Origin of the sequence: Nocardia camponoti (assembly GCF_014646135.1) — a bacterium.
GTDB classification, from domain to species: domain Bacteria; phylum Actinomycetota; class Actinomycetes; order Mycobacteriales; family Mycobacteriaceae; genus Nocardia; species Nocardia camponoti.
Genome location: NZ_BMMW01000001.1, coordinates 652570 through 767912 on the forward strand (window position 1 = coordinate 652570; position 115343 = coordinate 767912).

Sequence of the window (115343 nt, forward strand, 5' to 3'; positions counted from 1 at the left end):
CGGTCATCGTGGTGACCTCGGCGACTGACGGTGCGTGCGAGGCGCTGATCGACGGTCGCCTCGTCACCGCTGTGCGCACAGCGGCGGCCAGCGCGGTTGCCACCAAATACCTTGCGACAGAACGGAGTTCCACACTCGGCGTGATCGGTGCTGGCAATCTCGCGATCGAACACACGCGCGCCATCGCGACGGTACGCGAGCTTGACACGGTGCTCGTCTGGTCGCGCACCAAGGCCACGATCGACCGATTCCGCAGTGCGATAACCGATTTGGATCTCAAGGTGCACGCCGTCGACAGTCCAGAAGCGGTTACCCGCGCCGCCGACATCGTCTGCACGCTGACCCCGTCGCGCGAGCCGATCCTGCGCGGTGCGTGGCTCGGCGAAGGGGTGCACGTCAACGCCGTCGGCGCACCGCCGCGCGCGGACCACCGCGAGGTCGACGGGGAGGCCATGCGTCGGGCGAGGGTCGTCGTAGACTCGGTGGGCACCACGCTCACCAAGTCCGGGGACAGCCTGCTCGCCATCGCCGAGGGCGCGATCACCCAGGACGCGGTGAGCACCGAACTGGGCGACGTCCTTTCCGGCCGGGCACCCGGCCGTCGCACCGAACGCGACATCACGCTGTTCAACTCGGTGGGCATCGGGTTGCAAGACCTCGCCACCGCCCGCCTGCTGATCGACAAGGCCCGCGCCAACGGCATTGGAACGGAAGTGGATCTCAGCTTATGAGCGACCTGACCGAGGTTGACGCGACCCATCTGCGCCGCGCCATCGAACTCGCTGGCGAAGCACTGGCCCTGGGCGACCGACCGTTCGGGGCGGTAGCGGTGGCGCGCGATGGGTCCGTGATCGCCGAGGGGGTGAACGCGGTGAACACCACCGGCGACGTCACCACCCACGCCGAACTGGTCGCGATCACGGTCGCGACTGCGGCCGGTCGCGCCGAAGCCTTGCGCGGTGCCACCGTGTACGCGAGCGGCGAACCGTGCCCGATGTGCGCGGCGGCGATGGTGTGGGCGGGCGTTGGAAGGATCGTCTTCGCCGCTGCGGCAGCCGAATTCGGTGCGATCCTGCCTTCCGGCACCCGCTTCGACCTGACGTGCGCGGACCTGGTTGCGACGTCGAATGTTGTGGTGGAGGTGAGCGGGCCGCATTTGGGTGGTGAGGGGCTGGACGTGTTCCGCGAGGCGGCGGAAGCCTATGGCGAGCGCCGCTGAGCTCCCACAAACCTGCCGACAGCTGGGGAACACTGGCGGAACACAAGACCATGCAATAAGCTCGTTTGTGCAGGTTTTCCGCACAAAGCACGGTTTAACGCAGTTCTGCTCTGCGTCACGAGGAGGCTGGGCATGCTGTTGCGTTTTCGGGTGGCCAATCATCGGTCGATTCGGGATGAGTACGAACTGTCGCTGATCGGCACCGAGTTCAACGAGGGCACCGCACGTGAGACGGGGCTGACCAGCAAGGGGCGTCCCGTCACCGCATCGCCGGTCGCGGGCATCTTCGGTGCGAACGCATCAGGCAAATCGAATCTGCTCAGCGCTCTCCGATTCATGCGCACCGCCATCCGCGACTCGGTGGCCGAGTGGGCCAAAACTCCCACGCTTATACCGCGCGAACCATTCAAGCTCGATCCCGAATCCCGCGACCAAAGCTCGCTTTTTGAAGTCGATCTTCTGCTCGGCACCCCGCCGATCCGGTACACGTATGGATTCGAACTGTCAGATGAACGCGTCGAAGCCGAGTGGCTCCACGCCTACCCGCACGGCAAACGCAATATCTGGTTCGACCGGGATGCTGCACGCGGCGACGCGGGCAGCGACGAATTCGTCTTCCGCGGAACAGGATTCAAGGGCCGCAGGGAAGATTTGGTCGCGTTTACCAGGCCCAACGCCCTGTTTTTGTCGGTCGGCGCGACGTTCAACGACCCGCAGCTTCGCGCGATCCATGCCTGGTTCAACGACAATTTTTGGTTGGTCTCTCCCGCGACCGATATCGCCGCTCGCACCCGATGGACCCAACGCCTACTCACCGACGTCAAAGACTCACCACAGTTCGCCGAGGACGTCACCCGCCTGCTCGCTGTCGCCGACCTGGGTTTGACCGGAGTCGACATCGACCCAGAGTCCGACCAAGTCCAGCTTCGCCATCAAGCGAAAGACGGCGACGTAGCCTTAGATTTCCTCAGCGAGGAATCCTTAGGCACGCATGCCTGGTTCGCGTTCCTCGGCCCGTTGTTAAGCGTGTTGAAGTCCGGCGCGGTCTTGCTGGTGGACGAACTGGATTCAAGTTTGCATCCCACGCTGGCCGCAGAAGTGGTTCGCCTGTTCCAGGACGCAGACGCCAATCCTGAAGGCGCACAACTGATCTTCACCACGCACGACGCGACGCTCCTAGGCAACAACGTGCTTGAGCGGCCACTCGACCGCGATCAGGTGTGGTTGACCGCGAAGCAACGATCAGGCGAGACCGAGCTGTACCCCTTGATCGACGCGAAGCCACGAAAGGAAGACAACCTAGAGCGCGGTTACCTCCGTGGACGCTATGGCGGCATTCCTAGGATCTCGATCGGCAAAATCTCGCGCGAACGGTCGCGGCAGATAGCGGAAGGTTCCGAGTGAACTCGCGGAAAGGGAAGCACCCCGCGGGTTTTCGTCCCAGTCGACGTCGTGGACACGAAGACGATTCCCGGGACCTACACCGACAGGCCGGCCGAGATCGCGGCCAGCGAATCATTTACGTCGCGTGTGAAGGCGAACAAACCGAACCCGACTACCTCGACTACCTCAACGAGCGGTTCGGATGCGGCACCGACGACCGGAAACCTTTCCTCATCCACGCTGTATGGGAGAAGAACGGCCTGCTGCCACTCCAGACAGTGGCCAAGGTTAAGCAGCGTGCCGACGACTGTGAGGCATGGGTGTTGTTCGACCGAGATGGGACCGACCGAGATGCCGACATCGAACGGGCGGTTCGAGCCGCAGCGAAAGCTCAGGTTGAATTAGCTTTCTCGCACCCATCTTTCGATCTGTGGTTGTTACTGCACTTTCGGAGTGTCTCGGGTGCGCAGCACGGGAGCAGCAAGCTGATCGTCGAGAAATTGCGCAGAGCGACCACCTCCGGCGAGTTTCACGATTACGACAAACGAAACAACAAAAGTATCGGCGAAGACCGTAAGAAGGCGTTGTTCGGAAACGAAGCAACGGCCGTCCGAAACGCGCGCGCACTGGTAGGACAGTGCGAGCACGGAGCTTGTAAGGCGAGCAATGCGGAACATCGCTTCGTCCCGCGTAACCGGGAAACGGCGTGGACGCCGGCACAATGGTCGGGACGATCCGGTCACGCGGACCACTGCCCGATTCTGGGACGAGACCCGTCGACCGATGTGTGGAGGTTGCTCGTGAGCTTGGGGATCGTTCGGTAGCGGATCCAAAGCGGCCACTCCAACTTGGACCCGGCGAGGGTCGGGAACGGCCCTTCGTCATTCGTATGACGTTCCGGCTTGGAGAAATAGCGCCAACAATTGCCAGTCAGGCTGCGGATCCCGGAGGACGTACCTGCTCGATGACTAGAACGACCTCAGGGTTCCAGCGGACCCCGCAGTGTGGGCAGTTCAGGACTCGCCTATGCATAGGATATTCGGTCCAGTCGCCCTTAATTGAGACCATGGTCTCCATTACTAAACAGTCATAGACTGCCTGACAGTTCGGGCATTTAACAGGGATCTCATTTGCGGTCACCGGACTTCCCACTACAGAAAGATCGGGAGACTTAGATGAAAGGACTCGATCAACTTCGTCGAGATCGGTGCCATCGCTCCAATGCAAAAATGCCGGGACGAGTATAGAACCTGATGGGTTCATGACATCGATCTTTCGCACCACGTCAGCAAAGTTCTCGAAGGTGGATAACTCCTCCAGTTTGGAGGGCTTAAGGTGCCCTGTGCGTTGTGTGGCGCTTGATCTGGGGTAGTAAACGACCCTTACTCTGTTTATTGTTAACTCTCTACGGCCAAGCATTACTTTCCGTCCGTTACCTGCTTCCGGTCCCTCAGGACCGAGTCGATGCCACTAACATCATGATCTCAAGGCTATTCCCCGAAGCCAGGAATTATGAACTTGTCAAGTTGATAGTGCTCGATTAACTGCGGGTGGTACAACGCGTCCGCCGCGGTGACTAACCGTGCAAAGTAAGCGCGCGTTATTGGTAATTCATCCTCCTGAATCCATGCGCACAAGGTATCAAAAGCCAGGCCGTATTCACCCGCGTCGACGAATTCTTGAATGAAGGTTAAAATCTCCGGTCGAGTTACCGGGGAGTCGGCCGCTAGCTGCCTGAACAGTCGATCATCATGGGTCACAGTCACACTCTACCGCTCGATGAAGGATTTCCGTGTTTTCGGGATCCACAAGAACCAAGGTTGACAACACTACTCGGCGCTACCAGCCCGAAACTCCCCAGCCAGCTCATCGTAACGTTGCGACATCACACCGATATTATCCACGTTGAGGCGGTCGCCATTATCGTAGCCCACTGTCACCGACAATGCATCCCACATTTCGAACGGCGACGCCGTCAAAAGCAAGACGCGCAAAGCTTGCACCGTTTCCACCTCGAAGGGAAGTCGACTGCGGGCGTAAGCAACGTATTCGGTAAGACTGGCACCTGCCTTAATGATATTGATGGCAGACGGTCTTATTTTCGCTGCCTCAGTTATCCGATTTTTGTCGGAAGCCGATTCGTCACCGGCACTCAGTTTATTCATCATCTTCCTCGGGCTAAGCGGTTGAGCACGAGCAGAACGCCACGCGCGAAGGCCCGTCACGGAAACGCCACACTCCTCCGCCCTATCCCTGATAGGACTTTCCTCTACTGCGAAAATGCGTAGAGTCGCTGCCCCTGTCCCACACGGTATGTGTCGGAACCCCTTAGGTACAGTTCGGCGCGGTGCGCTTGATCAATAAACTCCCACTCGCGCCCGTACTTGACTATCGACTCAATGGCAAGCTCCCACAAGGGACTGACTGCGGCCGGGCTAAGGAAATCTCCGCGATGGATTCGTCCAGAAATGCAGCGCACGGTGACCACTGTCAGGTCTCCAACAGTCGAGTGGAAATGATCAACGTCAAGTTCCCCTTCATTTTTCATGCTTGGCAGTCCTTTCTACCGACACCTGCGGGCGTACACCCGGTCAGTACGCCCCGCTCATCGCCATGGCCGCCCCAACGCCCACAATCATCACCGGAACTCACGTTATTCATCATATTCCTTGGGTTAACTGGTTGAGCACGAGCACAACGCCCGGGCGCCGAGGCCCGTCACAGTTAGGGCAACGAGCAATCTGCGTATGCTCTGCGAATTCGTCCGATCTCTCATGATCGACGGGATAGGCTGGAGGAAAAGGCAATCGTATTCGGCCGAGGAACCCGGCATGCCCCAAGCGTGTGCTTTCGCCGGGTGAGGTGAAGTGGGACAGGGTGATGGACATCGGCCACGTTGAGCGGCTTGAATGGGCCCGAGAGTTGTTGAGAGGCAAGGGCTATGACGTGCGTTCACCATTGCTTGCCTGCTATAGCTGGGCGGGTTTCGGTCCCGCTATAGCAGGCTCGGGGTGATGTGCTCTTGGTTGACCTTGAGACGTTGTATGCCACCGGGTGAAATGACGGCAGCTGTTCACGCCGGAAGCTGTTCGGCACCCGCCCCTTGCGCGAGAAGTCACCCGAGTTCGTCGAACTCGATCAGATCATCGATCGCCTGACGAAACCAATCATAGAAGTGTGGAAATGTGCGCCGGACTTCGTATCCGAGGCTCGCAAAGTCGTGAACTATCACCACTTCTTGGTTTCCGGGCGCAATCCAACATTCAACGTCATCATTGTCTCCCCTCCTCGCGAATGGGATATAACCCTTCCCTGGGTACCTTTTCTCCGTGCCGTGGAGGCGAGCCTGAAGCAGGCTGCCGAACATTATCTCCCATGGCTCCAGATTCACGAGATTGAGTTCGACGATATGCTCAAACCCTTTCGGATAGCTGAAGCCAGCTGGTAGCTCGTTCGCATCAAGCAGCGAGGTCATCATTCTCCATCCCACGATGTCAGTCGTGAGCCGTTTGGGCAAGCATTCCGATATGAAGAGTTCTGGCGGCTTATTCGGTTCTCCAGCGCCTCAGCCCATGTGTCTGGTACCGAGCCATTCCTGGATAGAAACCGGGGAGGATTCAGGACGTTTGCGGGCCACGCGCACGACATCATCGCGGAACTCTTTAGGGTAGGGCTTTGGCACTGTTTACAGCCTTGCTGTGGTGCAACCTGGCACCACAGGTCAGGTTGCACCTAAGCGTGCAGCAGTCCCTAACCCGTATAGTGTCCTCCTTTATCTTCCGCAACTCACTGATGCGCGCGTCGTTGGTCGAAATTTCGCCGGGTGGGGCGCGCTGTTCTCAGCCCGCGTGTTCCGGCTTTCGGTGAAGCGCGTTATTAGTTCGCCTAGCGTCGTCACTCATATGACGATCCGGCTTGGGTAAAGAGTGCCAGAAATTTCCAGTTACTGGCCTCGGGTACGATTCCGAGCTCTTCGAGGTATGCGTCATCTATATCGGTGAGCCACGCTCCTGCTGCTTCGAGAAATGCTTCAAGGGTCGTATTCTCAACTGCGCCAGGATCCTCTTGTAGTGTCGCAACCAGCTTGGTGATCATGGCCACCAAACCGGCTTTGTCGGATACATGCCGATAACTCAGTTCGGCCATATTAGTCCACCCTCTCCTCGAATACGAATATTTTGACCATCGGTCTTACTCGTCATCTTAAACGCGTCTCTTGCGACCTCGGCTGCCGTGGCGGGAACAACTGGGACCTCCACCCCAGCCATCTGAAATGCGGCAAGGCGACGATTGTCGAGAGAGAAGACGTTCCCGTCGCGCTCGAAGACTCTGATCGCTGGCACCTCACCCGGGAGTACACGACCCGACCTAAGCGCGTCCGCCAGGCTGAATACCGAGTCGCCGTTTCGAAAGTTCTGACTGATCGAGTCCTGAGTGAACCTCACCGTGCTGGGATCAACAACTTCTGGAACACGCGACCCGGGTGAGCATGCATCAGGTGCTAGACCAAGTGGGTCGGCCCAATGTGTGGGGTTGCGAGGATAGCCGTACGGATTTGGCGATGGCGAAATCCCACATGGGTCGGACGTTGTATAACGTCCGACAGCAGGGTCGTAGACTCGAAACCCGTTGTGGTGCAAGCCAGTCTCATCATCGGCATACTGGCCTGCGAACCGCAGCGGCGTGGAAATGCCCCGCCACACAGCATCGCCCCACAGCTTGTAGCGCCCAGTTCCCTTAGCTTCCGCCGACGGGTGCACCAATTGGAGCGCCAACCCGGACTGGTCGACCACAATCGCTGCAAGCGTCGAACTGGCGGACTGGGTCAGAGCGATGCGCGTACCAGGCAAGTAACTCCAGCGAGCACAGCAGTGCGGCCCGATCTCCTCAACCAAAGTGTTGTCGTCGAATACGAAGCGAACAAGCTCGCTCGTGCGATTACCTGTGGGGTCAAGAAGGCATTTTGACGTCCGATCGCCAAGCGCGTCATAGGTATACTGCCACCACTCCCCCTCCGGCGTGTAAACGTCGGTCAGTTGGTCGAACGCGTTGTACCGGTAGTGCCATACCGCTGGCTTGCGGGAAATGCGCGTTGTTACCTTGCGGATCAGGCGGCCTGCTGGGTCATAGTAATAGTGGTTTCGGCCGTCGCGTACCAGCAGGTTGTTGTGGTATTCGCGACCCTCCAATTGCGGTGGCACCGACGGAGTTTCAGGGGCGGGGTCGAACGGCAGGCTGGCGGTGATGTTCGACAAGCCGTCGTACTCGTACGCCTCCGACAGTTGTGCGTCGCGGGTGATGGACGTGACCCGGCCGAGCGCGTCCAGGGCGTACTCCGCCAATGTCGGGGCCGCGCCTTGGGAGGTGGATCGGTGGTGAGTGAGGAAACCGTCTGGGCGGTAGGCGTATTCGTCTCGGCGGATCGTGAATGGGTCCGGTCGCGCGGGGGCGTCGCCGAAGCCCAAATTCAAACTCAACGTCGCCGCTGGGAAACCGGTTACCTGTTGGGTCGCGAGTTGTCCTGTGGGAGTGAAGGTTCGGTCGATTTCCACTTCACCGATGCGCCAACCCGCCAATCGGCCCGCACGATCATGGGTGAAGGTGATGGGTTGGTCGTCGGCGGTCATCGCGGTGACTTGGCCCAAGCTGTTGTACGACCACGTCGTGGTCGATCCAGTTGGGGTGGTGCGACTGGTGCGGCGCCCTCGATGATCGTAGTCGTTGACCATCGCGGGCTGGTCGTCGAGTTTTTGCGTGGCGACAGCACCGGTCGCGGTGTAGGTGAATTCGAGTGCGTGCGTTGGGGTTTCGTCGACGCCGTTGAGTGCGGTGAGAACTCGACCGGCCGCGTCATGGGTGTAGGACAGGTATTCGCCGGTGTCTGCGGTGATGGAGGTGAGGTTGCCCAGGATGTCGTAGCGGTGGCTGCGCGTCACGCCGGTGGCGGGGGTGACGGTGGCGATGCGGCCGCTGGCGGTGTGGGTGTAGGTCGTGGTCGCGCCGGTGTAGTCGGTTTCGGCGATCAAGCGGCCTGTCGGGTCGTATTCGTAGCTCCACCGATGCCCGAGCGGGTTGATCACCGCGGTCAGGCGTAGTTCGGTGTCGTAAAGGTAGCGGGTGGTTGAGCCATCAGGGTCGGTGCGAGCGGCTACCTTGTCGAATCCGCCGTAGGTGTAGGTCGTTGCCGCGCCGATCGCATTGACGTGGCGGAGCAGGTTGTTCTCACCGTCGTAGGTCCAGGTCTCACGGTGTCCTTGGGCGTCGACGCGGGCCGCGAGGCGGCCTTCGGCGTTCCACTCATAGCGCGTGGTCGAGCCGATCGGGTCGGTGACGTGGATCGGGCGACCACAATGGTCGCGCACGATGCGAGTGGTCGCACCATAGGCATCGGTAATCGCTATCGGCAACCCAGCAGCGTTGACCTCAACGTGGGTCCGGTTACCGTCGGGATCGGAAATCTGCTGTACCGCACCGTTATCGGCGTAGGCGAAAGTGGTGCGACCGCCGAGGGCGTCAACGGTCGCGGCCAAATCACCGGATTTCGACCATTCGCGTTCGAGGACGGTGCCGTCGGGGTTGGTGATGCGCGACGGGCGGTTCGCGTAGGCGTAATCGATCGAAATCTGCGAACCGTCCGGGCGGGTGATCACCGCGACGTCGCCATCTGCGGTGTAGGCGTAGCGGGTGACGGCACCGTCGGGTTCGGTAACGGCTAGAGGTTTACGCAACGCGTTGTAGTCGATGTGGCGGTGACCGCCATCGGGGGTGAGCAGATCGCGCAACCGCAGGTCGGAGTCAAACCCGTAGGACGTCACCGCACCTTGGGAATTGACTGAACGAGTCAAACGCCCTGTGCCAGCACCGAATTCGGTGTAGTCAAGTTCGCCGTTGAAGACACCGTCAGTGCCGCGCTGGACGACCACCCGACCATGTTCATCGTAGGTATTGACCACGGAACTGTTGTTGGAGTCCGTCCACGACACCATCCGATGGTGGGCGTCGTAGGCGAAGCGTGTTTGCCCGCCGACACCGTTGGTGACGGTGGTGAGCGCACCATCGGTATAGGCGAATTCCCTTATCCGCGTGACTGTTTCCTCGCCGGCTACCGAAATCGCGGTGACGCGACCCGCGTGAGTAGTCAGCTCTAGTCGGTAGCCGCCTGAATGGGTGATCGCCGTCGGGGCGCCGAGAGCGTCGTAGTGGAACCGGATGCGGTTGTGATGACGGTCGGTGATCGCCGAGATCGCGAAGTTGCCCAGCTGGGTATCAAGGCCGTCGAGTACGCGCTCAGGAGCGAAGTGCCACACCAGTTCCCGGTCGGGATCCCACAGGCGGTAGCCGCCGGTTTCGGTGCGGGTGAGTTTCCAGCGTTGACCACCGGTGACGGGTTCGACCCCGACACCAACTTCGCTGTGCGGATAGGGCAGCAACATGCCGTCTTCGAAAACCACCGTCGCGTTCTCGGGGCCGACAACGACGCGCATATCCAGCGTCGCTGACCAGGACGGGCCGAACCAACGCCCGAACCGGTAGTTCGAGTAGTGACCGCGACGCAGCACAAGCCGCAGAATGCCAGGCAAGTCGACATCGGTTTGCGGCAGCAGGAACTCGCCGGTGGCCATGTTGACCGGGTCGCGACCTTTGCAGGTTTGCTCATCGGTCGAATTATGTTCTGGCGCATCCTGTTTGCCGGTGTCGTGGACGTTGTTGCCGCCGCTGCCGTTGTTGTCGTGCTCGTTGGCGGTGTTGAGGTTGTTGTTGGCCTCGGGGTTGGGCTTGGGGTCAGGTGTGTCGTGGGTGCCGGTCAGGTTGTCGGTGGGGTGGGTTGCATCCGGGTGCGCGTTGCCGGGATCGGTCGCCGGCGCCCGGTCGGGATCGTGTGCGGTGTTGTCGGGCGTGTGCTCGCCACCGTCGGGGTGCGCGGCCGGGGCGTCACCGTCGTGGGGTCGTGCGGGTGCGTCCGAATCGGGATGTGCGACAGGCGAATCTGGATCGTTTGGGCGCGCATTGTCAGGCCCGTCGGTGTGAGCGGGCGTGTTGTCGGCGGGAGCGGCTGGTCGATCCGGTGTCGGCGACTCATGTGGCGTAGCACCGTCTGTCTGCGCGGGCGCGGGACTGTTCGGGGCCCCGTCGGCGGCCGTTGATGGCGAATCCGGGTGTGCGCCAGCGGGATTCGACCCAGGGGCATCCGGGCTCGCACCCTCGGGTTTAGCGTCCGGATGCGTTCCCGATGCGGCCGGGTCGTTGTCGGCAGGACTGGTGCCGGGCGAATCAGCAGGCTTCGCCGCCGCGTCAGGACGCGTTGATGACGGCGCTTCCGGATGAGTGCCGGTGGGATGGGCCGCTGGCGCGTCGACCTTGGGTGCCGCCGTCGTCAGATTCGGCGCATGAGCCACATTCTTGCCCGCGACACTCGCACCGTCTTGGACAACATTGCGCGCGGCGTTGGTGACCTTGGCCGCATCGGTCACCTTGTCCACGGCGGTCAGTCCAACCTTGGCAGCGCCGCCAGCGCCACCCGTGGCCAACGTGGTGACCAGGTCGCCAGTCAACGCACCCAATGCCTCCGAAGGATTGGTCCGGAACCCCGAAACAAGCGCCGACACAGTCGCTTTCGGGTCCGCGGCGGCGACGACCATGCCCGTCCCCAGATCCGACATCGACTTGATGTATTCGGCGGGATGAGTCATGTTGTAAATATCGGTCGGATTGACCGAACGAACGAACTGCACAATCCCCGTCAACGACGTCAACAAACCCGACGTGAAGTTCAATTTCGCTTGTTCCATTGCCGCGTCGAGGTCATCAAAATTCGAGCCCCACCGCGAAAGGAATGGCGGTTCCGTTGGCGCGGTCGATGTCGCAGCGTTAATCGCGGTCACGAAAGAATTCGCGGCATTATCACGTTGTGTCCGCGCGGCAGTCAGAATCGCCCGCGCAGCATTGCGCATATCCGTCCACGTGTCGGTGAGGTTGCGCCCCTTTTTCTCCTCATCCGACTTGGCGTTCCACTCATTTTTACGGTCGCGTTCCTCGCGATCGGCGGCTTCCCACTTCGCAATCGCCTCCGATGCTTTCGCTTGCGCGGCAACAACTTCGTGATACCAGGCGTCAAGTGCGGTTTTCGCTTTGCCCATCGCGTCTGCGCCGTCCCACCACAGCTTGGGCTGCTTGGAGTACTCCTGGTCGAAGGCCGTCGCGGTGTCGCCAGTCCAGTCGGCGACGTCGATTTTGCGCAGCGCGTCGCCGGTAGTGTTGATCGCGGTGCCGATCGTCTCAACGTGGCCCTTGACCTCGTTAATCTTGGCCGGATCGCCCTGAATTAACTCTTTAGGGTCCGACGTTTCGCCGAGCTCTTTCTCCGGGACCGCCGCGCCCAGCGCCGCCGCGATCCGGTCACCGAGGCTGTCGAGGGTGTCAGCGAGGCCGTCCGCACCCAGCGCTTTGGCGACAGCGGCTTCGGCATCGAGGACGGTGTTATAAACACCGCCGACTTTCTCTGCCGCGGTTTCGAGGCCATCTTCGATCTTGTCGCCAATGCTGTTGACCGCATTGCCGATTCCGTCTAACCAACTCACGAACTATTTCCCCGCCCCACCCTGCTGTGCTTGCTGAATTTCGGCAACCTTGGCCGCGACACCGGTATCCCACGCGACGCCAGGCCCGAACTTGCCTGGATTATCTATCGCGTACTGGCCGACTTGGTGAAGCGTCGACACATTATTGCCCACGTGGTTCGCCGCATCAACAAAGGATTCTTTGCTGTAATTGTGGTTCAGAACGAAATTGACGGAATTATTCGATAACACTTCGCCCCACGACATCTTGTCGATGTCAGCATCGCTCGCATGCGGGTTACCCGCAACGTGAGTGAACATTTCCTTGAACGTGGATTGGAACTGTTCGTCCATGATGTAGTAACGGCCAGCCGACAAATTCAGGATCTGCGCGATCGAGTTGCCTGACTGCACTAACGCCCGCACACCCCATGACCAACGCTCGGTGAAGGTCTCAAAACTGGCTTGCGCGTTGGGTTTCCCGATCTCAAGTGACGACATCGTCAACAGCGAAAACCCACGACCCACCGCGCCGGTCTCCCCAATCCCCATTGCAGAGAGTTCACCGATGATCGAGGTAATGCCGGTCGCAGCTTGAGTAAGCAGGGTCGGATCAACGTTGAGATTGTCAGCCATCGGCAGCCTCAGCGACGGCGGGCGGGAACGTCATCGGCGCCGAGCTGAGCATGTCGACCGCGACCCCGGTCGGCACTGATTGCTCATCGGCGAAGGCTTTGAGCCGCCGACCAAGGAAGGTGTGGAAGCGGTACTGGTCATCGGCGGCCACCCCGCGCGCAACCATGAATCGCGCGTACTCAGTCAGCCCGGTGAACGCGCACACCCACGCGACGCCACCCACGTCCAGGGTGAACAACCTGTCCTCTGGGCCCAGCAACGGCACGAGCAACGCTGCCTCGTCGAATGCAGCCACCAACTCGTTCGCGACCCCGAACCCGCCGTAGAACGCCGCGATCTCCGAACGCAGCCGGTCGGCATCAACAACAAAATCGAGCATGTCCGCTCCTATCTTCCCCTCGGACATCGCTCGCCACGGTAACGAATGGCGCCTACGGGTGTCCACCCGGTCAGTGCGCCCCGCTCATCGCCATGCCCGCACCAACGCCCACAATCATCACCCCACCCGTACCGCCAACCGCCTCCAATCGGCGCGGGGACGACGCGAACCACGTGCGGGCCCGTGCTGCCGTCAACGCCCAAATGCTGTCCGACAACACCTGAATCGACAGGGCAATCAAACCGAGCGTCAGCATCTGTAGCGGGAGCGCGCCGTTTTCCGGGGTCGTGAACTGCGGCAACGCCGCGCCGAAGAACACGATCGTTTTCGGGTTCGTCGCGCCGACGATCACACCCTGACGGAAGACGCGGGAGGCGTGACCAGCGGGTGCCTCGTTGACAACCTCAGCGAGTTTCTTGCGCGACCGGATTGTCGTGATACCCAAATACACCATGTAGCACGCGCCAACGACTTTCACGACGGTGAACGCCACCGCCGACGCCATCACCAACGCGCCGAGCCCAACAACCACGGCGAGCAGCGGGACCATCGACCCGCACGTCCCGCCCGCTACCGACAACAACGCCGAGCGGCGGCCCAGCGCCAACGCGCGACCAATCGCGAACAACACGTTCGGGCCGGGGATGACGATGATGATGGTCGCGGCGAGAGCGAAAGCGGCCGCGTGTGACAGCGAAACCATCGCCCCTAGTTTAGTCGCTACGCGCCACCCACGCGATCGCGCCGCGAATGCTGTTCGAGCACACAGCATTTCACGCCGCCACCACCCTTGCGCAGTTCGGACATGTCGACGGGCACCGGTTGGAAACCCCGCTCCCGCAACGCGGCGATGAGGTGCGTGGCCCCGGGATCAAGAAACACGTGCTGCCCGTCGCTGACCCCGTTGAGCCCAAACGACAGCGCGTCATTCTCGTCAGCCACGATCGCGTCGGGATACAGCGCGGCAAGCACATCCTGGGCCGCAGGACTAAACGCGGCCGGGTAGTACGCGATGGTGTCGTCATCGAGGACCATCAGCGCGGTGTCGAGGTGATAGAAACGCGGATCGACCAGCTCAAGCGAAACGACCGGCAACCCGAAATACTGCTCGACTTCCGCATGCGCCGACAGCGAACAGCGGAACCCCACGCCCGCGAGAATTCGCGACCCCGCGTACGCGAAATCGCCCTCACCCTCATTGGTTTCCGACGCTGGCGCTAAATCAGCGAGGTCGCGGCCGGAAAACCAATGGTGATACGCCGGACCTTCGGCCGCTCGTTCCTCGTGCGCGAACCGTGCCGACAGCGCGCGACCACCGATGACGACGCCCGAATTCGCCGCGAACACCATGTCGGGCAAGCCCGGTTCGCCCGGCACGACGTCGACGGTGTGGCCGTAACTTTCCAACTTCGCCCGCAGAATGTCCCATTGCGCGAGCGCGCGCGGCCGGTCTACCGGCGTTTTCGGGTCCATCCACGGATTGATCGTGTAACTGACGGTGAAGTGTTCGGGTCGACACATCACGTAGCGGCGCGGTGTCGCTACGCGTGCGGCGGCCGGGTCAGGTGAGGGCGCAATGGCGGTCATCGAATACTCCTGGCGGCAAGCGGGGCGACGGACGGTACAGACCGGGTGCTACGACGATAATCTCCACTCCGTTGCACGAGGAAGGCCACTTTATTGCGTGTCGAGGCAATTGAGCGCATATTTGTTGCGTGGACGACCTCGACCGACGCATCCTCGGCCAATTACTCGCCAACGCGCGCGCCACCTTCGGCGACATTGGCTCAGTGGTCGGGCTATCGGCGCCCGCGGTGAAACGGCGCGTGGACAAGATGGTCGCGAACGGGCATATCACCGGCTTCACCGCCCAGGTCAACCCGACCGCGCTCGGTTGGACAACCGAGGCCTACGTCGAGGTGTATTACCGCGACAACATCTCCCCCGCCGAGCTGCGCCGCACGCTGGAACCGATTCCACAGGTCGTCGGCGTGTGGACGATCGCGGGCGAAGCCGACGCGCTCGTGCATGTGATGGCGACCGATATGGCCGAGATTGAGGTGACCGTGGAGCGGATCAGGGAGAACGCGCGGGTAGGACGCACGCGCAGTTCGCTGGTGATGTCGCGGTTGCTTGAACGCTCCCGCACCTGAACCACCTGCACGCCGCCGTTACGGCAGGTTCTAGGGTTGTGCCCATGTCCGACGTGCGTGCCAGCTACCTCACCGACGGGGCCGAGATCTATCGGCGCTCGTTCGCGACGATCCGCGCCGAAGCCGACCTGTCGGGCTTCCCCGCCGACGTCGAGCGGGTCGCGGTGCGGATGATCCACGGGTGCGGACAGGTCGACCTCGCGCCCGACATCGCCTACTCCCCCGGTGTTGTCGCCGCCGCCCGCGCGGCGTTGCGTGCTGGCAAACCGATTCTGTGCGACGCGAATATGGTCGCGTCCGGTGTCACGCGCAAGCGGTTGCCCGCCGACAACGAGGTGCTGTGCAACCTCACCGATCCCCGCGTGCCCGCGCTCGCCGCCGAACTGGGCAACACGCGCTCGGTCGCCGCGCTTGACCTGCTGCGCGACCGACTCGACGGTGCCGTCGTCGCGATCGGCAACGCGCCGACCGCGCTGTTCCACCTCCTCGACATGCTCGACGCCGGTGCGCCGAAACCCGCTGCGGTGATTGGCATTCCGGTGGGGTTCATCGGTGCTGCCGAATCCAAGCAGGCATTGATCGACTTCGGTGGGATCGAATATTTGACCGTGCGCGGCAGGCGGGGTGGCAGCGCCATCACCGCGTCCGCGCTGAACGCGATCGCTAGCGAGGCAGAGTGACCGGCAAACTGTGGGGCATCGGGCTTGGACCCGGCGACCCGGAACTCGTCACCGTCAAAGCCGCGCGCATTATCGGCGCGGCCGACGTGATCGCCTTCCACAGCGCGCGCCACGGCCGCAGCATTTCCCGCGCGATCGCCGAACCGTATTTCCGGCCAGGTCAGCTCGAAGAACACCTGGTCTACCCGGTGACGACCGAGACGACCGATCACCCCGGCGGCTACCAGGGCGCGATCGACGAGTTCTACACCGAAGCCGCCGAACGGCTCGCGGTGCATCTGGCCGCTGGGCGCGATGTCGCGTTGCTCGCCGCTGGTGACCCGCTGTTTTACAGCTCCTACATGCACATGCACCGCCGCCTCGCCGACCGGTTCGAAGCCGAGATCGTGCCGGGGGTGACGTCGGTGAGCGCCGCGTCGGCCGCGCTTGGGACACCGCTGGTTGAGGGCGAACAGGTGCTGACAGTCCTTCCAGGGACGATGCCGGTCGACGAACTCACCGAGCGGCTGCGCAACACCGAAGCGGCGGCGATCATGAAGCTCGGTCGCACGTTTCCCGGTGTGCGGCAAGCGCTTTCGGACTCGGGCCGCCTTGACGACGCGTATTACGTCGAACGGGCGTCGACGAAGCGGCAGCGGGTGTTGCCGGTCGCGGAGGTGGACGAGTCCCAGGTGCCGTACTTCGCGATCACGTTGGTGCCCGGGCCGACCCCGACTCTGCCGTTGGCGAGCTTGTCTGCGAACGAAAAGCGTTCGGACACAGGTGATCTGAGCGCTGTGCCGTTGGAGCACCGAGCCGCGACAGACACGCGCACGGGGCCTGTCGTCGAGCAAACAGATGCCGTCGTCACGCACGAAACCCCTTCGCGCGCGGGCGAAGTCGTCGTCGTTGGCCTCGGCCCCGGCGCGCAAGAGTGGACCACCCCCGAAGTCACCGTCGCCCTCGACGCCGCAACCGACCTCGTCGGCTACACCACCTACCTCAATCGCGTGACCCCGCGCCCCGGCCAGCAGCGCCACGCCAGCGACAACAAGGTCGAATCCGAGCGTGCCGCAATGGCTTTGGACCTCGCCAAACGCGGCAAGCGCGTCGTTGTCGTCTCGTCCGGCGACCCCGGCGTGTTCGCGATGGCCGCCGCCGTGCTTGAGGTGTCGGCCGAACCTCAGTTCGCCAACGTCACAGTACGGGTGCTGCCGGGCATGACGGCGGCGAACGCGGTGGCCAGTCGGGTCGGCGCACCGCTCGGGCACGACTACGCGATGATCTCGCTATCGGATCGACTCAAGCCGTGGGACGTTGTCGCCCAACGACTTTCGGCTGTCGCCGCCGCCGACATGGCGATCGCGATCTACAACCCCGCGTCAACGCAACGGCGCTGGCAGGTCGACGCGATGCGCAGCGTGCTCCTGGAACACCGAGACCCCGAAACCCCCGTTGTCGTCGGCCGCGACGTCGGCGGGCCGACCGAATCCGTGCGCGTCACCACCCTCGCCGACCTCAACCCCGACGAAGTCGACATGCGCACGCTGTTGATCATCGGCGCGTCAACGACCACCGCGTTCACCAGCCCCGACGGGACCCGTGTCTTCACCGCGCGCCGCTATGGAGTTCCCGCGACCCCCGCGTAACGTTCCACAAAGGAACATAGTTCGAAGGGAGTAGACCGTTGACCGACACCGCGACTCGACGCCGCCCGCTGAACTCCACCGCGGCCTCGCTACTGGGTTTCCTACACGAGGGCCCGATGTCGGGCTGGGACCTAGCGACCCAGGCCCAGCACCGCATCGGCGACTTTTGGACCATCACGCAAAGCCAGGTCTATCGCGAACTGGGCGCGATGGACACCGCAGGACTCGTCACCCGAGGCGAACCGGGTGCGCGCGAACGCACGCCCTACCGCATCACCGAGGCGGGCCGCGAAGCGTTTGCTGAGTGGGTGAGCCGCGACCCGGGCGCGGAAACGATTCGGGTGCCGCTGCTGCTGACCTTGTCGTTCGGCGACCATCTCGACCCGAAACACCGCGACCGCATCATCGCCGCCAACAAAGACGTCCACCAGGACCGACTCGACCGCTACCTCGACGAAGATGCCAGCGCGCTCGGCCCGAACCAGCAGGCAACGCTCGCGTTCGGCATCGCCTACGAACGCGCGGTCCTCGAGTGGTTTGACCAGCTGCCCACGATTTTCGCGAACGACCGGCGCTAGCTGGGGACCGCCGCGGCCTCGCACAGCGGGCAATCAACGAGTGGAACACCACGGTCGCACACGCCTCGCCAATATCAGCGCGCTCGTCTGCTCGCGGATGGATCACCACCAAGTGACAGCGGTACTGCTTCGCGCGCCGAATACTTAGCGGGGCAGTAACCCGGTAAGCCAGCTCATCGCGTCGGCAGCGTTCTCCACGCTGCGCGCCCCAGCGGGCAGCGGCGGCCGATCGATCAGGATCACCGGAACGCCAGCGGTGCGTGCGGCGGCGAGTTTCGCTTCGGTTTGGTCGCCGCCGCTATTTTTGGTGACGATCACGTCGATGCGATGGTCTGACATCAGCACAAGCTCGTCGTCGAAACTGAACGGCCCGCGCGCGAGCAGCACCTTATGCCGGGGCGGCAGCGGGGCGCTCGGCGCGTCGATCGCGCGAATCACGAAGTGGCGGTCGGCACGGTCGGCGAACGCGCCAACGCCCTGCCTGCCGATGGTGAGCAGCACACGTTCCCCATGCGGCGTCAATGCCTTTGCGGCAGCGGCCAAGTCGGGCACGATGGTCCACAGGTCGCCCGGCTGACGTCGCCACGCGGGCCTGCGCACATGCAGCAAGGGGACGCCCGCAAGGGCTGCGGCGTCGGCGGCGTTGGCCGTGACTTGCGCGGCGAACGGGTGTGTCGCGTCCACGACGGCGTCGATCGCGTTGTCGGTCAGCCAGTGTCGGAGACCCTCGACGCCTCCGAAACCGCCGATCCGAACCGCGCCGACAGGCAACCGCGGGTTGGCAACCCGACCGGCGAGCGAGGACACGATGTCGAGTCCCCGCTCGTCGGAACAGATCCGAGCCAGCTCGCGGGCTTCGCTCGTGCCGCCGAGGATCAGGACTTTCAGGGCTGCCCGCTGAAGTAGGCCGATCCCGAGTCGATCAGCGGCTGCCCGCCCGCGACGAGCAGACCGATCACGCCGCCGACGATCGCGCCGGGCACGATGCCGACGATCAGGCCGAACACACCAATGAACGCGCCGATCAGCGCGCCCGTGATACCGCCGGTCGACGCGCGCTGCAGTTCAGCCATGAACCATTCCTGCGAGCTGATGTCTTTGAGCTTCGACTCGCCGGCGGTGGGGGTGAGCGTGAGCTGGGTACCGTCGGCCGAAACTGCTGCGGCGATCGGAACCTGCTGGTTGCCGAGGCTCGCGGTAAGCGGCACCGACGCGACGACAGCGCCGTCGGCGTTGCGCAGAGTGGCGGTTGCCTTGTCCGTGTCGAGCGTGAACGCGCCGCCGGTGACGGTGGTGACCACGGATTTGCCCGCGTCGGCCAACGCGGTCGTGTAGTTGACGCCATGATCAACACCACGCACACCGGGCGCGGGCGCCGCGGGGGCGGAAACGCTGGGGGCGGGTGCTGGCTCAGCGAAGGCGGGGGCGGCCGCGATGCCCGTCGCGGCGATGGCCAGCAACGCGGGAGCGGTGAACTTCGAGTACTTCATACGACTCTCCATCGTGGAAATCGAACCGAGGGTAGTTACTCGGAACGCGCCCGACCATACCCCTGAGTCATGCGAACTACACCTCCGGTTCGTGACTTTCGACAATGCCCCGTGGCTGGGACAACGAGTCCGCCGTGATCTGCGTGTGACCTTTCCGTGACCGTCGCGACGCGCCGAAGCGGTGTCTCACCAGCACCTTTTACACCGTATCTGGAGTCACATTCAGGTAGGTTTCGCGCGCGGTTTCGACCATCGGGAAATCGCGTATGAACTTTATGAACTTTATTGGGACGGCTTCGTCACGACCCATTGCGCCACAGGCAGGTGCGGACGCCACGCGGTGAAGCCGCCGAGAGCTTCGCCGCGATAGATCTGAAACTTGCGTAGCGCGCCGCCGTGGACGCGGGCCCAGTCGAGCAGCCGCGCTTCCGACTCAGCGGTCACCGCGTTAGCAACAAAGCGGCCACCGGGGCGCAGACGCGCCCAGCAGGTGTCGAACACGTCAGGCTGGGTGAGGCCGCCACCGAGGAAGATCGCGTCCGGGTCGGCGCGGTATTCGGTTGCGGTAGCTGGGAATTCGCCCGCGACGGTGATGGCGGGGACGCCGAGCGCCGTCGCGTTGGTGCTGATCTGACCGCGACGACTCGCGACGCGCTCGAAAGTGACGGCGCGGCAGGACGGGTTCGTGCGACACCACTCGATCGCGATCGTTCCCGAGCCGCCGCCTACGTCCCAGAGCAGTTCACCGGGAGCCGGGGCGAGGGCGCTGAGCGTGAGCGCGCGGACTTCGGCTTTGGTGAGTTGGCCGTCGCCGGTGAAGGAGTCGTCGGGGAGACCCGGGGTGCGCGTGCGGCGCGGGAAGGCGGGGTCGGCGGTGGCTTCGATCGCGACGAGGTTGAGGGGGTCGCCTGGCGCGTGGGGCCAGGCGCTCGCGGTGCCGAGCAGGTGGCGTTCGCGCGGACCGCCGAGTTGTTCGAGAACGGTGAGGGTCGACGGTCCGAAACCGTTGTCGCACAACAGTTTCGCGATCTCGGCCGGACTCTGCTCGGACTCGCTGAGCACGAGGAGGCGAGCGCCGTCGGAGAGCGCTGCCACGATGGCGGCGAGCGGTCGCGCGACGACGCTGAGCACCGGGGTATCGGCGAGCGACCAGCCCAGGCGCGCGCAGGCGAGCGAAGCGGACGACGGGTGCGGGAACACGGTTAGCGCGGCGGGGCCGACCAGTCGCGCGAGGGTGGTGCCGATGCCGAAGAACATCGGGTCGCCGCTAGCGAGGACCGCGATCACGCGATTCCTGTTCTGGCGCAACAGGTCTGGAAGCGCGGGAAGGAGCGGAGTCGGCCAGCTGAAGCGCACGGGCCGAATGCCGGGTGATCCGTGCGAAGCTGCGGCCCGCTCGTCGCTGCCTGCAGAGTCTCGGGGCGTCGGCAGAGGGGGCGCATCGACGGATTCGCATTCGGCGGGCGCACCACCTGCGCTGCTGGGAATCGTCAGGGACTCGCTGCCCGATGCACGCGACGTCCGGGTCCGGAATTCCGCTAGCTCGGACGGCAGGAGGTCGAGTTGACGTCGACCGCCAAAGATGATGTCCGCGTTGGCAAGTGCCGCTTTCGCTGACTCACCCAATCCCGCCCAACCGTCCGCGCCGATCCCGACAACCGCGATCGGCTTGCCCGTCCAATCGACCTCGCTCACCGGGGCATCCGCCGCCAAATCGACTGTGGGACAACGCGAGTGATCGCGGCAAGCACACGCAACGGGCCGGGGATCCAGACGCGGGCCTTCCCCTTGCCCAGTGCCTTCACTACCGCGTCAGCGACCTGGTCGGGGGTGCTCGACAGCGGCGCCGGCGTCATGCCGGTTGTCATGCGGCCAATCACGAAACCTGGTCGCGCCAAGAGTAACTGGACGCCGGTGCCGTGCAACGCGTCACCGAGGCCCGACGCGAACCCGTCGAGTCCCGCCTTCGCCGACCCGTACACGTAGTTCGCGCGCCGCACCCGCACGCCCGCGATGGAACTGAACACGATGAGCTGGCCAGCGCCCTGCGCTCGCATGAGGTTCGCCAGCGTCGTGAGCACGCTGACCTGGGCTACGTAGTCGGTGTTGACCACCGCGACCGCGTGCGCGGGGTCGGCCTCAGCGCGCTCCTGGTCGCCGAGGACACCGAAGGCGAGGACCACCGTCGCGAGTGGGCCATGTTCGGCGACGAGCTTGTCGAACAGCGGCGCGTGGCTGGCGATGTCGTCGGCATCGAATTCGACCGGGTGCACGGCCGACGCGCCCGCCGCAACGACGCGCGCGGTTTCGGCGGCGAGGTCATCGGAGCGGCGCGCGGCGAGAATCACCGACCGACCTGGTGCGAGCCGAACCGCGATCTCAAGCCCAATCTCGCTGCGCCCACCGAGCACAAGCACCGGCCCACTACGTTGCGTACCCATGCGTGCCAGTCTTCCACCCGTACGACAACGGGCAGAAGCCACCGGTTGTCTGGGCGACTACCGTCAACCCCATGTCGACCCCGTCCGTGCACCTCTCCCCCGCCGCGCTTGAGTTCGTCAACGACCGCCACCTCGCCACCCTCACGACCCTGCGCGCCGACGGCACCCCGCACGTCGTCGCGGTCGGCTTCACCTTCGACCCCGAAACCGGCATCGCGCGCGTGATCACCGACGGTGCGTCAGTCAAAGCGCGCAACGCGCGGAAGAGCGGCTACGCGGCGGTCAGCCAGGTGGACGGCGCACGCTGGATCACCCTCGAAGGCCCCGCGACCGTCCTCACCGAACCCAACGACGTCGGCGAAGCCGTCGCGCGCTACACCCAGCGCTACCGCGTGCCACGCGAGAACCCGACGCGCGTCGTCGTCGCGATACAGGTCCGCAAGGTCCTCGCGTCCCCCAGCTTGCGGTAGTCCTGCGGCGGACTGCCACGCGTCCTGGCGACGGTCGGCCGCCTCTTGCCAGTCGCGCGCTGGTCAGTGTGTCTGCCCGCCGAGCGATGAGTCCGCTGCGGATACGCCGCCCTCTCGTCGCCCGGTCGCCGTGCGGCCTGCGCTGGCCGCCCGGCGTGACACCGACCGAGCGGTCAGTCCGCTGCGGGATACGCCGCCCTCCCGGTCGCTTGCCCGGTGGTCTGGGACGTTCCGCCTGCCTGAGTATTAGAGCTGCGTCAACCCGTGCGGGCGCTTGTTCATCGACTCAACCCCGTCATCGGTGACGACAACGATGTCCTCGATTCGCGCACCCCACTCACCTCGGAAATAGATCCCCGGCTCGATGCTGAACGCCATGCCCGGTTCCAGCACGAGGTCGTTGCCCGCGACGATGTAGGGCTCCTCGTGCACCGAAAGCCCGATTCCGTGGCCGGTGCGGTGGACGAACGCGTCGCCGAAACCCGCTTCGACCAGCACGTCGCGCGCGGCGGCGTCGATCGACTCGGCCGTCACACCCGGGCGCACAGCGGCGACCGCCGCCGCCTGCGCCGCCTCCAACACCGCGAGCCTCGACGCCACTTCAGCGCTCGGTTCACCAAGCACGTAGGTGCGGGTCGAATCGGAGTAGTAGCCAGGCTCGACCGGGCCGCCGATGTCGATGACGACAACGTCGCCCGCTTCGATCACCCGATCTGACACCAGATGGTGCGGATCAGCACCGTGCGGGCCGGACCCGACGATCACGAACGCGGCCTCGGTGTGGCCTTCTTCGATGATCGCGGCGGTGATGTCGGCACCGACCTCGGCCTCAGTGCGGCCAGGGCGCAAGAACTCGCCCATGCGCGCATGGACACGGTCGATCGCGGCACCGGCCCGCCGCAACGCGTCCAGTTCCGCGTCGTCTTTGGTCATCCGCAACGTGCGCAGCACCGGCGTCGCCGACACCGGCAGCGAGCCGAAACGGGCAGCGAGCGGCAACAAATGCAGGGCGGGCATGGTGTCGGTGACGGCGACGCGCGCGTCAGCGGGCAGCGCGTCACGCACGAGGTCATACGGGTCAACACCATCAACCCAATCGACAACGCGCAACCCAAGCTCGCCAACCGCCGACCCGTTCAGCGACGCCAATTCCAACGTCGGAAGCACAACCGTCGGCGTCGACCCGTCAGCCGGAATGATCAAGACCGTGAGTCGTTCGAAGGAATCGGCGGCCGAACCAACCAAATACCGCAGGTCAGGGCCCGGCGTGATGAGCAACGCGTCGACGTTTGCGGCGCGCGCGGCATCAGCGGCACGGGCAAGCCGGTCGGCGTAAACCTTCACATCGAACCTCGCATCGGAAGCGCTCATGGGCCCGACGCTACCAATGCACGGGCCAGCACGCTGTTTCCAGACACGCACGGGCACAATCGAACGGTGACCATCGACGAGTCAACGCCCGGCCCCCTCCTGCTGCTCGACGGCGCCAGCCTGTGGTTTCGCGCCTTCTACGGCATCCCCGACAAACTCAGCGCCGCCGACGGCAGGCCCGTCAACGCGGTGCGCGGGTTCACCGACATGGTCGCTTCGCTCATCACGAAGTTCGAACCCAGTCGCGTTGTTGTCGGCCTAGATCTGAACTGGCGCCCCGACTTTCGCGTTGACCTCGTCCCGTCGTACAAAGCGCATCGTCTCGCCGCCGACGCCGCTCCCGGTACCGAGGAAGTACCCGATCGCCTGACGCCCCAGGTCGAGATGATTCTCGACATCCTCGACGCGGCGGGCATCGCGACCGGCGGCGCCGACGGACTGGAGGCCGACGACGTGCTCGGCACCCTCGCCACACAGGAACGCACGTCGCCGGTTGTCGTCGTGAGCGGCGACCGCGACCTGCTCCAACTCGTCCGCGACGAACCAACGCCGCAGGTCAGGGTCCTCTACGCGGGGCGCGGGCTAGCGAAAGCCGAACTGTTCGGGCCAGCCGAAGTCGCCGCGAAATTCAATGTGCCTGAGGTGAACGCGGGCCCGGCTTACGCGCAAATGGCGACGCTGCGCGGCGACGCATCCGACGGCCTGCCCGGCGTCGCGGGCATCGGCGACAAATCGGCGGCCCAGCTGATCACGAAATTCGGTTCACTCGACGCGCTCATGGCCGCCGTCGACGATCCGTCGTCAGACCTCGCGAAGGGCGTGCGTGCGAAACTTGTTGCCGCGCAAGACTATTTAGCAGCCGCCGCGCCCGTCGTGCGTGTCGTGACCGACGCCGACGTCGATCTGTCGCGCCCAGACACCCTGCCGAGCGAACCCGTCGACAGGGAGCGCCTGCTGAAACTCGCCACCGAGTTCAACGCCGAAAGCCCAGTGAACCGACTCATCAAAGCCATGCGTCGCTAACCGCGTCGGGCCCGCCCACGCGAACGTGAACGGGCCCGAAAAGCGTTGTGCCACAGCCTAGCTGGGGCGACCGACCTCGTAGGTGCCGTCGTCCTTGGTGACCTTGACCTGAACCTTCTTCTGCTCGCCGCTGACCTTGAGGTCGCAGCTGAAGGTGTGGTCGACCTCGACCTGCTGACCCGACGGGCACTTCACATCAGCGACATCAGCGATGCCGTAAGAATCCTTGAGCACTCGCGCGACGCCCGACTGCACGGCAGCCGAATCGAGCTCGTCCGACGACATGACGACCAGAATCAGGCCGATAATCGCGGCAATAACCGCGACAGCACCAATGCCTAGGCCGATGATCAGGCCCTTGCTCTTCTTGCCACCCTGCGGGGTGAGCGGGGGCTGCTGCGGCGGCCACTGACCCTGCGGCTGCTGGGGCGCACCCCACTGCTGCTGGCCCGGCTGCGGCTGCGCCTGGGGCTGACCCCACTGCTGCGCCTGCGCGGCGGCAGCTTGGGCGGCCCAATCCTGTTGCTGCGGTTGCTGACCCCACTGCTGCTGCGGGTGCTGCGGCGCGCTCTGCTGGGGCGCACCCCACTGCTGAGCGGGCTGCTGCGGCTGTCCCTGCTGCGGCTGACCCCACGGGTTCGGTGCCTGCTGCTGGGGCTGGGCGTTCGGATCGCCCCAGTGCTGGGTGGGCTGCGCCTGCGGCTGCCCCGGTGCCCCACCCCACTGCGGTGCCGCGCCAGCGCCTGGCTGCCCGCCCCACACCTGGGTCGGATCGTTGTTCCCCTCCCCAGGGCCATTCGGTCCATACGGGCCGCTCATCCACTCGCCTCCACTCGCATAGTTATACAAACGATAGCCCCCCGCGCCATGCACGGTCGGTACGCGAAGAAATCAAATCACACCGTAGGTGACCTATGCGGCGTCGACGGCGACCACCCCACGCCGAATGGCCCGCACCGCTTTGCCCGCGGTGCTCGCGACCTCGGGATCGTCGGCGGTGTTGTGAATTTGATCCAGCATATCGATGACTTGCCGGTTCCAGCGAACGAAGTCGCCCGCCGACAGAGGCGTACCGCCATCGCCGCTGGCCAGCAACGAGTCGGCCAACTCGTCGCCGCGTGCCCACTTGTAGACGCCATTGACGAAACCAAGGTCGGGTTCTTTGGTCGGCGGCAACTTGTGCCGCGACTCATCGGCACGCAACTGCGTCCAAATATCGACGGTCTGGCCGATCGCGCGACGAATCGGTTCAGTCGGGCCGTGGACGCTGAGATAGCCGGTCTCCTGGCGTGATTCGTACACCAGCGTCGAGATGACCGCGGCCAATTCCGCCGGGCCAAGGCCCTTCCACACGCCCGCCCGCAATGCTTCGGCGACAACAAGATCGGCTTCGGCGTAAATGCGTGCGAGTCGCCGACCCGCTGGCGTGACCTCGCCATCAGCGACGAAACCGCGCTCCTCAAGCAGCCCGACGATCCGATCGAACGTGCGCGCGAGCGAATTCGTTGTCGCAGCAACCTTCTGGCGCATCGACTCGGTCTCGCGCTGCAACCGCAGATACCGTTCGCCGACGCGGGCGAGCTGTTCGCGGTCGGGACGCGCGTGGGCGGGATGCGACCGCACACTGCGCCGCAGTGTCGACAATTCACGATCCTCACCGCCGCGCGCACGGTCTTCCCGACGGCGACGCGGTCGCGAAATGCCCGTGCCCTTCAACGCCGACGCGAGATCACGCCGGACTCGCGCGGTGCGGTGGTCGACGCGACGCGGCAACGCCATGTGGCCGAGCGCTTCGGCGGGCGCGGGGAAATCAGCGGCCGACACGCGGCCCGCCCAGTGATCTTCGGTGAGCACGAGCGGACGCGGGTCGCCCGGCGTCTGATCAGGCTCAAGGACAACAGCGAGCCCAGCGCGCCGACCGACCGGAATCGCGACAACATCGCCGCGCCGCAGCCCAATCAGCGACTTCACCGCGGCGCCACGCCGATCAGCGCGACCCTGCTGCTGAATCTCGCGCTCGCGGGTTTTGAGCCGTTCCCGCAGGTTCATGTACTCCAAGAACGAACCCTCAACGCCGCCGAGCTGGCTTTCGAGCTTGCGCAACGCGCCCTCATTGCGCTCGATGCCACGCACCAACCCGACAACCGAACGGTCGGCCTGGAACTGGGCGAACGACCGCTCAAGCAGTTCGCGTGCTTCGGTGGTGCCGAGGCGGTCGATGAGGTTGATCGACATGTTGTAGCCGGGCCGGAACGAACTGCGCAGCGGGTAGGTGCGCGTTGACGCCAACCCTGCGACCGCGCTCGTATCCACTTCGGGCTGCCACAACACGACAGCGTGGCCTTCGACGTCGATGCCACGCCGCCCAGCACGGCCGGTGAGCTGCGTGTATTCGCCTGGGGTGAGTTCGGCGTGCGATTCACCGTTGAACTTGACCAGCCGTTCCATCACGACCGTGCGCGCGGGCATGTTGATGCCGAGCGCGAGCGTTTCGGTGGCGAAGACCGCGCGCACGAGCCCCTTGACGAACAGTTCTTCGACGGTGTGGCGGAACGCGGGCAACATGCCAGCGTGATGGGACGCGAACCCGCGATGCAGCGCTTCGCGCCACTCCCAGTACCCAAGGACCTCAAGGTCGGCCTTGGGCAGGTCGCCGGTGTGCTTTTCGATGATCGCGTCGATCTGTTCGGCTTCGCCTTCGCGGGACAGATCGAGCCGCGACCGCACGCATTGCGCCAACGCACCATCGCAGCCCGCGCGGCTGAAAATGAACGTGATCGCGGGAAGCAGACCTTCGTCGTCGAGACGGGCAAGCACCTCGGGTCGCGAAATCGGCCGAAACGACGTGCGACCGCCGCGCCCGCGCGGACCGCCGCCATAGCCGTGCATGCGGTCGCTTGCTTCGCGCTGCTTGATGTGGCGAACCAGGTCTTCGTCGACGAGGACTTTCTGGTCGCTGGATTTCGCGTCGAACAGGTCAAAAAGTCGCTTGCCGACAAGCACGTGCTGCGACAGCGGGATCGGGCGCGTCTCGTCGACGACAACGGCGGTGTCGCCGCGCACGGTCTCCATCCACGCGCCGAATTCCTCGGCGTTGCTGACCGTTGCCGACAGGCTGACCAGCTTGACCTCGGGCGGCAAATGCAGGATGACTTCTTCCCACACCGCGCCACGGAACCGGTCGGCGAGGTAGTGCACCTCGTCCATGACCACATACGACAGGCCGTCGAGTGCGTCCGAACCCGCGTAGAGCATGTTGCGCAGCACCTCGGTGGTCATCACGACCACCGGCGCGTCGGGGTTGATCGACTGATCACCCGTGAGCAAACCAACCTTGTCGCGCCCATATCGGGCGGTCAGATCGGCGAATTTCTGATTCGACAGCGCTTTGATGGGCGTTGTGTAAAAACACTTGCCGCCCTGAGCCAGCGCCATGTGTACCGCGAACTCGCCCACAATGGTCTTGCCCGCGCCGGTGGGGGCGCAGACAAGCACGCTGTGGCCCTCTTCAAGCGCCGCGCACGCGGTTTCTTGAAAGGGATCGAGATCGAACGACACCTCGTCGGCGAAAACCGCCAACTCTTGGGTCCCAACGGGAGTTTCGCTCACCCCTCAGAGCGTATCGGAGTAGTCCGACACAGACCGCCCCGTTTTTTGCGCGTCAGCGAGCGGCTCGGCCGCTCCGACACCTTCCGTCGCACCGATCGGGCCGGGCGTGTCCACGCTCGACGCTTCCTCGTCGGAGAGCGCACCCCAGTCGGCCGCTTCCCGCTTCGCCCGACGCGCGTCGTTGAAGCGCGAGAACTGCACCGCGAATTCGAACAGCACCGTCAACGCGACCGCGAGCGCGAGCATCGAGAACGGGTCCTGCGGGGTGACGATGGCCGCGAAAACGAACAGGCCGAACACGATGCCGCGACGCCACTTCTTGAGCTTCTCGTAGGGCAGCACCCCAACAAGGTTGAGCCCGATAACGACAAGCGGGGTCTCGAAACTGACGCCGAAAATGATCAGCAGCTGAATGATGAAACCGAAGTACTGGGTGCCCGAGAGCGCGGTGATCTGGACGTTGTCACCGATGGTCAACAGGAACGACAACGCGTGCGAAACAACCACGTAGGCAAGCACCGCGCCGGTGGCGAACAGCACCGAGCCCGCGCTCACGAACCCGACCGCGTAGCGGCGTTCCTTGGCGTAGAGACCGGGGGTAATGAACGCCCACAGCTGGTACAGCCAGAACGGCGCGGCCAGCACGACACCAGCGGTGAAACCGACCTTCAACCGCAGCATGAACTGTTCGAAGGGCGCGGTCGCCAACAAGCGACACGCGCCGTCGGCCGACAGTTGCGCTCGCGCCGACGCTGGCAACGCACAGTAGGGGCCGCGCAGAATCTCACCGAGGCTTTCGACCCCGAAAAACGAGTGCGAGTACCAGATGAAGCCGAAGATCGTGGTGACGAACACCGCAAGCAAGGCGAGCAGCAACCGGGTACGCAACTCCTGCAAATGCTCGACCAACGACATGGTGCCGTCAGGGTTGGTCACGCGCTTGCGTTGGCGCGGGTCGAACGGAATGCGCATGGGTTGTTGGTCGCCTCTCAAAGACAGCACAGCTCCCCGGAGCGAGTGATCACTCCGGGGTCGACATCGAACTTAGAGCGTCTTAGGGCTGGCCTGCGGCTCGACGATCGGGGTCGACGGCTGCACCGGCTGCGGCTGCTGAGCGGCCGAAAGCTGCTGCGGTTGTGCCGGCGCGGCCGGGGTGGCCGTGGTGTTCGACTCGGCCTGCATCTGGCCGACCTCGCTCTTGAAGATGCGCAGCGACCGACCGAGACCGCGCGCCGCGTCCGGCAGCCGCTTGGCGCCGAAGAGCAGGACGAACAGCAACGCGATGATCAGCAGGTGCGTCCAGCTGAACGTGCCCATTATCAGATACCTCCAAAGACTGTGGTGATGACCGATGTTACCTGCACACCGGGGTTATCGATTGCCCGGCCGCAGCGGTGTTCGCCATGAGTTCAACCCTGGACAGCGGCCGCAGCGGTGGTGAGCTCCGCCAATAACCGGCTGCCGGAGTAGCGCCGGGTGTCGCCAGCCTCGGCCGCGCGAACAAGTTCGGTGAGCCGCCGATTGACCGGCGTTGGCTGCCCAACCATCTCGCCCAATCGCACGATTTCCCCACATAACCACGCGATTTCGGTGCGCCGGCCGCGTGTCAGGTCGTCGGCCATCGACGAGTACGCGAGCGGGTCGACCGCGAGCACGCGACCGAAAACGCGACGGAAAATCGGGTCTGGCACGCGCAGGAGGCGGACCATCAACTCGGGCGGAATCGGCGTCAATTGTGCGGGCCGAATTCGCGCGCTGTTCATCACCGCGAGCGCTTCGGACTGAGCGAGCGCAAGGCAGCGACGAAAATCACGCACCCCCAACTGTTCGCGCAACGGTTGCCCCGACAACGCGTTGATGGGGTTGTTGAGATTGAGCAGCAGCTTCGCCCATTGCACCGCGCGCAGGTCGCGATGACGACGCAACGGCAGCCCAGCGGCCCGGAACGGCCCGGCGAACCGGTCGACAACCGGGTCGTCAGCAATGGCGACAACGCCGTCGCTCGCGCGGTGGAACACCCCGTTGTCGCGGTGCACGACGTTGAACATGACCATGCCCGCCAACACCACACACGACGGCAGAATCTCGCGAATCACCGACGCGTTGCCAATGCCGTTTTGCAGGCTCACGACCGGCGTGCCGGGACGCAGCTTGCCCGCGACCGACCGCACCGCGGCAGCCGTATCGGCCGATTTCACCGTGACAAGCACGAGGTCTGCGAGTTCGGGCTCATCCGGGGTGAGCGCGAGCCCGAAGCGATCGGGCGTGACCTCGATCGCGCCGCCGTCGAGGTCGGTCAGGTGCAGGCCGTGTTCGGCGATGTCGTCGAGGACGCGCTGACGGCCCACGAAGATCACATCGAGCCCAGCGGCGGCGAGCTGACCGCCGATGAAGACACCAACATTGCCCGCGCCGAGGACGAGTACCCGTTGACTCATGCCGACTCGGCCCCGGCTAGCCCTGCTGCGGCGTACGCCCGCAACGCGGCATCAGCGCGGTCGCGCACCGCATCGACCAGTTCAGGCGGCCCAACCACGCTGACCCCCGTCCCGAAGCCAAGCAAGAGCCGGGCCATCCAGTCGGCCGACGCGTAGCGCATGCCAGCCTCAATACTGCCGTCAGCGGCCGACTCGATGCGTTCCATCGGGTACTGATCGAGCACCCACGCATAGTCCGAGCGCAGGCGTAGTCGCGCGAGCGGCAGGTCGGTGTCGTCGGAAAACAGGTCGAACGCGGTGTCGTCGGCGGCAGCGTCGCTGGGTGCTTGCGCGGGTTCGTCCAGCTCCGTTGCCTCTTCGATGCGGTCGAAGCGGAACAGTCGCACCCCTTCGGCCTGGCGACACCACGCCTGCAGGTAGCTGTTGTTGTCGACGAGGACAACCCGAATCGGGTCGACGATGCGCTCGGAAACCTCGTCACGGCTTGCCGAGTAGTACACGAGCCGCAGCGCGTGCTCATCGGCCAAGGCCGCGCGGACCGTCGCGACAGCGGGCGCTTCGACGGGGACGCGCTGCGTGGGAGCGGGCCGGTCGGTGCCGGAAATGGCCGATTCGATCTTGGCGATCGCGCGGTGCGCGGCGGTCGGGTCAACCATGCCGGGCATTTCGACAATCGACCGCAGCGCGACCAACAACGCCGTCGCCTCGGTTGAGGTGAGCCGCAGCGGGCGTTCCATGCCCGCGGGGAAAACGACCTCGATGCTCTCTTCGGAGAATGACAGGTCGATCAAATCGCCCGGGCCATACCCCGGCAACCCACACATCCACAGTTGATTGAGGTCGCTCATCAACTGTTTGGTGGTGACACCAAGATCGTCGGCGGCCTCGGCCGCGCTGATGCCGGGGTGCGCGAGGAGGTACGGCACCATGTTCAACAGGCGCGAAAGGCGAAGGGACAGGCGCGAACTCACGATCCGACCTCCGTGTGGTCGAGCACCGACGCTAGGCGAGCGATCACGTCAGCGCGCAACTCGGGCGGATCCAATACCAACACATCGGGGCCGAACCCGGTGATCAAACGGGCAACCCAATCTCGTGACCGCACCGCCACGGTGATGACCGAACCCGGGCGACCACCGAGGTCGCGGTCTTCGACTTCGGTTCCGATGCGGCGTAATTCGCGTCCGCGGCCTTTGGCGACCCACAGCGTCGCGGTGCCGGTCACTGGGGTTGACCCGGTGACTCGGTCGACGATCGCGCGTAGGTCGGTGCCGTCGGGTTTGCGCACGGCGTTCTCTGGGCCGTAGGCGCGCACGTTGTCGCCGATGCGCGAGAGCCGGAAGGTGCGCACGGCGTCGCGTTCACGGTCGTGGCCAACGAGGTACCAGCGACCGAAGCGCGTGACGACACCCCACGGCTCGACATCGCGGGTGACCCACGGGTCGGTGACGGCGCTGTGGTGGTCGAACCGCACGGCCTGGCCAGCGTCGATGGCGGCGAGTAGCGCGCCGAGCACCGGCTCGGACCCACGCGTACGGGCGGGCACAGCAGGCACGGAAACACCAACGTTGTCGGTTTCGACACTCACCCCAGCGGCACGCAACTTCAGCAACGCGCCTTCAGCCGCCGTCGCGAGTTCGGGCGATTCCCACATCTGCACCGCGACAGCGACAGCGGCGGCTTCCTCACTCGACAGGTCGATGTCGGGCAGTTCGTAGGCGTCGCGGTTGATGCGGTAGCCCTCGAGCGTGGAAAACCGGCCAACCGGCCCAATCTCGAGCGGAATGCCCAGATCGCGCAGTTCATTCTTGTCGCGTTCGAACATGCGACTGAACGCTTCGTCGGTTACCGAATCCTCATAGCCCGCCACGCTGGCACGAATGCGTTCTGCCGAGAGAAACTGCCGGGTCGACAGCAGCGCGATGACCAAATTCATCAGCCGCTCGACCTTGGATATCGCCACCCGATAGAGGGTAATGGTCGACGGCGGTAAATGAGACGCCGGACCGATCAGCGCACGTAGCGCGTGATGGCGTCGGCCACGCAGGCCGGGCGCGTCGCCCCTTCGAGTTCGACTGTCACGCGACGGGTCGCTTGCGCGCCGCCCTCGACCTCGTGCACTTCCAGCAGCGTGACGGTGCCGCGAATGCGGCTGCCTGACGGCACCGGAGTCAGAAACCGCACGCGATCGAGCCCGTAATTGATCGCCGCGCTAATGCCGCCGACGGTCATCACCTGCGCCGTCATCGGGACAGTGAGCGCCAACGTCAAAAACCCGTGCGCGATGGTGGTGCCGTACGGACCGGCTGCCGCGCGCTCGGCGTCGACGTGAATCCACTGCCGATCGCCCGTCGCCTCGGCGAATTCGTCGATGCGCTCTTGGCTGACGGTGATCCAGTCGCTTGGTCCGAACTCCTGTCCGACCGCCGCCGCGAGGGCATCGAGGGTATCGAAATGGACCGTCATCGTTCTCCTGAAAAGTGTTGGCGCGCAACGTAATGCACCTACGAGAAGGACCGGTGGCGGTTACGCTTCGCTCCCATCCGCCACCGGCCCTCTCGCACTCCCCCCGCTCGGGGGACCGCCCTACATCGAGGCGATCAACCGGTCGACGCGTTCGTCGACCGAGCGGAACGGATCCTTGCACAGCACGGTGCGCTGAGCCTGATCGTTGAGCTTGAGGTGCACCCAGTCGACGGTGAAATCGCGACCGGCTTCTTGCGCGGCGGTGATGAAGTCGCCACGCAACTTCGCGCGGGTGGTCTGCGGTGGCGTTTCCACTGCCGCGTCGACCGCGTCGTCTTCGGTGATGCGCTTGGCGAGACCCTTGCGCTGCAAGATGTCGAACACGCCGCGACCACGCTTGATGTCGTGGTAGGCCAGATCAAGCTGAGCGATCTTCGGATCAGACAGCTCCATGTTGTAGCGGTCCTGGTAGCGCTGGAACAGCTTGTTCTTGATCACCCAGTCGATCTCGGTGTCGACCTTGGCGAAGTCTTGCGACTCCACCGCGTCGAGCTGGCGACCCCAGAGGTCAACAACGGCGTCGACCTGCGGGTCGCGGTCGCGGTTGCGCAGGTGCTCGACCGCGCGCGCGTAGTACTCGCGCTGAATCTCCAACGCGCTAGCCTGCCGACCGCCAGCCAGGCGAACCGGACGACGCCCGGTCATGTCGTGGCTGACCTCGCGAATGGCACGAATCGGGTTGTCGAGCGCGAAATCGCGGAACGAAACGCCCGCCTCGATCATCTCCAACACCAGCGACGCGGTGCCCACCTTGAGCATCGTCGTCGGCTCGGCCATGTTCGAGTCGCCAACGATCACATGCAGACGCCGGTACTTCTCAGCATCGGCGTGCGGCTCGTCGCGCGTGTTGATGATCGGGCGCGACCGCGTTGTTGCCGACGAGACGCCTTCCCAAATGTGTTCGGCGCGTTGGGAAAGGCAGAAAGTTGCCGCCTTCGGCGTCTGCAAAACCTTGCCCGCGCCGCAGATGAGCTGGCGGGTGACAAGGAACGGCAACAGCACATCCGAGATGCGAGAGAACTCGCCCGCGCGGACAACGAGGAAGTTCTCATGGCAGCCGTAGGAGTTGCCTGCCGAGTCGGTATTGTTCTTGAACAGGTAAATGTCGCCGCCAATGCCTTCTTCGGCCAGGCGTTGCTCGGCGTCGATGAGCAAGTCCTCAAGCACGCGCTCACCGGCGCGATCATGAGTGACCAACTGCACCAAGCTGTCACATTCGGCGGTGGCGTACTCAGGATGCGATCCGACGTCGAGGTACAACCTGGCACCGTTGCGAAGGAAGACATTAGAGCTACGGCCCCAGGACACGACCCGGCGGAACAGGTACCGGGCTACCTCGTCGGGGGACAGCCGACGGTGACCGTGAAAGGTGCATGTCACACCGAACTCGGTCTCGATCCCCATAATTCGTCGCTGCACCCTACCGACAGTACAGCCACAACCTGGCCTCGCGCGGGGCCATTGAACTCGGATCCGCATACGTGTTCACAACAATTCGGCACGGACCCAGCGCGCCGTCACAAGCGAAATCGAGCCCATGAACCAGCACGGTTCACGGGCTCGATTTCGGTATGGAATTACCTCGAGCGGAATTACTTGTCGGCGGTGTCTTCGCCAGCTTCGGCGGTGCCATCGCTGTCGGAATCGGGCAACTCGACCGTCTTCGTCGCGCCGACCTTCGCCGGCTCAAGCAACTGCTCCAAGTTCGCCCCCTGCACGCGCCGGAACGCGCGACGCGGACGAGCCTGTTCCAACGTTGCCACCTCAAGCGAAGCGCCACCGAGCGTGCGCTTGTCCTTGTCGGCCTCCGGCAACCCCGCCTGCAATGCCCCGATCGCGACCTTCATCGCCTCGTCCAGGGACAATCCGGGCTGGTAGGTGGCCTTGAGCTTCGACAAGATCGGTTCGGTCGTGCCGCCCATCACGACGTACTCGCGTTCGTCGACGATGGACCCATCGAAGGTGATCCGATACAGCACTGACTGCGGCGACTGCTCGGGATAGCCAACCTCAGCGACGCAAATCTCGACCTCATACGGCTTGAGTTGATCGGTGAAAATCGACCCCAGCGTCTGCGCGTAGAGATTGGCAAGGCCGCGACCGGTGACATCGCGCCGGTCGTACTGATAGCCCTTGAGGTCGGCTTGCAAGATGCCGCCGCGACGCAGGGCCTCGAACTCGTTGTACTTACCGACAGCGGCGAAACCGACGCGGTCATAGAGTTCGCTGACCTTGTGCAATGTTGCCGACGGGTTCTCGGCAACGAACAGCACGCCTTTGTCGTAGACAAGCACGATCACGCTGCGACCCCGAGCGATGCCCTTGCGGGCAAGCTCGGTTTTGTCGCGCATGATCTGCTCAGCTGACGCGTAATACGGCAGCGTCACAGCACAACACCCCCTTCGGTGGTGCGGTCGGCGATCACGCCGCGGGCGATCTCGGCGAGCCGTTCGTCAGCGACTTCCTCGGCACCTTCGGCGTTGATGAGCACCGCCGTGGGGAAAATCCCGCGCAACATGTCGGGACCGCCCGTCGCGGTGTCGTCGTCGGAGGCGTCGAAGAGCGATTCGACCGCGATCCGCAGGGCACGATCCTCGTCGATGCCGCGCTGATACAGCTTTTTCAGCGACGACTTCGCGAAGGTGGAACCCGAACCGACCGCGGTGTAGCCGAACCGTTCCTCGCTGCGACCACCGACGACGTCGTAGGACACGATGCGACCAGCCCGATCGGGATCGGTGACCTGGTCGTCGTAGCCGACGAGCAGCGGGATCGCAGCGAGGCCCTGCATTGCCGCGGGCAGGTTGTCGCGCACCATTTTGGACAGCTTGTTCGCTTTGCCGTCGAAGGTGAGCGGCACACCTTCGATTTTCTCGTAGTACTCCAGTTCCACCGCGAACAGGCGAACCATCTCGATCGCGATACCAGCGGTACCAGCGATGCCCGCCGCCGAGTAGGTGTCGGTGATGTAGACCTTCTCGGTGTCGCGACTGGCCAACAGGTTGCCCATGGTGGCCCGACGGTCGCCCGCGATGAGCACGCCACCCCGGAAACCGATCGCGACGATGGTGGTGCCGTGAGGCGCCATATCCTTCGCCGCGTTCAGCTCCGAGCTGGGAAACCTGTTGAGCGGCAACAGGTTTGGCGCGTGGGATCGCAGATGTTCGGTGAACGAGGAGAGCGCCTGACCGGCATCCAGGCGCAAGTGGTCACCTTGGGTCACTGGCCGCCCTTCTGCACATAGGCTCGCACGAAGTCCTCGGCGTTCTCTTCGAGCACGTCATCGATCTCGTCGAGCAGGTCGTCGGTTTCTTCCGCGAGCTTCTCGCGACGTTCCTGACCCGCCGCATCGACGCCCTCGGGACCCTCGTCCTCGTCGCCACCCCCGGCGCGCTTGGTCTGCTCTTGTGCCATGGCAGCCGACCTCCTCTTTCCTCATCATGACCGCGACCTCAGTGATGAGCACGGTCGAGATCATGAGCGATGTTCGTGCTCGTCCCACAACCCTACCGAGCCCGACCGACAAGGTGGTCGATTAGCGATCGGATTGTCGCCGGGCTCGGTCTCGAATCGACTCAGTGCGTAAGCGAATCGACGAGATCGCGGGCCGACTGCGCTGCCTCAAGAAGCCGTCCGACGTGCGCTTTCGTGCCACGACGCGGTTCCAAAGTGGGGATGCGAACGAGCGAGTCGCCGCCGAGGTCAAAGATCACCGAATCCCAACTGGCGGCGGCGATATCGGCACCGAAACGACGCAAGCACTCACCACGGAAGTACGCGCGGGTGTCGGTTGGCGGGTTGGTCATGGCGTCGAGCACCTGTTGCTCGCTGACGAGCCGCTGCATCGACCCGCGCGCGACGAGACGGTTGTAGAGGCCCTTGTCGAGGCGCACATCCGAGTACTGCAGGTCCATCAGGTGCAGCTTCGGGGCGGCCCAGCCCAGGCCCTCACGGCTGCGCATACCTTCGAGCAGGCGTAGCTTGGCGGGCCAGTCGAGCATGCCAGCGCATTCCATCGGGTCACGCTCAAGCAGGTCCAAGACCATCGCCCACTTGTCGACGATGTCAAGCACGCGCGGGTCGTCGTTGCCTTCGCGCTGGACGAATTTGGCGACGCGCTCGTGGTAAAGCCGTTGCAGTGCAAGGCCGGTCAGCTCGCGGCCGTCGGCGAGGGCCACGGTGGCGCGCAGCGTGGGGTCGTGGCTGATCTGGTGCACGGCCGTCACCGGACGGGCAAGCTGGAACTCCGAAAGGTCTTCGCCCGCTTCGATCAGGTCGAGCACGAGCGCGGTGGTACCGACCTTGAGGTAGGTCGACATTTCCGCGAGGTTCGCGTCGCCGATGATCACGTGCAGTCGACGGTATTTGTCGGCGTCGGCGTGGGGTTCGTCGCGGGTGTTGATGATGCCGCGCTTGAGGGTGGTTTCCAGGCCAACTTCGACCTCGATGTAGTCGGCGCGCTGCGAGAGCTGGAAGCCCGCTTTGTCGCCGGACTGGCCGATCCCGACGCGGCCCGAACCGCAAATCACTTGGCGCGAAACGAAAAACGGCGTCAGGCCCGCGATGATCTGGCTGAACGGCGTCTCACGCGCCATCAGGTAATTCTCGTGGGTGCCGTAGGAGGCACCCTTGCCGTCGACGTTGTTCTTGTAGAGCTGCAAACGCGGTGCGCCAGGCACGCTCGACGCGTGCCGCGCCGCCGCTTCCATCACGCGTTCGCCCGCTTTGTCCCAAATCACCGCGTCGAGCGGGTCGACGACCTCGGGCGCGGAGTACTCCGGGTGCGCGTGGTCGACGTAGAGCCGAGCACCGTTGGTGAGGATCATGTTCGCCGCGCCAACCTCGTCGGCATCGATCACCGGCGCTGGCCCACTCATCCGACTCAAGTCGAAACCGCGCGCGTCACGCAGCGGTGATTCCACCTCGTAGTCCCATCGCGTCCGTTTCGCTCGGGGCACCCCGGCCGCCGCGGCGTAGGCGAGCACCGCCTGCGTCGAGGTGAGGATGGGGTTGGCCGTCGGCTCGGTGGGGGTCGAGATGCCGTATTCGACCTCGATTCCGATGATGCGCTGCATAGGTCGAGCCTAGGCGACGCGCCCAACCCACATCGTCATCTCGGCGTGAGGGTGTTCCGACCGGTACGCGAAAGGCGTTCGGTCGCTGGCGACGTGGGCGGTGTCGATCCGGCGAATGTGGCCGCGCGGCGGTCAAGATGAACCGATGAGAACCGCGAAAGGCGATGACAACACGATGTTCGGCGTTATCACGGTGATGTCGCTGATGTTCGTGGTTTTCGGGGTGTTCGCCGATCCGCCAGGGCAGTTGCTGCGCGGGCTCGGTGACATTCTTTTCGCGCGCGATTTGATCATCACCGATTTCGTTGGCGTTGGCGGACTCGGTGCGGCGTTCACGCAGGCTGGGCTGCTGACCTTGGTCGCGCTGGCGATCTATCGACTCACGGGCGCGCCCGTCGACGGCGACGCCGTCGCGTGTCTGCTGCTGGTGTTGGGCACCGCGCTGTATGGGAAGACGCTGGTGAATGTGTGGCCGATCATCGCCGGGGTGGCGCTGTATGCGTGGGTGCGCCACGACCGGTTCGCCGACTACGTCTCGACCGCGTTCTTCGCCACCGCGTTGTCGCCGATCTTCTCGGCGCTCGCGTTCACCACGAGTCTGCCAACCTGGGCGGGGTTCGCCTTAGGCATCAGCACGTCGGTGCTCATCGGGTTCGTCGTCTCGCCGATCGCACGCAGGCTCTTTCAAGCGCACGCCGGATTCACCCTGTACAACATGGGCTTCGTCGCCGGTGTCGTCGGCGCGGTGTTCGTCGCGGTGTATCGGTCGTTCGGGTTGGAACCGCAGCCGGAGATGATCTGGACCTCCGGCGACGGCACCGCGCTGCTGATCATGCTCGGCGCGATGGGGGTGGGTCTCGTCGCGCTCGCGTTTTACCTGGACCGGGACCCGTGGCCCGCGCTGCGCCGACTGATGAACAACACCGGGCGCGCGCCGACGAACTTCCTCGCCGAATACGGCGCGGCCGCGGTGGTGCTGAACATGGCCGTCATCGGGACCATCGCCACCGCCTACATCCTGCTCATCGGGGCCGACATAAACGGCCCGGTCCTGGCGGGGATTCTGAGCGTGATGGGGTTCGGGGCGTGTGGCAAGCACGCGCTCAACATCACGCCGGTGATCCTGGGGGTGGCCCTAGCTGGACTGTTGAAGCCCTTCGACCTCGCCACGCCCGGCATGATCTGGGCGGCGCTCTATGGCACGTGTCTGGCCCCGATCGCGGGCCGGTTCGGGCCGCAGTGGGGCGTCGTTGCCGGGTTCTTCCACGCGTCGACCGCGCAGATAACCGGGGTGCTTGTCGCGGGACTGAACCTGTACGGCAACGGTTTCGCGGCCGGATTGGTCGCGGCGGTGATCGCGCCCGCAGCGGCGTTGCTGGCGCATCCGCGCAGGAAACCGGACGTGCCCGACCAGCCGGTCCCGTCGGCTTAGCGCACCGGCCACGTCACGGCTGCCAGGCCGTCCACCATTCGTGCATCGCGTCGTCGATGGTGTGGGCCTCGGCGCTGAGGGCGCGGGCGAGGGCACCGGGGCCCGCGAGGGCGGTCGCCGACGGGGTCGGGAGCGCGCCGGGGCGATAACCCAACGCGAGGACGGTGCCCAGAACCCGGTGCGCGCCAAGGATTCCGGGATAGTCACGCAGGGTCGGGTCGGTGAGGTCCAGGTCCTCGATCAGCAGCGGGGTGCCCGCGTAGGTGACATGTTGACGGGACCGCAACGCCCCACCCACCTCACCGCTGCGGCCAAGCACCACCGTCTCCGACAGCACCGCGCGAGCACCGTCGGCGAGGTCGACGCGCATGTCCCGGGTCAGATCAGCCCCGCTGGCGATCACAATAGACGCGGTGCGCCACCGCAAGACGCCGTCGGATTCGACCGTGACCCGCGCGGTCCAACTCGCCCGACCGCCCCGGGCGTTGTAGGCGACGGTGCCGGAGGGCTCGACCAGTTCGAGGTCGATGCCCGCGCCGACGACGACGTCGAGTTCCAGCGCGTCCCCGGCGACGAGCATCGCGCAGCACCCAACCAACGCGACCCGCACCTGGTGCCCGGTGACGTCGAGCAGGCGGGGAACGAGGAACTCCCCCCGATCAAGACACTCGATGTCCACGTGAGAGCCGTTGCGTCGCACCACAACCCGCGTGACGAGCCCCGACGCACTCCCCCGCACACCGACCTCCTTCCCGCCCGCGCCCACTCCCACGCCGGACACCACACCCCCGTCCACGCTCACCGCGGGCACGACGCTAGTGAGCGTGCTGACGCTCATGGAGCCCACTCGCCGTGTCATCCGCGCACCCGTGATCGCCCGCGTGCCCCGGCTCGCCACACCCATGCTCGCGCTGACCGCGCACGTCCCCTTGCTCGCCCTCCGCATGAGCGTGCTCGCCGTGGGGCTCACCCACCCGGCGCGCATGCTCACCATGTACATGCCCGTGCTCGTTCCCCGCATGGGCGTGATCGTGGGACTCACCCACCCCACGCGCAGGCTCACCATGCACATGCCCGTGCTCACCATGCCCGCCCTCACCGTGCTCATGCTCGCCGTCGGCGTCGGCGTCGGCGTCGGCGTGGAAGTGGAAGTGGGGTGCCATCGGGCCCGGGTCGGTGGGGGTGTGGCCGCCCCCGCGGTGCGCGTTCAGGACCGACAGCACCCAGCGGACCAGGGCGTCGATGCTGGCCGGGTCGCGTTGCGACAGCGCGACCACCGGCAACCCGCCGCGCACCGCCCGCGCGTCGGTCACCATCTGCGCCGGGTCGACGTCGACGTGCACGCCCAGGTCAGTCTTGTTGACTACCAACAGGTCCGCGCGTTCGATGCCGGGCCCACCTTTGCGGGCCACATCTCCCCCGCCCGCGACGTCGATGCAGAAGATCTGCGCGTCGACGAGCGCGGGGCTGAACGTGGCGGTGAGGTTGTCGCCGCCACTTTCCACGAGGACCACGTCGAGCGGCGCGAACTGTCGTTCCAGGTCTTCGACGGCCAGCAGGTTCGGGGTGACGTCGTCGCGGATGGCGGTGTGCGGGCACGCGCCGGTCTCGACGGCCACGATCCGCTCGACCGGCAACACTCCCGCCGCTCGCAGCAATCGGGCGTCCTCGTCGGTGTAGATGTCGTTGGTGACGACCGCCATCTGGAGTTCGTCGGCTAGTTGACGACACAGGGTCGCGATCAGCGTGCTCTTGCCGGTGCCGACGGGGCCCGCGACTCCGATGCGCAGTGCGCGCGTGCGGTTTTCGACGGTGTCATGCATGGAAGATCCTCCGATGTCGGTTCGCGTGTTGCTGGGACCACAGCTCAAGTTGCGGGGCGGTGCGGGCGGGGAGGTCGGCGCAGCCGGTGACGGTCACGGCGTTGGCGGCCACGCGGTCGATGGCGTCAGCGAGGTCGAGCACCCAGCGCACGGGTTCGACTGGGTCGATGGCGATGAGCTTCGGGGCGGCGCACGCGGCGGTTTGCAGGTCGTCGTAGAGGGTGGTGCGGGCGGTGTCGAGGTCGGTGAGCCCGGCGACGGCGGCGACGACCCCGAACGCGACCGGTCGCGCGGGCGCCGGCATCGCGGCCAGCACCCGCACCGCGGGCGCGTCGGGCCACAGTCGCGACGCCAACCGGGCGATGCCGCGACCAAGCCGACTTGAGGCGTCGCGCGCGGCGGCACTGGAAGTGCGTGCGACATAAGCAAACCGCACCTCATCGAGATCGCCCGATGTCAGCGCAACCCGACGCGCCAGCACCGCCGTGGCCGCCTCCACCCGCCCAACGGTGTGCAGCCGCGCGACCAGGTAGCGCGGGATCTCGGCCGACGCCATCCCCGCGCACAGCGCCGGTTCGAGGCCCGCCGAATGCGCGTGGCCACCCACCGGTAACCGCCCATCGGCCAACAGCAAGGCCATCAGCGGCGTCAAAACAGCGAATACCGTTGCGCGAGGGGCAGTTCCACGGCGGGAACCGGCGGCACCGGATCCCCGTCGATCGACACGATGAAGGTCTCCGGGTCGATGAGGATGCTCGGCAACGCGGTGTTGCGCGGCATATCTTTCTTCCCGATCTCGCGCGTTGGCCGCATCGTCGCGACGCGGCGGGTGAGGTTGAGTCGTTCCGCGAGACCATGTTCGAGCGCGATCGGCGCGACCCAAGTGGTCGACAACCGCGCTGCCGACGGCCCGTTGGCCAACAGCCCCGGCCGGATTAACACCGGTTGCGGCGTGGTGATCGACGCCGCCGGATCGCCAAGCGGCCCCGCGACGACAGCCCCGGATTTGATCACCGCCTCGGGCCGAATCCCGAAGAACGCGGGCTTCCACAGCACCAGGTCGGCCAGCTTGCCCGGTTCGATCGAGCCAACCTCATGGTCGACCCCATGCGCGACGGCGGGACAGATCGTGTACTTGGCGACGTACCTGCGCGCCCGCTCGTTGTCGGCGGGCAGCGACGACTCCCCGCGCCCGAACCGCGTCTTCATCACATGCGCGGTTTGCCATGTGCGACAGATCATCTCACCGATGCGGCCCATCGCCTGCCCGTCGGTCGACATGATCGAGATGGCACCCATGTCGTGGAGCAGGTCCTCAGCCGCCATCGTGGTGGCCCGAATCCGCGATTCGGCGAAGGCGAGGTCCTCGGGCACCTTGGGGTTGAGGGCGTGGCACACGATGAGCATGTCGAGGTGTTCGACGACGGTGTTGAAACTGAAGGGCATCGTCGGATTCGTTGATGCGGGAAGCACATTCGGCAACCCCGCGATGACCATGATGTCGGGTGCGTGCCCACCGCCCGCGCCTTCGGAGTGGAACGCGTGGATGCCGCGCCCGCCGATCGCGTCGATGGTCTCACGCACGTAGCCGGTCTCGTTGAGGCTGTCGCTATGCAGCGCGACCTGCACCCCGAATTCCTCGGCGGCCCGCAGCGCGACGTCGATCACCGGCGGCGCCGACCCCCAGTCCTCATGAATCTTGAACGAACCAGCGCCCGCGATGGCGTCTTCGCGCAACGCTTCCATGCTGGTGGTGCTGCCTTTGCTGAACAGCAGGATGTTGACGGGCAATTCGTCGAGGGCGTGGTGGACCTTCTCCAACGCCCATGCCCCGGCGGTGACGGAGGTGGCTTTGGTGCCCTTCGTCGGGCCGGCGCCGCCGCCGATCATGGTGGTGGTCCCGGCCGCGATCCCCTCGCGAATCTCGATGTCGGAGAGGAAATGCACGTGGGTGTCGACCGCGCCCGCGGTGAGGATACGTCCCTCCCCCGCGATCACATCGGTGCTCGGCCCGATTTCCATGCCCTCATCGATGCCGTCCATGATCTCGCTGTTGCCGGCGCGCCCGACCGCGACGATGCGGCCGTCGCGAATCCCGACGTCGGCTTTGACGATGCCCCAATGATCAAGCACCACAACGTTAGTCACGACGACGTCGAGCGCGCCCTGATCGCGACTGACTCGACTTTGGCCCATCCCATCGCGAATGGTTTTGCCGCCGCCGAAGACCACGGCGTCGTAGGGGTTGGTGCGGTCGGCCTCGACCTCGATCCACACGTCGGTGTCGCCCAGGCGGATTTGGTCGCCGATGGTGGGGCCGAACAGTTCGGCGGCCCGGTGCCGCGAGATCGCGCTCATCGCGTCGACTCCTGACCGACGCGCCCACCGAAGCGGGTGCACGCCACGTTCTTGCTGACGCCGGGCTCGAACCGGATGGAGGTGCCTGCCTGAATGTCGAGGTGGTAGCCAACGGTGGCCTCGCGATCGAAGTGCAACGCCGAGTTCGCCTCGGGCAGATGCAGGTGCGACCCGATCTGGATGGGACGGTCGCCGGTGTTGACCATGACGAGGGTGAGTTGGGCGCGCCAATCCTCGTCGGGCAACGGGGTCTGCCCGAACCGGTACTCACCGGGGATCATCGGATCGGCTCGGTGATCGTGACGAGCTTGCGCCCGTCGAGGAAGGTGGCCTCGACCTGGACATCGCCCAACATCTCGGGCACTCCGTCCATCACATCGCCACGGGTGAGCACCTGACGGCCCGCGCTCATCACCTCAGCTACCGTGCGGCCGTCGCGGGCTCGCTCGATCGCCCAGCACGAGAGCAACGCGACCGCCTCGGGATAGTTGAGCCGCACGCCGCGTTGATGACGGTCGCGCGCGACCATACCAGCGACGCTGAGCAGGAGTTTGTCGGTATCGGATGGGTTGAGCCGCATAGCACGCTGTTCCGATCTCTTTGAGAGTCTGACAACGGGATTCACCACAACACGAACGGTCGCACACGCTTGACTTCCACTGTAGCGAATCCGCGGCTACCTGGCACTCATCTTCCCGGAATGGCGTTGGGGCAGGCGCGAATTCGCCCGACGTCGCTCCTGCGCCGAAACTCGCTCGGCGTCATCCCCACCGACGCGCGGAACACTCGGAAGAACTGCCGCTCCGAGGAGAACCCGGCTTGGTGGCTGACCGTCCAGGTGGGCCGGTCCGGGAATTGGCGCAGCAACGCGCACGCCCGCTCCACCCGAAGCTGACGCACCAACTGCCCTATGCCACCGTCGGATTCGAAGAGCCGGTAGAGGGTGCGCCGCGAGATCGCGCACGCTTTGGCGATGGTGTCGGCGGTGAGGTCGGGGTCGCGGTAGTGGCCGCGCACGAACGCGACGACCTGCTCGATGATGAGCGCCGTATGCGATTCCGGCGACAACGCCCGCACCTCCCCGCCCAATCCGAGCCGCGCGGCCGTGGCCAGCAACGGGATCGCGGGCGACGCGAACGCGGCGGCCTGCTCGGGCGCGGCGGCCTGCATCGCGGCGAGGTCGACGAGAAACCGTGAAACGAGCGAGGTTTCGTTCGCGGCGGCGATCTTCACGCCGCTGAGCGCCGAGATGTTCTCGATCCCGTTGGCCCGCATCTGCTCGACCGGGACCTGCACGATGATCTGGCTCGCGTCGGTGACCAGGTCGAAGTGATAGGGCCGCGAGGACAGGTAGAACGCCATGTCGCCCACCGACAGCGTCGTCGACCGACCATCCTGGCTCATCACCGCGTTGCCCTCGGTCTGGATGCTGACCATCACGTACTCGTCGGTGTTGCGCGCGATATCGCTTGCTGTACGCCGCACCAACTGCGGTGAGGTTTCCACCGTCGACAAGCCCAGCACGCCATATTGGCCCTGCGTGACCCGGCCATGAAACGGCCGGGTCGGCGTCGCGGTGAAGCTGAGCGGGTAGTAGCTGGCGGCGATCAGCGTCGTCCACTCATCGAACGCGTCGGAAAAGGCGCGCTGATCGACGGCTTCGATCGCGAATGCTGACGTCATGTGAGCGCGGCTACCGCCAACACCACCGACACGATGACGAAGTTGATCGCGACCAGGGGCCAGATGAAGCGCAGGAATCGGTCATAGCCAACCTTAGCCATCGCGAGGCCGCCCACAACAACCACGTTGGTCGGCGCGACGAGCATCGCCAGGCCGTGGCCCATCTGGAACGACGTGATGACAAGGGAGCGAGGCACATCCGCGAAGTCGCCGAGGGGTGCCAGCAGCGGCATGGCCAGGGTGGCATGTCCCGATGACGACGGGATCAGCACAGCTAGTGGGATATTCACGATCATCACCAGTACCGCGAACACCGCGGCCGACGCCCCGTTGACGAGTGACTCCATCGCGTTGAGGACGGTGTCGAGGGTCTCGGTGTTGGTCATGATCACCGAGACACCACGCGCCAGCATGATCACGATCGCGGGCCCGACCATGTCGCCCGCGCCGCGCGTGATCAGCGAGACGATGTCCTTCTCGCCCATCCGGGCCACCACGCCAACCACGATCGCCGCGATCACGAACAGCATCGACAGTTGCGGGAACCACCAGTTCAGTTCGAACCAGTACGGCTCGGTGGCGGTGACGTGGAAGTCGTCGTATTCGGCGGGCCCGGTGGCGCCGCCGAAGATGGCCGACCACGGGATCACCGAGAAGATCATCAGCGCGAAGGTGAACCCGGTGATGGCGAGCACCCATTTCTGCGTGCCGGTGAGGTTCTCGTCGGCCTGCGGCGTGGCGAGCTCGTCGGATTCGCTTGTGTCACTGTCGAATCCGACGAGCGACTTCGAGTGGTCGCGTTGGACGCGGGCCGCGTAACGCAGCACGAACGCCACCGCGACGGCGGTGAGCACCACCCAGAGCAAAAAACGCAAAACGATGCCGTCGCCGATCGACACGCCCGCCTCACCGGAGGCGACACCGATCGAGAACGGGTTCACCGTCGAGGCCATGCAGCCGATCAGCGCGCCGACGATGATCGTCGCGGCCGCGACCATTCGGTCGTAGCCCAGTGCCAGCATCAGCGGGATGATCAGCGCATAGAACCCGAAGGTCTCCACCGAGAAGCCCATCGTGGTGCCCAGCACCGAGAACAGCACCATGATCACGGTGATGAGCAGCCAACCCTTGTCGTGCAGGCGCGCGCCGAGTCGACCGACGGCCACCTCAAGGCTGCGGGTGGCGAAGCTGACCGAGATGAACGCGCCGAGGGCCATGATGAACAGCACGACACCGACCGAACCGACAGGCGGCCGAGGTTGTCGGGGTCGACGAAGCCGGTGAACAGGTCTTGGGTGCCGTAGAGCCCGTTGACGGGCGCGAGGATCAACTGTTGGACGCGCTCGCCCCACGACAGCGGCGACGGCACCTCGGTGAAGGTGCCAGGGATGGGCGCGCCGTCGGCGTCGGTGGCGAAGGTGCCGCTGGGCAGGAACAGCGCCATGACCCAGACCAGGATCATGACGATCGTCAAAACCGTGACGGCACCGGGGAATTCGAATTTCTTCTTGGTCGGGGTCTCGGTGGTCATGATCGCATCGCCTCCGCGTAGTTGCGGAAGAACAGGGCCTTGGCTTCGGTGGCCTTGGCGAGTTCGTCGATGAGCACGCGCTCGTTGGGGCCGTGGATGTTGGCGTAGCCGTCGGTGGCGCCGAAGAGTAGTTTCTCCGCCTCGGGCACGGCGGTGTCGAGTGCCATGACCAGTGGGATCGAGCCGCCACCTGCCATTTCCCCTGCCTGGGCGCCCCACGCGGTGGTCAGCGCGGCTTCGGCGGCGTCGAAGGCGGGTCCACCGGTGGTCGCCGCGAAACCGTTGCCGGTCTCGCCCGCGGTCACCGTGAGTTCCACGCCGAACGGGCGCAGGGCTTTCAGGTGGTCGATCACCGCGCGCTGCGCTTCCTCGGCGTCTTGACCTGGGTGAACGCGCACGTTGAGCACCGCGCGCGCCGCCCCGGCGACCGCGTTGACGGCGGCGTCGGCATTGGGCGCGTCGAACCCGATCACCGTGATGGCCGGGCCCGACCAGATGCGCTCGCCGATGCTGCCGGTGCCCTGAAGCTCCACGTTGTCGAGGATCTCGGCGAGTTCGCGGAATTCCGCCTCGGTGTAGGAGCTGCCGGTCCACTCCTCGCGCCGCAACCCGGGGACCGCGACATCACCGTTGTCGTCGTGCAGACTCGCCAACGCCCGAATCAACGCCAGTCGCGCGTCGGGGGCGGCACCGCCGTAGAGCCCGCTGTGCTTGTCTGCCTCCAGAGTTCGCGCTTCAACGCTGACCTGGGCCGACCCGCGCAGCGCGACGGTCAACGTGGGCACGCCGGGACGCACGCTGCCCACGTCGGCGATCACCATCGCGTCGGCGGCGAACAACTCGGGGTTTTTCACCGGGTAGAAGTCGAAGGGACTGCCGAACTCCTCTTGACCTTCCAAGACGAGTTTCACCGTGACCGGCGGTTTGCCACCCCAAACCCTCAGCGCGCCAAGGATACTCACGATATTGGCTTTCGAATCTGCGCTGCCGCGACCGTAGATCGCGCCGTCGCGTTCGGCCGGTTCGAACGGCGGGGTGTCCCACAGTTCGACGTCGTCGGCGGGCACCACGTCGTAGTGGGTGTACATCAGCACTGTCGGCGCCGACTCCGACGGGCCGGGGACCGTCGCGAGGATCACCGGCGCGGTCTTACCCTCGATCACCAAGTCGTCGATCCGCTCGACGCCCGCGTCGCGCAACATGTCCACGATCAGGTCGTGGGCGGCGAACAGCGGTTCGGTCGGGTAGCCGTCGGTCGCGATCGAGGGGATGGCGACGAGAGCTTTCAGGTCGGCGACGAGGTCGGGAAGGAGCGCGGCGACCTCGCTGGCGATCTGCGCGTCGGAACGGGAGGTGGACGTCGACATGGGCAGTTCCTTTCCTAGATCAGCGCGAATTCAGTTGTCGCCGCTCAACACCGAGCGCAGGCGTTCGGTGTCGGCGGGGGTCCAGCCGGGTAGGTCGAGGATCGCGGCCCACGCGTTGGCGATGTCGGCGCGGAACACGTGACCGTGGCCGTCAGGGACGTCGATGGACACGGCCATGTCGGCCGAGACCTGCAAGAACGTGATGACCGGGATCCAGCGGGTGCTCGACAGCACGTCATCGCCGCGCGGTTCGGCGAGCCAGTCGGGCTTTTGGAACAGCAGTTGCGGCGTCCACCAGGTGATCGGGTCCGACGCGTGCTGCAGATACACCACGCGTGGGCGGTCCCACGCGGTGGCGGGACGGCCCAGGTCGGGGGCGTCGGCGGCGAAGCGCACGGTTCGGCCGTCGCGGTAGATCGGCAGGATCTCCGGCGAGCGCGGGTCGCGGCGGGCGGTGACGTCGCGCCACACCGGGTTGTTCGAGGTGGGTCCGACGAAGAGCACGCCATCGGTGCGGGCGGCCATGTCGGCGATGCTGGAAAAGGCGGCCTCCCCACCGAAGGAGCCGAGGCTCTCACCGAAGAGAACCAGCTTGGGTCGGTGGTTGGCGGGCAGGGCGTCCCATTCGGCGTGCACGGCCTCGAACAGCGCTTGACCGGCTTGGCGGGCACGTTCCTGGTCGACGAGGAACGACAGCCAACTGGGCAGGAACGAGTACTGCATCCCGACGATCGCGCTGTCGCCGTTGGCGATGTATTCGATTCCCGCGGCGGTGGACTCGTTGACCCAGCCGGTTCCCGTCGTGGATGCCACGGCGAGCACCGCCCGGTCGAAACCACCCGTCCTGCGCAACTCGGCGACCGCGCGCACGGCTTCGGCCTGCAGGTTCGTCTCCGGGTCGAGCCCGCTGTAGACGCGAATCGGCTCGCGCGCTGGCCGGTGGTTGAACGCGGTCAGCTCGGTTTCGGTCGGCCCGTTCGACACGAAGATCCGACCCTGCTTGCCGAGCGAGTCCCAGCTCATCAGCGAGCCGGGGCCACCCGAGCGCAGCGGCGACGTGGGTTGCGGGGTGTCGGCGGAGGTCTCGTCGTTGACCGACTTGAAGATGTTGTTGAGCCCGGCCATCGCCACTTCGGCGACCACACCGTTAAGCAGCGCGATCGTGAGCGCGATCACGAGGATGCCCGCGATCACGGCCGCGATCCGCCGCGGCAGGATACGGGAGAGCCCGCGACTGACCCACCGCGCGACGGTGCGCGCGGCCCGCGCGCCGACGATCAGCAGCGCGAAGATCAGCAGGGAGATCACCACGATGATCGGGTACGCCGTCCACGACAGTCCGGCCACACCCATCAGCGACCGCAGCTCGCGCTGCCACGAGGAGTACCAGACCAGGACGGCGATCGAAATGCCAACGGCGACAACGGAACTGATGATGAGCGTGAGATTCGACGGACGGCGCAGCGGTCGCTCGACCAGCCAGACCGCGACCGCGACGACGGCCACGCCGACGCCATAGCCGAGCGCGCCGGTGGCCCCGGTGACCACGCCTTGGAACAGCGGTCCGCGCGGCAACAGGGAGGGGGTGAGTGAGAGCCATACGAAGACCAACGCGCCGACGAGTCCGCCAGAACTCAAGGCGCCGGGCAGTTTTCGCGCGAACCGACTGGGCGTGGCCGACGCCACCGTCTCGGCACTCATGAGACTCGACCAGACTCGTCGACATCGGTCACGGATGGTGTGAACCTCACGCGCGTCCCGTCTGCTAGCCGGTATTTCCGCCTTCCCGAGTGCGCAAATTCGCCGCTATTCCTCGGGTTGGCACCAATATAGGCACCGCTAGCAATCCGACAGCGGCGCTCGTGCCCGAGTCGTTCCAAATCGTAATATTGGCAACCAATCCAGCCATATAGCTACCGCGCAGCTAATTTAGCGCAGGCGGTCGGCGGGCGCGGGGGCCGCGTCTGGGGCGACCAACAGGTCGGCGATCAGCGAATCTCGTTGCAGCGGAACACCAAGACTGCGCGCGTTGCCTTCGAAAAGCGACAGCACCGATTCGGTGAGAATGCCCTGTACCTGCTCGGTCGACAGGGTGGGTTCGGTTTCCGCGCGCCAACTCGCGACCACCCCGTCGACGAGGCCAACCATGCCGAACGCCATCGGGCGCGCACGCGCCTTGTCGATCCCGAATCGGGCGAGGGTGGCCGCGAACAGGTCGGCGAGTTGGCCGCCCACCGCGCGCCCGGCACCGGACAACGCGGCCCCACCCTCCGGGGCCGCGTCGGCCAGGAACCGGTGGAGGCTGGGGTGCGCGTCGATCCAGTGCAGGTAGGTGCCGATGGCACCGCGCACAGCTTCACGCAACGTGCCCTTGGGCTGGAGCGCGGGCAGCAGTTCGGCGAGCAGCATCGACAGAATGCGGCGGCGGGCGAGCGCGTCGAGTTCAGCGCGACCGCCCACGTGCCGGTATACGACCGGGCGCGGCAACGCGAGCCGTTCGGCGATCAACTGCACGGAAATCTCGTGGCCGTGCTCTTCGATCACCTCGATCGCGGCGTCGACCATTTCCTCTCGACGCCGCTCCTTGTGCCCACGCCAGCGCGTCGCCCGTCCATCACCGACGGACTCGTCTTCGGAGGCAGATGCTGCTGTCACGGCCCCAACGATACCCGTGCGCACCATTGACCGAGACGCCCCGTTCCACTATCTTGCCGCCTGGTCAACGAGCATCCAGCGCGGCGATGCGCCCGTCACCAGGACTCGACGTACCACGCTTGCATGCTGAAGGGCAGGTCACACGCGGTCTCGGAGTGGTAGCCACCAAAGGCGGGCTGACCCCAGCGCTCGTAGCTGCTAGTCCAATTCCACCACGCCCAACACCTGACGTGCACCTGATGCCACACCAGGGAACCACCGCATTCGGAGAACGCGCCGGTGCCGGCGATGGGGTTGACCGTGCAATGACCGGGTCCCGCTGCTTGAGCTGGCGCGGCGACGAGCAAAGTCGACGCCCCAAGCAGCGCGGCCGCACCCGCACCGATGGCGATCTTACGAAGCGGTCCAACGGCAGATCTCATGACATACCTCCAACGAGAGTTGGTTCGTCTGATGTGAGCTATGTCATATCCTAGGCGATCGACGTTACCGTTTTATCCCAATAGTTACCGATGGGCAACCTAACGCCAGGCCCGCATCACCCCAACTTTTCCAGCGATTCCTCATCCCGAGCAACCACCGCGCGACCGTCGGGGGTCAGGACGATCGGGCGCTGGATCAGTTGGGGGTGCTCGGCCAATGCGGTCAGCCAGCGGTCGCGGTCGGCGGGATCGCGTGACCACTTCGCCATGCCAAGGTCCTTCGCCACCGGCTCCGCGGTGCGGGTGATGTCCCACGGGTTGACGCCAAGGCGGTCGACGACGGCGCGCAATTCCTCGACGGTGGGTGCGTCGTCGAGGTAGCGGCGCACCGTGTAGTCGACGCCGTTCTCGTCCAGACGTGCCAGTGCGGCGCGGCTTTTCGAGCAGCGGGGGTTGTGCCAAATCTCGGTGGTGGGCCCGGATGTCATGGCGTCAAGCCTAGTCCGGGCCCACGCACCGATTCGCTGCTACTTGCCGCCCTCAGTGGGCGTGACGGTCGTGGGTACGAAGTTCGTGCCCCGCACGTCAACGCCCGAGGCGGTGAGTTGGTCGAGCGCCTTGGTCACGTACTCGCTCGTCGACGCGGCCGCGTCGGGGTCCTTCGTCAGCACCGTCGCGCCCTCAGCGTTGCGGGTGTTGCGGGCGATGCGCACGGTCTGGTCCCACGACGCCTTGTCGATGGTGCCGATGCCCGACGGCGACGGCCAGATCAGCTTGTTTACCTCATTGATCTGCCACTGCTGATGGCCAGCACCCAAGGTCGCGCCCGCCGCGACGGTGATGTCGCGGCACTTGTCGAGGTTGTCGCGGCAGAACGCCCATCCCTTGAGCGAAGCGACGAGGAACTTCACCGTCTGATCCTGGTACGCCTTGTCTTTGAGCTTGTCAGTGTTGGCCCACAGCGCGTCTTGCAGCATCGCGACACCCTCGGCGTTCCAGTCGATCGTGGTGAAATCGGCTGCGGTGTACAGCTTTCCGGTCGCGGGGTTCTTCGTTTCCAACAGTTGCGCGTACTCGTTGTAGGACATGGCCTGGGCGGCGGCGATGTCGTGGGCGAGGAACGCGTTCATATCGAATTGCTGCTGAACGAGTTTCACGTCTTTGGCCGGGTCGAGACCAGCCTTGGTCATGCCCGCGAAAAGCTCAAATTCGTTGCCGTAGCCCCAGTTTCCGACGGTCTTGCCGCGCAATGCGGCGGCGTTGGTGATGTTGTCGGAAGCGAAAGCGACCTGCTTGGTTCCCGAACGCTGGAAGATCTGCGCGATCTCGGTGATGCCAGCGCCCGCTTCACGAGAGGCGAGCGCCTTGGGCACCCACGCGACGGCGTAGTCGGCCTGGCCTTGAGCCAGCACCGTCTGCGGGACGATGTCAGTGCCGCCGTCGAGAATCTCGACCGACAGCCCCTGCTCCTTGTAAAACCCCTGGTCAACGGCCGCGAGGTCCCCGGCGAACTGGCCCTGCTTGAACCACTGCAGTTGCAGCTTCACCTTGGTGAGGCCGTCGGCCGTGGTGGTTGACTCGGTCGTTGAACAGCCGGTCAGGGTCGCAACGGCGACCGCGACAGCGGCGGCCATCGTTGCTAGGCGGGAAATGGTCATCGGTGGAACTCCCTCATCAGTTCTTCGAAAACACGGTGGATCGGGCAGTGCGTGGTCGGCGGGTGAGGTTCTCAACCACCGCGACGGCGGCAAGAAAAAGCAGGCCGAGCACCATCGCGGCAACCACGTACGCCCATGCGCGTGGATAGGCGGTGTTCGCCGCCGCCGAGGTGATGCGCGAGCCAAGCCCGTTCTGGAGCCCGCCGAAGTATTCGGCGATGATCGCCGCGATCACCGCACCAGGGGCGGCGACGCGCAGACCGGTGAACAGCTGCGGCAGCGCGGCGGGGAGCCGCACGGTGCGCGTGAACTGCCAGCCGGTCACCGCGTAGGCGGTCATCAAATCGGTGTGCACCTTGGGCACTTGACGCAGCCCACGTGCGGCGGAAACGAACACCGGGAAGAACACGACGATCGCGACAACGAGGCGACGCGGGGTTTCGGTCGTCGTTGAATACATCGAGTTCAACAGAGGTGCGAGCGCGACGATCGGCACGGCGGCAGCCGCGGCGGCGAGCGGGCTCAGCAGCCCGTCGACCAGACGGAACCGGACAGCGACCATCGCCGCGACAAGCCCAAGGAACGCGCCGATGACGAATCCAATGAGCGCGTTGGCCCCCGTCGCGAGCGCGGCGTCGACGATGCGCGGGGCGTTGTCGACCAGTTGCGTCGCGATGGCAGTCGGCGCGGGCAACAGAAACGACGGCACACCAGCGACCACAGTGAGTAGCTGCCAGAGCCCAATGATGGTCACGCCCACCACAATTGGCGGCAGGAACGTTCTCATCGCAGATCCCGTCCACCAACGGTGGCTACCTCGTCGCCCCGCAACGCGGCGCGCACGGCGGCGACGGAGGCGAAGAACTCCGTCGATGAGCGAACGTCGGTGTCGGTGGCCGAACGCCCCCACCCGCCGGTCGACACGATGTCGCTGATGCGCCCTGGCCGCGCCGACAACACGACAACGCGATCAGACAGGTACACCGCTTCGGGGATCGAGTGCGTCACGAACACCACCGCCGCGCCGGTTTCGCGGGCGATGCGCAGCAGTTCACCCTGCATGTGTTCGCGCGTCATCTCGTCGAGCGCACCGAACGGTTCGTCCATCAGCAACAGTCCCGGCGTGCGGGCGAGCGCACGGGCGATGGCGACGCGCTGCTGCATCCCGCCCGACAGTTCAGCCGGGTAGCGGTTCGCGAAGTCGGTGAGCCCGGCCATCTTCAGCAGTTCAGCGCTGCGGGCCCGTCGCGTTTTCTTGTCGACGCCGTGCAGTTCCAGCGGCAGTTCAACATTCGCGGCAACGGTCCGCCAATCGAGCAGACCAGCCTGCTGGAAGGCGATGCCGTAGTCCTGGTCAAGCCGGGCCTGTCGGGCGGTCTTGCCGCCGACGAGGACGCTGCCGGTCGATGGCTGCTCAAGGTCGGCGATGATGCGCAACAGTGTCGACTTGCCGCAGCCCGATGGGCCGATCAGCGAAACGAATTCGCCTGCGGCAACAGTCAATTCGATGTCAGTCAGCGCGGTGACCGCGCCAGCGGTGAACGTTTTGCCTACCGCGCTCAAGGCAACAGCGGGCGGGGTGGGAGAACTCATGGACGAACTTCCTGCGATGAGGTGCCCGGCGGATGGTTGTAGCGCCGCAACGCGCGTTCGACCAACCCGACGACACCGGTGAGGACGAGACCAAGGAGCGCGGCGGCAGCGACAGCGGCGTAAAGCCGCGCGGCGTCGCCGGTCGCCTGTTGCGAGAAGACAATGATCTGGCGACCGATCCCGCCCGCAGTCCCGGTGGAGATCTCCGCGACGACCGCGCCGATCACCGCAGCCGCGGCTGACAGTCGCAACGCCGGCAGCATCGACGGCACCGCTGCGGGAAAACGCAACTTGCGCAACGTCGCCCACCAACTAGCCGACGCGCTGTGCATCAACTCGACCGACGCCGTCGATGGACTCGACAACCCGCGCAGCGTGCCGAGGCAGACCGGGAAGAACGCGAGGTAGGCGGCGATCACGACGATGCTCATCCACGGCTGCCACGGTTGACCACCGATGGCGAGTTTGCCGCCCCACGCCGCAACAAGCGGCGCGAGCGCGATCAGCGGAACAGTCTGCGACGCAACAACATACGGAAGCAGACCGCGCTCTAACACCGAGAACCGTTGCATCGCAACAGCTACCGCGATGCCGATGACCGTGCCGACAACCAGTGCGCCCAGTGCGAGCGACAGGGTGAACCCACCCGTGCGCAGCAACGTGGCACCAACGGTCCCGGCACCATCGCGCTCACCGAGCACCGCGACAACCGACCACACGTGCGGCAGCGCGCCGTCGGTGGTTCGTGGCAGCACGCGAGTTTCCCCGATGCTGATGCCGTTCGCAGGAACAACCAGCTTGATGAACTCCCACAGCGCGGCCACCGCGACGAACGCGGCGATGGCGTAGCCGATGCGAGCGTGATTCGCGGATGGTCGCCACCCGCCGACAACCGTGCTGACCGGGGTGACCGCTACCTCTACCGCGTTCGCCGTCATCGACGCCTCCGCAGCCAACGATGCTTCATCGCGTCACCTCGCGCGTCGCGGTGACCGGCTGTTTAAGCCGGGGCAGCACCCGCTCGCCGTAGGCGTCGAGCGTCGCGGTCTTGGCGTCGTGCTGCAGATATACCGCGAACTGGTCGACCCCGAGCTTCTCCAGTTCGATCAGTCGCTCGACGTGCTCATCCGGGCTGCCAAGCAGGCAGAACCGGTCGATGATCTCGTCGGGAACGAAGTCAGCGTGGGTGTTGCCCGCTTGGCCGTGCTGGTTGTAGTCATAGCCCGCGCGCCCGGCGATGTAGTCGGTGAGCGCGGCCGGAACCTCCCCGTCCGCACCGTATTTCGCGACGATGTCAGCGACGTGGTTGCCGACCATCCCGCCAAACCAGCGACACTGTTCGCGCGCATGCGCCAACCCTTCGGCCGACCCATCGGTCACATACGCCGGTGCCGCGACACAGATTTTCACCGACAGCGGATCACGCCCGGCCGCAGCCGCCGCCGCGCGCACCTTCGCGATGGTCCACGCGGTGATGTCGGGGTCGGCCAGTTGCAGGATGAACCCGTCGGCCACCTCGCCGGTGAGCTCAAGCGCTTTGGGCCCGTATCCGGCGACCCACACGTCGAGTCGGGAATCGCCCGCCCACGGGAATCGCACCTCGGTTTCGCCGATCACCGCGCTGCGCCCGTTGCCGAGTTCGCGGATCACGTTGACCGATTCCCGAAGTGCCGCAAGGGTTGTCGGGCGATGCCCCAGGGTGCGCACCGCCGAGTCGCCGCGCCCGATCCCGCAAATCGTGCGATTGCCGAACATCTCGTTGAGCGTCGCGAAGGTCGACGCGGTGACGGTCTGGTCGCGCGTTGCCGGGTTGGTGACCATCGGCCCGACAATCACCTTGCGGGTTGCCGCCAAAATCTGGCTGTAGATCACATACGGTTCCTGCCACAGCAGATGCGAGTCGAAGGTCCAGACGTGCGAAAAGCCGTGTGTCTCTGCCACTCTGGCGAGTTCGATCACTCGCGATGAGGGCGGCGTGCACTGAAGGACCACACCAATGTCCATGGGGCACTGTCCCTTTCGTTCGCGTTAGATGAGGTTCTGCGAGAGGTCACGGCGAATGAAGCGACCGTGACCGGCACTGCCGAGGTAGGCGCCGTCGTCAACGACGATGCGCCCACGCGACAGCACGGTGTCGACGTGACCGTCGATTTCGAAGCCCTCCCACGCCGAGTGATCCATGTTCATGTGATGCGTTTTGCCCGGACCAACGCCAATGCTGGTGTGGCCGTTGGGGTCATACACCACGATGTCGGCATCAGCACCGGGCGAGATGACGCCCTTGCGCGGATACATCCCGAACATGCGCGCTGGCGTCGTGCAGCACACGTCGACCCAGCGTTCGAGCGAGATCAACCCGTTTTTCACCCCTTGGAACAGCAGGTCCATCCGATGTTCGACGCCGCCGATCCCGTTGGGAATCTTGCTGAAATCGCCTACGCCAAGCTCTTTTTGGTCTTTCATGCAGAACGGACAGTGGTCGGTACTGACCGCCGTGACGTCACCGGTGCGCAGGTAGCGCCACAGTTCGTCCTGATGACCCTCCGCGCGCGAGCGCAGCGGCGTGGAACACACCCACTTCGCGCCTTCGAAACCTGGTGCGCCCAACTGTTCTTCGAGCGACAGGTACAGATACTGCGGACATGTTTCGGCGAAGACGTTCTGCCCGTTGCCACGCGCGGTCGCGATCTGTTCCATCGCCTGCTTGGCCGAGACGTGCACGATATACAAAGGGGCGTCGGTCAATTGGGCCAGCATGATGGCTCGGTGCGTGGCTTCCTCTTCCATCTGCCACGGCCGTGACGTGCCGTGGAAATAGGGCGCGGTGTCGCCACGGGCGAGCGCCTGTTCGACCAAAACGTCGATGGCGATGCCATTTTCGGCGTGCATCATCATCAGCGCGCCCAACTCCCCCGCCGACTGCATCGCCCGCAGGATCTGCCCGTCAGTGGAGTAGAAAACACCGGGATAGGCCATGAACAGCTTGAAACTCGTGACGCCCTCGGAAACGAGTTCGCTCATGCCCTTGAGGGATTCGTCGTTGACCTCACCGATGATCTGGTGAAATCCGTAGTCGATCGCGCACTGCCCCGCGGCTTTGCCGTGCCATTCGGCCAGCGTGTCCTGCACGCGCTGACCCGGCTTCTGCACCGCGAAGTCGACGATGGTCGTCGTGCCACCCCATGCCGCGGCGCGCGTGCCGGTTTCGAAGGTGTCGCTTGCCTCGGTGCCACCGAACGGCAACTGCATGTGCGTGTGGCCGTCGACGCCGCCGGGGATCACGTATTTGCCAGTCGCGTCGATAACCACGTCAGCGTCGGCGGCGAGGTCGGCACCAAGCGCCGTCGACCCAGGTTGCAGGACCGCGACGATGGTTTCGCCGTCAATGAGCACGTCAAGGAGCTGGGAACCGGTGGAGCTCACCACGGTTCCGCCGCGAATGAAAGTACGCATTACGGTGCCACCAACGGGCCGTAGGCATCCGGGCGCCGATCGCGATAGAAGGCCCATCGTTCACGCACGGTCTTGATCAAATCGAGGTCGAGGTCGCGGACGACCAGTTCCGGGGCCGTGTCGGAGGCGACGTCACCAACGAATTTGCCTTCGGGATCAACGAAATAGCTGGTTCCGTAGAAATCGTCGTCGCCGTATTCGCTTTCAATACCAACGCGATTGATGGCACCGACGAAATACTCGTTCGCTACCGCTGACGCGGGCTGTTCGAGCTTCCACAGGTAGCTCGACAGTCCACGCGAGGTGGCCGACGGATTAAACACGATTTGCGCCCCAGCGAGACCAAGCGCGCGCCAGCCTTCGGGGAAGTGGCGGTCGTAGCAGATGTAGACGCCAACCTTGCCGACGGCGGTGTCGAACACCGGCCAGCCGAGGTTGCCCGGGCGGAAGTAGAACTTCTCCCAGAAGCCGTTGACCTGCGGGATGTGATGCTTGCGGTACTTGCCCAAATACGTTCCGTCAGCGTCGATGACCGCCGCGGTGTTGTAGAGCAGCCCGTCCATCTCGCGCTCGTAGACCGGCAACACCATCACCATATTCAGCTCACGCGCCAGCGCGGCGAAGCGCTCGGTGGTGGGGCCGGGCACCGATTCGGCGTACTCGTAATACTGCGGGTCCTGCACCTGACAGAAATAGGGCCCGTAGAACAGCTCCTGGAAGCAGATCACCTGCGCGCCCTGCGCCGCGGCCTGCCTCGCGTAGTCCTCGTGGGCTTTGATCATGGATTCTTTGTCGCCAGTCCATTCGGTCTGAACTAGCGCTGCTCTAACGATTCCCATGCTTTGTTATACTGCACGAATAACTGATTCCGTTGTGTTACAAGAAGGCGGAAACAGTTTCGCAATCGTAAATCTTGGCGTCGCGGGTAAAACCGCCGTGCGCGCGGCAGCAGAATGAGGTCATGACCGACGAATCGCCCAGTGCGCTACCGAGCGAATTCGTCTCCGATCTCGACGACCGCACCGCGGCGGGCATTGCCGCCGCGGTCAGCCGTCGCATTCGCTCCGGTGGCCTCAGCCCCGGCACCCGCCTGCCCACCGTCCGCGACGTCGCACGTGAGCTGCGCGTCTCCCCCGCCACGGTCAGCCAGGCGTGGCGCGCCCTGTCGGCTACCGGCGCGATCGTCGCGCGCGGGCGAGCGGGCACCTTTGTTGGCGAGGTGCCGAGCGAACCAGCCGTCGGCCGCTATCAGCGCCTGCATTCCCCGTCCGACAACGCTTTTCGCGTCGACCTTTCGCGCGGCACCCCCGACCCCGCACTGCTGCCCGACCTCGCCGAAGCCCTGCGCGCGTTGTCGCGCGACACCGCCCCCGGCGACCTGTCCGCGCACTACCTTGGCGAAGCGGTACTACCGGAACTCGTTGACGCGGTGACGCGCGATTGGCCTTGGGCCACCGAACGTTTCGCGGTGTTCGACGGCGCGCTCGACGCGGTCGACCGTCTCCTTGCCGCCCACGTGCGCTTCGGCGACCACGTCATCGTCGAAGACCCTTGCTTCCCACCGTTTCTCGACCTTCTCGCCCGCATCGGCGCGCGACCGGTCGCGGTCCCATTAGATGAATCCGGTTTCCGCCCAACCGAATTCGCCCGTGCCTTCGACGAGGTGAGCCCGCGCGCGGTGATCTTGCAGCCACGCGCCAACAACCCCACCGGCGCGTCACTCTCAGCAACCCGCGTGCGTGAACTCGCGACCATCCTCGCCGAAGACCCCGCCCTCATCATCGAAGACGACCACTCGGCGGGCATCGCCCACACTCCCCTGCGCTCACTCGCCGCACGCTTCCCCGATCGCGGCGTGTATTTGCGCTCGTACTCGAAATCGCATGGCGCTGACCTGCGCCTTGCCGTCGTCGGCGGGCCAGCCGCGCTGCTCGATCCGGTCCTTGAGCGGCGGATGCTCGGGCCTGGCTGGTCGAGTCGACTCCTACAACGCGTCTTGCTCACCATGCTCGGCGACGACGACGCGTGCGCGACCGTCGCCGCCGCCGCAACGCGCTACCGCGCCCGCGCGACCGCGTTGCGTCGCGCGCTCGCCCGCGAAGGCGTCGAGGTAGCGGCAGGCGACGGCATTAATGTGTGGTTGCCCGTCAACGACGAGAACGCGGCGATGATCAGCCTCGCGGCAGCGGGCGTCAAGGCCGCACCTGGCGGCCCCTTTGAAGTCAGCGCCAACCCCGATTTCGACCACCTGCGCCTTACCCTCGGCGCGCTCGACGACACCGTCGACTTAGCTTGGCTCGCAACCGAATTGGCGACGGCGGCGAAAGCGACGCCAACCTATCGCCGGGTCCGTCGCGCCTAATCGCGCATCAGCAATCTGGTGAACTCTCCCAACGCGGACGCGGACCTGGCAGGATGCGCGTGACATCACTGCCGCCGAAAGGGAGAACCCAGCAAGGTGAGCACCACATCGCTTGACCGCCAATCCCGCACTGTCCGACGCGCAGTCGGCGTGACGCTAGCCATGAGCGCGGTCGCGACCGCGGTCCTCGGGCTCGTTCCCGGCGGCACCGCGCCCGCCCAGGCCGTCGCGAACTGCGTCGCCGCTGCGCCCGGCACCCCGAACGGCAAGCAGTGGCCAACCGAGCCACCGCTGACCATCGACCCGAGCGCCACCTACACCGCCAACCTCGAAACCACGTGCGGGACAATCACTATCGCCCTCGACGCCGCCGCTGCCCCGCGCACGGTGAACTCGTTCAGCTTCCTCGCAGGCGAAGGCTACTTCGACCACACCCGCTGCCACCGCCTCGTCACCGACGGCATTTACGTGTTGCAGTGCGGCGACCCCACCGCCACCGGCATGGGCGGACCCGGCTACAAGTTCGGCGATGAGAACCTCGCGGGCGCGGTCTACCCGGCGGGCACCGTCGCGATGGCGAACGCGGGCCCGGCAACCAACGGCAGCCAGTTCTTCCTCGTCTACCGCGACACCACGCTGCCGCCGAACTACACCCCGTTCGGCCGCATCACCTCGGGACTTGAGGTACTCACGTCCGTCGCGGCGGCAGGGGTCAAGGGCCCAGTGCCCGACGGCACCCCGGTCGCTGACGTGACGCTGAACGCGGTCACCACCGCACGCGGCTAACCAACGGCAACGGCCGCACTCCCGTATGCTGGAGTGCGGCCGTTTGGCACTGGCGTTAGCGCGAAGGAATTAACCCGCGCTGATCGAGCTGAACAGGTTCTGAATGGTCAGCAAGATAACTTCGGCCAGAAAGTTCGCGGCGGAACCGGTCATGATCACATCTCCTCATCGGCGAGCCCGCAAGATCGGCTCGGTCGAGTGAAGCATGCCCTATTCACACCAGGTGCGGCGAGCGTTTCGCTGAAAAATACGGACTAAATTCACCAAATGTTGGTCGCGGCCACAGCCGCGACCACCATTCGACCCGACTTACAGGTACTGACCGGTGTTGGACTCAGTGTCGATCGCCCGGCTCGCCGACGCGTTCTTGCCCGTGACGAGCGTGCGAATGTAGACGATCCGCTCGCCCTTCTTGCCCGAGATCCGCGCCCAGTCGTCGGGGTTGGTCGTGTTGGGCAGGTCTTCGTTTTCGGCGAACTCGTCGACGATGGAGTCGAAGAGGTGCTGAATCCGCAGACCCGGGTTGCCCGTGTCGAGCACCGACTTGATCGCGTACTTCTTGGCACGGTCGACGATGTTCTGGATCATCGCGCCCGAGTTGAAGTCCTTGAAGTACAAGACCTCCTTGTCGCCGTTGGCGTAGGTGACTTCAAGGAAGCGGTTCTCGTCGCTCTCGGCGTACATCCGGTCGACGACCTTCTCGATCATCGCCTCAACCGTTGCCTGCTTGTCGCCGTCGAACTCACGCACGTCGACCTCGTGCAGCGGCAGCGTCTCGGTGAGGTACTTCGAGAAGATGTCCTGCGCCGACTCGGCGTCCGGCCGCTCGATCTTGATCTTGACGTCAAGACGGCCGGGCCGCAGGATCGCGGGGTCGATCATGTCTTCGCGGTTGGACGCGCCAATCACGATGACGTTCTCGAGGCCCTCAACGCCGTCGATCTCCGAAAGCAGCTGCGGCACAACGGTTGTCTCCACATCGGAGGAGACTCCGGAACCACGGGTACGGAAGATCGAGTCCATCTCGTCGAAGAACACGATCACCGGGGTGCCTTCGGACGCCTTCTCGCGCGCACGCTGGAAGATGATCCGAATGTGGCGCTCGGTCTCGCCGACGAACTTGTTGAGCAGCTCGGGACCCTTGATGTTGAGGAAGAAGGACTTAGCCTCCTTGGCATCCTCACCACGGGCTTCGGCGATCTTCTTCGCGAGCGAGTTGGCGACGGCCTTGGCGATGAGCGTCTTACCGCAGCCGGGCGGACCGTAGAGCAGCACACCCTTGGGCGGGCGAAGCGCGTACTCGCGGAACAGGTCCTTGTGCAAGAACGGCAGTTCGACCGCGTCGCGGATCTGCTCGATCTGGCGACCAAGGCCACCGATGTCGGTGTAGTCGACGTCTGGAACCTCTTCCAGCACAAGGTCTTCCACCTCGGCCTTGGGCACACGCTCGAACGCGAAGCCCGCCTTGGTGTCGACGAGCAGCGAATCGCCTGGGCGCAGTTTGCGAATGGGCGAATCGGGGTCTTCGAGATCGTCGGCGTCGGCCAGCTTCGCGAGCGGGCCGGCCAGCCAAACGACGCGTTCCTCGTCGGCGTGACCGACGACGAGCGCGCGGCGGCTGTCGTCGAGAATCTCACGCAGCGTGCCGATTTCACCGATCGCGTCGAACGCGCACGCCTCGACGATAGTGAGCGCCTCGTTGAGCCGCACGGTCTGGCCGTACTCAAGGCCGGTGGCTTCGATGTTGGGCGAGCAGGTGAGCCGCATCTTGCGCCCCGAGGTGAAGACGTCGACGGTCTGATCCTCGTAGGTGTCGATCACAATGCCGTAGCCGCTCGGGGGCTGCCCAAGGCGGTCGACTTCTTCCCGCAACGCGATGAGCTGCTGGCGAGCCTCTTTGAGGGTCTCCATCAACTTGCCGTTGCGGATGGTTAGTGAATCGATGCGCGCTTCCAATTCGCGTGCGTGATCCGGAGAGTCGGCGAGTTGTCTGCGAAGAGCAGCCGCCTCGGCGCGTACCGCCTCGAGTTCTCGCCAGGCCGCCGAATCCGAATTCTCGTTGGGGCTCATGATGCTGCTCCTCCCAGTCCCGGTCTTTCAACGCTACCGGGCGCGGTCCGTTCTCGCTTTCCGACATGGTTTCGTCGTGATCACATCTTGTACGGTCGGTACGACATCGACCGCCAAATTGGCCGTGTTAGGCTCGCCTAACATCCCAATCGGGGTCTCCAGCGAGCTCGCTCGCTATCGAGTTGAAAGGTTGTGAGAGTATGCTCCCCGCCTTCCGTCGCACCTTCGCCACCGCTTGCGCGGCACTTGCCGTGACCGCAGGAGTGGCCGCGTGCGGCAGCTCCGATGATGACAACAACCACACGAACCATTCCAGCATTTCCGCGACGGCACCAAGTAATTCGTCGACCTCGGCTGCCGCAGCGGCAACCGCACCGACGGCCGAGGCGTTGCAGGCCACTCTCACACAGTTCTCTGACCCCACTATTCCCACCGACGCCAAGACCAAACTCATCGTCAACGGCGACGCGCGCAAGGGCAACATCGACAAGATGAACGCGCTGCTCGCCAACTACGGCACGCTCAGTTACGCGATCGCCAACGTCAACACCAACGGCACGACAACCACCGCCGACGTCACGGTCACCTCACCGCACGGCACCCCGCCCGCGTTCCCGCTCACCTGGGAGTACGTCGACGGGTCGTGGAAGATCTCCGATGTCAGCGGCTGCTTGCTGATGGGCCTCGCCCAAGCACCGTGCGTTCCGCAGTGAACTAAGTAGTTTTCCGGCTGTGTGGGCGGCCGATACCTGCGATTGTCGAAGCCATGCGTAAATCCGTGCTCACGCGCACCGACGTTGCCGCCCACACGCCAGCCGATCGCGACCGCTTCCTCGACGTGATTCGGCTCGGTTCGTTGCTCGTTGTCATCGTCGGGCATTGCCTCATGCTCACCGTCAGCGTCAGCGGTTCGACCGTGCGTTTCGGCAACGCGTTGACCGACTTTCCGCTGCTCCAAGCCTTGACGTGGGTGCTGCAGGTTCTCCCGCTTTTCTTCTTCGCTGGCGTCGCCGCTGGCACGCTTGGCTGGCATGACGACACGCGGTGGGGCACGTGGGTTTTTCGCCGCACGCAGCGGTTGATGCGGCCGCTTGGGGTGTACCTCATCGCCGCGTTTGTGCTGGTTGAGGCGGCGGTCGCGGTCTTGGGCACCGCGTGGCGTCGGCCGCTTGCCGTGACGAGCGTGCAACTGCTGTGGTTTCTCGGAATGTATCTGCTCGTGCTCGTCGCCGTGCCGCCCCTGATCCGATGGGTGCGTTCCGGTCTACGCGTGTGGGCGACGATCGCCGTGCTGGTCGGGGTGGTCGCCGCTGTTGACGCGGCCCGCTTGACTGGCGCGCCCGCCGAGCTCGGGTACGTCAATGTCGTCGCGTGGCTCATTCCCGGCGTGCTCGGCATCGCCTATGTGCGCGGGCTGCTCACGCGGTCGGCGGCCGTTGCCGTCGCCGTGGTGGTCGCCGCGATCGACGTGGCGCTTGTCGCGTTCGGCCCATACGAGGTCGCGCTGGTGACCGTGCCAGGGCAGCGACTATCGAACATGGCACCGCCGTCGCTGCTGCTGGCTGGGCACGCGATCGTGCTGTGCTGCCTGGCTGTCGCGGTCGCACCCTGGGTTCGCGCCTTCGCGCGGCGGCCACGGGTGTGGTTCGCCGTTGTCGTCGGCAACACCGGCGCGATGACGCTCTACCTGTGGCACATGCCCGCGCTACTGACGGTGTTGGTTGTCGCGCACCTGCTCGACGGCGACCGATCGGGGCCCGCGCAGTCGGGGTTCTGGACGCTCACCGTCGCGCAACTCGTCGCGGTAGGCGTGCTGACACTAGTTTTGTTCACGCGACTTCGTGTGGTGGAGAACACACCCGTGCGCGGCTGGGACGCGCCCGCACAGGCCAGTTCGCGTGCTCGGTCGGGGGTGGCCGTTGTCGGCGTCGCGGTGGCTGCCGCAGCGCTTTTTGGCGCGACGCGCAACGGCCTCGTTGACGGATTCGCGTGGTTGGTTGTGTTCGTTGGCGCGCTCGGCGTTGCGCGATGGGCGACCTGGGTCGACTAGTCGCCCTTGCCGCAAGCGATGCCGTCGCGATTGCGGTCCAGGTTTAAGCGGTCTTCGCCGACCAGTTTCAGCGAGGCAAGACCACGCTTGCCAAGCCAGTCGCAGCGTTCCTTGTCCTTGATCCCGGCCGGGAACGTCCACGGAACACATTGCCCCGCGGTGCCATAGCGGTGATCGCACCCGTCGACGCTGACCGGGAACGTGACCTTCTTGTTTTTGTCGCCCGGTCCCTTTTTCTCCCCGTTCGGTTTCTCAGCGAACGGCAGAATGTGCGGATCAGGTTGTCCTGGAACGGGTTTGGTTGGCTGGGCGAACGCCGCTTGCTCAGCGTCGCCCAGCATCACCATCGACAACGCTCCAATGAGCGCCACCGTCGCGGCTCCCGTTCGCAGATTGCGTCGCATCCTCTTCCCTCTCATCCGAGGTGTACCCACTGCGCGACCGAAGGAACCCCCGCCGCGTTAACCACGGTGAGCATGTACCAGCCCGGCGGTGCCATATTCGGGTTCGACGTCACGTTCGCGGTGACCGTGCCACCGGCGACAGTCAACGGCAGATCAACGTACCGCTGATTCGGATCTGACGAATGTGTCACTGCCGCAGGACGAATCAGCGACGCCTTCACGACCGCACCGTCGACGGTGAGCTGTTGCGCGCTGCCGTAGGTCCACTGCTGGCTCGCCACCGAGAGCTGCGGACGCGGACCCTTGAACAGGTACGGCGGCGAATAAATCGACAGCCGTTGCTCGAAGCTGCCGTCGGCGGGATTGTCGCCGACAGCGAGCACGCGACCGTCGGGCAGCATCATCGCCGACGAGTGGTACCCACGCGCGACGGGATCGGTCGCCATGCCCGCGGTGAAGGTGTTGGTCGCGGGGTTGAACAGCGACGCTTCGAACACGGGATCGGCCCGATTATGCAGGGCCCCACCGGTTTCGAACACGGTCCCGTCCGGCAGGATCACCGCCGACAAATACATCTTGCCCTGCGCCGCCGTCTGCGGAACGCCGCCGGTGAGCGTGCCCGATGGCAGATCGGGCGCGGGCTGATACGCCGGGGCCGCTTGCTTCAAGTCGATGATGTCGTTGTGGCGGTGCGCGTCGGGGTTGGTGTTGATATTGCCGCCACCGAGGGTCATCACCCGTTGGTCTTGGGCTGGGGGCAGCAGCACACTCATCGCTTGGTCGCGCTGATCTTTGTTACGCAGTCCCGGCACATCGGTGATGGTGCCCGCCGCGTAGTCATAGATCGACGCGCCCGAGCCAGCGAGCCCGTCGCCGAAAACGTGTGCGCCAGAATAGAAAAGGCGACCGTCCTGCATGAGGATCATGGCTGGGTACAGCCCCCACCAGCTCCACGTCTGATTGGTTTCGCCGAAGCCGAGCCACCGGTTTTGCGCCGCTGAGAACAGCTCGGTGGCGACGGTTCCGTTCGCGTCTTCGCCGAGTCCACCGAGCGAGAGGATGTCGCCATTGCCGAGCGTGGTCGCCGACGGGTACCAGTGGCCAGCGAGCATGTCGTTGGTGCGGGTGTAGGCGTTTGTCGCTGGGTCGAAAATGTAGGAATCAGGCAGGCCCTGATACCCGTGCTCAGGCGTTGTGTAGGACTTCGTTCCGCCCATGACGAGCAGTTTCCCGTCGGGGAGCTGGGCGTGGCCAGCGCAGAACACGTCCCAGGGCGTCGCCACGGTGGTGAACTGGTTGGTCGCCGGATCAAACAGCGCGGTGCTGAACGTGCCAGCGGCGAACGCGGCGGGGTCGTTGCCTGAGCCGGCGATCAACAGCACCTTGCCCGTCGGCAGGACAGCGGCATGCACACCGCGCACCGGGGCGGGCATCGCGAGCACGTCCCAGCTGCCCTTTTCGCATTGCGTTGCGGTGCCGGTACACACCGGTGCCGGGGGCGTCGCGGTGGCATCCGACATCGCATAGTCGTCGGTGGTGAGCTCACCGTTGCCGTAAATCGTGACGCCCCACGTGATTTGGTCGGTGTTGGGCGGCACGGCGGGCGTGCGCACTTGCGCCGCGGTGTAGGTGCCCGCGACGGGCAAACTCGCGAGGTCAGTCCAGTACTGCCATCCGGCGACCGTGTCGTGGCGGAAGACGGTGAACACGGTATTCGGGGTGGTCGTGGTGTACCAGACCGACAGGTCGTATTGATGACCAACGGTGACCGTCGGTGCGCACGTGGTGCTTTCGAGGATCATCGCCTTGCGGTCGCCCGAGACGTAGTTGGCCATCGTGATGCGCATCGCGTTCGTTCCGCTGTGCGCCTGGGGTACCACGCTGAACGTCGCGTCGTGAACACCCCAGCCCGATTTCTCCCAACACTGCGGAAACCCGTCCGCACCAAGGGTTTCCACGCCAGGATTCACCAGGACATTCGGCTGCGCGGTCGCCGGCGGGACAACGACGACCGCCGCGAGGACGATGAGCAACAGTGCCCACCGCGAAACCCGATTGATCATTCAGCGCTCTCCCGATCGACGGCCCGAACCTCAACGCGCCCGTCCCCGTTGCCGAAGACCGCGACCGGACGGGAATGTTCCAAAACGGCGCGCAGCGTTGGCAATTCGCGCGCCGAATCGCGTACCAGCGGACTCGCGACGACGTAATCGATGTCGCGCCACCCGTTGTCGAGGTGGATCGCGGGGTCAACGTCGAGCTTGGAGAACCAGATCGCGCCCATGCCCGGTTGGAAGCCGACATCGACCATGTCGAGCCAAATCGCGTCCTCGACAACGATTTTCTTCGTGCCAGGGTCGCTGATATTGGCGTCGACCCAGCGCACCGATTCGACGAACGCGTCCGCGCGACGGTCCGTCATCGCACGGGCATCGCCTTCGACCCATCGAGGGGCGACAACGGCGAGGGCAAGGAGGGCGGCGACCGTGCCAACGGTGAGCACGGCGGTCCGACGAGGCACGTCAAACCTGGTCAACGCTCCCGTGACCGCGCCGACCGCGATCTCGGCGACGCCAGCCAGCGCGAGGGCAAGGAACGGCAGCAGCTGAATGATGTACATCGCGGGCAGATACCCGTTGGGGCGCAAGGCAACGGCGATCAGAATCAGCCCAGCTATCGCGATGCCGCGCAGCCGGGGCACCGCGACCGCGATGACCAGCGCGCATACACCGCCACCGAGCAGGACAGGATCGATGCTGAGCCACCACTCAACGAGGTGTCGTGCCGCCGAATCCGACGACCACACCGCGCCGCTGCCTGCCCGTGAGTGCAACTGCCACGCGACACCGCCAAGCAGCGAAACGTGCCCCTCACCGGGGACGAACTCGTTCTTCAGCAGCGCGTAGAGCGGGTAGAACGCGATGAGCAGCCCGAACGCGACGCCGCTGCCGACGACAGTGAACTTGCGCGTCGCCGGATGACTCGACCGCCACAGCGTGTAGATCAGCGCGGGCAAGATCACGACCATCGTCTCTTTCGACAACACCGAGACCGCCGCACACAGCCCGGCGGCCATGTGCACGCCGAGTCCGCGTCGAGGCGACGACGCGAGCACGAACGCACCGAGCATCCAGCACACCGCGATGCTGTCGAGGAAGATTTGGCGCTGAAACTCCACGGCCAACGGCGACAGCGCGAACAGCGCGACGGCGACGCCAGCTGCCCACGGCCGCATGCTCATTCGCCGCGCGAGGGTGTAGAGCAACGCGGCGGCGACGAGGGTCACGCCGAGCATCACGAAGCGCCCGTTGCTGACCGCCGCCGGGTACGGGCTGATCAGGTCGGGCAGCCACGACACCGCGCCCAGTTGCAGCCAGCCGAGCGGCGGATGGTCGTACCAGTAGGTGTAATGGGTGAGCCCGCGCCCGGTGCCGACCGCCCACGCCTGGGCGAGGTAGGTACCTTCGTCGTCGCTGAGGCCAGGGTAGTTGCCGATGTTGGTCCCCTGCACCAGCGCGATCAGCGGCAACAGGACCGCCAAGATCACTCCGTCGACGCGGGCGCGAAGTCCGGTGGGTGCGTTGATGATGGGGGGTGCTAGCGGTGTCGATTCGACGATGTCGGGTACGGGCCGCAACGCGGTTACGGTCATGACGCCACCTCCACTACCTCAGTCGGGCGCACGTGCGGGATGTGCGCGCCGACATGTTTGGTGAGTTCCCAGTTGTTGCGACCGGTGAATTCGCGCCACACCGCGCGTGCCGCTGCTGCCGTGAGCATCAGGTTGTAAAACACCGAGCCCACAACGAGTTTCAGGTAATGGCTGAATCGGACCCGCACGCCGAATTGGCGGCCGAAGTCGTGCAGCCCAACCAGTTCGAACGCCAAGGTTGCCAGCGTGGGGACGAGCGGAACGAAGGTGATGAGCGCGATCCCGTCTGGCACCTTCACGAACAGGCCGACGACGATGCCGAGCAGCATCGCGATGCCCGAAAACGCTTGCAGGAACGGGCTTGCGAGTGTGTAGCGCGCGAGAATGCGTTGCGTGAACGTGGGCAGGTGCCGCCATTCGCGTTTGCGATAGACCTGCATGAAGCCCTGGTTCCAGCGGCAGCGCTGTTTGAACAGCGCGTACAGCGAACCGGGAGTTTCCTCACGGGTTACCAGCGCCGGGTTGTACGCGACGACGGTGCGCGCGCCCCGGCTCGACAGGCGCGTACCGAGTTCGCAGTCTTCGGCGAGGCAGTTCTCGTCCCAGCCGCCAACCTCACGCAGCAGCGGCGTGCGCACGAAAACCGTGTTGCCGCCGAGCGGGATGAAGCCCTGGTTGGCGTGCAGGTGCAGTCGACTGCGGAACCAAAAGAAGTACTCGAGGCAGTTGCGCAGCGCGTACCAGCTGGAATGGAAGTTCACTAATTGCACGCCACCTTGGACGACGTCGGCGCCGGTGTATCGGAACGCGTAGTCGACGTGGTCGAGCAACTCGGGATGCACGTGGTCTTCGGCGTCGAAAACGCCAACGACGTCGCCGGTACACACCGCGAGAGCGTTATTGAGCGCCTTCGGCTTGTTTTTGACGTCGTGATGGTCGACAACAACGCGTAGCCGGTCTGGTGCGCGTAGCGCGACCATCTCCGCGACCGCCGCGGTGTCGGGGTCGTCGTGACCGACGATCACCAGAATCTCGACATACGGGTGCTGTGTCGCTAGCAACCCAACGAGGGTGTGCTCAAGGACCGCCGCTTCGTGGCGGGCGGGCACGAGCAGCGAGAACCGTAGTTTGCCTGGCCCATCCGGGTCCGGAAAGCGTGTTGCCGCAAGGTTTTCCGGCGTTCGCCACGCGTGCAGCATCCAACTCAGGGTGGCAACGGAATTCGCGAACAACGCGAGTGAGAGCACAACAAGTACAGCCGACAGCATCCAATCCCCCTGGCGTGGTCCCGAAGTGGGATCTGAGGTCGCGCACATCGCCCCTGATGCCGCTTACCCACCGTAGTGCGAAATATGCGCCGCCAACGGGTCGCTTGCGTGAATTCGCGGTTACAAAAAACGCAGCGCGACGCAGGAAATCCTTTGTGTGCCAAAGGAATTCCGCGTCGCGCTGGAGTAACGCCAGGTTTTTGCTAGCTGAGGTGTCAGCCCTTCGACGGGCGACGCTGCGGCTTCGGGGTCACCGTACCTTCAGCGAGTCGACGCGCGCTCACCAAGAACGCGGTGTGGCCCTGCATCCGATGTTCAGGTCGCACCGCGAGCCCGACCACATGCCAGCCACGCACCATCGATTCCCACGAGCGCGGTTCGGTCCAGCATTCCTGCTCACGCAGCGCCTCGACGACCTTCGACAGCTGCGTCACCGTCGCGACGTAGACGATCAGCACGCCGCCGGGCACGAGCGCCTTCGACACGGCGGGCAGCGCGTCCCACGGGGCGAGCATGTCGAGGATCACGCGGTCGACCTGCGGGCCGTCGTAATCGGCGACGTCAGCGACGGTGAGATTCCAGTTCTCGGGTCGCGCGCCGAAGAACGTCTCAACATTGCGAATCGCGTGCTCGGCGTGGTCGTCGCGAATCTCATAGGAGATCACTTCGCCCTCGGAGCCGACCGCGCGCAGCAGCGAGCACGTCAGCGCGCCGGAACCGGCACCGGCCTCAAGCACACGCGCGCCGGGGAAGATGTCGCCCTCGTGGACGATCTGGGCGGCGTCTTTGGGGTAAATCACGGTCGCACCGCGCGGCATCGACAGCACGTAGTCGGTGAGCAGCGGGCGCAAGGCCAGGTAGGGCGTGCCGTTGACCGACTTCACGACGGTGCCTTCATCGGCCCCGATCAGGTCATCGTGCTTAATTCCGCCCCGGTGCGTGTGGAACTCTTTGCCCTCTTCCAGCACTACCGTGAACAGGCGACCCTTGCCGTCGGTCAGCTGCACGCGGTCCCCGATGGCGAATGGGCCCGTTCGTCTGGCCGTCATGGTTCTCCGTTCTGTGTTGGGGTATCTAACCCTGCCAGGTGGGGTGGTCGAACCTGGCAGGGGGTACTTGTCGGCAGTACTTGTCACAGGGTGCCGTTAACCTGCGACTCATGTCGTTGACCGTCCCCCTCGCACCCGATGCCGCCGAGCCAGCTCGATCGCGGCCCGCGCTTTCGCCTTCGCGTGCGGCCGACTTCAAGCAGTGCCCGTTGAAATATCGGCTACGAGCCGTCGACCGGGTGCCCGAGCCGCCGTCGCTCGCGGCGATTCGCGGGGTGGTCGTACACGCGGTGCTTGAGGATTTGTTCGGGCTGCCCGCGGGCGAACGTCAGCCGGAACGGGCGGCCGAGTTGGTCGCCGGGGCGTTCGACCGGGTGCGCGGTGAACGCGACGGTGTCGACGCGTTGGTTGCCGAAACCGGGCGGGACACCTTCTTCGCCCAGGTACGCAAGCTCGTCGCGAGCTATTACGAACTAGAAGACCCACGGCGGTTCGAGCCGCACGCGTTGGAAGAGCGCGTCGAATGCGACCTCGCCGGTGATGTGCCGCTGCGCGGGTTCGTCGACCGCATCGACGTCGCGCCAAACGGGCTGTTGCGCGTGGTCGACTACAAGACGGGCCGCTCCCCCGGTCCGCTGCACGAAGCGCGGGCACTGTTTCAGCTCAAGTTCTACGCGCTGATGATCTTGCGCACGCGCGGGATTCTGGCCGCGCAGTTGCGGCTGGTGTATTTGGCCGACAAGAACGTGCTCACCTACGTGCCCGAGGCCGATGAACTCGACCGATTCGAGCGCATCGTGGTCGCGCTGTGGCGGGCGATTATCGAAGCGGGCGAGACCGGCGAGTTCCCCGCGACCCGCAATTCGATGTGCAAGTTCTGCGATTTCAAGGCGATGTGCCCGGAGTTCGGTGGAACGCCGCCTGCGTATCCGGGCTGGCCGGGTGCGTCGGCTGGGAGTGCCGACTTGGGGATGCCCGACGTGGGCGTTAGTGAAGATATGTGAAAAGCTGCCCGGACCGCGTTGATCCGGGCAGCTCGTGGTCACGCTCAGACGGTGAAGTCGCTAAACAACAGCACCGAAAGACCAAGGCCAACAGCAAGATTCACCAGCACGGCCGAGCCGAACACGACGATCGGCCGCCAGCCAGCGTCCTTGAGCCCACGTAGCGAGAACTCAAGTCCGATCGACACGAACGCCAGGATCAGCGCCCACGTGCGCAGGTCGTTGATGATGGCGATGTGGGCGGCACCGGTCTTCTTATCGACCGACTGCAGATACAGGGTGCCGATCACCGACGCGGCGATGAAGCCGAGCACGAACTTCGGGAACCGAGTCCAGAACTCACCGATGCTCGGGCGGGTCGATTCGCCGCTGCGGTCAACGCGCAGCGCGAAGTAGGCGGTCAGCGCGATCGCAACCAGGCCGATCAGGGCGTTCTGGGTGGTCTTGACGATCGTGGCGATTTGCAACGCCTTCTCGCCCGCGATGGCACCCGATGCCGCGACGGCGGCGGTGGTGTCGATGTTGCCGCCGATCCACGCGCCAGCGACGGCGTCGGACAGGCCAAGCGCGTCGGCGGCCCACGGCAGCACGAAAATCGACGGCAGCGCGAAGATGATCACCAGCGACGCCGCGTACGCGATCTGCTCACGCTTGGCCTGCACCGCACCGGCCGCCGCGATCGCGGCACTGACGCCGCAGATCGACACCGCCGACGACAGCAGCGCGCGCAGCTTGTCGTCGAGGCCGAGCCGTCCGCCGATCCACCAGGTGAACCCGAAAACGATGGTGATGAGCGCGAGCGCCTGCACGATCGACGGACCGGCGGCGGTGACGAGGATCTTGAGGTTGATCGACGCGCCGAGCAGCACCACGCCGGTCTTAATGAAGACCTCGGTGCGGAACCCGGCCGAAAGTCGTTCCCGCAGACCGAGTTTGCTCAGGATGACGTTGCCGATGAGCCCGATCGCGATGGCGTAAACCGGGTATTCGATCGATTTCGCGATGCGCTTGAACGGGGTGTCGACCGACCACTTAGGCACGTGGACGTCGAAGTAGCGGGTAAGCGCGCCAAGCGCGAGCACAAGCAGAATACCGGCGACGATGTCGACGATGCCGGGACGCGGATTCGCTTGCAGCGCTTCGGTTTCGGTGGTTGTAGTGGTTGCGGTGATGGTCTTGTCGCTCATTACGGCACCAACCACGCGGGAATGGCACCGACGAGCACAAGCGCGATCAGCGCGAGCCCGACAATGGTGGCTAACCAGTCTTCGTTTAAGCGGAAGGTGCTCCCCGGGCGGGGCTCAACCTGCGTATCGGACACAACGAACTCCTTGCGTTTCCCTCATCAAGAAACGCAAGGTAGCAACGGCAACTAGCTGAGCACACCGATTGTGTTCAGCGTGAATAGATCTCGGGGGAAGCGCTACCGCAAGCGGCGCTCTTCTTCCTCTTCCAGTCGGCGGCGCTCTTCTTCGCGCTCGACCTGTTCCTTCTCGATCTTTTCCTCGTGCTCGTTCTTGTTGGACATGAACCGAGCCTACCCGCGAATTAGAAGGCTCGGCAGGAGCGGATGTCGGTGGCCAGGATCGCCTTGGCGCCCAGGTCAGCGAGGCGATCCATCAATTCGTTGCCCTGCTTGCGCGGCACGAGCGCGCGGACGGCAACCCAGTCGGGGTCGGTCAGCGGCGACACCGTCGGCGACTCAAGGCCAGGGGTGATAGCGACGGCTTCGTCAAGCAGTGCCTTGGGGCAGTCGTAGTCGAGCATCAGGTACTGCTGGGCGAAAACCACGCCCTGAATGCGGGCGATGAGCTGGTTGCGCGCACGGTCGGACTGGTCGGAACCAGTGCGTTCGATCAGCACGCCTTCGGAGTCGCACAGCGAATCGCCAAAGGCGACGAGGTTGTGCTGCCGCAGCGTGCGACCCGAACCGACAACGTCGGCGATCGCGTCGGCAACGCCGAGCTGGATGGAGATTTCCACCGCGCCGTCGAGGCGGATGACGTCGGCTTCGATGCCGAAGCGAGCCAGGTCAGCGCGCACGAGGTTCGGGTACGAGGTGGCGATGCGCTTGCCAGCGAGGTCTTGGACCTTCCATTCCTCGCCAGCGGGCGCGGCGTAGCGGAAGGTCGACCGACCAAAGCCGAGCGACAGCCGTTCGGTGACGTTGGCGCCGGAATCGAGCGCGAGGTCGCGCCCGGTGATGCCGAGGTCAAGCTCGCCCGAGCCGACGTAGATCGCGATGTCCTTGGGGCGAAGGAAGAAGAATTCGACCTGGTTGGCCGGGTCGAGGACGGTGAGGTCGCGGGAATCGGTGCGCTTGCGGTAGCCAGCCTCAGACAGGATGGAAACCGCGGATTCCGACAGCGAGCCCTTATTCGGGACAGCGACGCGCAACATGGCAATGGCCTTTCAGTGGGATGAGCGGGAGGGGAAGTTCACGGCATCTGCTCACAGATGTCGGTACACGTCCTCCAACGTGAGCCCACGGCCAATCATCATCACCTGCAGCCAATACAGCAGCTGCGACATTTCCTCGGCGAGCGCCTCGTCGCTCTCATGCTCGGCGGCGAGCCAAATTTCGCCCGCCTCCTCAAGCACCTTCTTTCCCTGGAAATGGACGCCGGCGTCCAATGCGGCCACGGTGCCAGAACCCTCGGGACGGGTCTTGGCGCGCTCGGTCAGCTCGGCGAACAGGGATTCGAAGTTCTTCACGGTTCGTCATTGTTTCACGCACCCGGCGCGACACCCGTTTGGGGTCGCGCCGGGACGCGCTTACGCCTCGACGGGTGCGAGCAGTGTGCGCAGTTCGGTGACCGCGTCACGCAAGTGGTCAGCGAACGAGCGCATTTCCCCTGCCACCGACTTCGGCGTTGCCAGGTAGATGTTCCAGCGATCCGGCAGCAACACGTACGCGATGCCGATGCACTTCGGGCTCGTTGAGCCGAAACCGAAGTACCGGATGTACTGCGATGGCGCGGAGCTGGTCGACAGGTAGTCGTCGCGCATGATCGTCCAGCCCGGGCTGTCGAAGAGCGCGATCTGCTCATCGGCAACGCCAAGCTCAGCACCGCGACGGCGCTGGATCCACTGCAACTCCCACAGATGCTGCTCGGGAGCCTGACCGGCCTGACACTCCTTCGCCCGCTGCACGTGCGCGGCGGCGGCGGTGCGGGCGGCGGTGGTCTTGTCGTCGTCGTTGACCGCCTCGTCGAGCATCGCGTCGACAAAGGCCACCATCTCCGGGGTGATCACGCGCATCGCCTCGGTGCGGCCACCCCGGTACTGACGCGTGGCGATCGACTCGTACGTCGCACCGGTGATGCCCTTGCTGCGCCGATGAGCGAGCTGATAAGCCAACTGCGCGAACGCATCTGGCGAAATGCCGAGCTTCTTCGCATCGCTGGTCCCGAAGTCGTTGAACGACACGATCTGCGTCGCGGTGTCGGCGGCGTAACGCGCGAAATCGGCACCGGCAGCGGCGATGTCGGCACGCGCGGCCGAGTCGAGCACAAACTCGACCGGCTCAACCGGCGGCAACCCTTGGGCCCGCGCACCGCTGGTTTCGGCGTGATCGGCGACGGACCGCTCAAGCAGCGCGTCGACAAACGACAGCACGGTCGTTCCATCGAGCCCGCAGTGTTCGATGTTGATACCGGCTTGACCGTCGGCGAAAACCAACAGCGACACCGACTTGTCGAAGTAGCGGTTAGCCGAATCCCCGTGCAGCAGTTGATCACACGCGTGCAGCTCGTCGCGCGGCGCGAAATCTTCCAGTACCACGGTGAACAGCGCGGTCTCGATGACATCGAACGCCGCGACATTGGCGGGTTCGGTCCGCAACGCTTCGCGACTGCTCGCCCACTCCGCACGCGCCTTGGTGGTGAGATGGCCAACGGCGGTGTCGGTGGCGGCGGGCCGGGTGCCGCCCTTAATCACCGCGCGCAACCCGTCGACCAGGTCGTCGAACGCGTACGGCGCACCGTCGGGCCCGATGACGTCCATCCGGAAGATGTTGCCCCGGTAGAACACAACGATATGACGGGCATCCGACGGCCCTGGCCACTCTTCGCTGTAGGGCTTGCGGACGGTGTCTTGCACGGCACCCGGAATACGCGTTTCGGAGAACAGGTATTCGTTCTGCCACATCGACAGCGGCGTCCCGCGCTGGGTGACCGGCGGAATCCGCTGCTCGTCGAGCGCGAGCTTGTAATCGACCGCGGCGCCAATCAACGCGGCCGCCTGTTCAGCCTGACCCGCCTGCGCCGACGACGCGAGCGGGGTGTCTTCGCGGAACAGGAAGATGAAGTTCGCGTTGAGCGCGATTCGGTCGCGTCGACCGAGGTAGCGCGACGGCCAAAACTCATCGAGCCAGCTCGCGACGCCCGGGGTGTCGTTGTAGGCGATGAGCGCGTCGTTGAGCACGACGCCCGCCCCGCCGGGCCGCAGCACGTCAGCGACCGCGGCCTCGGTGGTGGCCAGCTCGGCCTCGGTCAACAGCGGCGCGCACCAGCGCACGAACCGAGCGGCACTGTCGGCCAGCGTCGGCAGCGGCACCCGGGGCAAACTGTCTTCAGCGGCGAACGTGGGTTGGTTCAATCCGGTTTCCTCAGATCTCGGTGGGGTTAGGTGGACTGTGGTCGAGAAATGAACAGATTGGCGAGCAGCCAGCCTTCGGATTCGTGGCCGGTGGTGTCAATTCCCTTGGCGGCCAACGCGTCTAGCACTTGTTCGCGTTCTTCCGCTGAGGCGAACCGACGTTGTTCGAACAGCCCGGCACGCTTTTCGGTGACGTAGCCAAGCGCGGCCAGTTCGGCGGCGATGGGCTCGAAATCGAACATGCGCAACACGAAATGGGCCATCCACGGACGCTTATGCGGATCGGCTTGGGCTACTCGCGACAGGGTTTTTTCGGTGATGTAGCCGACGCACCCGGTGGAAATCACCAGGTCAGCGGTGGCGAGCACACGACGTTGCGCCTCGGTGGGCTCGGTGGCCTCGAGGTCGGCGTGCACGTAGTCGTGCAGGAATCCGGCGGCGTGGGCGTAGATCAGCGCCGGGCGTGCGGCGTCCATCCCGATGAAGCGTACGTCGGGCAAAACGTCGGCGCGCAACCGCTCCCGGTCGGCGGCGATCATGCCGACGTGGTCGGTGTCGTCGAGGTCGCGGTAGTGCTGCGCCCAGTCCGCGACACCGGTATTCGTGCGCATGAGCGCGGGATTCACGCCGTAGGAGCAACCAAGATCAACGACGGTGGGAATGCGATCGGGACGAAGGGCGCGCAGTTCGGCAAGTTCGGCTTCGAAATGCGGTTTGGCAAGTTCGGGAATCCGGTAATCGAGTTCGTGCATCCGCGCGAAATACGCACGAGGATCGGGACTTTCGTAAATATCGTCGAAGGATGCTTTGCCGGTGGTGTGCAACGGAACGGACATGAGGGGTCCTCTCAGTCGAGCAGTTGGTCTCCTCGGACGGCGCTGGCCGCGGCGGCCACGTGATCAGGCAACACACGACCGAAAAGTTGGCGTGTGCGTTCGACCGTGCCGATCACGCCCGGCCGATCGGTGTAGGCGAAAATCGCCGAATGTCGTTGTCCCGCACCGTCAACCTCGGTCACGCGGTGCAGGGAGAAGCGGCCCTTGAACAGTTGCAGGTCGCCGGGGCGCAGTTCGAGCGCGCGGATGAGCGCATCACCGCGACCCTCAAGCACGGCTGACACGTCGTCGAGGTGTTCGTTGTGCGGGTCGCGAATGTTGGGGCAGTACTCGAAGACGCCACCAGCGTCGGGGCGGCGGGTCAGCATCGACACCGTGAATTCGTTGGTGTCGAAATGCCACGGGTGCGACATGCCGGGCTCAACGACGTTGAGGCACAACCCGGCTAGCGGGTCGGCGAACTCGTGTAGCTCGTCAAGGTCGAAGCAGTCGGCGACAAACCGCTTGAACACCGGATCGACGTAGAGGCGCTGAATGAGCGTGTCGACGCCGATGTGGTCGCGGGCAACGAAGGCATTGCCGCGCTCAAGCACGATCTTGGCAGGGTGGCCGTCCGGCAGCTCGGTGTCGAGCGGGATGTTGTACGCGTTGACGCGCTCGACGCGGTAGTACGCGTGCGGCGCGACGGCTTCTCCTTCACGCCGCAGGTCTTCGAGCAGCTCGGGCCGCAGGAATTCCCGCAGCACGGTGCAGCCGGTTTCCGCCAGTTCCGCGCGCGCTGCCGCGATGGCCGATGCCCGGCCTGGCGAGTGCGCGTCGGTGAGCGGATACCGTGCGATATCGATGATTTCGTCGATCCCCCGGGTGCCCGTCATAGAGCCATTTTGCGGGAACCGCGCCCATCACACGCCGGGTTTGGCTAAATCGGGCAGATCACAAATCGCACACACTATTGCGAATTCAGTTGTGCGCCAACACTTTTAGCGCGCCTGAGCGGGGCTTACCAATCTCGGTGCCATCACACCCGCGCGGCCAATGCGTCCGAAAGCGCGTCAATATCGAGCCCAACCAACGACTCTCGGAATACCCGACCAGCCACGGCGTCAACCGCGATCTCGCAGGGCACGACGATCAGCCCGCACCCCGCCTCTTGCGCGGCGATGGCACCTGTTGGTGAGTCTTCTATGGCGACGCACTCGGCGGGTTTAACGCCGAGCAGTTCGGCGGCGCGCAGGTAGACCGCCGGGTCGGGTTTGCCGTGCGGCACCTCGTCACCGCACACCGACGCGTCGAAGAAGTGGCGACCCAGGGTGTCGAGGCCGTATTCGGCGAGCGAGCGCTTGGTGTTGGTCACCAGCGCGCACCGCAACCCCTCGGCGCGCACCATCTCCAGCGCGTCGGCGGCACCCGGTCGCCACGGGATCGGGCCATGCATCAGCTCAGTGATGCGGTTTTCCAGAAACTCGCCTGCATGGGCGAGCACCTCGGGCGTGAGTTCGACTCCGATGCCGTCGAAGAGGATGCGCAGCGCGTTGGGTCCGGACGCGCCGATGAGCGCGTGGCGCAGCCCGTCGGTGAGGACGACGCCGTGTTCGAGCGCTAGCTCACGGACGCCGACGTCCCACAGCTTCTCCGAGTCGAGCAGTGTGCCGTCCATGTCCCACAGCACTGCGGCGGGCCGTGCCCTCATCCCATTCACCTCTCTGGCCGGTAGTCGCCGACACCCTAGCGGGTTGGCATTACACGCCGGAGCCAGCGATTTGCAGGTGGGCGCTGTCGCCGGTGACTTGAATCCAGCGATTTTCCGAGGTCACCGTGCCATTGCTGAGCGCGTAGGTGAGCGTGACGGTCGCGCGGTCGGGGCCGGTTGGGGTGACCGATCCGACAGTCACCGAGCGCACCGTCGACCACCATGCCGAGTACTGGTTGAAACCGCCAGTCTGGGATTGGTAGGCGGGCGACAGTTGCGCCCACGCCCCGCCGATGTTGCCGGGCAGCATCGAGTAGTAGCCGCTGATGAACTGGCTAATGCGGTCGGGAGTGGGCGGGCCGAACGCGGTGGTGGTGATCGTGGTTGTCGCGCTAGTCGGCTTCGGGGTCGACGTTGGCTTACCCGAGGTGGTCGGGGCCGCGCTTGAGGTCGGTCGTGCCGTGCCGGTAGGCGCTGGCGAGCCCGACACGGTGACCGGGACGGTGACGGTCTGCTGTTCGGGCGCGAGCACGACAGTGCTCACCTCGCCGTCGATCATCGTCGTGACCGTAATCGGGGTCGACGGCACGAGCGCCTGTTCGTCGGTCGACTTATCCCGGTCTCGGGTCACGACGAGGACCGCGAGCACGACGGTGAACGCGGCGACAGCGGCCGCGAGCAACAGGGTGGCGCGATTGTTGCCCCGTCCCGCCGCTTTGGGATTCGGCGAATTCTGTTGCGGGAGCGCGGTAGTGACGCCGTCCGTGGCCGCTGCCGAATCATCGTGCACGGGAACGACATTCGCGCTGTTGTTCGCGTTCGCCGATGCGTCTGCCGCCCGCGCCGACGCGGCCGCCCCCACGGCTAACGCGCGTGCTGCCGCGCTCGGCGGGCCAGCACTCCCCCCGCCCGAAATCGCCGACGCGGCGGATCGAAGCCGACTAAGACTGTCACCCAACCGGCCAGCGGCTGTGCGCGCGTTCGACTTCGGTACCGCGATCAGTTCGGTCGCTGATTCGCTGACCGGCATGATCATCGTCGCGGGCGTCGGCAGCTTCGGAACACGTCCTGCCGCAACATCTTCCAATGCCAGGCGTGCCTCGGCCATCGTCGGGCGCGTTTCCGGGTCGGCGGTGAGCAACCACATCAGTACCGGGCCAAGCGGGCCAGCGTGCTTGGGCTCGGGCACCTTTCCCCGCGCGACCGCGTGCAAAACGGCAAGCGGATTGTCGCCTTCGCCGAACGGCGGCTGCCCTTCCACGGCCGCGTACAGCGTCGAACCGAGAGCGAAGACGTCGGCGGCGGCATTCGGGCTATCGCCGCGCGCGATCTCCGGCGCGAGGTAGGCGGGCGTGCCAGCGAGGAACCCGGTTGCCGTCACCGTGACGTCGCCGGTGGCGTGTGAGATGCCGAAGTCGGTGAGTTTCACCGTGCCGTCATCGGCGACAAGGAGGTTCGCCGGTTTCACGTCGCGGTGCATGATCCCCGCGTTGTGCGCCGCCGACAACGCCGCCGCCGCCTGCGCGCCGATACCCGCCACCTCAATGGGCGGAAGTCGGTGTCCACCCGCGATTTTCACCGCGAGACTGGGTGCGTTGAGGTATTCCATGACCAGCCACGGCTGGCCGTCTTCTTCGGCGACGTCGAAAACGGTGATGGCATTGGGGTGATGCAAACGCGCGGCAATGCGACCTTCACGCATCGCGCGCAGCTTGGCTTCCAGCGCTTGAGTACCAGTGAGGCCGGGCGCGAGCAGCACCTGCTTCACCGCGACCGTGCGGCGCAACCGCACGTCGGTGGCCCGCCAGACCACCCCCATCGCGCCAGTACCGATCGGTTCGGTGAGTCGATAGCGGCCCGCGATCAACCGATCCGATGTCATTGCGTGTTCCCCTCCTGCATTACCGCTGAGTCGTCTCGCCCTCCGCGCTAAAAGCGGGATGAAACTTTGGAAAATCCTACGTGCTGAACCTGTGCGCGCCCTACCGTCTCCCACGCGATACCGACACAACACCGCGTGATCGTGAGCAGTCTCACAATCACGCGGTGTGTATCGGGGTGAAAACGCTTACGCGTTGAAGTATTTCGCTTCCGGATGCAGCAAAACGAAGGCGTCGGTTGACTGTTCGGGGTGCAGTTGCAGCTCCTCGGACAGCGTGACGCCAATGCGGCCAGCGTCAAGCAAATCAACGAGCTTCGCGCGGTCTTCCAGGTCGGGGCACGCACCGTAGCCGAACGAGTAGCGAGCGCCTCGGTAGCCGAGCTTGAAGTAGTCGGCGATGTCGGCGGGATCGTCGGCGGCGACCGCGCGACCGTCGAGCGTGAGTTCCTCGCGCACCCGGCGATGCCAGTACTCGGCGAGCGCCTCGGTGAGCTGCACGCCGACGCCGTGGACCTCAAGGTAATCGCGGTAGTTGTCGCCCGCGAAAAGCTCGTTGGCGAAGTCGGCGATGGGCTGGCCCATCGTGACCAACTGGAACGGCAGCACGTCGACCTGACCGGTTTCGACTGCCTGCTCACGCGACCGAATGAAGTCGGCGATGCACAGGAATCGGTCGCGCTGCTGCCGCGGGAAGGTGAACCGATACCGTTCTGGCGCATCAGGTTTCGGCTCGGTCAGCACGATGACCTCGTCGCCTTCGGAGACCGCCGGGAAGTACCCGTACACCACGGCAGCGTGCTGCAACACCCCTTCGGTGGCGAGGCGATCGAGCCACGCGCGCAGCCGCGGCCGACCCTCGGTCTCGACCAAGTCCTCGTACGTCGGCCCGTCGCCCGCACGCTGACCACGCAAACCCCACTGCCCAAGGAACAGCGCGCGCTCATCGAGCAGACCCGAATATTCCGCTAGCGGAAGACCTTTCACTACACGCGTGCCCCAGAACGGCGGCGTCGGCACCGGCAGATCAGCGGCAACGTCTGAGCGCTCAGGCACCACGATCGGCACCTCGGCTGCCTTGCGTTCAGCCGCGATGCGCTTGGAGCGCTCGTGGCGTTCCTTGCGCTCGGCGGCCTTCTTCGCGGCGGCAATCGCTTCGGGGCTGGTCGGGTCGAGGCCACCACCGCGCTTGACGGTCATGATCTCGTCCATCAGCCGCAGGCCTTCGAAGGCGTCGCGGGCGTAGTGCACGTCGCCGTCATAGACCGCGGTGAGGTCGTTTTCGACGTACGAGCGGGTGAGCGCGGCACCACCGAGCAGCACGGGGAACTGTTCGGCGACACCCTTGCTGTTGAGTTCTTCGAGATTTTCCTTCATCACGACCGTCGACTTCACGAGTAGCCCGGACATGCCGATCACGTCGGCCTTCTTGTCCTGGGCGGCATCGAGAATGCTCGCGATGGGCTGCTTGATGCCGAGGTTCACGACCTCGTAGCCGTTATTGGACAGGATGATGTCGACGAGGTTCTTGCCGATGTCGTGCACGTCGCCCTTGACGGTGGCGAGCACGATGCGGCCCTTGCCCGAGTCGTCGGTGGCTTCCATGTGCGGTTCAAGGTGTGCGACAGCGGCTTTCATCACCTCAGCCGACTGCAAAACGAACGGCAGCTGCATCTGGCCCGAACCAAACAGCTCGCCAACGGTTTTCATGCCCGAGAGCAAGGTTTCGTTGATGATCTTGAGCGGCGGCACCGTCTGCATCGCCTCGTCGAGGTCGTCGCCGAGGCCGTTGCGTTCGCCGTCGACAATGCGACGTTCGAGGCGCTCGAACAGCGGCAACGCCGCCATTTCCTCCTGCCGCGACGCCTTCGACGACGCGGTCGACACGCCTTCGAACAGCGCCATCAGCTTCTGCAGCGGGTCGTAGTCCTCGCTGCGACGGTCGTAAATCAGATCGAGCGCGACCTGACGATGCTCGTCGGGAATCCGGCTCATCGGCAGGATCTTCGACGCGTGCACGATCGCCGAATCCAGGCCAGCCTCAACGCATTCGTGCATGAACACCGAGTTCAGCACCTGGCGCGCTGCCGGGTTCAAACCGAAGGAGATGTTCGAAAGACCAAGTGTCGTTTGCACATTCGGGTGCCGACGCTTCAGCTCGCGAATGGCCTTGATGGTTTCCTCGCCGTCCTTGCGCGACTCTTCCTGGCCGGTGCCAAGGGTGAAGGTGAGCGTGTCGACGATGATGTCGGACTCGTCGAGACCCCAGTTCGTCGTGATGTCCTCGATGAGACGCTCGGCGATCGCGACCTTGTGTTCGGCGGTGCGCGCCTGACCTTCCTCGTCGATCGTCAACGCGACGACGGCGGCACCGTGTTCGGAAACCAGGCGCATGATCTGCTGGAACCGCGAATCCGGGCCAGCGCCATCTTCGTAGTTCACCGAGTTCACCGCGCAGCGACCGCCCAGGTGCTGCAAACCCGCTTCCAGCACCGGCGGTTCGGTGGAGTCGAGCATGATCGGCAACGTCGACGCCGTCGCGAGACGCGAGGCGAGTTCGTTCATGTCGACCGCGCCGTCGCGGCCAACGTAGTCGACGCACAGGTCGAGCATGTGCGCGCCGTCGCGGGTCTGGTCCTTGGCGATTTCCAGGCAGCGCTGCCAATCTTCGGCGAGCATCGCGTCACGGAATGCCTTGGAGCCGTTGGCATTTGTGCGCTCGCCGATCATCATGATCGACGCGTCCTGCTCGAACGGCACCGCCGTGTACATGCTCGACACCGCGGGCTCATGTTCCGGGTTGCGCCGGTCAGCGATGGGCGGCAACGACTTTTCGGTCTCGCGCACCGCTTCAGCGACCTGACGGATGTGCTCGGGCGTCGTGCCACAGCAGCCGCCGACCATCGCAAGACCGAATTCATTGACGAACCCGCTCATCGCGACCGCGAGTTCCGCAGGCGTCAAGGGGTATTCCGCGCCGTTGGCACCAAGCACGGGCAGGCCCGCGTTCGGCATCACCGACACCGGGATGCGCGCGTGCCGCGACAAATGCCGCAGGTGCTCGCTCATCTCGTCGGGGCCGGTCGCGCAGTTGAGGCCGATCATGTCGATGCCAAGCGGCTCAAGCGCGGTAAGCGCCGCGCCGATCTCGCTGCCGACGAGCATCGTGCCGGTGGTCTCGACGGTGACGTGGGTGATGATCGGAATTCGACGGCCCGCGAGTTCCATCGCGCGCTTGCTGCCGGTGATCGCGGCCTTGACTTGCAGCAGGTCCTGGCAGGTTTCGATGAGGATCGCGTCGGCGCCACCGTCGAGCATGCCGAGCGCCGATTCGGTGTAGGCGTCGCGCAGTGAGGCGAACGGCGCGTGACCGAGGGTCGGCAGTTTGGTGCCTGGGCCCATCGAACCGAGCACGTAGCGCGGGGTGCCGTCGGCCGACGGGCCCATCTCGTCGGCGACGTCGCGCGCGATGCGGGTGCCACGCTCGGACAGGTCGCGGATGCGGTCGGCGATGTCGTAATCGGCGAGGTTAGGCAGGTTGCAGCCGAAGGTGTTGGTTTCGACGGCGTCGGCGCCAGCTTCGAAGTAAGCGCGGTGGATCGCGGTGAGCACGTCGGGGCGAGTGTCGTTGAGAATCTCGTTACAGCCTTCGAGGCCGCGGAAATCGTCGAGCGTGAGATCGGCTGCCTGCAACATCGTGCCCATCGCACCGTCGCCAATAACAACGCGCCGTCGCATTGTGTCGAGCAGCGTGGTGTCGAACCCGGTGGGACCCGTGGGTGATGACGCAGACATGGTTTCAAGACTAGTGGTCGAGTGCGACGTCTTGGACCACTGTGGGTGATTCGAGTGGCCTCGACCACAAGAGAGTCGCCACAAACAAAGTTGCGCCAGACACTAGGCTGACCGAGTGGACGCCAGTGAAAACCCCGAGATCCCGGAGACCGCGCTGCCAACGTTGCGTGATCCGGTGCTGGTCGCGGCCTTCGAAGGCTGGAATGACGCCGGTGACGCCGCCAGTGGCGCGGTGGAACATTTGGAGTTGATCTGGGACGCCGAACCGCTGGCCGAACTCGATTCCGAAGACTATTACGACTATCAGGTCAACCGGCCGACGGTTCGTCAGGTCGATGGTGTCACGCGCGAGATTCAGTGGCCGTCGACGATGTTGTCGGTGTGCTCGCCGCCCGGAAGCGACCGCGACGTCGTGCTGCTGCGTGGCATCGAGCCGAATATGCGCTGGCGGAGTTTCTGCTCGGACCTGCTTGAGTTCATCGAACAGCTTGGCGTGCAGACCGTCGTGATTCTCGGCGCGCTGCTTGCCGACACCCCGCACACGCGCCCGGTTCCGGTCACCGGCTCGGCGTACAGTCCCGAAGCCGCTGAGCGTTTCGCACTGGAACAGACCCGTTACGAAGGCCCAACCGGGATCACCGGCGTGCTGCAAGATCAGTGCGTGCGCGCGGGCGTGCCTGCCGTTTCGTTCTGGGCCGCCGTGCCGCATTACGTGTCGCAGCCGCCGAATCCCAAGGCGACGATCGCGCTGTTGCATCGCGTTGAAGAGGTACTCGACATCGAGGTTCCGCTCGGTGAGCTGCCCAATCAGGCCGAGGAATGGGAAGCGGCCGTGAACGAGATGACGCTCGGCGACGAGGAGATCAGCGAGTACGTGCGTTCACTTGAGGAGCGCGGCGACGCGGCGTTGGACCTCAACGAGACGATGTCGAAGATCGACGGTGACGCGATCGCGGCCGAGTTCGAGAAGTACTTGCGTCGGCGCGGGCCGGGCAGCTTCGGACTTTAGGCAAGCCTTGGCTTAGACTTCCGGGGTGCCGAGCAACTCGATCGTCGATGACCTGCGTGGGTTTGGCGACCGGGTCGCGGTGGTCACGCCCGGCGATGGCGACATCACCTATGCGCAGCTAGCCGAGCGGGTCGACGGCTTCGCCGCGCAGCTCGGCGACGTGCGTCGGCTGGTCGCGGTGGTCGCGCGCAATGACGTCGATTCACTCGTTGCCTATCTTGGTGCGCTGCGCGCGGGGTGCGTTGTGTTGCTGACCGGCGACCTGTCCGGTGACGTGCGTGCCACCTACGACCCGGACGTGATTGTCGAATTCGGGCGCGTTGTTTTCGCGCGACCGGATGCGAAGCACGATTTACATCCCGAGCTCGCGCTGTTGCTGAGCACTTCTGGGTCGACCGGGTCGCCCAAGTTGGTTCGCCTTTCGCACGGCAATCTCGTCGCGAACGCGGAGTCGATCGCCGAGTATTTGTCGTTGACCGCCGACGATCGCGCGGCAACGACCCTGCCGTTGTTCTACTGCTACGGGTTGTCGGTCGTGCATAGCCATTTGCTGCGCGGCGCGAGTCTGTTGCTTACCGAACGATCGGTGACTGAGCCGGAGTTTTGGCGCGAATTCGCTTCTTGTGCGGCCACTTCGTTCGCCACCGTTCCGTACACGATTGAGCTGTTGGACCGCGTCGACTTCGCCGCGATGTCGTTGCCGCGACTGCGGTACGTCACCCAAGCTGGTGGTCGACTCGCGCCGGAGCGGGTTCGGGAGTTCGCCGAACTGGGCGCGCGGGCTGGTTGGCAATTCTTCGTGATGTACGGCCAGACCGAGGCGACGGCTCGGATGGCTTATCTCCCGCCGGAATTGGCGTCGTCGCATCCGGACTGCATCGGCGTCGCGGTGCCGGGCGGGCGCTTCACCCTGGAACCGGTCGATGGTGGCGACGAGCTGGTGTACCACGGTCCGAATGTGATGCTCGGATATGCTTGCGCCCCAACAGATTTGGCGTTGGGCCGCACGGTGACGTCGTTGCGCACGGGTGATCTTGGCCGGCTGACATCCGACGGGCTGATGCAGGTGGTTGGGCGACGCAGCCAGTTCGCGAAAATCCTGGGGTTGCGGATTGATCTGGCGCACGTCGAGTCGGAGTTGGCGGCCGCCGGTTATCCGGCCGCGTGCGCTGAGGACGACGGGCGACTGGTTGCCGCGATCGTTGGTCGTCCCGGCGAGGTTGTTGACGCGTTGGCTCGCGCTTCTGGTCTGCCACGCACGTCGCTTGCCGCGATCGCGGTGGACGAACTCCCCCGCGCCGCCAATGGCAAGGTCGACTATCCCGCCGTACGGTCGCTTGTCGTTGCCCAAGACATCGACCGCGACGCCGCCGACCTCGACGCTGGCGAACGGATTCGCGCAATTTATGCTGAGGCCCTTGGCCTTTCGCTCGCACGAGTGTCAGGCGAGGCGAGTTTCGTTGATCTTGGCGGCACTTCCCTCACCTACGTGACCACGGCCGCTCGGCTCGAACGGGTCATTGGGCGTCTCCCCACCGACTGGCCGCAATTGTCGGTGCGACAGCTGCAACAGAGTCCGCGCAGCCGGTCGATGTTCGGTCGCGCCCTCGACACGTCAACCGCGTTGCGGGCGATCGGCATCGTGCTCATCGTCGGCTCACACATTCAACTGTGGGAGCTGTGGGGTTCCGCGCACGTTCTTCTCGCGGTGGCCGGGTACAACTTCGCGCGGTTCGCGGTGATGGACGCGCCTCCCGCGCGACGGCTGCGAGCGACGTTGACAGCCGTGGCGGCGATCGCGGTGCCGACCGTGGCGTGGGTGGCGATCGTGATGGCGTGGCAACCCGACTACTACAGCTGGCAAAACCTGCTGTTGCTCAACAAGATCCTCGGCCCCAACAACGACACCGCGGGTCACCTGTGGTTTTTGGAAGTACTCGTGTACTTCATCCTCGGTGCCGCGTTGCTGCTGCGCATCCCGATGGTCGCGCGGTGGGAGCGGCGTGCGCCCTTCGGCATCGCGTTCACCGTTTTGGTGTTTACGCTCGCGCTGCGCTGGGAAACCTTCGACATGTACCCCGGCAAGCAGGCCACGTTCTCGCCTATGGCCGCGTGGTTTTTCGCGCTCGGGTGGGCGGGTGCGAAAGCGACAAACCTGTGGCAGCGGCTGTTGGTGAGCGCGGTGGTGTTGGCGAGTGTGCCCGGCTATTTCGGGGTCACCGACCGCGAACGCATGGTGATGGTTGGTTTGCTGCTGCTGGTGTGGTTGCCCGCACTGCGGGTGCCCGGTGTGCTCGCCCTTGTCGCGGTAGCCGTTGCCGATAGTTCGATGTATGTGTATTTGCTGCATTGGCAGGTGTATCCGCTCTTCGGCGAGCACCAGCGCGCCGCGCTTATCGCATGCCTGCTTGTGGGAATCGCGGCCACCCAGGCCACCGTGTTGCTGCGGCGACGAAGCCCGTGGCTAATGGTCCAGGGTCAACACCTGAGCCGATGCCTCGTGCGCCAATTTGGCGATCAGCAGGTCGCGCGGAATGGTTTGACCAGCAAGGTGATCGAGTGAAGGCACAACAACATGGTGCGCGTCGGCACGCTTGAGTTCTTGAGTGAGCTCAGCGAACGCGGCCCCGTCGCCCGCGGTTGACTCGTGGAAGGTAGCGGCGAAACACAACCCCGCGGTGTGCGCGAGAGTGCGTAGCGCATCCTCCAATTCGTCACCGTGACCGTCGGCCAGATCGTCACGTAGATATCCATAAATCAACGCTTGCACCCGAACCTCCGTTGGATTGGGGACTGCCTGTTGATGCGATCTCTTCCAGTGTGCGCATTTGTGGCTGCTGGCAGCAGATGTCAACTAGATGACATCTACGTGCCCTCTTCGTGAGCCCGAATGGTAACTGCCGTACGCCAAACGTTAACTGGTGGGATACTACCGCCGTGACCGCAACTGATGATCGACCCGTATGGGCTGTCCGGATGCGCTCGGAACGTGATGCGAGGGGGTGGTCGCAAGCTGACGCCGTCCGTGCGATGCGTGCCAAGTCGTCCCAGAATCTGCCCACTGACAGTACGCTGCTGCGCAATTGGCGCCGCTGGGAATCGGGCGAATCGCGCCCTGACGAGTTTTACGCGCCGATCATCGCGGCCGCGTTCGAAACCGTCACTGCCGCATTCTTTCCCAAGTCCCGTCCTAACCGCGATGACGAGCTGTTATCGGCGACCGGTATGGACACATTGGAATTCATTGGCCGCCTTCGGATGTCAGATGTCAACAACGCCACCCTCGACGCTGTCCGCATTACCGCCCAACGACTCTGCTGCGAATACGCCTACGCCGACCCCCACCTCCTACACGCCGACGGCACCGCATGGTTGCGTCGCATCACCTCTTTGCTCGACGGTCGACTGAGTTTGGGGCAGCATCGCGAAATCCTCGTTCTCGCAGGATGGGTCGCGTTGCTGGTCGGTTGCGTTGAATACGATCTTGGGCGGCGCGCGGCCGCCGAAGCCACGCGGCGAGCGGCTGATTCGCTTGGGCGCGAAGCGGGGAACCCCGAGATTGTGGGGTGGGCGGCGGAGATGTCGGCGTGGTTCGCGTTGACGCAGGGCAACTTTCGCGGCGCGATCGAGGTGTCCGAGCAGGCGAAGGCGGGCACGTCGAAGGTCAGCGTTGGCGTGCAGTTGGCCGCGCAACGCGCGAAAGCCTGGGCGCGCCTTGGCGATCGGCGCGCGGTGGCCGCCGCGTTGGACGACGGTCGCGCGATCCTGTCGCGCATGGGCCACCCCGCCGACTTGGACAACCACTTCGTCGTCGACTCAACGAAATTCGACTTCTACGCGATGGACTGCTGCCGGGTATCCGGCCAGGACCGCATGGCCGAACGCTATGCGCAGCAAGTGATTAGGGATTCCACCCGCCCGGACGGCTCAATCCGCAACCCGATGCGAGTTTCGGAAGCACGCTTGACGTTGGCCGTGGTGGCAGTACGCGACCGCGATTTGGAACGGGCAGTAGAGGAGGGCTTGTCGGCGTTCGACTCCGGCCGAAAGTCGTTGCCGTCCTTGGCATGGATCGCGGGCGAGGCGGCACGGGAGCTAATCGAGCGCTACCCGGGCGACCCCCGCACCCAGCGCTTCCTTGAGCAGTTGAAGGGGTTGAGTGTGGGGTGAGCTGGCGGCGCCGCCGTTGCCCGGCGGCGCCCCCTTCGCGCGCACGCGTGCCGGTTCGCGAACCGCGCGCGTTGTCGTTATCTGGGGAAGCGGCTGCTCGCCGCGTTAGGTAAGCTGCCAGACCAATGCTTGGCATGCATTGACCGCCGGTGGGAGCGGCGGCGATGCGGACGACGCCGGGCTGGATGGCGCGTTAGCGCTCAGCAGCGCTGAGCCTAGTTAGGGGGGAAATAACAGTGACCGACAACCAACCGCCACGGGGCACTAACGGTGCCACGCCGTTGTTCGGCGGTTTCGACGACCCGCAATTTCCGTCGTGCTTGCTTTCGCTCATCGCGTTCGGTGGTGGCGATGACTGACGCCACCAATTTGCGTCTTCCGCGCGCTTGCTTCACGCCGCGAACGCTGTGGAATTTGGTTTGGACGACCGTGCGGTCGCTGGTCGTGATGGCGAGTGCGGTCGCTTGTGTGCCAGTGTTCAGTTACTGCACCAGCGTTCCAAAACGGGATCCGAACTACGACACAGCCGATGCTGTCGCTTTGTCATGCTTCTTCCTCTTCTTCCCCCTCCTGATTACCGGGTTCGTCATGACGCGAACCTCCTTCCGTCGCCTTATCGCGTCGCGGAAGCGGTGGGAAATCATGACTATTGAGCACCACCGTGATCGGATTCAGGAATGGGTTCGGCTCTTTCGGGCCGACGGCACTGTTGCCGGTGAGTTGATCCTTCGGCGGTGGATGAGGCGCACCTTTACCGACGACGACACCGTTGTCTGGTTCGCCGGGCGACCCGATAAATGCGGGCTCATCGCCATGCCGGGTGGTCGTCGAACGGTGCTTGCATACCGGTCGCTGTGGTACACGCCGCCGCCCTTCGGTCGCGCGCGAGTTAATCCCGACGGGTCGTATCGCAAAGAAGGATTCACCTTTATTGAACAGCCCGACCGAGAGCGCTGGGTGAAACCCGCTCCCCCGACACCTGAACCGAAACCGGAACCAGTCCTATACGGCGGTTTAGACGACACCCGATTCCCATCATCCCGTCGCCTCCGCCGGTCACTGGCATTCGCCGTGGATATCCTGCTGCATGGTGGAATCGCCTTCGCGATCGCGTATGTCGTTGGCGAAGCTTCGTTTCCGCCACACGATTTCACGCACCTCCACATCAACGCGCTCGCAGTCGTCGGGCTCTTTCTCGCCGTCTCTTTCTTCGACCGCGTCATCATTCAGGCAGCCACGCACACCACAATGGGAAAAGCGATCTTCGGGCTAGTGATTATCGACCGCGATACTGGCGTATATCCGCGCGCACGATGGTTGTTGGCAGCGTGGTTAGTGAGCACTTTCCTCGGAGCGATGACCGCCATGTGCCTCGCCATTTTGATCTTCGCCCAAGACCTGGGTGATATCGACGGGCCCAGGCGCCCGGAGCGCTACCTCCTACCGAGCGTCCGACGCAAGGACATGCACCAACCTCGCGCTACCGAGGACATATCGGTCGAGTCCGCTCCCTCAGCCCGCGAACCGGTCAACCAGTCATACGCGTCGGTCATCGAGCCACACCAGCATCAAGGAAGCTAACCCGGCGACGCAGAGGTAGCCGGACAGGGCGCGCGGCGAAAAGCCGCACGGAAAACATCCGAAAGCTGTTGCCCTCGCTTAGGTTTCGCGCGTCGTGAGGAATGCTCATGGTCAACCTCGCTTGACATATCAACAACGGGCGATCCCCAGCGTTATCCAGGCAATTGCCACGCATCGCTCCTACCCGCGAGCAATACCGCCAAGTAACGCACCTAGGAATTTCGCGGAATCGGTTGCTCGAAAACCCTTGTGCTGCCAGGATTTTGCTCACGCGACGAGCAGCCGATGATCGGCACGCCGCGCTCACCGCGCAGGTAACCGCGCGCCGAAACTGCACTCAACCAGGGGATTTGTCGTGCGAGAACGAACTTTTCGATGCCCGTCGCCAGCACATCAGCACCACTTCTTCACCCTGTTTCCGTCCGCGCGACTGCGGATGCGCTGAGTTCGCCGTAACTCATCTCAACCCAGTTCAGTGAAGGTGTCGCGTCTGCTCACCGGAATTGGAGTGTTGCCGTTGCTGGCCCGCCTGCGTCGGGATCGGGATCCGCGAATTTCACGGGACCCAACCCGACCACTTGAGACCGCCATCCTTGACGCGGAAAAGCAGTGCTCGTCGGGCACGCTCCGCGTCAGTGGCGACCCGGGTGGCGACGTGCTGTTCTGCCAAGGTCGCATCGTCGACGTAAAGACCAGCGGCGCACCAGGATTCGGCGCGCTAAGTCAGCATCCCGTCGGCGCGGCGCACACCCGATTGCTGCGGATGACCGCGACCGTCGACGGAATCTTCGCGATTGCCGCGGGCTGGATCGATACGTGCGACTGGCACACCACGACCGGCATCGACACAGAAGACGGCTATGAAGGCCAGTGGGTGCTAACCGAAGTCGAACGTCGATTGACCGCGCTCGCGGGCGTGGGCCTTTCGCCGTATCGAAATAGGTTGTACGCCACCCTGTTTGGACTACACCTGCAGGACGAAAGCACTAACGAGATCGTCACCCTCGCCGACGGTAACCGCACGTGCCGCGACCTCGCGTTCCTGCTTGGCCGCCCCCTCTACCCGGTGACGGTGGAGGTCGCGCGACTGCTCGCGAACGACATCCTGCGCGTCGCGCCAACAGCCGCCGCCGAAGCCCCGAACTCGACCAATCCCGCGCTCCCTAAGCGCCAGCGCGGGGCTAGCGGCGTCAATGACACGCTGCGCCCACGCCCACCCCAAGCGGCTCGACCGCCCACGACCGTCGTGGACGGGCCAGACACTCCGTACTCGCGGAGCACCGAGAGGATCTCATGAATACCAATAACCCCGGCCCTGCTTCGATGACGGAACGCCTTGGCGGACTGGTCAAATCACTGCGCAACGAGGTGCCCGACTGCGTCGCCACCGGCATCATCGACATGTCGACTGGCATGCTGCTGTCGGTCGAAACCGTCGACAACCACCCGGCCGAAGTGCTCGACCTCCTCGCCGCCGCCACCCTTGACCTGTTCCAGGGCCGCAACGTGGTGATGATCGAAGACATTTGGAAAGAACGCCGCGGCATCCGCTCCGACGAGCACTACTTCCAGGAAATCCTGGTCAACTCCAACAACCTGACCCACCTGTTCTTGCGCGCGGAAAGCCGCGACGACCTCGTTGTTGTCGTGGTCTGTCGCAAGACGGTCAACGTCGGCATGCTGTTCGCGCAGTCGCGTCGCGTGTTGAAGGAAATCGGCCGCATCTGATCCCCGTGAGCGCGCGCTCACCTGCGCGCGCACACGGCAGGACTAGCGGAAGCTGGCATCCGGCAAGCGCGGCGGGCACACCCCGCCCGGCGACGTTTGCAGCTCAAAGTGCCAATACTCATTGTCGAATGGTCGGCACAGTCCCCACCGGTTGCCGTTCGCCTCAAGCCACGCCGCGCCGTACTGCGGGCCGACGTCGATCGCGCGGCCGCTCACGTGCGTTGACTCGGCGGGCGGGAGTACCCAGCGGCGGGCTTCGTCGGGGCTGCCGTACGTTGCCAGGCCGTCCTGCCACAACCATTCCTGCTGCTCATGGCTGCGGTAACCCGAGGTGATCGACAATTCGACGCCCTCGGCATGTGCTTGCTGCTCGGCCAACGTATACGCGGCGGCCAACGCCGGGTCGAGGCCCTCGGTGCCGGCGGCGAACTGGGCGACCTCGTGCGGGACGGCATTCGCGATCCCGACAACGCCGCTGAGCAGGGCCGCGACCGCGACCGTGCTCGTGAGGAAACGGCCGACTATGCGCCCTGGCGCGGGGTGGCTCATGGCAGTGAGTCTAGTCACCTAGACGGGTGCGCCAGCGGGCAATTGCCTGTCCGACGGGTGTCGTCGGCGCTTCGTCATAAAGCCATTCGCGGGCGATGCGGTGCCAGTTCGTTCGCACGTTCAATTGACCGAGCGTCGCGAAAGTGAACAGGTCGGCGCGACGGGAAAACACGTGCTCATGCGGCAATAGTTGCCGGTGCACGGCGTCGAAACGCGTGGAGCGCGGGTCGGCGGCGAGCAAGAGCGCGGCCGTCGCGGTTGCCGGGCTGACCTCGATTTCCTCGTCAAGCAAATGCCAGCCAGCGACGGCCCACACGTACTCAAGGGTCTCAGCGGGCGTGACCGCCGAGGTCGGGTCGATGATGCCGCGACCCACCCACGCCGCATACAGGTCGTCCGCTCGGCCGTCGATCGCGGCGATCATGCAGGACCGTTCGAACTCGACGTGCGTCGCGTCCATCTCGTGGTAAAGCCCGAAGTCGAGGAAGGCGAGTCGCCCATCGTGGGTGAGCAGAATGTTGCCCGGGTGCGGGTCGCCGCAGAACTCGCGTTCCTGAAACATCCTGCTGAGGTAGAAGCGGTAGATGAGTTCGCCGTAATGCGCCCGGTCCGCTGGCGGCATGGTCCGTAGATCGTTGAACGGCCGCGCGTCGACGAACTCGCTGACCAGCACGTTCGGCCCGCATAGCGAAAGAATCGTGTCGGGGACGGTGATGAACGGGTGGCCCCGGTACTGCGCCGCGATGCGATGCTGGATCTCGGCTTCGCGGAGATAGTCGAGTTCGGCGGTCAGGTTGCGGGCAACCTCGCCCAACAGCGCGCTGTCGGCGATGCTCGGCAACACCGATTTGGCCATGCGGGCGAGAAATTCGAGATTGTCGATGTCGGCGGCAACGGCCGCGTCGACGCCGGGATATTTCGCCTTCACCGCGACAACGCGCCCGTCATGCAATATCGCGCGGTGCACCTGACCGATCGAAGCGGCGGCGGTCGGCGTCGGGTCGAATTCGGCGAAAGTTGTTGCGAGCGGGCCTAAGTCGGCCTCAATGACGGGCCGGATGCGGTTGAAGTCGATTGCGGGCGCGTTGTCGCGCAGCGTCGCGAACTGTTGGCGGAACCGTTCGCGATGAGATTCGGGAACGAAGTCCAAATCCAGCACCGACGCCATTTGGCCCAGCTTCATCGCCGAGCCCTTGAGCGCGCCCAGCACCGCGACCAACTGCTGCGCGGTGCGCAACGACGACTCTTCAGCAAGCACGCGACGCGCTTCCTCGGTGCGACCAACAACGGAAAGCCGCCGCCCGATTTCGCGCGCCGCCTGGGCTGCGGCGAACGTGCCGAGCTTCGCGCTGCGGGCAGCTCTGCCGCGCGGCAATGCGTGTGCCATGCCCGCGACCCTACCGTCGCGGGCTCAGCAGCTAGACGCGTTCTTTCGAACGTGTGCGCACCCGAAGGGCGATTGGCTTAGACGTCTCAGCGAAGAAGTCGTTGCCCTTGTCATCGACCACAATGAACGCGGGGAAATCTTCGACCTCGATCTTCCACACCGCCTCCATGCCCAGCTCGGGGTATTCGAGCACCTCGACGTTCTTGATGCAGTCGAGCGCGAGACGCGCGGCAGGGCCGCCGATCGAGCCAAGGTAGAAACCGCCGTGCTCGTTGCACGCCTTGGTGACCTGGGCGCTGCGGTTGCCCTTGGCGAGCATGATCATCGAACCGCCCGCCGCCTGGAACTGGTCGACGTAGGAGTCCATGCGACCGGCCGTCGTCGGGCCGAACGAACCCGACGCGTAGCCCTCGGGGGTCTTGGCCGGACCGGCGTAGTAGACGGCCATGTCCTTGAGGTACTGCGGCATCGGCTGGCCAGCGTCGAGGAGGTCCTTGATCTTGGCGTGGGCGATATCGCGGGCGACGACCAGCGGGCCGGTGAGCGAAAGTCGCGTCTTCACCGGGTATTTCGACAGTTCGGCGCGAATCTCGTCCATCGGCCGGTTGAGGTCGATCTTGACGACGTCGCCGCCGAGGATTTCGTCAGTCTGCTCTGGAAGGTATTGCGCCGGTTCGGTTTCCAGCTGTTCGAGGAAGATGCCGTCCTTGGTGATCTTCGCGAGCGCCTGGCGGTCGGCCGAGCAGGAAACCGCGATGGCGACCGGGCACGACGCACCGTGACGCGGCAGGCGGACAACGCGCACGTCGTGGCAGAAGTACTTGCCACCGAACTGCGCGCCGATGCCGAATTCGCGGGTGAGCTGGAAAACTTCTTCCTCAAGCTCAAGGTCGCGGAAGGCGTGACCGGTGATCGAACCCTCGGTCGGCAGGTTGTCGAGGTAGTGCGCCGACGCGTATTTCGCTGTCTTCAAAGCGAATTCGGCGCTGGTGCCGCCGATAACGACCGCGAGGTGGTACGGCGGGCAGGCCGCGGTGCCGAGCGAGCGGATCTTCTCGTCGAGGAATTCGAGCATGCGCTCGGGGTTCAGGACGGCCTTGGTCTCCTGGTACAGGAACGACTTGTTGGCGCTGCCGCCGCCCTTAGCCATGAAGAGGAACTTGTAGACCGGGTTGTCGGCGTCGCCCTCGGTGGAATACAGCTCGATCTGCGCGGGCAGGTTGGAGCCGGTGTTCTTTTCTTCCCACATGGTGATGGGGGCGAGCTGGCTGTAGCGCAGATTGAGCTTGGTGTAGGCGTCGAAGATGCCGCGGCTGAGCCATTCGGCGTCGTCGACGCCGGTGAGTACGCCCTCGGACTTTTTGCCCATCACGATCGCGGTGCCGGTGTCCTGGCACATCGGCAGCACGCCACCGGCGGAGATGTTGAGGTTCTTGAGCAAGTCGAGCGCGACGAAGCGGTCGTTGCCCGAAGACTCCGGGTCGTCGATGATCTTGCGCAGCTGCCGCAGGTGCGCGGGGCGCAGGTAGTGACTGATGTCGTGGATCGCCGTCTCGGTGAGCAGGCGAAGTGCCTCCGGGTCGACCTGCAAGAAGGTGCGGCCGTTGTGTTCAAACGTGCTGACGCCTTCGGTGGTCAGCAGCCGGTACGGCGTGTCGTCCGCGCCAATGGGCAGCAGATCGGAATAGCGGAACGTCTCAGCCGCGGTCACGGATCAGACTCCTTCAAGGCAGGTGGGCAAAACAACTGGAAGCCTAGTGCGACAGCCGAGGGTCGCGATGGTTAGGCAACCCTATCTCCCCTGCGCTGACCGGGGCTACGGTGACCCAAACCATTGTCGAGGTTGCACGTTCAACCCAAACGGTGCTACCCATCTCCTGGGCGGTGGTGGGCGTGCACCGCTCGACCCGACGCCTGCACCGGAGAATCTGGAGCTCGATTGTGAACGATCCACAATGGCTCGACGAAGTCGAAATGCGCGCCTGGCTCGGCTACGTGCGCACCCGTGACGTGATCGCCGCCGCGATCGGTCGCGACGCCGGCCGCGTGGCCAATCTCAGTCATGTTGAGTACTCCGTCCTGACCTTCCTCGCTGATGCGCCTGGACAGCGCCTTACGTTCGCCGAGCTAGCGACCGCGCTTGAGTGGTCGCAAAGCCGGTTGTCTCACCAGATCACCCGCATGCAAAAGCGGGGCCTGGTGAGCCGCGAGACCATGCCGCACGACGCTCGTCGCACGGTGGCCCGCCTGACGAGCGTGGGCGCACAGTTACTGACGACCGCCGCCCCCGCTCATGTGAGCAGCGTGCGCAAACACATGATCGACGTGCTCGACCGCAACCAATTGCTCGCTCTCGCAGACATTTACGACGTGCTAGTCGACCATCATCGCTCGGCTAATTGAGGGCTGGGGACTCCTGCCGACAAACCAAGTGCACGTTCGAAACCGGCGGGGATGATGACGTCGTCGCGGTCCAAGTCCGTGATCGCGGTCTTGCGTAGGCCAAGTAGGGCCGAGTCGATTCCGCCGCGCAGGATGTCGAGGACGTTCTCCACGCCCGCTTGACCGTTCGCGGCGAGACCCCACAGGTAGGCGCGGCCGATGAGGACCGCGCGCGCGCCCAGAGCAACGGCCTTCACCACGTCGCTGCCTCGGCGAATACCGCCGTCGAGGAGCACTTCAATCTGGTCGCCGACCGCGTCCGCGACAACCGGGAGCGCACGGATAGCCGCGGGGGTGCCGTCGAGGTTGTTGCCACCGTGGTTAGACACCGAGATGCCCGCGACGCCCGCGTCGACCGCGCGTAGGGCGTCGTCGACCCGCATCACACCTTTGAGCAGCACCGGGCCGTCCCAGTTCGCGCAAATCCACGCGACATCGTCCCAATCGGGTGCCGGCGTGCCCATCCATTCGCCATAGGCACCGAAGAACCCGGGCGCGGGTGCTTCACCGAGGCGCATGTTGGGGGCGGTGAGGTCGGGAATGCTGCCGGAGCGCAGGTACGTAGCAAGCCAGCGCGGCCGCGCGAGGGTTTGCGGGGCGAAGCGCAGCATGGTGCGGAAGTCCAATGACTCGGGGATCACCGGGCTCCCCCAGTCGCGTCCATGCGAGAAAGACCAATCGAGAGTGAGGATAAGGCCGACGGCCCCAGCACTTTTCGCGCGACTCATGCGTTCGAGAATCTGATCTTTCGACCCACACCAGTAGAGCTGGAACAACGTGGACGGGTTGGCCGCGATGACCTCTTCAATGGGCTTGCTCGCAAATGAACTGAGTCCCATCGCAATGCCACGGGCGGCGGCAGCGCGCGCAACCGCAACCTCCCCGTCGGGGTGCACCGCTTGCACGCCCGTGGGCGAAATGAGCACCGGCATCGAAACCTGTTGTCCGAGAACAGTTGTGGCCTGCGAGCGCTCACCGATGGGACCAGCGCAATGCGGTGCGAACCCCAGCTCGCTGAACGCGGTTTGATTGTCCTCGATCGTCTGCCCACGCTCCGAGCCGGCAATGAGCGCGCCGTACACCGACTTCGGCAGCCGTTTGCGCGCGCGACGCTGCGCTTCGGCGACGGTTTCGAACCAGGGGTTCATCCTTGAGGTCCTTCCTCGACAAGGGGCCACCAGCGGCCCAGCGTGGTGAGTAACGCGGTGACCGCGTGGTCTAGTAGGCGCGCGCCTTCGGCGGCGGTGGCACCGGTTGGGTCGCCGAGAACGCCATTCGCGCTCACACCAGCGACACCGGAAGCGCGCAGTTCGGGCAGCAACTCCGCGAGCGGCCGGGTATTGCCCGGCGCTGCCTCGCCAAGTCGGACGCGAAGTCCGTTGAGCTGCAACTGGATTGACGTTTCGGTGCGGCCAGCATGCGCATCGCCCGCACCGAAATCCGGCCAGACCATCTGCACATCACGCGACTCGCTACGCAACAACGCGACCGCGCGACGCAGCGCTTCGACATTGCCGCCATGCGCGTTGACCAGCACGATCCGCGAAAAACTGGCGGTGGCCGACCGGCACAGCTCGACAACAAGCAGCTCAAGCGCGGACTGCCCAATCGACAACGTGCCAGCGAAGCCAGCGTGCTCGCCGCTAGCGCCGTAGGGCACGCCTGGCGCGACAACCACATCGCCACGCGCGGCGGCGAGGCGCGCGCACAGGGCGACCGCGATGTCTAGGTCGGTAGACAGCGGCAAATGCGGGCCGTGCTGCTCGGTGGCCCCCAGCGGAATGGCCAGGATGACACCGGAATTCAGCGCGGCAACCGCAGGCGATGTGAGCTGGGCCACTTCCATGCGCCAACATTAACGTCAGTCACTGACATAATCAATAGGGCATCGACGGAATATCCTGATCCCTATGTCTGCCCGTCCCACTCGCGGCCGCCCACCGCGCACCACCCGGCGCGCACTGGAAGAGATCGCCCTCGACCTCTTCGCCGAACACGGCTTCGACGAAACGACCGTCGAACGCATCGCGAGCGAGGCAGGGGTCAGCGAACGCACCTTTTTTCGCTATTTTCCCAGCAAGGTCGAGGTGTTGTGGGCCCAATTCGACTACGAGGTGAAGCGACTACGCGAAGCGTTCGCCGCCGTGCCGGCGGATGAACCGATGATGTCGGCGGTGCGTCGAATCGTGGTGGAAGCCAACCACTATCGCGCCGAAGACGTGCCTGAGCTGCGCAATCGGATGCAGCTCCTGTCGTCGGTGCCCGCGCTCGCGGCGGGCGCGGGGGCGCACTATGACGCGTGGGAGCGCGCCGTCGGCGAATTCGCGGCATCACGCCTCGGCGCCAGCCCCGACGACCTGCTCCCCCTCGCCGTCGGACGCACCACCCTCGCCGCCGCGCGCGCGGCTTTCGACGCGTGGCTGTCTCGGGGCGACGCCGACCTCACCATCTACCTCGACCAAGCGCTCGCCGCGTTGGCACGCGGGTTCGCACCCGAAGACGCCCCCGTCGGCTGAACCCCGCCCCTGGCAATCTTCGAGTGAACCAACCCTGACGTTTGGACGGCACTGTCAAGCGGGTATGACTAGGCTCGGGTTCGCCGCGCGTCGTGTGCGGAGAGCGAAAAGTCGTCGAAAGGGGCAGGAGTTTCCATGTCCGAGGTGTCCATAGGTCTTTCGGCGGATTCGCTGACCGCGCGACCAGTAGACAATCTGCTGCCGCAGCTGGTCGAGCACTTGCGTCAGAACCGGACCGGACTGCGCGAGGAATGGGCACGCCGGATCACCGAAGCCGAGCTGCTCACCGCGATGACGCCGGAGGAAATCTTCTCCGAAGCAACGTCGATGTATGACAACTACGTCGAGGTGCTGGTCACCGGTAGCGTCGAAGCGCTGCAGGCCTATGCGCGCGACCTGTCCGAACGCATCATCCCCCGAGGTGTCGAGACCGACGAGGTCTTGGGCATCGTCCTGCTGCTGCGCGACGTGCTCGCCCGCTCGCTGTTCGAGAAGTACCAAGCCGACTTCGACCTGCTCAACCAGGTGCTCGACGCCTACGAACCGGCGGCCAACCGCATCGCGAGCACCGTGGCGATCTCGTTCGTCCAGGAACGCGAACGCGTTATCCGCCAGCAGCAGGAAGCCATCCGCGAACTGTCGACGCCGGTGCTTCAGGTGCGCGAGCAGCTGCTCATTCTGCCCATCATCGGTGTGCTCGACTCGCAGCGTGCCCGTCAGCTCACCGAACAGCTCCTGCGCGCGATCCGCAACAATCGCGCCAAGGTGGTCGTTATCGACATCACCGGTGTGCCAACGATCGACTCCGTTGTCGCCAACCACCTCGTTCAGACCGTCGACGCGTCGGGCCTTATGGGCGCGAGCGTCATCATCACCGGCCTGTCGTCGGAGATCGCGTTGACGCTGGTCACCATCGGTCTCGACCTGTCGAAGATGAACGCGGTCGGCGACCTGCAGGGCGGCATCGAAGAAGCTGAGCGCTTGCTGGGCTACGAGGTGTCGCGTGGCACCGAGCGCCTTGTCGAGCGGGACGGGCGCTAGCCGTCGCCCATGCCGGTACCCATACTCAAGCAGGGCACGTTCCTGATCGCCTCGGTTCAGTCGGCGTTGACTGACGCCGACACCGAGCGGTTGCAGGAAGACCTTATGAAACAGGTCAGTCGCTACCGCGCGACAGGCATCATCGTTGATGTGACCGCGATCGATGTGATGGACAGCTTCGCCGCGCGTTCACTGCGGACCATCGCGCACATGACGCAGTTGCGTGGTGCCGAGACGGTCATCGTTGGTTTGCAGCCCGAGGTCGCGTTCGCGATGGTGCAACTGGGCTTGACATTCGAGGACATGCACACCGCGCTCGATCTGGAAGAAGGGCTGGCCTGGCTCAACCGGCACCCGCGTCGACGAGATGGTCGTGGCAGTGGCCGTTGAGCAAGTGGCGATCGCGGTTAAGGTGTCGGGCGACATCGTCATCGCCCGACAGGCTGGTCACGAACTGGCCGCTGACCTCGGTTTCACGCTCACTGATCGCACGATGATTTCCACCGCGATCTCCGAAATCGCCCGCAATATCACCAGTTACGCGGGCAGCGGCGAGATCCGTTTGCTCGTCGACTTGCGGGAAGGGCGACGCGCGCTCGTCGTGCAGGCCGAGGACCAGGGTCCGGGCATTCGCGATATTCCGCGCGCACTCGAAGACGGGTATTCCACCGGACGCGGGCTCGGCCTCGGATTGCCGGGCGCGCGCAGGCTGATGGATCGGCTCACCATCGATTCCGCTCCCGGTCGCGGGACGTTGATCGAAATGTGGAAGTGGGTACCCGACGGTGCATGAGGACGGAATCATCGGTCGCACCGAATGGTCGTCAGCCGGTCGCGCACTGCCCGGGCAAGACATTTCCGGCGACCGCGCGGTGGTACTCGATACCGGCGACGGCGGCGCGCTCTTCGCCGTGCTTGACGGACTTGGCCACGGCACCGCCGCCGCCGAAGCCGCCGACCGAGCGACCAGCATTCTCGCTGACAATCGCGGCGAACCGCTCGACGTGTTGATGGTGCTGTGCCATCGGGCGATGGTCGAAACACGCGGTGCCGCAGTATCTTTGGCGCTGATCGGCCCCGACGAGTCGATGCAGTGGCTTGGCGTTGGCAACGTTGAAGCGCGGCTGCTCACGCTGGGCCCGGCTGGTCCCGAACTCCGGGCGACGATGCTGCTCACCGGCGGCATTGTTGGCTATCGACTACCGACGCATCTCCAACCGCAGACACTGCCGATCCGACCGGGCGACCTGCTGCTCATGGCTACCGACGGCATCGTTTCGGTCGGTCCCGAACTCGTTGACCTCGCTCGACCAGCAACGGCGATCGCGGGCGACCTGCTCGCGCGCGACGCCAAAGACACTGACGACGCGCTCGTGCTCGCGGCACGTTTCCGCGGCGCCTGCCCGGGATAGGCGAGGCGATGGCGCCGACCAACTCTGTTCTGTCCGCGTTTCTTGATGACTACGCGGCGGCCTTGCGGGCGCACCTAGCCGACCCTGGCCAGGACGGGCTATCAGTCGGCTATGACCTTGGCCGACGCGCCTTGGTCGAGGGCATTAGCTTGCTTGATCTGACCGAGCATCATCATCGCGCTGTCGCGGATTTCGTTGGGGCGCCGACGGATTCGCGCAGCGCCGAGGTGGCGCTGGAATTTTTGTTGCAGACGATGGCCGCGCTCGACATCGCCACGCGCGGCTACCTCGACGGCACCCGCCGATATGAGCAACAGCGCACGCGCGCAGAGGATTTGGAAGGGCGCGACGCGTTTCGCACCGCGCTTGTCGAGTCGCTCCAAGATGGGTTCTTCGTCGCCGACGCGGCGGGCACGATCGTTGAGGTGAATTCGGCGTTCGGCGAACTCACCGGGTACGGTGCCGCCGATCTGCCGTACCCGCAACCCCATCCGTGGGTGCTTTCCGGCAGCATCGGCTATCCCCAAATCGGCACTGCCGCTTCACATTTCGTGACGCCGATCCATCACCGCGACGGGCGTGAACGCTGGCTCGCGGTGAGTGCGAGTTCGTTGGTAAAGCAGGAAGACAACGAGCGCATCTTCGTTGGCACCGTGCGCGACGTCACCGCCGAGCACGACGCGCAAGCCCGCGACCAGGCCACGTCGCGGCTCGTCACGGCGGTCGGCGCGGCGACGAGCATGGTCGAAGTCTTGGAAGTCGGGCTCGCTGAAATTCGGCGCACGATGGGCGCGGAAACGGCGGCTGTCGCGGTGTGGCCGGGGCGTACCGGTCGGCCCGAGCTGTATGCGTGCGAAGCCAATCCCTTTGTGTCGGAACGCTTTAGGGCGGCGTCAGGCGACGCCAGCGAGCCGCTTGACGCCGAAGAGATCGCCCTGCTCGACCGCGCGCGCAGACAAACGAGGCGCGGGCTCACCGCCATCCCTGGCGATGCGGGTGGCACCGACGCGCTCGTCGCGCCACTGGGCGAGACCGGCGATGCGGCGATCTGGGTGCGTTTCTCGACAACACGCGCGGTGAATGCCGCTGACTGGGCGCTCTATTCGCTGCTCATCGGGCATTTAAGTGTCGCGTTGCAGCGTGCGCGCAACTTCGACCAGGCCCGCGCGACGTCGCTGACGCTGCAACGCGCGATGCTCGGTCCCATCGAATTACCACCGCGTTTTTCGGTGCATTACGAACCCGCGCTGCCGCCGTTGGAAATCGGCGGTGACTGGTACGACGTCGTTCCGCTGCGTGACGGGACCATCGGTGTTGTCGTTGGCGACTGTGTTGGTCGCGGACTGTCGGCGGCGGTCGTGATGGGCCAATTGCGTACGGCGGCAAGAGCCTTGCTGCTGCGCGGTGCAGGTCCCGCGCAGCTGCTCACGGAACTCGACGCGGTCGCCGCCCGCATCCCCGGGGCCATGTGTACGACGGTCTGCGCCGCGGTGCTCGACCCCGCGCGTGGCGTCGTCCGCTATTCCAACGCCGGGCATATGCCGCCGATCGTCGCGCCGCCGGGCGGGCCCGGTCGGATTCTCGAAGGCGGACGTGCGGTTCCGCTCGCGACCTTCGACACCCCGCGCAGGCCCGAAGCAACCACCGCGCTGCCGCCGGGCGCGACGCTCGTGCTGTTCACCGATGGACTCGTTGAACAGCGCGGTGTCGACATCGACGAGGGGTTGGACAAGATCGCCGACGTCCTCTGCGAGACCGCGACCGCGCTGCCGCGCGACGTCGCCGACGCGGTGTTGTCGCGACTGTGCCCGCCCGCCGGGTATGACGACGACGTCGCGATGGTCGTTTACCGGCAGCCCCCAGGTCCGCTGCACGTCGACATTCCCGCCGACCCTGCCGAACTGGTGAATCTGCGCCGGTTGCTGCACACGTGGTTCGCCTCGGCAGCGGTCCCCCACGACCTCGCCGCCGACCTCGTCGCCGCCGCGAACGAAGCGTGTAGCAACAGCGTCGAACACGCGTACCGCGATCAGGAACCGGGCCGTGTTGTGCTGACCGCGACCTGCGAAGGCGACCGCGTTGTCCTCGACATCACTGATACAGGCAAGTGGATCCCGGCCGCCGACGACCCTGGCTACCGAGGGCGTGGCGTTGAGATGATGCGGGCACTAACCGAAGATCTGACGTTCACGAGTACCGATGAGGGAACGACCGTGCGTATGTGGGTGACACTGCCCGCGATCACGTTCCCCACCGCCAACCCGCTGCGCGCCCCGTCGCGCCGGGCAGCGGCGGTCCACTAGCACTACCGACGCTCGCCCATCGGACTGCGCAGACTCAACGCGCGGCAACGTACGCCGGGCGACCACACGCGCCCACTGGTCCAGTGCCACAAGCTAGCCGGTTAGCACTGCGGTCCACCACGCAGCGGATTTAACCCCCTGCACGCTCACTCGTCGATTGGCACAGTTCCGCAGTCAGTCGGCATCACTGCCAACCCCGAGGTCGGGTCTACGCCGCAGGCGACCCGGCCCGCAGTCGCTCGTAAGCTGGCACCGGTTCCGCAGCAGGCATCGCGGCGGGCACTCGACGGCTCGGCAGCACCGCGACGCACGTGCGCGCCAAAACGATGCCGCATGCGGCCAGCGATGTCGTTATCAGCGTCTCGGCGAGGGGTAGGTCGTCGTCGCGGTACGCGTACACCGCGAAGTCGATCGATTCCGGCGGCTGCTGGGTGTCGGCGCAGGGCGTCGCGGTGGCCGGGCAGCTCGACAACAGCATGATCGCGGTGGCGAAGTCGGCGAGGGCGTCGCCGGTGTCGATGCGCTGACCAGCGGCGGGGAGGGCGAACACCGCGCGCAAACTTGGCTGGTCAGGGCTCGGATTCGCGGCTTGGACGCGCGACCAGCGCTGCAACGCAGGATGGTCGGCGACGTCGTCGCGGTCATGCCAGCGACGGTGCGCGCAGTCGAGCAGCCGGGAAACGGTGTTTGACCAGATTCGGTGGTCGTCGATATGCCCAACAACCCGCAGGCATAGGCATTGATCGAGCTCGTCGGTGTGCGCGGCAATCCTTGGCGCGGCAACTGACAAGGTTGTCCGATTCTGCATCGTGGTGCCCCCTTATTTACCGTACGAACGTGCGTGAGTGCGTGGCGCCGCGACGCCACAGGGCGAGCCCGAAGGCGATCAAGGCGGCGGCGATAGCCAGCACGCCAATGACGATGGCGATGATCAAGGCGAAACCGATTCCGCTGCTGTCACCCGGCCCGGAGTAACGGGCGATCAGGGCGGACGCGACAACCGGTCCGACGATCACGAGCACGGGGATCAACAAAACCATCCCCACGGTGACGAGCGTCGACGGTGTCAATTTGGAATCAGTTGCGGGGAAGCCTTGCCGGACTGTTGCCATTTCCGCCCTCTCCGTTACTCGATAGGAACTCAGTCGACCACCGGAATCCCCAACCTACATCGCACACGGGTTGCTTCGAGTGATCCGTCACGAAACAGTGACCACCGAAATTAACTCCCTCCTCAGTGGTATCTAGATTATGCAGGTCACCTGGTATTTCATCGGTTGCGACATATTCTCCGAGCGGGCTTTTTATTCAGATCGCATAACAATTGTGATTGCGCGTATCGGACGCAATTTCGCGGTCCGACAAAAAGGAAATCCGGCCATAGGCGTAAGCACTATGACCGGATGCCAGGAATTTGCCAAGCGTTAACACTCACTCGGCGAGTTGACGCGGACGCACCCTTACTCGACGGGTAACGACCAACCGCATTACCGGTTCGACCACGCGTGCGGCAATCGGACCGATCACGGCCATGAGCAACACGTAGGTCGTCGCGAGCGCGGCGAAGGAATCCGGCACCGCCCCGGCGGCGACCGCGAGCCCAGCGATCACGATGGAGAATTCGCCACGCGCGACCAGCGCGGTGCCCGCTCGCGCGCGACCCAATTGTGACGCTCCCGCGCGACCGGCGGCCCACCACCCGGTTGCGATTTTGGTCGCGGTGGTGAGCACCGCGAGCAGCACCGCCCACGCGAGGACGGGCGGAATGCTCGCCGGATCGGTGCTGAGTCCGAACAGCACGAAGAACATCGCGGCGAACAGGTCGCGCAACGGTTCGAGCAATTTGGTCGCGCTGTGTGCGGTGGAATCGGAGATCGCGATGCCAAGCAGGAAGGCGCCGACCGCGGCCGACACCTGAACCGCCGAGGCCAACCCGGCGACAAGCAGCGCCGAGCCGAGCAGCTTGAGCAGGAAGATCTCGCGGTCTTCACTGGCCACGATCGCGGAGACGTACCTGCCGAATTTCAGCGCGACGACCAGCACGATCGTTACCGCGACCAGCGCGATCCCGACCGTCGTCATGCCAGCGAGGAAGCCGACGCCCGCGAGCACCGCGGTGAGGACCGGCAGATACACCGCCATCGCGAGGTCTTCGAACACCAGGATCGACAGGACGACCGGCGTTTCGCGGTTGCCGAGGCGACCGAGGTCGTTGAGCACTTTGGCGACGATGCCCGACGAGGAGATGTAGGTGACGCCAGCCATCGCGATCGCCCCGGTTGGGCCAAGGCCGAGTAGGAGCGCGACGATGACGCCCGGCGTCGCGTTGAGCGCGAGGTCGAGCAGGCCCGCCGTCCACGACTTGCGCATGCCGGTCACGAGTTCGCCAGCGGTGTATTCGAGGCCGAGCAACAACAGCAGCAGCACAACGCCGATCTCGCTGGCGATGTGAATGAAGTCTTCGACCTCATGCAGTTGGATAAGTCCGCCGGTGCCGAAAATCAGGCCACCGATGAGGTAGAGCGGGATGGGCGAAAGACCAATGCGCGCGGCAATGCGACCGAGTACGCCAAGGCCAAAGAAGACCGCGCCCAATTGAATAAGCGCGAGCGTTGTTCCGGTGAGCTGCATGTCGATCAGCCGTCCGTGAGAATTGCCGCAGCGGCCGCCAGACCCTCATCGGTACCGACGACCACGACAGTGTCGCCACCGACGAAGCCGAATTCCGGTCCGGGCGAAGCGTGTACTTCCGGGCCACGCAATACCGCGACAATGGACGCGCGGGTGCGGGTGCGAATTTCGGTATCGCCAAGCGCGCGACCGGCGTACGGGGAACCGGGTGGGACCGGAATCGCGCGCGTGCTTACCCCGTCGAGTTCACGATGTTCGGCACGCAATTGCGCGACAAGTTGGGGCGCGCCAAGCAAACTCGCCATTGTCGTCGCTTCGGTTGGCGTCAATGGGATTTGCACCGTCGCGTCGGGGTCGCCCACTTTGGTAAAAATCAAATCGGTTGTGCCATCGCGATGGTCGACAACGCCGATGCGCCGACTCACTTTCGATAGCGAGAATTCTTTGCGCACACCGATTCCCGGCAGCGCGGTCACGTCCACGTTCATTCCTGCACCTCATTCATAGCCGGTATCACCTTACCGTTCCTTTACCTACCGTTGGGAATGAACGGATCAGCGCCGACAAGGGCAGCTTGCGTATTCGCGTCAAGTCAGGTGGGGTGGGGAGGTGACCAACACACCCGGAGACGCCTATCCAGTGACCGAGACGATGACGACCGAGACCGAGGTGCGTGAAGGGGTGACCGTGCTCACCGTCAGCGGCGAAGTCGACTTGGCCACCGCGCCAGCCCTCGACGCCGCGATCGAGTCCATCCTTTCCGCGAAACCCGACGCGCTCGTCATCGATCTCACCGCCGTCGGCTTCCTCGCATCAGCTGGCATGGCCACCCTTGTCGCCGCGCATCAGCGCGCGGGCGGCGACACCGCGATCGCCGTTGTCGCTGATGGCCCCGCGACCAGTCGTCAGCTCAAAATGACCAGCCTCGACCAGGTTTTCGCGATGCACACCACCCTCGCCGACGCCATCGCCTCGCTCACCGTGTAAGCGAGAAAACGCGAAAACGCCGCTGCCGGAACACTTTCCGACAGCGGCGTTTCGCGTCTGTGTGGTTAGACCAGCTCGCGCAGCTGCTCGATGAGTTTCACGCGACCGGCAGCGTCGGCGGCGATCGGGGTCACGTTCAGCGTGGTCACGCCCGACTCGGCGAACGCGGCGACGCGTTCCTTGACGTAGCTGGCCGGACCGATGAGCGAGACGTCGCGCACCAGGTCGTCCGGAACCGCTTGTGCCGCAGCGGCTTTGTCGCCCGACAGGTACAGCTCCTGGATGCGGTCGGCGGCTTCGCCGTAGCCGTACTTGGTCGCGAGGGTGTGGTAGAAGTTCTTGCCCTTGGCGCCCATGCCGCCGATGTAAAGCGCGAGGTGCGGCTTCACGAATTCGAGCAGCCCTTCGACGTCTTCGCCGATGGCGAGCGCGGGGCTGGCGAATACGTCGAGGTCGCCCAGTGACGCGTCACGCTTGGCCTTACCGGCCGCGAGGGCGTCGCCCCAGACGTCGGCTGCCTTCTCCGGCAGGTAGAAGATCGGCTGCCAGCCTTGCGCGAGTTCGGCGGCAAGCTCGACGTTCTTCGGGCCGAGCGCGGCGAGCAGGATCGGAATCGATTCGCGCACAGGGTGATTGATGAGCTTGAGCTCTTTGCCGAGGCCGGTGCCCTTCTCGGCGGGCAGCGGGATTTGGTAGTACTTGCCCTGGTAGTTGACCTTTTCGCGGCGCCAAACCTGACGGCAGATCTCGATCATCTCGCGGGTGCGGCCGATGGGCGCGTCGTAGGGCACGCCGTGGAAGCCTTCGATCACCTGCGGGCCTGATGCGCCGATGCCGAGGGTGAACCGGCCGTCGGAGACGAAGTCGAGCCCGGCGGCGGTCATCGCGGTGAGGCTTGGCGTGCGGGTGTAGAGCTGCAAAATGCCCGATGCCAGCTCGACGCGTTCGGTGCGCGCGGCGAGGTAGCCGAGCGCGCTCACGGCGTCGAACGAGTACGCCTCCGGCACGAAGACGATGTCGAGGCCCGCGTTCTCCAAGTCGGCGACCTCGGCCGCGACCTCTTTGAACCCGCCCGAGTAATTGATGCTCAATCCGATCCGCATTCCTTCAAGATAGTCGCGCGCCGCCGAGCACCGAACGACCGGTCGGTTAGTGCATCGCGACGCTGGTCGGGCCGGGTGTGAGTAGGAGCTGACCGGGCCTTCCGGGTAGCGTTGACAGCAGTTCCCCGGTCGCCACCGAAAGGCACATTGTCGTGACGCAGCAAGCCACTTCGCCCCAGCTCGCCCCGTCGTTCGGTTCGGTGCCGATCGAGCATTACCTCAGCGAGCTCGCGGCGAAAGTGCCCGCACCCGGTGGCGGTGCGGCGGCGGCGTTGAACGCGGCGCAGGCGGCGGCGTTGGTCGCGATGGTCGGGCGCTACACGACGCGCGCCAAGGATGCCGACAACCGTCCCGTTATCGACCGCATCATTGAAGCCGCTGACGCGTCACGGGTCCGGTCGCTCGCGCTCGCCGATGCCGACGCCGCCGCGTTCACCGCCGTCGGTGCCGCCTACAAGCTGCCCAAGGACACCGAGGACGAGGTCGCCGAGCGCACTGCCGCGATCAACGCCGCGCTCATTGAGGCAGCGCGGGTACCCGCCGCTGTCATCGACGAGGCCGACGAGGTGCTGTGCCTCGCCGCCGAACTGCTGCCGATCGGCAACCCGAATGTGGTCACCGATATCGGTGCGGCTGCCGACGCGGCGCGCGCGGCAACGCTGAGCTCCCAGCTCAACATCGAGATCAATGTGGGCGCGCTACCGCCCGCCGTCGGGGTGGAATTCGCCGAGGTGCTCCTGCGGATCGACGAGATCGCCGCGCGCGCGGACGGCCTGCACGGTGACGTGCTGCGCGCTGTTCGCGGCTGACATATCGAAGCGGCAACGGTTTCGTTCGCACCACCTGGGCAAAGACAAGTCGACACGCCGAATGGGCCGGTCGCCGTTACCTTTTCGAGAGGTCTTGATGATCATCTCGGCCTAGACTTGGTTTCCGCTTGCACCGTGGGTGCACCGAGTAACTGAGTTAGGGGTGGCATCAGATGAGAAACGCACTTCGTTTCCTGTTCATCGCGGCAATCGCCGCGATTCTCGCGGCGGTGTGGTCGGGATCGGCGTTCGCCGCGATTCCCGGTTCTGCTGCCACTCCGACTGTCGCCGCCGTGTCGCCGCGACCCGGACAGACCGTCGGTATCGGCGCGCCGGTCACCCTCACGTTCACCGCGCCGGTCGCCAACCGGGCCAAGGCCGAAAGCGCCCTCGCGGTGACCAACGGCGACTCGGCGTTCGCGGGCTCGTTCACCTGGCTCAACGACTCGCGGTTGCAATGGACCCCACAGGGCACGCTGCCGACGAATTCGCCGATCTCGGTCGGTTTCGGTGGCCTGCACACCCAATTCCAAACCAACAGTGGCACTTACGCGGATGCGAACCTGTCGACGCATACGTTCACGGTGAGCCAGGGCGGCAACGTGGTTCGGGTGATGCCCGCCTCGATGGGCAAGCCGGGTTGGGAAACGCCTACCGGCAGCTTCCCGGTGTTGGAAAAGTTCGCGTCGCTGGTGTTCGATTCACGCACGATCGGCATCCCGCTTGATTCACCCGAGGGCTACCTGATCAACGGCGAATGGGCCGAGCGGCTCACCTGGGGCGGCGTGTTCGTTCACTCCGCACCGTGGTCGGTTGATTCGCAGGGCAACGCCAATGTCAGCCACGGCTGCATCAACCTCGCGCCCGGCGATGCGCAGTGGTACTACGAGAACGTCGGCATCGGCGACATCGTCAACGTCCACTACTGAGTGGTTCCGCGACAACGGATTCGCCGTGCCCTTGCACGAACCCACCTTGGTCGCAGTATCGTGCCCGTAACGAAATCGTTGCGGGACCGACCTGACGGCGACTCCCCTTGATGAAGGTGGGGCGATGGATCGACCGGATACACACAGGCCGACCGGGGCTGCGCGAGCACAACATTCACCCGCGCCCGGGTCGGCCAGTGATCCGTTCTCTACCTCAGCTACTTCGACATCCGGGCGAAGGCGCCAAGCTCGCGACGCCGCGCCCACGGGTCGACGGGCACGGCATCGCGCCCCGGAGCCCCAATTGCCTTCGGGGCCAACAACTCCGGCAGGTATTCCGGTTCTTCCCGCGTTCTCCCCATCGCGGCACGCTGAGTTGCCATACGACCGGATTGGCGGGCTCCCCGGCGAGTGCGATGGGTACGTCACGGATCGGTTGCCGGTAGTCGGCGGGCCGTTTGATCCTGCGGGGCAAGCGGGTTCGTCGAGCGAATATGCGTTCGGGGCGCCCGACAATGGGCCAGACACGGACAATTTCGCGGCCGTGCGGGTTGACGGGCCAGGCGATTTTCGGGGCGAGTGGGCGCATTGGGTTGAGCCTGAGCCAGATTCGGGCGCGGTCAGCGAATCCTCGTCGCGCGCACCAGCTTTCGAGCACCCGTTCCAACCGACCAATCGCGACGACGCCTTCGCTCGCATGCTCGACCGGTCGCGGCAAACCGGTCCGTTCGGCCTCCCCCGCTGGGCAGCGCCGCTCGCCGCGTCCGTCGCGGCGGCCGCGCTGATCGGCGGGGCGTATCTCCAATTCGGCGGTCCCGCACCAGAATCCACGTCATCGAGCACGCCGCTGCCGAATCAGGTTGTCGCTGGGGGCACCTGTCCGACCGAACATGTGGGTAGTCGGTTCCAAAGCAACGGCCCCGGCGGCAGCGACAGTGGGATCGCGGCGATTCTCGCGTTTCAGCATGCCTACTACGTTGCCCGCTCCGGTGAACTGGCTCGCGCGTCCGTCGCGCCGGACATGACCGCGCCGTCGAGTGGCGATATTCAGGCGGGCATCGACACGATTCCGGTCGGGACAACGCACTGTCTGAACATCACCCCGGCCGCATTCGCCGGGCAGTACTACGTGGTGATCACCGAGTACCGACCCGATTCGGTGCCGATTCAGTACAACGCCCAACTGGTTGGGACAACCAAGGTGGGCGACAAGTCCGTGATCAGCTCGATCGGGCCGGTTCGCGGGCAGTAGCTAGCCGCGCGCGTTTTCGGCGGCGACGACCACGTGGCGCATAAGCAGCGCGGTGGTGACCGGCCCGACGCCGCCGGGGACCGGGCTCAGCCCGGCCGCTTTGCCGGTCACGGTCGCGGCGTCGACGTCACCGACGATGCTGCCGTCAGCGGATTCGTTGGTGCCGACATCGATGACGATCGCGCCCTCGTTCACGTGCTCGCCGGTGACAAGGCCGATGCGGCCAGCGGCGGCGACGACAATCTCGGCGGCCGAGGTGGCGGCGGCGAGGTCGGCGGTGCGCGAATGCGCGACCGTCACCGTGGCGTTTTTGGCGAGCAGCAGTTGGGCGAGCGGCTTGCCGACGATGTTGGAGCGACCAACAACGGTGACGGTGCGACCTTCGAGCGGAATCTCATGGTGGACAAGCAGTTCCACGACCGCTTCGGAGGTGGCTGGCACGAAACCGTCGAGGCCGGCGGCGAGCAGGCCGAGTGAAAGCGGGCTCACGCCGTCGACGTCTTTGCGGGCGTCGATCGCGCTACTCACGTCGTCAAGGGTCACGCCAGCGGGGAGCGGCGTTTGCAGCATGATCGCGTCGACGGCGGGGTCGGCGCTGCGCGCGGTGAGTTCGGAACGGATCCGCGCGGCACTGGCGTACGCACCCAAATCGATTCGGTCGCACTCGATTCCGAGTTTCTTCGCCGCCCTGCGCAGGGAGTTCACGTACCAGGTGCTCGCTGAGTCGTCATTGGCGACAACCAACGCGAGCGTTGGCGCGGCACCGGCGTCGGCGAGGGCGGCGGCGCGCTTGGCGGTATCGGAGTTGATGGCGGCGGCGAGGTCTTTGCCGGTCAGCGAAGCGGTATCCACGGTCGCCAACCCTATCGTCTGACCGGATCGCCACCGGGAAGGGCACCGCAACCGCGCCGCCCGCACGCGATGCACAATCAGCTGATGAGCGAGTTGGGCCGCGTGGAGCGCAACATCGAGCAGCGGGAATTCATCGGAGCCGAGGGCGTCTGGGAGTGCAAGGGCGAGATCGTCGCGCGACTGCGGGCGGCCGGGTGTGTCTTCGCCGAGGACGAGGCCGCGCTGCTCGTTGAGGCGACCAACGACGCGGACGTGCTGGGCGCGCTCGTCGCGCAGCGGGTGAGCGGGGTCCCGCTGGAATACCTGCTCGGGTGGGCCGAGTTTCGCGGGGTGCGCGTTGGGGTGCGGGCCGGGGTGTTCGTGCCGCGTCAGCGGACGGCGTTTCTCGTCGACATCGCGATAGAGAGCGCCCGCGAGGCAGCGTTGACCCTCGTCGACTTGTGTTGTGGCACAGGCGCTTTGGGGCTCACGGCGACATCCGAACTGCGCGCCAATGGTAAGGACGTCGCACTGTCGGCCGCCGACATCGACCCTGTCGCCGTCGCCTGCGCACGCGACAACCTCGCG

General features: G+C 65.0%; 111 protein-coding genes and 1 pseudogene (2 of these 112 only partly in view). 35 read left to right on the forward strand and 77 right to left on the reverse strand.

Going from position 1 to position 115343, the window contains the following annotated elements:
• The 4 genes from IEX78_RS02950 to IEX78_RS24695 all read left to right on the forward strand — a co-directional run.
• Positions 1-731 carry the 3' portion of an ornithine cyclodeaminase family protein gene (locus IEX78_RS02950; protein WP_188827133.1) on the forward strand. Its footprint begins 250 nt before the window's first position, so only the last 731 of its 981 coding nucleotides appear in the window; the start codon falls outside the window, past its left edge; it ends in the stop codon at positions 729-731.
• Positions 728-1219, forward strand: a complete 492-nt coding sequence (locus IEX78_RS02955; protein ID WP_188827134.1) for a nucleoside deaminase — start codon at positions 728-730, stop codon at positions 1217-1219. The genes IEX78_RS02950 and IEX78_RS02955 overlap by 4 nt, the downstream gene beginning before the upstream one ends.
• A 132-nt stretch (positions 1220-1351) precedes the next feature.
• Complete coding sequence (locus IEX78_RS02960; RefSeq protein ID WP_188827135.1) at positions 1352-2623, forward strand: AAA family ATPase; 1272 nt, start codon at positions 1352-1354, stop codon at positions 2621-2623.
• Entirely contained in the window at positions 2620-3426 is an 807-nt protein-coding gene (locus IEX78_RS24695; RefSeq protein ID WP_188827136.1) for an RloB family protein, read from the forward strand. Before IEX78_RS02960 ends, IEX78_RS24695 begins: the two co-directional genes overlap by 4 nt.
• Before the next feature lie 106 nt (positions 3427-3532).
• Here IEX78_RS24695 and IEX78_RS24855 read toward each other — a convergent pair whose 3' ends face one another.
• The 10 genes from IEX78_RS24855 to ddaH form a co-directional block, all read right to left on the reverse strand.
• Complete coding sequence (locus tag IEX78_RS24855) at positions 3533-4021, reverse strand: hypothetical protein (protein WP_505806163.1); 489 nt, start codon at positions 4019-4021, stop codon at positions 3533-3535.
• Positions 4022-4092: 71 nt separating this feature from the next.
• Entirely contained in the window at positions 4093-4362 is a 270-nt protein-coding gene (locus IEX78_RS02970; RefSeq protein WP_188827137.1) for a MafI family immunity protein, read from the reverse strand.
• A 69-nt stretch (positions 4363-4431) separates the two neighbouring features.
• Positions 4432-4770, reverse strand: coding sequence for a hypothetical protein (locus tag IEX78_RS02975; RefSeq protein WP_188827138.1), 339 nt, complete (start codon positions 4768-4770; stop codon positions 4432-4434).
• Positions 4771-5717: 947 nt separating this feature from the next.
• Positions 5718-6080, reverse strand: a complete 363-nt coding sequence (locus IEX78_RS02980; protein ID WP_188827139.1) for a hypothetical protein — start codon at positions 6078-6080, stop codon at positions 5718-5720.
• Positions 6081-6496: 416 nt separating this feature from the next.
• A complete protein-coding gene (locus tag IEX78_RS02985; RefSeq protein WP_188827140.1) occupies positions 6497-6748 on the reverse strand; it encodes a DUF7660 family protein in 252 nt (83 codons plus the stop codon).
• Positions 6736-12180 (reverse strand): putative T7SS-secreted protein, encoded by a 5445-nt coding sequence (locus IEX78_RS02990; RefSeq protein ID WP_188827141.1) that lies wholly within the window; start codon positions 12178-12180, stop codon positions 6736-6738. The genes IEX78_RS02985 and IEX78_RS02990 overlap by 13 nt, the downstream gene beginning before the upstream one ends.
• A 3-nt stretch (positions 12181-12183) precedes the next feature.
• Positions 12184-12795, reverse strand: coding sequence for a hypothetical protein (locus IEX78_RS02995; protein ID WP_188827142.1), 612 nt, complete (start codon positions 12793-12795; stop codon positions 12184-12186).
• A complete protein-coding gene (locus IEX78_RS03000) occupies positions 12788-13174 on the reverse strand; it encodes a hypothetical protein (RefSeq protein ID WP_188827143.1) in 387 nt (128 codons plus the stop codon). The genes IEX78_RS02995 and IEX78_RS03000 overlap by 8 nt, the downstream gene beginning before the upstream one ends.
• Positions 13175-13244: 70 nt before the next feature.
• Positions 13245-13877 (reverse strand): LysE family translocator, encoded by a 633-nt coding sequence (locus tag IEX78_RS03005; protein ID WP_188827144.1) that lies wholly within the window; start codon positions 13875-13877, stop codon positions 13245-13247.
• 17 nt (positions 13878-13894) lie between these two features.
• Complete coding sequence (ddaH, locus tag IEX78_RS03010) at positions 13895-14761, reverse strand: dimethylargininase (RefSeq protein ID WP_188827145.1); 867 nt, start codon at positions 14759-14761, stop codon at positions 13895-13897.
• 128 nt (positions 14762-14889) lie between these two features.
• Here ddaH and IEX78_RS03015 point away from each other — a divergent pair, with 128 nt between their 5' ends.
• The 4 genes from IEX78_RS03015 to IEX78_RS03030 are packed head-to-tail and all read left to right on the forward strand — an operon-like array spanning position 14890 to position 18213.
• Positions 14890-15327 (forward strand): Lrp/AsnC family transcriptional regulator, encoded by a 438-nt coding sequence (locus IEX78_RS03015; protein ID WP_188827146.1) that lies wholly within the window; start codon positions 14890-14892, stop codon positions 15325-15327.
• Positions 15328-15371: 44 nt separating this feature from the next.
• Positions 15372-16007: a precorrin-8X methylmutase gene (locus tag IEX78_RS03020; protein WP_188827147.1), complete on the forward strand. Its 636-nt coding sequence runs from the start codon at positions 15372-15374 to the stop codon at positions 16005-16007.
• Positions 16004-17635, forward strand: coding sequence for a precorrin-2 C(20)-methyltransferase (locus IEX78_RS03025; RefSeq protein WP_188827148.1), 1632 nt, complete (start codon positions 16004-16006; stop codon positions 17633-17635). The genes IEX78_RS03020 and IEX78_RS03025 overlap by 4 nt, the downstream gene beginning before the upstream one ends.
• 38 nt (positions 17636-17673) lie before the next feature.
• Positions 17674-18213 (forward strand): PadR family transcriptional regulator, encoded by a 540-nt coding sequence (locus tag IEX78_RS03030; protein ID WP_188827149.1) that lies wholly within the window; start codon positions 17674-17676, stop codon positions 18211-18213.
• Between the two features lie 144 nt (positions 18214-18357).
• Here the strand turns inward: IEX78_RS03030 and IEX78_RS03035 are convergent, their stop codons facing one another.
• The 4 genes from IEX78_RS03035 to dprE2 all read right to left on the reverse strand — a co-directional run bounded on the left by IEX78_RS03035 (position 18358) and on the right by dprE2 (position 22144).
• Positions 18358-19101, reverse strand: a complete 744-nt coding sequence (locus IEX78_RS03035) for a cobalt-precorrin-6A reductase (RefSeq protein WP_188828206.1) — start codon at positions 19099-19101, stop codon at positions 18358-18360.
• Complete coding sequence (locus IEX78_RS03040) at positions 19098-19703, reverse strand: DUF8020 domain-containing protein (protein ID WP_188827150.1); 606 nt, start codon at positions 19701-19703, stop codon at positions 19098-19100. The genes IEX78_RS03035 and IEX78_RS03040 overlap by 4 nt, the downstream gene beginning before the upstream one ends.
• 282 nt (positions 19704-19985) lie before the next feature.
• Positions 19986-21398, reverse strand: a complete 1413-nt coding sequence (cbiE, locus tag IEX78_RS03045) for a precorrin-6y C5,15-methyltransferase (decarboxylating) subunit CbiE (RefSeq protein WP_188827151.1) — start codon at positions 21396-21398, stop codon at positions 19986-19988.
• Entirely contained in the window at positions 21395-22144 is a 750-nt protein-coding gene (gene dprE2 / locus IEX78_RS03050) for a decaprenylphospho-beta-D-erythro-pentofuranosid-2-ulose 2-reductase (RefSeq protein WP_188827152.1), read from the reverse strand. The genes cbiE and dprE2 overlap by 4 nt, the downstream gene beginning before the upstream one ends.
• A gap of 71 nt (positions 22145-22215) precedes the next feature.
• Between dprE2 and IEX78_RS03055 the strand changes: the two genes are divergently transcribed.
• Positions 22216-22614: a PPOX class F420-dependent oxidoreductase gene (locus tag IEX78_RS03055; protein WP_188827153.1), complete on the forward strand. Its 399-nt coding sequence runs from the start codon at positions 22216-22218 to the stop codon at positions 22612-22614.
• Between the two features lie 246 nt (positions 22615-22860).
• Here the strand turns inward: IEX78_RS03055 and IEX78_RS03060 are convergent, their stop codons facing one another.
• Positions 22861-23985: a M24 family metallopeptidase gene (locus IEX78_RS03060; RefSeq protein WP_188827154.1), complete on the reverse strand. Its 1125-nt coding sequence runs from the start codon at positions 23983-23985 to the stop codon at positions 22861-22863.
• A gap of 66 nt (positions 23986-24051) precedes the next feature.
• Between IEX78_RS03060 and IEX78_RS03065 the strand changes: the two genes are divergently transcribed.
• Positions 24052-25008 carry a 5'-3' exonuclease gene (locus tag IEX78_RS03065; protein ID WP_188827155.1) on the forward strand — a complete coding sequence of 319 codons (957 nt, stop codon included), beginning with the start codon at positions 24052-24054 and terminating at the stop codon, positions 25006-25008.
• A gap of 57 nt (positions 25009-25065) precedes the next feature.
• On the opposite strand, the gene IEX78_RS03070 is transcribed toward IEX78_RS03065, so the two are convergent.
• The 13 genes from IEX78_RS03070 to dop all read right to left on the reverse strand — a co-directional run bounded on the left by IEX78_RS03070 (position 25066) and on the right by dop (position 38656).
• Positions 25066-25827, reverse strand: coding sequence for a DUF4333 domain-containing protein (locus IEX78_RS03070; protein WP_188827156.1), 762 nt, complete (start codon positions 25825-25827; stop codon positions 25066-25068).
• Positions 25828-25920: 93 nt separating this feature from the next.
• Positions 25921-28617 carry a DEAD/DEAH box helicase gene (locus IEX78_RS03075; RefSeq protein ID WP_188827157.1) on the reverse strand — a complete coding sequence of 899 codons (2697 nt, stop codon included), beginning with the start codon at positions 28615-28617 and terminating at the stop codon, positions 25921-25923.
• 3 nt (positions 28618-28620) lie between these two features.
• Positions 28621-29589 (reverse strand): twin-arginine translocase subunit TatC, encoded by a 969-nt coding sequence (tatC, locus tag IEX78_RS03080; protein ID WP_188827158.1) that lies wholly within the window; start codon positions 29587-29589, stop codon positions 28621-28623.
• 72 nt (positions 29590-29661) lie between these two features.
• Positions 29662-29934, reverse strand: a complete 273-nt coding sequence (gene tatA / locus IEX78_RS03085; protein ID WP_188827159.1) for a Sec-independent protein translocase subunit TatA — start codon at positions 29932-29934, stop codon at positions 29662-29664.
• A gap of 92 nt (positions 29935-30026) precedes the next feature.
• Positions 30027-31055 (reverse strand): 2-dehydropantoate 2-reductase, encoded by a 1029-nt coding sequence (locus tag IEX78_RS03090; RefSeq protein WP_188827160.1) that lies wholly within the window; start codon positions 31053-31055, stop codon positions 30027-30029.
• Positions 31052-32026 (reverse strand): helix-turn-helix transcriptional regulator, encoded by a 975-nt coding sequence (locus IEX78_RS03095; RefSeq protein WP_188827161.1) that lies wholly within the window; start codon positions 32024-32026, stop codon positions 31052-31054. The genes IEX78_RS03090 and IEX78_RS03095 overlap by 4 nt, the downstream gene beginning before the upstream one ends.
• Positions 32023-33018: a helix-turn-helix transcriptional regulator gene (locus IEX78_RS03100; protein WP_188827162.1), complete on the reverse strand. Its 996-nt coding sequence runs from the start codon at positions 33016-33018 to the stop codon at positions 32023-32025. The genes IEX78_RS03095 and IEX78_RS03100 overlap by 4 nt, the downstream gene beginning before the upstream one ends.
• Positions 33019-33065: 47 nt before the next feature.
• Complete coding sequence (locus tag IEX78_RS03105; protein ID WP_188827163.1) at positions 33066-33521, reverse strand: MaoC family dehydratase; 456 nt, start codon at positions 33519-33521, stop codon at positions 33066-33068.
• 120 nt (positions 33522-33641) lie between these two features.
• On the reverse strand, positions 33642-35000 hold the full coding sequence (pafA, locus tag IEX78_RS03110) for a Pup--protein ligase (protein WP_188827164.1): 1359 nt from the start codon (positions 34998-35000) through the stop codon (positions 33642-33644).
• 173 nt (positions 35001-35173) lie between these two features.
• Positions 35174-35968, reverse strand: coding sequence for a proteasome subunit alpha (prcA, locus tag IEX78_RS03115; RefSeq protein WP_188827165.1), 795 nt, complete (start codon positions 35966-35968; stop codon positions 35174-35176).
• On the reverse strand, positions 35965-36804 hold the full coding sequence (gene prcB / locus IEX78_RS03120; RefSeq protein WP_188827166.1) for a proteasome subunit beta: 840 nt from the start codon (positions 36802-36804) through the stop codon (positions 35965-35967). Before prcB ends, prcA begins: the two co-directional genes overlap by 4 nt.
• On the reverse strand, positions 36801-36995 hold the full coding sequence (locus tag IEX78_RS03125; RefSeq protein WP_019047503.1) for a ubiquitin-like protein Pup: 195 nt from the start codon (positions 36993-36995) through the stop codon (positions 36801-36803). Before IEX78_RS03125 ends, prcB begins: the two co-directional genes overlap by 4 nt.
• Positions 36996-37156: 161 nt before the next feature.
• Positions 37157-38656: a depupylase/deamidase Dop gene (dop, locus tag IEX78_RS03130; protein WP_188827167.1), complete on the reverse strand. Its 1500-nt coding sequence runs from the start codon at positions 38654-38656 to the stop codon at positions 37157-37159.
• A 145-nt stretch (positions 38657-38801) separates the two neighbouring features.
• Here dop and IEX78_RS03135 point away from each other — a divergent pair, with 145 nt between their 5' ends.
• On the forward strand, positions 38802-40088 hold the full coding sequence (locus tag IEX78_RS03135) for a DUF1576 domain-containing protein (RefSeq protein WP_188827168.1): 1287 nt from the start codon (positions 38802-38804) through the stop codon (positions 40086-40088).
• Between the two features lie 13 nt (positions 40089-40101).
• On the opposite strand, the gene IEX78_RS03140 is transcribed toward IEX78_RS03135, so the two are convergent.
• The 21 genes and pseudogenes from IEX78_RS03140 to IEX78_RS03235 form a co-directional block, all read right to left on the reverse strand.
• The gene (locus IEX78_RS03140) at positions 40102-40890 is read right to left on the reverse strand and encodes an urease accessory protein UreD (RefSeq protein ID WP_188827169.1); all 789 of its coding nucleotides are present in this window, start codon (positions 40888-40890) and stop codon (positions 40102-40104) included.
• 262 nt (positions 40891-41152) lie between these two features.
• Positions 41153-41911: pseudogene (gene ureG, locus IEX78_RS03145) on the reverse strand (urease accessory protein UreG); the annotation flags it as partial.
• Complete coding sequence (locus IEX78_RS03150; RefSeq protein WP_188827170.1) at positions 41904-42551, reverse strand: urease accessory protein UreF; 648 nt, start codon at positions 42549-42551, stop codon at positions 41904-41906. The pseudogene ureG and the gene IEX78_RS03150, both read right to left, overlap by 8 nt.
• 8 nt (positions 42552-42559) lie before the next feature.
• A complete protein-coding gene (locus IEX78_RS03155) occupies positions 42560-44269 on the reverse strand; it encodes an urease subunit alpha (RefSeq protein ID WP_188827171.1) in 1710 nt (569 codons plus the stop codon).
• Positions 44266-44550: an urease subunit beta gene (locus IEX78_RS03160; protein WP_188827172.1), complete on the reverse strand. Its 285-nt coding sequence runs from the start codon at positions 44548-44550 to the stop codon at positions 44266-44268. The genes IEX78_RS03155 and IEX78_RS03160 overlap by 4 nt, the downstream gene beginning before the upstream one ends.
• Complete coding sequence (locus IEX78_RS03165; RefSeq protein WP_188827173.1) at positions 44547-44849, reverse strand: urease subunit gamma; 303 nt, start codon at positions 44847-44849, stop codon at positions 44547-44549. The genes IEX78_RS03160 and IEX78_RS03165 overlap by 4 nt, the downstream gene beginning before the upstream one ends.
• Before the next feature lie 107 nt (positions 44850-44956).
• Positions 44957-45952: an AraC-like ligand-binding domain-containing protein gene (locus IEX78_RS03170; RefSeq protein ID WP_188827174.1), complete on the reverse strand. Its 996-nt coding sequence runs from the start codon at positions 45950-45952 to the stop codon at positions 44957-44959.
• Positions 45949-47172 carry a YfcC family protein gene (locus IEX78_RS03175; protein ID WP_229683784.1) on the reverse strand — a complete coding sequence of 408 codons (1224 nt, stop codon included), beginning with the start codon at positions 47170-47172 and terminating at the stop codon, positions 45949-45951. The genes IEX78_RS03170 and IEX78_RS03175 overlap by 4 nt, the downstream gene beginning before the upstream one ends.
• Positions 47058-47483: a hypothetical protein gene (locus IEX78_RS24065; protein ID WP_229683677.1), complete on the reverse strand. Its 426-nt coding sequence runs from the start codon at positions 47481-47483 to the stop codon at positions 47058-47060. The genes IEX78_RS03175 and IEX78_RS24065 overlap by 115 nt, the downstream gene beginning before the upstream one ends.
• Positions 47480-48850 (reverse strand): M20/M25/M40 family metallo-hydrolase, encoded by a 1371-nt coding sequence (locus IEX78_RS03180; RefSeq protein ID WP_188827175.1) that lies wholly within the window; start codon positions 48848-48850, stop codon positions 47480-47482. The genes IEX78_RS24065 and IEX78_RS03180 overlap by 4 nt, the downstream gene beginning before the upstream one ends.
• Positions 48851-48880: 30 nt before the next feature.
• Positions 48881-50551, reverse strand: coding sequence for an alpha/beta hydrolase (locus IEX78_RS03185; protein ID WP_188827176.1), 1671 nt, complete (start codon positions 50549-50551; stop codon positions 48881-48883).
• A gap of 228 nt (positions 50552-50779) precedes the next feature.
• Positions 50780-51505 carry a TetR/AcrR family transcriptional regulator gene (locus IEX78_RS03190; RefSeq protein WP_229683678.1) on the reverse strand — a complete coding sequence of 242 codons (726 nt, stop codon included), beginning with the start codon at positions 51503-51505 and terminating at the stop codon, positions 50780-50782.
• Positions 51506-51600: 95 nt separating this feature from the next.
• Complete coding sequence (locus tag IEX78_RS03195; RefSeq protein WP_188827177.1) at positions 51601-51927, reverse strand: hypothetical protein; 327 nt, start codon at positions 51925-51927, stop codon at positions 51601-51603.
• 116 nt (positions 51928-52043) lie between these two features.
• Positions 52044-52415 carry an arsenate reductase family protein gene (locus IEX78_RS03200; RefSeq protein WP_188827178.1) on the reverse strand — a complete coding sequence of 124 codons (372 nt, stop codon included), beginning with the start codon at positions 52413-52415 and terminating at the stop codon, positions 52044-52046.
• Positions 52416-52454: 39 nt separating this feature from the next.
• Positions 52455-53585, reverse strand: a complete 1131-nt coding sequence (locus IEX78_RS03205; RefSeq protein WP_188827179.1) for an ABC transporter substrate-binding protein — start codon at positions 53583-53585, stop codon at positions 52455-52457.
• 16 nt (positions 53586-53601) lie between these two features.
• A complete protein-coding gene (locus IEX78_RS03210) occupies positions 53602-54339 on the reverse strand; it encodes an ABC transporter permease (protein WP_229683679.1) in 738 nt (245 codons plus the stop codon).
• Between the two features lie 29 nt (positions 54340-54368).
• Positions 54369-55178, reverse strand: coding sequence for an ABC transporter ATP-binding protein (locus IEX78_RS03215; RefSeq protein ID WP_188827181.1), 810 nt, complete (start codon positions 55176-55178; stop codon positions 54369-54371).
• The gene (locus tag IEX78_RS03220) at positions 55175-56116 is read right to left on the reverse strand and encodes an ABC transporter permease (RefSeq protein ID WP_188827182.1); all 942 of its coding nucleotides are present in this window, start codon (positions 56114-56116) and stop codon (positions 55175-55177) included. Before IEX78_RS03220 ends, IEX78_RS03215 begins: the two co-directional genes overlap by 4 nt.
• Positions 56117-56141: 25 nt before the next feature.
• Positions 56142-57182, reverse strand: coding sequence for a TIGR03842 family LLM class F420-dependent oxidoreductase (locus IEX78_RS03225; protein ID WP_188827183.1), 1041 nt, complete (start codon positions 57180-57182; stop codon positions 56142-56144).
• Positions 57183-57206: 24 nt separating this feature from the next.
• Positions 57207-58631 (reverse strand): dihydropyrimidinase, encoded by a 1425-nt coding sequence (gene hydA, locus IEX78_RS03230; protein ID WP_188827184.1) that lies wholly within the window; start codon positions 58629-58631, stop codon positions 57207-57209.
• Positions 58631-59470 (reverse strand): nitrilase-related carbon-nitrogen hydrolase, encoded by an 840-nt coding sequence (locus tag IEX78_RS03235; protein ID WP_188827185.1) that lies wholly within the window; start codon positions 59468-59470, stop codon positions 58631-58633. Before IEX78_RS03235 ends, hydA begins: the two co-directional genes overlap by 1 nt.
• A 122-nt stretch (positions 59471-59592) precedes the next feature.
• Here IEX78_RS03235 and IEX78_RS03240 point away from each other — a divergent pair, with 122 nt between their 5' ends.
• Positions 59593-60993: an aminotransferase class I/II-fold pyridoxal phosphate-dependent enzyme gene (locus IEX78_RS03240; protein ID WP_188827186.1), complete on the forward strand. Its 1401-nt coding sequence runs from the start codon at positions 59593-59595 to the stop codon at positions 60991-60993.
• Positions 60994-61089: 96 nt separating this feature from the next.
• On the forward strand, positions 61090-61779 hold the full coding sequence (locus IEX78_RS03245; protein ID WP_229683680.1) for a peptidylprolyl isomerase: 690 nt from the start codon (positions 61090-61092) through the stop codon (positions 61777-61779).
• Positions 61780-62088: 309 nt separating this feature from the next.
• Here IEX78_RS03245 and arc read toward each other — a convergent pair whose 3' ends face one another.
• A complete protein-coding gene (gene arc, locus IEX78_RS03250; RefSeq protein ID WP_188827187.1) occupies positions 62089-63849 on the reverse strand; it encodes a proteasome ATPase in 1761 nt (586 codons plus the stop codon).
• A gap of 200 nt (positions 63850-64049) precedes the next feature.
• On the opposite strand from arc, the gene IEX78_RS03255 reads away from it, so the two are divergent.
• Both IEX78_RS03255 and IEX78_RS03260 read left to right on the forward strand, forming a co-directional pair.
• Positions 64050-64562 carry a WKL family lipoprotein gene (locus tag IEX78_RS03255; protein WP_188827188.1) on the forward strand — a complete coding sequence of 171 codons (513 nt, stop codon included), beginning with the start codon at positions 64050-64052 and terminating at the stop codon, positions 64560-64562.
• A gap of 53 nt (positions 64563-64615) precedes the next feature.
• Positions 64616-65899, forward strand: a complete 1284-nt coding sequence (locus tag IEX78_RS03260) for an acyltransferase family protein (protein ID WP_188827189.1) — start codon at positions 64616-64618, stop codon at positions 65897-65899.
• On the opposite strand, the gene IEX78_RS03265 is transcribed toward IEX78_RS03260, so the two are convergent.
• The 5 genes from IEX78_RS03265 to IEX78_RS03285 all read right to left on the reverse strand — a co-directional run bounded on the left by IEX78_RS03265 (position 65896) and on the right by IEX78_RS03285 (position 72272).
• Positions 65896-66270 carry a hypothetical protein gene (locus tag IEX78_RS03265; RefSeq protein ID WP_188827190.1) on the reverse strand — a complete coding sequence of 125 codons (375 nt, stop codon included), beginning with the start codon at positions 66268-66270 and terminating at the stop codon, positions 65896-65898. The genes IEX78_RS03260 and IEX78_RS03265 overlap by 4 nt on opposite strands.
• A gap of 44 nt (positions 66271-66314) precedes the next feature.
• On the reverse strand, positions 66315-68366 hold the full coding sequence (locus IEX78_RS03270) for a galactose oxidase early set domain-containing protein (protein WP_188827191.1): 2052 nt from the start codon (positions 68364-68366) through the stop codon (positions 66315-66317).
• Positions 68363-69955, reverse strand: a complete 1593-nt coding sequence (locus IEX78_RS03275; RefSeq protein WP_188827192.1) for an ArnT family glycosyltransferase — start codon at positions 69953-69955, stop codon at positions 68363-68365. The genes IEX78_RS03270 and IEX78_RS03275 overlap by 4 nt, the downstream gene beginning before the upstream one ends.
• The gene (locus tag IEX78_RS03280) at positions 69952-71223 is read right to left on the reverse strand and encodes a glycosyltransferase (protein WP_188827193.1); all 1272 of its coding nucleotides are present in this window, start codon (positions 71221-71223) and stop codon (positions 69952-69954) included. The genes IEX78_RS03275 and IEX78_RS03280 overlap by 4 nt, the downstream gene beginning before the upstream one ends.
• 215 nt (positions 71224-71438) lie before the next feature.
• Entirely contained in the window at positions 71439-72272 is an 834-nt protein-coding gene (locus IEX78_RS03285) for a tRNA (adenine-N1)-methyltransferase (protein ID WP_188827194.1), read from the reverse strand.
• Positions 72273-72382: 110 nt separating this feature from the next.
• Here IEX78_RS03285 and IEX78_RS03290 point away from each other — a divergent pair, with 110 nt between their 5' ends.
• Positions 72383-73276 (forward strand): RecB family exonuclease, encoded by an 894-nt coding sequence (locus IEX78_RS03290; RefSeq protein WP_188827195.1) that lies wholly within the window; start codon positions 72383-72385, stop codon positions 73274-73276.
• 44 nt (positions 73277-73320) lie between these two features.
• Here IEX78_RS03290 and IEX78_RS03295 read toward each other — a convergent pair whose 3' ends face one another.
• The 10 genes from IEX78_RS03295 to metH all read right to left on the reverse strand — a co-directional run bounded on the left by IEX78_RS03295 (position 73321) and on the right by metH (position 86075).
• On the reverse strand, positions 73321-74463 hold the full coding sequence (locus IEX78_RS03295) for a YeiH family protein (RefSeq protein WP_188827196.1): 1143 nt from the start codon (positions 74461-74463) through the stop codon (positions 73321-73323).
• Complete coding sequence (locus IEX78_RS24485; RefSeq protein WP_268240867.1) at positions 74463-74597, reverse strand: hypothetical protein; 135 nt, start codon at positions 74595-74597, stop codon at positions 74463-74465. Before IEX78_RS24485 ends, IEX78_RS03295 begins: the two co-directional genes overlap by 1 nt.
• Positions 74598-74824: 227 nt before the next feature.
• Entirely contained in the window at positions 74825-75676 is an 852-nt protein-coding gene (gene hisG / locus IEX78_RS03300) for an ATP phosphoribosyltransferase (protein ID WP_188827197.1), read from the reverse strand.
• 51 nt (positions 75677-75727) lie between these two features.
• The gene (locus IEX78_RS03305; RefSeq protein WP_188827198.1) at positions 75728-75991 is read right to left on the reverse strand and encodes a phosphoribosyl-ATP diphosphatase; all 264 of its coding nucleotides are present in this window, start codon (positions 75989-75991) and stop codon (positions 75728-75730) included.
• 60 nt (positions 75992-76051) lie between these two features.
• A complete protein-coding gene (locus IEX78_RS03310; protein ID WP_188827199.1) occupies positions 76052-77875 on the reverse strand; it encodes a choline/carnitine O-acyltransferase in 1824 nt (607 codons plus the stop codon).
• A 26-nt stretch (positions 77876-77901) separates the two neighbouring features.
• Complete coding sequence (locus IEX78_RS03315; RefSeq protein ID WP_188827200.1) at positions 77902-78711, reverse strand: class I SAM-dependent methyltransferase; 810 nt, start codon at positions 78709-78711, stop codon at positions 77902-77904.
• A gap of 11 nt (positions 78712-78722) precedes the next feature.
• Positions 78723-79586, reverse strand: a complete 864-nt coding sequence (locus IEX78_RS03320; protein WP_188827201.1) for a HalD/BesD family halogenase — start codon at positions 79584-79586, stop codon at positions 78723-78725.
• 143 nt (positions 79587-79729) lie between these two features.
• Positions 79730-80401: an HAD family hydrolase gene (locus IEX78_RS03325; RefSeq protein WP_188827202.1), complete on the reverse strand. Its 672-nt coding sequence runs from the start codon at positions 80399-80401 to the stop codon at positions 79730-79732.
• 49 nt (positions 80402-80450) lie between these two features.
• Positions 80451-82283 carry a serine/threonine-protein kinase gene (locus tag IEX78_RS03330; protein ID WP_188827203.1) on the reverse strand — a complete coding sequence of 611 codons (1833 nt, stop codon included), beginning with the start codon at positions 82281-82283 and terminating at the stop codon, positions 80451-80453.
• A 186-nt stretch (positions 82284-82469) separates the two neighbouring features.
• Complete coding sequence (metH, locus tag IEX78_RS03335; RefSeq protein WP_188827204.1) at positions 82470-86075, reverse strand: methionine synthase; 3606 nt, start codon at positions 86073-86075, stop codon at positions 82470-82472.
• Between the two features lie 115 nt (positions 86076-86190).
• On the opposite strand from metH, the gene IEX78_RS03340 reads away from it, so the two are divergent.
• The 7 genes from IEX78_RS03340 to IEX78_RS03365 all read left to right on the forward strand — a co-directional run bounded on the left by IEX78_RS03340 (position 86191) and on the right by IEX78_RS03365 (position 94563).
• Positions 86191-87084, forward strand: coding sequence for a PAC2 family protein (locus IEX78_RS03340; protein WP_188827205.1), 894 nt, complete (start codon positions 86191-86193; stop codon positions 87082-87084).
• 25 nt (positions 87085-87109) lie between these two features.
• Positions 87110-89647: an AMP-binding protein gene (locus IEX78_RS03345; protein ID WP_188827206.1), complete on the forward strand. Its 2538-nt coding sequence runs from the start codon at positions 87110-87112 to the stop codon at positions 89645-89647.
• Positions 89648-90060: 413 nt separating this feature from the next.
• Positions 90061-91254: an NsdA family TPR-like regulatory protein gene (locus IEX78_RS03350; protein ID WP_505806204.1), complete on the forward strand. Its 1194-nt coding sequence runs from the start codon at positions 90061-90063 to the stop codon at positions 91252-91254.
• 236 nt (positions 91255-91490) lie between these two features.
• Positions 91491-91613: a hypothetical protein gene (locus IEX78_RS24490; protein WP_268240868.1), complete on the forward strand. Its 123-nt coding sequence runs from the start codon at positions 91491-91493 to the stop codon at positions 91611-91613.
• Positions 91614-91842: 229 nt separating this feature from the next.
• Entirely contained in the window at positions 91843-92835 is a 993-nt protein-coding gene (locus IEX78_RS03355) for an RDD family protein (RefSeq protein WP_188827208.1), read from the forward strand.
• A 475-nt stretch (positions 92836-93310) separates the two neighbouring features.
• Positions 93311-94132: a hypothetical protein gene (locus IEX78_RS03360; protein WP_188827209.1), complete on the forward strand. Its 822-nt coding sequence runs from the start codon at positions 93311-93313 to the stop codon at positions 94130-94132.
• Positions 94129-94563 carry a hypothetical protein gene (locus IEX78_RS03365; protein WP_188827210.1) on the forward strand — a complete coding sequence of 145 codons (435 nt, stop codon included), beginning with the start codon at positions 94129-94131 and terminating at the stop codon, positions 94561-94563. Before IEX78_RS03360 ends, IEX78_RS03365 begins: the two co-directional genes overlap by 4 nt.
• A 42-nt stretch (positions 94564-94605) precedes the next feature.
• Here the strand turns inward: IEX78_RS03365 and IEX78_RS03370 are convergent, their stop codons facing one another.
• From IEX78_RS03370 to IEX78_RS03380, 3 genes are read right to left on the reverse strand one after another with little or no spacing between them, the layout of a single operon-like run.
• On the reverse strand, positions 94606-95112 hold the full coding sequence (locus IEX78_RS03370; protein ID WP_188827211.1) for a M15 family metallopeptidase: 507 nt from the start codon (positions 95110-95112) through the stop codon (positions 94606-94608).
• A 10-nt stretch (positions 95113-95122) separates the two neighbouring features.
• Positions 95123-96499, reverse strand: coding sequence for an ABC1 kinase family protein (locus tag IEX78_RS03375; protein ID WP_188827212.1), 1377 nt, complete (start codon positions 96497-96499; stop codon positions 95123-95125).
• A gap of 31 nt (positions 96500-96530) precedes the next feature.
• Positions 96531-98210, reverse strand: coding sequence for a fumarate hydratase (locus IEX78_RS03380; protein WP_188827213.1), 1680 nt, complete (start codon positions 98208-98210; stop codon positions 96531-96533).
• Between the two features lie 230 nt (positions 98211-98440).
• On the opposite strand from IEX78_RS03380, the gene IEX78_RS03385 reads away from it, so the two are divergent.
• Entirely contained in the window at positions 98441-98902 is a 462-nt protein-coding gene (locus IEX78_RS03385) for a MarR family winged helix-turn-helix transcriptional regulator (protein ID WP_188827214.1), read from the forward strand.
• Here the strand turns inward: IEX78_RS03385 and mftD are convergent.
• Both mftD and mftE read right to left on the reverse strand, forming a co-directional pair.
• On the reverse strand, positions 98884-100089 hold the full coding sequence (mftD, locus tag IEX78_RS03390) for a pre-mycofactocin synthase MftD (protein WP_188827215.1): 1206 nt from the start codon (positions 100087-100089) through the stop codon (positions 98884-98886). The genes IEX78_RS03385 and mftD overlap by 19 nt on opposite strands.
• A complete protein-coding gene (gene mftE / locus IEX78_RS03395; protein WP_188827216.1) occupies positions 100086-100787 on the reverse strand; it encodes a mycofactocin biosynthesis peptidyl-dipeptidase MftE in 702 nt (233 codons plus the stop codon). Before mftE ends, mftD begins: the two co-directional genes overlap by 4 nt.
• 64 nt (positions 100788-100851) lie before the next feature.
• Here mftE and mftR point away from each other — a divergent pair, with 64 nt between their 5' ends.
• From mftR to IEX78_RS03425, 6 genes are all read left to right on the forward strand, one after another.
• Positions 100852-101457 carry a mycofactocin system transcriptional regulator MftR gene (gene mftR / locus IEX78_RS03400; RefSeq protein WP_188827217.1) on the forward strand — a complete coding sequence of 202 codons (606 nt, stop codon included), beginning with the start codon at positions 100852-100854 and terminating at the stop codon, positions 101455-101457.
• A 135-nt stretch (positions 101458-101592) separates the two neighbouring features.
• Positions 101593-102498 carry an STAS domain-containing protein gene (locus IEX78_RS03405; protein WP_188827218.1) on the forward strand — a complete coding sequence of 302 codons (906 nt, stop codon included), beginning with the start codon at positions 101593-101595 and terminating at the stop codon, positions 102496-102498.
• Positions 102499-102507: 9 nt separating this feature from the next.
• Positions 102508-102888: an STAS domain-containing protein gene (locus IEX78_RS03410; RefSeq protein WP_188827219.1), complete on the forward strand. Its 381-nt coding sequence runs from the start codon at positions 102508-102510 to the stop codon at positions 102886-102888.
• Positions 102866-103291, forward strand: a complete 426-nt coding sequence (locus IEX78_RS03415) for an ATP-binding protein (protein ID WP_188827220.1) — start codon at positions 102866-102868, stop codon at positions 103289-103291. The genes IEX78_RS03410 and IEX78_RS03415 overlap by 23 nt, the downstream gene beginning before the upstream one ends.
• The gene (locus IEX78_RS03420; RefSeq protein WP_188827221.1) at positions 103284-103910 is read left to right on the forward strand and encodes a SpoIIE family protein phosphatase; all 627 of its coding nucleotides are present in this window, start codon (positions 103284-103286) and stop codon (positions 103908-103910) included. Before IEX78_RS03415 ends, IEX78_RS03420 begins: the two co-directional genes overlap by 8 nt.
• A gap of 8 nt (positions 103911-103918) precedes the next feature.
• A complete protein-coding gene (locus IEX78_RS03425) occupies positions 103919-106213 on the forward strand; it encodes a SpoIIE family protein phosphatase (protein WP_188827222.1) in 2295 nt (764 codons plus the stop codon).
• Positions 106214-106421: 208 nt separating this feature from the next.
• Here IEX78_RS03425 and IEX78_RS03430 read toward each other — a convergent pair whose 3' ends face one another.
• The 4 genes from IEX78_RS03430 to IEX78_RS03445 all read right to left on the reverse strand — a co-directional run bounded on the left by IEX78_RS03430 (position 106422) and on the right by IEX78_RS03445 (position 109332).
• Positions 106422-107021 (reverse strand): hypothetical protein, encoded by a 600-nt coding sequence (locus IEX78_RS03430; RefSeq protein WP_188827223.1) that lies wholly within the window; start codon positions 107019-107021, stop codon positions 106422-106424.
• A 16-nt stretch (positions 107022-107037) separates the two neighbouring features.
• Positions 107038-107325, reverse strand: coding sequence for a hypothetical protein (locus tag IEX78_RS03435; RefSeq protein WP_188827224.1), 288 nt, complete (start codon positions 107323-107325; stop codon positions 107038-107040).
• A gap of 319 nt (positions 107326-107644) precedes the next feature.
• On the reverse strand, positions 107645-108844 hold the full coding sequence (locus tag IEX78_RS03440) for a cation:proton antiporter (RefSeq protein ID WP_188827225.1): 1200 nt from the start codon (positions 108842-108844) through the stop codon (positions 107645-107647).
• Positions 108845-108849: 5 nt separating this feature from the next.
• Positions 108850-109332, reverse strand: a complete 483-nt coding sequence (locus IEX78_RS03445) for a cation:proton antiporter regulatory subunit (protein WP_188827226.1) — start codon at positions 109330-109332, stop codon at positions 108850-108852.
• 121 nt (positions 109333-109453) lie between these two features.
• Here IEX78_RS03445 and IEX78_RS03450 point away from each other — a divergent pair, with 121 nt between their 5' ends.
• On the forward strand, positions 109454-109831 hold the full coding sequence (locus IEX78_RS03450) for an STAS domain-containing protein (protein WP_373291513.1): 378 nt from the start codon (positions 109454-109456) through the stop codon (positions 109829-109831).
• Between the two features lie 65 nt (positions 109832-109896).
• On the opposite strand, the gene IEX78_RS03455 is transcribed toward IEX78_RS03450, so the two are convergent.
• Positions 109897-110934 carry an LLM class F420-dependent oxidoreductase gene (locus IEX78_RS03455; protein WP_188827227.1) on the reverse strand — a complete coding sequence of 346 codons (1038 nt, stop codon included), beginning with the start codon at positions 110932-110934 and terminating at the stop codon, positions 109897-109899.
• 152 nt (positions 110935-111086) lie between these two features.
• Between IEX78_RS03455 and IEX78_RS03460 the strand changes: the two genes are divergently transcribed.
• Complete coding sequence (locus IEX78_RS03460) at positions 111087-111743, forward strand: cyclodeaminase/cyclohydrolase family protein (RefSeq protein ID WP_188827228.1); 657 nt, start codon at positions 111087-111089, stop codon at positions 111741-111743.
• 173 nt (positions 111744-111916) lie between these two features.
• Positions 111917-112672, forward strand: a complete 756-nt coding sequence (locus IEX78_RS03465; RefSeq protein WP_188827229.1) for a L,D-transpeptidase — start codon at positions 111917-111919, stop codon at positions 112670-112672.
• Between the two features lie 218 nt (positions 112673-112890).
• On the opposite strand, the gene IEX78_RS03470 is transcribed toward IEX78_RS03465, so the two are convergent.
• On the reverse strand, positions 112891-113034 hold the full coding sequence (locus tag IEX78_RS03470) for a hypothetical protein (RefSeq protein WP_188827230.1): 144 nt from the start codon (positions 113032-113034) through the stop codon (positions 112891-112893).
• Between the two features lie 182 nt (positions 113035-113216).
• Here IEX78_RS03470 and IEX78_RS03475 point away from each other — a divergent pair, with 182 nt between their 5' ends.
• Positions 113217-113924, forward strand: coding sequence for a DUF8176 domain-containing protein (locus IEX78_RS03475; protein ID WP_188827231.1), 708 nt, complete (start codon positions 113217-113219; stop codon positions 113922-113924).
• Here the strand turns inward: IEX78_RS03475 and IEX78_RS03480 are convergent, their stop codons facing one another.
• A complete protein-coding gene (locus tag IEX78_RS03480) occupies positions 113925-114776 on the reverse strand; it encodes a bifunctional 5,10-methylenetetrahydrofolate dehydrogenase/5,10-methenyltetrahydrofolate cyclohydrolase (protein ID WP_188827232.1) in 852 nt (283 codons plus the stop codon).
• Between the two features lie 84 nt (positions 114777-114860).
• Here IEX78_RS03480 and IEX78_RS03485 point away from each other — a divergent pair, with 84 nt between their 5' ends.
• Positions 114861-115343: the 5' portion of a putative protein N(5)-glutamine methyltransferase gene (locus IEX78_RS03485; protein ID WP_188827233.1), read on the forward strand. 363 nt of this gene lie beyond the right edge of the window; 483 of the gene's 846 nt are visible here — the first part of the coding sequence; the start codon lies at positions 114861-114863; the stop codon falls past the right edge of the window.

What these genes read in the sequence shown, in the direction of transcription:
- IEX78_RS02955 (WP_188827134.1), top strand. Translation starts at nt 728, where the DNA reads ATGAGCGACCTGACCGAGGTTGACGCGACCCATCTGCGCCGCGCCATC.
- IEX78_RS02960 (WP_188827135.1), top strand. Translation starts at nt 1,352, where the DNA reads ATGCTGTTGCGTTTTCGGGTGGCCAATCATCGGTCGATTCGGGATGAG.
- IEX78_RS24855 (WP_505806163.1), bottom strand. Translation starts at nt 4,021, where the DNA reads ATGCTTGGCCGTAGAGAGTTAACAATAAACAGAGTAAGGGTCGTTTAC.
- IEX78_RS02975 (WP_188827138.1), bottom strand. Translation starts at nt 4,770, where the DNA reads ATGATGAATAAACTGAGTGCCGGTGACGAATCGGCTTCCGACAAAAAT.
- IEX78_RS02980 (WP_188827139.1), bottom strand. Translation starts at nt 6,080, where the DNA reads ATGATGACCTCGCTGCTTGATGCGAACGAGCTACCAGCTGGCTTCAGC.
- IEX78_RS02985 (WP_188827140.1), bottom strand. Translation starts at nt 6,748, where the DNA reads ATGGCCGAACTGAGTTATCGGCATGTATCCGACAAAGCCGGTTTGGTG.
- IEX78_RS02995 (WP_188827142.1), bottom strand. Translation starts at nt 12,795, where the DNA reads ATGGCTGACAATCTCAACGTTGATCCGACCCTGCTTACTCAAGCTGCG.
- IEX78_RS03000 (WP_188827143.1), bottom strand. Translation starts at nt 13,174, where the DNA reads ATGCTCGATTTTGTTGTTGATGCCGACCGGCTGCGTTCGGAGATCGCG.
- IEX78_RS03005 (WP_188827144.1), bottom strand. Translation starts at nt 13,877, where the DNA reads ATGGTTTCGCTGTCACACGCGGCCGCTTTCGCTCTCGCCGCGACCATC.
- ddaH (WP_188827145.1), bottom strand. Translation starts at nt 14,761, where the DNA reads ATGACCGCCATTGCGCCCTCACCTGACCCGGCCGCCGCACGCGTAGCG.
- IEX78_RS03020 (WP_188827147.1), top strand. Translation starts at nt 15,372, where the DNA reads ATGTCCGACGTGCGTGCCAGCTACCTCACCGACGGGGCCGAGATCTAT.
- IEX78_RS03040 (WP_188827150.1), bottom strand. Translation starts at nt 19,703, where the DNA reads ATGAAGTACTCGAAGTTCACCGCTCCCGCGTTGCTGGCCATCGCCGCG.
- dprE2 (WP_188827152.1), bottom strand. Translation starts at nt 22,144, where the DNA reads ATGGGTACGCAACGTAGTGGGCCGGTGCTTGTGCTCGGTGGGCGCAGC.
- IEX78_RS03055 (WP_188827153.1), top strand. Translation starts at nt 22,216, where the DNA reads ATGTCGACCCCGTCCGTGCACCTCTCCCCCGCCGCGCTTGAGTTCGTC.
- IEX78_RS03060 (WP_188827154.1), bottom strand. Translation starts at nt 23,985, where the DNA reads ATGAGCGCTTCCGATGCGAGGTTCGATGTGAAGGTTTACGCCGACCGG.
- IEX78_RS03070 (WP_188827156.1), bottom strand. Translation starts at nt 25,827, where the DNA reads ATGAGCGGCCCGTATGGACCGAATGGCCCTGGGGAGGGGAACAACGAT.
- tatC (WP_188827158.1), bottom strand. Translation starts at nt 29,589, where the DNA reads ATGCGCATTCCGTTCGACCCGCGCCAACGCAAGCGCGTGACCAACCCT.
- tatA (WP_188827159.1), bottom strand. Translation starts at nt 29,934, where the DNA reads ATGGGCACGTTCAGCTGGACGCACCTGCTGATCATCGCGTTGCTGTTC.
- IEX78_RS03090 (WP_188827160.1), bottom strand. Translation starts at nt 31,055, where the DNA reads ATGAGTCAACGGGTACTCGTCCTCGGCGCGGGCAATGTTGGTGTCTTC.
- IEX78_RS03105 (WP_188827163.1), bottom strand. Translation starts at nt 33,521, where the DNA reads ATGACGGTCCATTTCGATACCCTCGATGCCCTCGCGGCGGCGGTCGGA.
- IEX78_RS03125 (WP_019047503.1), bottom strand. Translation starts at nt 36,995, where the DNA reads ATGGCACAAGAGCAGACCAAGCGCGCCGGGGGTGGCGACGAGGACGAG.
- dop (WP_188827167.1), bottom strand. Translation starts at nt 38,656, where the DNA reads ATGCAGCGCATCATCGGAATCGAGGTCGAATACGGCATCTCGACCCCC.
- IEX78_RS03135 (WP_188827168.1), top strand. Translation starts at nt 38,802, where the DNA reads ATGAGAACCGCGAAAGGCGATGACAACACGATGTTCGGCGTTATCACG.
- IEX78_RS03150 (WP_188827170.1), bottom strand. Translation starts at nt 42,551, where the DNA reads ATGGCCTTGCTGTTGGCCGATGGGCGGTTACCGGTGGGTGGCCACGCG.
- IEX78_RS03155 (WP_188827171.1), bottom strand. Translation starts at nt 44,269, where the DNA reads ATGAGCGCGATCTCGCGGCACCGGGCCGCCGAACTGTTCGGCCCCACC.
- IEX78_RS03160 (WP_188827172.1), bottom strand. Translation starts at nt 44,550, where the DNA reads ATGATCCCCGGTGAGTACCGGTTCGGGCAGACCCCGTTGCCCGACGAG.
- IEX78_RS03165 (WP_188827173.1), bottom strand. Translation starts at nt 44,849, where the DNA reads ATGCGGCTCAACCCATCCGATACCGACAAACTCCTGCTCAGCGTCGCT.
- IEX78_RS03170 (WP_188827174.1), bottom strand. Translation starts at nt 45,952, where the DNA reads ATGACGTCAGCATTCGCGATCGAAGCCGTCGATCAGCGCGCCTTTTCC.
- IEX78_RS24065 (WP_229683677.1), bottom strand. Translation starts at nt 47,483, where the DNA reads ATGACCACCGAGACCCCGACCAAGAAGAAATTCGAATTCCCCGGTGCC.
- IEX78_RS03180 (WP_188827175.1), bottom strand. Translation starts at nt 48,850, where the DNA reads ATGTCGACGTCCACCTCCCGTTCCGACGCGCAGATCGCCAGCGAGGTC.
- IEX78_RS03185 (WP_188827176.1), bottom strand. Translation starts at nt 50,551, where the DNA reads ATGAGTGCCGAGACGGTGGCGTCGGCCACGCCCAGTCGGTTCGCGCGA.
- IEX78_RS03195 (WP_188827177.1), bottom strand. Translation starts at nt 51,927, where the DNA reads ATGAGATCTGCCGTTGGACCGCTTCGTAAGATCGCCATCGGTGCGGGT.
- IEX78_RS03200 (WP_188827178.1), bottom strand. Translation starts at nt 52,415, where the DNA reads ATGACATCCGGGCCCACCACCGAGATTTGGCACAACCCCCGCTGCTCG.
- IEX78_RS03205 (WP_188827179.1), bottom strand. Translation starts at nt 53,585, where the DNA reads ATGACCATTTCCCGCCTAGCAACGATGGCCGCCGCTGTCGCGGTCGCC.
- IEX78_RS03215 (WP_188827181.1), bottom strand. Translation starts at nt 55,178, where the DNA reads ATGAGTTCTCCCACCCCGCCCGCTGTTGCCTTGAGCGCGGTAGGCAAA.
- IEX78_RS03220 (WP_188827182.1), bottom strand. Translation starts at nt 56,116, where the DNA reads ATGACGGCGAACGCGGTAGAGGTAGCGGTCACCCCGGTCAGCACGGTT.
- IEX78_RS03225 (WP_188827183.1), bottom strand. Translation starts at nt 57,182, where the DNA reads ATGGACATTGGTGTGGTCCTTCAGTGCACGCCGCCCTCATCGCGAGTG.
- hydA (WP_188827184.1), bottom strand. Translation starts at nt 58,631, where the DNA reads ATGCGTACTTTCATTCGCGGCGGAACCGTGGTGAGCTCCACCGGTTCC.
- IEX78_RS03235 (WP_188827185.1), bottom strand. Translation starts at nt 59,470, where the DNA reads ATGGGAATCGTTAGAGCAGCGCTAGTTCAGACCGAATGGACTGGCGAC.
- IEX78_RS03240 (WP_188827186.1), top strand. Translation starts at nt 59,593, where the DNA reads ATGACCGACGAATCGCCCAGTGCGCTACCGAGCGAATTCGTCTCCGAT.
- arc (WP_188827187.1), bottom strand. Translation starts at nt 63,849, where the DNA reads ATGAGCCCCAACGAGAATTCGGATTCGGCGGCCTGGCGAGAACTCGAG.
- IEX78_RS03255 (WP_188827188.1), top strand. Translation starts at nt 64,050, where the DNA reads ATGCTCCCCGCCTTCCGTCGCACCTTCGCCACCGCTTGCGCGGCACTT.
- IEX78_RS03260 (WP_188827189.1), top strand. Translation starts at nt 64,616, where the DNA reads ATGCGTAAATCCGTGCTCACGCGCACCGACGTTGCCGCCCACACGCCA.
- IEX78_RS03270 (WP_188827191.1), bottom strand. Translation starts at nt 68,366, where the DNA reads ATGATCAATCGGGTTTCGCGGTGGGCACTGTTGCTCATCGTCCTCGCG.
- IEX78_RS03275 (WP_188827192.1), bottom strand. Translation starts at nt 69,955, where the DNA reads ATGACCGTAACCGCGTTGCGGCCCGTACCCGACATCGTCGAATCGACA.
- IEX78_RS03280 (WP_188827193.1), bottom strand. Translation starts at nt 71,223, where the DNA reads ATGCTGTCGGCTGTACTTGTTGTGCTCTCACTCGCGTTGTTCGCGAAT.
- IEX78_RS03285 (WP_188827194.1), bottom strand. Translation starts at nt 72,272, where the DNA reads ATGACGGCCAGACGAACGGGCCCATTCGCCATCGGGGACCGCGTGCAG.
- IEX78_RS03290 (WP_188827195.1), top strand. Translation starts at nt 72,383, where the DNA reads ATGTCGTTGACCGTCCCCCTCGCACCCGATGCCGCCGAGCCAGCTCGA.
- IEX78_RS03295 (WP_188827196.1), bottom strand. Translation starts at nt 74,463, where the DNA reads ATGAGCGACAAGACCATCACCGCAACCACTACAACCACCGAAACCGAA.
- hisG (WP_188827197.1), bottom strand. Translation starts at nt 75,676, where the DNA reads ATGTTGCGCGTCGCTGTCCCGAATAAGGGCTCGCTGTCGGAATCCGCG.
- IEX78_RS03315 (WP_188827200.1), bottom strand. Translation starts at nt 78,711, where the DNA reads ATGTCCGTTCCGTTGCACACCACCGGCAAAGCATCCTTCGACGATATT.
- IEX78_RS03320 (WP_188827201.1), bottom strand. Translation starts at nt 79,586, where the DNA reads ATGACGGGCACCCGGGGGATCGACGAAATCATCGATATCGCACGGTAT.
- IEX78_RS03325 (WP_188827202.1), bottom strand. Translation starts at nt 80,401, where the DNA reads ATGAGGGCACGGCCCGCCGCAGTGCTGTGGGACATGGACGGCACACTG.
- IEX78_RS03330 (WP_188827203.1), bottom strand. Translation starts at nt 82,283, where the DNA reads ATGACATCGGATCGGTTGATCGCGGGCCGCTATCGACTCACCGAACCG.
- metH (WP_188827204.1), bottom strand. Translation starts at nt 86,075, where the DNA reads ATGTCTGCGTCATCACCCACGGGTCCCACCGGGTTCGACACCACGCTG.
- IEX78_RS03350 (WP_505806204.1), top strand. Translation starts at nt 90,061, where the DNA reads ATGCGCTCGGAACGTGATGCGAGGGGGTGGTCGCAAGCTGACGCCGTC.
- IEX78_RS03355 (WP_188827208.1), top strand. Translation starts at nt 91,843, where the DNA reads ATGACGCGAACCTCCTTCCGTCGCCTTATCGCGTCGCGGAAGCGGTGG.
- IEX78_RS03365 (WP_188827210.1), top strand. Translation starts at nt 94,129, where the DNA reads ATGAATACCAATAACCCCGGCCCTGCTTCGATGACGGAACGCCTTGGC.
- IEX78_RS03370 (WP_188827211.1), bottom strand. Translation starts at nt 95,112, where the DNA reads ATGAGCCACCCCGCGCCAGGGCGCATAGTCGGCCGTTTCCTCACGAGC.
- IEX78_RS03375 (WP_188827212.1), bottom strand. Translation starts at nt 96,499, where the DNA reads ATGGCACACGCATTGCCGCGCGGCAGAGCTGCCCGCAGCGCGAAGCTC.
- mftD (WP_188827215.1), bottom strand. Translation starts at nt 100,089, where the DNA reads ATGAACCCCTGGTTCGAAACCGTCGCCGAAGCGCAGCGTCGCGCGCGC.
- mftE (WP_188827216.1), bottom strand. Translation starts at nt 100,787, where the DNA reads ATGGAAGTGGCCCAGCTCACATCGCCTGCGGTTGCCGCGCTGAATTCC.
- mftR (WP_188827217.1), top strand. Translation starts at nt 100,852, where the DNA reads ATGTCTGCCCGTCCCACTCGCGGCCGCCCACCGCGCACCACCCGGCGC.
- IEX78_RS03405 (WP_188827218.1), top strand. Translation starts at nt 101,593, where the DNA reads ATGTCCGAGGTGTCCATAGGTCTTTCGGCGGATTCGCTGACCGCGCGA.
- IEX78_RS03410 (WP_188827219.1), top strand. Translation starts at nt 102,508, where the DNA reads ATGCCGGTACCCATACTCAAGCAGGGCACGTTCCTGATCGCCTCGGTT.
- IEX78_RS03415 (WP_188827220.1), top strand. Translation starts at nt 102,866, where the DNA reads ATGGTCGTGGCAGTGGCCGTTGAGCAAGTGGCGATCGCGGTTAAGGTG.
- IEX78_RS03425 (WP_188827222.1), top strand. Translation starts at nt 103,919, where the DNA reads ATGGCGCCGACCAACTCTGTTCTGTCCGCGTTTCTTGATGACTACGCG.
- IEX78_RS03430 (WP_188827223.1), bottom strand. Translation starts at nt 107,021, where the DNA reads ATGCAGAATCGGACAACCTTGTCAGTTGCCGCGCCAAGGATTGCCGCG.
- IEX78_RS03435 (WP_188827224.1), bottom strand. Translation starts at nt 107,325, where the DNA reads ATGGCAACAGTCCGGCAAGGCTTCCCCGCAACTGATTCCAAATTGACA.
- IEX78_RS03440 (WP_188827225.1), bottom strand. Translation starts at nt 108,844, where the DNA reads ATGCAGCTCACCGGAACAACGCTCGCGCTTATTCAATTGGGCGCGGTC.
- IEX78_RS03445 (WP_188827226.1), bottom strand. Translation starts at nt 109,332, where the DNA reads ATGAACGTGGACGTGACCGCGCTGCCGGGAATCGGTGTGCGCAAAGAA.
- IEX78_RS03455 (WP_188827227.1), bottom strand. Translation starts at nt 110,934, where the DNA reads ATGCGGATCGGATTGAGCATCAATTACTCGGGCGGGTTCAAAGAGGTC.
- IEX78_RS03465 (WP_188827229.1), top strand. Translation starts at nt 111,917, where the DNA reads ATGAGAAACGCACTTCGTTTCCTGTTCATCGCGGCAATCGCCGCGATT.
- IEX78_RS03470 (WP_188827230.1), bottom strand. Translation starts at nt 113,034, where the DNA reads ATGGGGAGAACGCGGGAAGAACCGGAATACCTGCCGGAGTTGTTGGCC.